This is a genomic window from Aliidiomarina halalkaliphila, from assembly GCF_007096385.1.
In the GTDB taxonomy this organism is placed as follows: Bacteria; Pseudomonadota; Gammaproteobacteria; order Enterobacterales; family Alteromonadaceae; genus Aliidiomarina; species Aliidiomarina halalkaliphila.
Genome location: NZ_VJWL01000003.1, coordinates 173,015 through 288,357, shown reverse-complemented (window position 1 = coordinate 288,357; position 115,343 = coordinate 173,015). Strand labels below are relative to the sequence as shown.

At 50.1% G+C, this 115,343-nt stretch carries 105 protein-coding genes and 1 riboswitch (2 of these 106 running past the window's edge); of the genes, 32 read left to right on the top strand and 73 right to left on the bottom strand.

All coding sequences use genetic code 11. From position 1 onward, the window contains the following. A protein-coding gene (locus FM042_RS09995; RefSeq protein ID WP_143236282.1) for a mechanosensitive ion channel family protein crosses the window boundary here: on the top strand, positions 1 to 549 show its final stretch. Its footprint begins 798 nt before the window's first position; only the last 549 of its 1,347 coding nucleotides appear in the window; its start codon lies off the left edge, out of view; the stop codon is at positions 547 to 549. A 36-nt stretch (positions 550 to 585) separates the two neighbouring features. Here FM042_RS09995 and FM042_RS09990 read toward each other — a convergent pair whose 3' ends face one another. The 3 genes from FM042_RS09990 to FM042_RS09980 all read right to left on the bottom strand — a co-directional run bounded on the left by FM042_RS09990 (position 586) and on the right by FM042_RS09980 (position 4,761). Further along, positions 586 to 1,959: an amidohydrolase family protein gene (locus tag FM042_RS09990; RefSeq protein ID WP_143236281.1), complete on the bottom strand. Its 1,374-nt coding sequence runs from the start codon at positions 1,957 to 1,959 to the stop codon at positions 586 to 588. Between the two features lie 136 nt (positions 1,960 to 2,095). Further along, positions 2,096 to 4,120: a tetratricopeptide repeat-containing diguanylate cyclase gene (locus FM042_RS09985; RefSeq protein ID WP_185960769.1), complete on the bottom strand. Its 2,025-nt coding sequence runs from the start codon at positions 4,118 to 4,120 to the stop codon at positions 2,096 to 2,098. 293 nt (positions 4,121 to 4,413) lie between these two features. Continuing rightward, entirely contained in the window at positions 4,414 to 4,761 is a 348-nt protein-coding gene (locus FM042_RS09980; protein WP_143236279.1) for a YkgJ family cysteine cluster protein, read from the bottom strand. 225 nt (positions 4,762 to 4,986) lie between these two features. On the opposite strand from FM042_RS09980, the gene FM042_RS09975 reads away from it, so the two are divergent. Continuing rightward, positions 4,987 to 5,712 carry a YebC/PmpR family DNA-binding transcriptional regulator gene (locus FM042_RS09975; RefSeq protein WP_143236278.1) on the top strand — a complete coding sequence of 242 codons (726 nt, stop codon included), beginning with the start codon at positions 4,987 to 4,989 and terminating at the stop codon, positions 5,710 to 5,712. A gap of 49 nt (positions 5,713 to 5,761) precedes the next feature. Here the strand turns inward: FM042_RS09975 and FM042_RS09970 are convergent, their stop codons facing one another. Beyond that, positions 5,762 to 6,394: a chloramphenicol acetyltransferase gene (locus FM042_RS09970; protein WP_185960768.1), complete on the bottom strand. Its 633-nt coding sequence runs from the start codon at positions 6,392 to 6,394 to the stop codon at positions 5,762 to 5,764. 157 nt (positions 6,395 to 6,551) lie between these two features. On the opposite strand from FM042_RS09970, the gene FM042_RS09965 reads away from it, so the two are divergent. Then, positions 6,552 to 6,776 (top strand): hypothetical protein, encoded by a 225-nt coding sequence (locus FM042_RS09965; RefSeq protein WP_143236276.1) that lies wholly within the window; start codon positions 6,552 to 6,554, stop codon positions 6,774 to 6,776. Here FM042_RS09965 and gorA read toward each other — a convergent pair. After that, entirely contained in the window at positions 6,763 to 8,118 is a 1,356-nt protein-coding gene (gene gorA / locus FM042_RS09960) for a glutathione-disulfide reductase (protein ID WP_143236275.1), read from the bottom strand. The genes FM042_RS09965 and gorA overlap by 14 nt on opposite strands. 164 nt (positions 8,119 to 8,282) lie before the next feature. Between gorA and FM042_RS09955 the strand changes: the two genes are divergently transcribed. Continuing rightward, positions 8,283 to 9,305 carry a hypothetical protein gene (locus FM042_RS09955; RefSeq protein WP_143236274.1) on the top strand — a complete coding sequence of 341 codons (1,023 nt, stop codon included), beginning with the start codon at positions 8,283 to 8,285 and terminating at the stop codon, positions 9,303 to 9,305. Here the strand turns inward: FM042_RS09955 and FM042_RS09950 are convergent. The 3 genes from FM042_RS09950 to udk all read right to left on the bottom strand — a co-directional run bounded on the left by FM042_RS09950 (position 9,302) and on the right by udk (position 11,907). Continuing rightward, positions 9,302 to 9,973, bottom strand: coding sequence for an MlaC/ttg2D family ABC transporter substrate-binding protein (locus FM042_RS09950; RefSeq protein ID WP_185960767.1), 672 nt, complete (start codon positions 9,971 to 9,973; stop codon positions 9,302 to 9,304). The genes FM042_RS09955 and FM042_RS09950 overlap by 4 nt on opposite strands. 61 nt (positions 9,974 to 10,034) lie before the next feature. After that, the gene (locus tag FM042_RS09945) at positions 10,035 to 11,246 is read right to left on the bottom strand and encodes a NupC/NupG family nucleoside CNT transporter (RefSeq protein ID WP_143236272.1); all 1,212 of its coding nucleotides are present in this window, start codon (positions 11,244 to 11,246) and stop codon (positions 10,035 to 10,037) included. A 28-nt stretch (positions 11,247 to 11,274) separates the two neighbouring features. Beyond that, on the bottom strand, positions 11,275 to 11,907 hold the full coding sequence (udk, locus tag FM042_RS09940) for a uridine kinase (RefSeq protein ID WP_143236350.1): 633 nt from the start codon (positions 11,905 to 11,907) through the stop codon (positions 11,275 to 11,277). A gap of 120 nt (positions 11,908 to 12,027) precedes the next feature. On the opposite strand from udk, the gene cfa reads away from it, so the two are divergent. Next, positions 12,028 to 13,200, top strand: coding sequence for a cyclopropane fatty acyl phospholipid synthase (gene cfa / locus FM042_RS09935; protein WP_333472954.1), 1,173 nt, complete (start codon positions 12,028 to 12,030; stop codon positions 13,198 to 13,200). Between the two features lie 15 nt (positions 13,201 to 13,215). Here cfa and FM042_RS09930 read toward each other — a convergent pair whose 3' ends face one another. Next, positions 13,216 to 13,839 (bottom strand): hypothetical protein, encoded by a 624-nt coding sequence (locus tag FM042_RS09930; RefSeq protein ID WP_143236270.1) that lies wholly within the window; start codon positions 13,837 to 13,839, stop codon positions 13,216 to 13,218. A gap of 144 nt (positions 13,840 to 13,983) precedes the next feature. Between FM042_RS09930 and pheA the strand changes: the two genes are divergently transcribed. Beyond that, positions 13,984 to 15,147: a prephenate dehydratase gene (pheA, locus tag FM042_RS09925; protein WP_143236269.1), complete on the top strand. Its 1,164-nt coding sequence runs from the start codon at positions 13,984 to 13,986 to the stop codon at positions 15,145 to 15,147. 153 nt (positions 15,148 to 15,300) lie between these two features. Then, positions 15,301 to 15,774, top strand: coding sequence for a Dps family protein (locus FM042_RS09920; protein WP_143236268.1), 474 nt, complete (start codon positions 15,301 to 15,303; stop codon positions 15,772 to 15,774). Between the two features lie 77 nt (positions 15,775 to 15,851). Here the strand turns inward: FM042_RS09920 and trhO are convergent, their stop codons facing one another. The 10 genes from trhO to trxA all read right to left on the bottom strand — a co-directional run bounded on the left by trhO (position 15,852) and on the right by trxA (position 26,560). Then, the gene (gene trhO / locus FM042_RS09915) at positions 15,852 to 16,772 is read right to left on the bottom strand and encodes an oxygen-dependent tRNA uridine(34) hydroxylase TrhO (RefSeq protein ID WP_143236267.1); all 921 of its coding nucleotides are present in this window, start codon (positions 16,770 to 16,772) and stop codon (positions 15,852 to 15,854) included. Between the two features lie 105 nt (positions 16,773 to 16,877). Beyond that, a complete protein-coding gene (locus FM042_RS09910) occupies positions 16,878 to 18,212 on the bottom strand; it encodes an MFS transporter (protein ID WP_143236266.1) in 1,335 nt (444 codons plus the stop codon). After that, complete coding sequence (locus FM042_RS09905; RefSeq protein ID WP_143236265.1) at positions 18,160 to 19,026, bottom strand: phosphotransferase; 867 nt, start codon at positions 19,024 to 19,026, stop codon at positions 18,160 to 18,162. Before FM042_RS09905 ends, FM042_RS09910 begins: the two co-directional genes overlap by 53 nt. A gap of 30 nt (positions 19,027 to 19,056) precedes the next feature. After that, positions 19,057 to 19,674 carry a nicotinamide riboside transporter PnuC gene (gene pnuC, locus FM042_RS09900; RefSeq protein ID WP_143236264.1) on the bottom strand — a complete coding sequence of 206 codons (618 nt, stop codon included), beginning with the start codon at positions 19,672 to 19,674 and terminating at the stop codon, positions 19,057 to 19,059. After that, positions 19,667 to 19,921 (bottom strand): hypothetical protein, encoded by a 255-nt coding sequence (locus tag FM042_RS09895; protein ID WP_143236263.1) that lies wholly within the window; start codon positions 19,919 to 19,921, stop codon positions 19,667 to 19,669. Before FM042_RS09895 ends, pnuC begins: the two co-directional genes overlap by 8 nt. Before the next feature lie 12 nt (positions 19,922 to 19,933). Then, the gene (locus FM042_RS09890) at positions 19,934 to 22,069 is read right to left on the bottom strand and encodes a TonB-dependent receptor (RefSeq protein WP_185960765.1); all 2,136 of its coding nucleotides are present in this window, start codon (positions 22,067 to 22,069) and stop codon (positions 19,934 to 19,936) included. Between the two features lie 61 nt (positions 22,070 to 22,130). After that, positions 22,131 to 22,244: riboswitch (TPP riboswitch) on the bottom strand. A 66-nt stretch (positions 22,245 to 22,310) separates the two neighbouring features. After that, a complete protein-coding gene (gene fre / locus FM042_RS09885; protein WP_143236261.1) occupies positions 22,311 to 23,012 on the bottom strand; it encodes an NAD(P)H-flavin reductase in 702 nt (233 codons plus the stop codon). A gap of 4 nt (positions 23,013 to 23,016) precedes the next feature. After that, positions 23,017 to 24,486 carry a 4-hydroxy-3-polyprenylbenzoate decarboxylase gene (gene ubiD, locus FM042_RS09880; protein WP_143236260.1) on the bottom strand — a complete coding sequence of 490 codons (1,470 nt, stop codon included), beginning with the start codon at positions 24,484 to 24,486 and terminating at the stop codon, positions 23,017 to 23,019. Positions 24,487 to 24,489: 3 nt separating this feature from the next. After that, the gene (rho, locus tag FM042_RS09875; RefSeq protein ID WP_143236259.1) at positions 24,490 to 25,752 is read right to left on the bottom strand and encodes a transcription termination factor Rho; all 1,263 of its coding nucleotides are present in this window, start codon (positions 25,750 to 25,752) and stop codon (positions 24,490 to 24,492) included. A 481-nt stretch (positions 25,753 to 26,233) separates the two neighbouring features. Continuing rightward, positions 26,234 to 26,560, bottom strand: a complete 327-nt coding sequence (gene trxA / locus FM042_RS09870; RefSeq protein ID WP_143236258.1) for a thioredoxin TrxA — start codon at positions 26,558 to 26,560, stop codon at positions 26,234 to 26,236. A gap of 100 nt (positions 26,561 to 26,660) precedes the next feature. Here trxA and rhlB point away from each other — a divergent pair, with 100 nt between their 5' ends. Together rhlB and FM042_RS09860 are read left to right on the top strand one after the other, a co-directional pair. Beyond that, a complete protein-coding gene (rhlB, locus tag FM042_RS09865; RefSeq protein ID WP_143236257.1) occupies positions 26,661 to 27,929 on the top strand; it encodes an ATP-dependent RNA helicase RhlB in 1,269 nt (422 codons plus the stop codon). A 25-nt stretch (positions 27,930 to 27,954) separates the two neighbouring features. Further along, complete coding sequence (locus tag FM042_RS09860) at positions 27,955 to 29,442, top strand: Ppx/GppA phosphatase family protein (RefSeq protein ID WP_143236256.1); 1,488 nt, start codon at positions 27,955 to 27,957, stop codon at positions 29,440 to 29,442. A gap of 2 nt (positions 29,443 to 29,444) precedes the next feature. On the opposite strand, the gene hemB is transcribed toward FM042_RS09860, so the two are convergent. From hemB to FM042_RS09800, 12 genes are all read right to left on the bottom strand, one after another. Further along, complete coding sequence (gene hemB, locus FM042_RS09855) at positions 29,445 to 30,458, bottom strand: porphobilinogen synthase (protein WP_143236255.1); 1,014 nt, start codon at positions 30,456 to 30,458, stop codon at positions 29,445 to 29,447. Between the two features lie 79 nt (positions 30,459 to 30,537). Beyond that, positions 30,538 to 32,376 carry a sensor domain-containing diguanylate cyclase gene (locus tag FM042_RS09850; protein WP_143236254.1) on the bottom strand — a complete coding sequence of 613 codons (1,839 nt, stop codon included), beginning with the start codon at positions 32,374 to 32,376 and terminating at the stop codon, positions 30,538 to 30,540. Next, a complete protein-coding gene (locus FM042_RS09845) occupies positions 32,366 to 33,181 on the bottom strand; it encodes a TatD family hydrolase (protein ID WP_143236253.1) in 816 nt (271 codons plus the stop codon). The genes FM042_RS09850 and FM042_RS09845 overlap by 11 nt, the downstream gene beginning before the upstream one ends. Before the next feature lie 11 nt (positions 33,182 to 33,192). Continuing rightward, positions 33,193 to 33,867 carry a hypothetical protein gene (locus FM042_RS09840; RefSeq protein ID WP_143236252.1) on the bottom strand — a complete coding sequence of 225 codons (675 nt, stop codon included), beginning with the start codon at positions 33,865 to 33,867 and terminating at the stop codon, positions 33,193 to 33,195. Then, positions 33,864 to 34,592: a twin-arginine translocase subunit TatC gene (tatC, locus tag FM042_RS09835; RefSeq protein ID WP_143236251.1), complete on the bottom strand. Its 729-nt coding sequence runs from the start codon at positions 34,590 to 34,592 to the stop codon at positions 33,864 to 33,866. Before tatC ends, FM042_RS09840 begins: the two co-directional genes overlap by 4 nt. 1 nt (position 34,593) lies before the next feature. Then, positions 34,594 to 34,953 carry a Sec-independent protein translocase protein TatB gene (tatB, locus tag FM042_RS09830; RefSeq protein WP_143236250.1) on the bottom strand — a complete coding sequence of 120 codons (360 nt, stop codon included), beginning with the start codon at positions 34,951 to 34,953 and terminating at the stop codon, positions 34,594 to 34,596. 3 nt (positions 34,954 to 34,956) lie between these two features. After that, positions 34,957 to 35,211, bottom strand: coding sequence for a twin-arginine translocase TatA/TatE family subunit (gene tatA / locus FM042_RS09825; RefSeq protein ID WP_143236249.1), 255 nt, complete (start codon positions 35,209 to 35,211; stop codon positions 34,957 to 34,959). A gap of 33 nt (positions 35,212 to 35,244) precedes the next feature. Continuing rightward, on the bottom strand, positions 35,245 to 36,885 hold the full coding sequence (gene ubiB, locus FM042_RS09820) for a ubiquinone biosynthesis regulatory protein kinase UbiB (RefSeq protein ID WP_143236248.1): 1,641 nt from the start codon (positions 36,883 to 36,885) through the stop codon (positions 35,245 to 35,247). A 4-nt stretch (positions 36,886 to 36,889) separates the two neighbouring features. Next, positions 36,890 to 37,516, bottom strand: a complete 627-nt coding sequence (locus tag FM042_RS09815; protein ID WP_143236247.1) for a ubiquinone biosynthesis accessory factor UbiJ — start codon at positions 37,514 to 37,516, stop codon at positions 36,890 to 36,892. Further along, positions 37,516 to 38,268, bottom strand: a complete 753-nt coding sequence (gene ubiE / locus FM042_RS09810; RefSeq protein WP_143236246.1) for a bifunctional demethylmenaquinone methyltransferase/2-methoxy-6-polyprenyl-1,4-benzoquinol methylase UbiE — start codon at positions 38,266 to 38,268, stop codon at positions 37,516 to 37,518. The genes FM042_RS09815 and ubiE overlap by 1 nt, the downstream gene beginning before the upstream one ends. 86 nt (positions 38,269 to 38,354) lie before the next feature. Continuing rightward, a complete protein-coding gene (gene recG, locus FM042_RS09805) occupies positions 38,355 to 40,430 on the bottom strand; it encodes an ATP-dependent DNA helicase RecG (RefSeq protein ID WP_143236245.1) in 2,076 nt (691 codons plus the stop codon). A gap of 15 nt (positions 40,431 to 40,445) precedes the next feature. Next, positions 40,446 to 41,975 carry a carbon-nitrogen hydrolase family protein gene (locus FM042_RS09800; RefSeq protein WP_143236244.1) on the bottom strand — a complete coding sequence of 510 codons (1,530 nt, stop codon included), beginning with the start codon at positions 41,973 to 41,975 and terminating at the stop codon, positions 40,446 to 40,448. A 213-nt stretch (positions 41,976 to 42,188) separates the two neighbouring features. On the opposite strand from FM042_RS09800, the gene FM042_RS09795 reads away from it, so the two are divergent. Continuing rightward, positions 42,189 to 43,529 (top strand): Na+/H+ antiporter NhaC family protein, encoded by a 1,341-nt coding sequence (locus FM042_RS09795; protein WP_143236243.1) that lies wholly within the window; start codon positions 42,189 to 42,191, stop codon positions 43,527 to 43,529. Positions 43,530 to 43,785: 256 nt separating this feature from the next. Here the strand turns inward: FM042_RS09795 and FM042_RS09790 are convergent, their stop codons facing one another. From FM042_RS09790 to gmk, 4 genes are all read right to left on the bottom strand, one after another. After that, positions 43,786 to 44,178, bottom strand: coding sequence for a RidA family protein (locus FM042_RS09790; RefSeq protein ID WP_143236242.1), 393 nt, complete (start codon positions 44,176 to 44,178; stop codon positions 43,786 to 43,788). Positions 44,179 to 44,181: 3 nt separating this feature from the next. Continuing rightward, positions 44,182 to 46,296: a bifunctional GTP diphosphokinase/guanosine-3',5'-bis pyrophosphate 3'-pyrophosphohydrolase gene (spoT, locus tag FM042_RS09785; RefSeq protein WP_143236349.1), complete on the bottom strand. Its 2,115-nt coding sequence runs from the start codon at positions 46,294 to 46,296 to the stop codon at positions 44,182 to 44,184. 206 nt (positions 46,297 to 46,502) lie between these two features. After that, positions 46,503 to 46,784 carry a DNA-directed RNA polymerase subunit omega gene (gene rpoZ / locus FM042_RS09780; RefSeq protein WP_143236241.1) on the bottom strand — a complete coding sequence of 94 codons (282 nt, stop codon included), beginning with the start codon at positions 46,782 to 46,784 and terminating at the stop codon, positions 46,503 to 46,505. A gap of 114 nt (positions 46,785 to 46,898) precedes the next feature. Further along, positions 46,899 to 47,528 carry a guanylate kinase gene (gene gmk, locus FM042_RS09775; protein ID WP_143236348.1) on the bottom strand — a complete coding sequence of 210 codons (630 nt, stop codon included), beginning with the start codon at positions 47,526 to 47,528 and terminating at the stop codon, positions 46,899 to 46,901. 200 nt (positions 47,529 to 47,728) lie between these two features. On the opposite strand from gmk, the gene FM042_RS09770 reads away from it, so the two are divergent. Both FM042_RS09770 and FM042_RS09765 read left to right on the top strand, forming a co-directional pair. Further along, positions 47,729 to 48,319 (top strand): LemA family protein, encoded by a 591-nt coding sequence (locus FM042_RS09770; protein WP_143236240.1) that lies wholly within the window; start codon positions 47,729 to 47,731, stop codon positions 48,317 to 48,319. A 19-nt stretch (positions 48,320 to 48,338) separates the two neighbouring features. Further along, a complete protein-coding gene (locus FM042_RS09765) occupies positions 48,339 to 50,264 on the top strand; it encodes a M48 family metallopeptidase (RefSeq protein ID WP_143236239.1) in 1,926 nt (641 codons plus the stop codon). Here FM042_RS09765 and FM042_RS09760 read toward each other — a convergent pair. Continuing rightward, positions 50,241 to 51,209: an alpha/beta fold hydrolase gene (locus FM042_RS09760; protein ID WP_143236238.1), complete on the bottom strand. Its 969-nt coding sequence runs from the start codon at positions 51,207 to 51,209 to the stop codon at positions 50,241 to 50,243. The genes FM042_RS09765 and FM042_RS09760 overlap by 24 nt on opposite strands. A gap of 148 nt (positions 51,210 to 51,357) precedes the next feature. Here FM042_RS09760 and FM042_RS09755 point away from each other — a divergent pair, with 148 nt between their 5' ends. Continuing rightward, the gene (locus FM042_RS09755; RefSeq protein WP_143236237.1) at positions 51,358 to 52,101 is read left to right on the top strand and encodes a ferredoxin--NADP reductase; all 744 of its coding nucleotides are present in this window, start codon (positions 51,358 to 51,360) and stop codon (positions 52,099 to 52,101) included. Between the two features lie 8 nt (positions 52,102 to 52,109). Here FM042_RS09755 and FM042_RS09750 read toward each other — a convergent pair whose 3' ends face one another. Together FM042_RS09750 and FM042_RS09745 are read right to left on the bottom strand one after the other, a co-directional pair. Beyond that, positions 52,110 to 53,546 (bottom strand): PH domain-containing protein, encoded by a 1,437-nt coding sequence (locus tag FM042_RS09750; protein WP_185960764.1) that lies wholly within the window; start codon positions 53,544 to 53,546, stop codon positions 52,110 to 52,112. Further along, complete coding sequence (locus FM042_RS09745; RefSeq protein ID WP_143236235.1) at positions 53,539 to 54,084, bottom strand: PH domain-containing protein; 546 nt, start codon at positions 54,082 to 54,084, stop codon at positions 53,539 to 53,541. The genes FM042_RS09750 and FM042_RS09745 overlap by 8 nt, the downstream gene beginning before the upstream one ends. A gap of 164 nt (positions 54,085 to 54,248) precedes the next feature. Between FM042_RS09745 and FM042_RS09740 the strand changes: the two genes are divergently transcribed. After that, on the top strand, positions 54,249 to 55,142 hold the full coding sequence (locus FM042_RS09740; protein WP_143236234.1) for an ABC transporter substrate-binding protein: 894 nt from the start codon (positions 54,249 to 54,251) through the stop codon (positions 55,140 to 55,142). 19 nt (positions 55,143 to 55,161) lie between these two features. Here the strand turns inward: FM042_RS09740 and FM042_RS09735 are convergent, their stop codons facing one another. Further along, positions 55,162 to 56,103, bottom strand: a complete 942-nt coding sequence (locus FM042_RS09735) for an ATP-grasp domain-containing protein (RefSeq protein ID WP_143236233.1) — start codon at positions 56,101 to 56,103, stop codon at positions 55,162 to 55,164. 172 nt (positions 56,104 to 56,275) lie between these two features. Between FM042_RS09735 and FM042_RS09730 the strand changes: the two genes are divergently transcribed. After that, positions 56,276 to 56,752, top strand: a complete 477-nt coding sequence (locus FM042_RS09730) for a peroxiredoxin (protein ID WP_143236232.1) — start codon at positions 56,276 to 56,278, stop codon at positions 56,750 to 56,752. An 11-nt stretch (positions 56,753 to 56,763) separates the two neighbouring features. Here FM042_RS09730 and recD read toward each other — a convergent pair whose 3' ends face one another. The 4 genes from recD to FM042_RS09710 all read right to left on the bottom strand — a co-directional run bounded on the left by recD (position 56,764) and on the right by FM042_RS09710 (position 66,894). Further along, complete coding sequence (gene recD / locus FM042_RS09725; protein WP_221931529.1) at positions 56,764 to 58,656, bottom strand: exodeoxyribonuclease V subunit alpha; 1,893 nt, start codon at positions 58,654 to 58,656, stop codon at positions 56,764 to 56,766. Further along, on the bottom strand, positions 58,653 to 62,369 hold the full coding sequence (recB, locus tag FM042_RS09720; protein WP_143236230.1) for an exodeoxyribonuclease V subunit beta: 3,717 nt from the start codon (positions 62,367 to 62,369) through the stop codon (positions 58,653 to 58,655). Before recB ends, recD begins: the two co-directional genes overlap by 4 nt. Then, complete coding sequence (gene recC / locus FM042_RS09715) at positions 62,366 to 65,893, bottom strand: exodeoxyribonuclease V subunit gamma (RefSeq protein WP_143236229.1); 3,528 nt, start codon at positions 65,891 to 65,893, stop codon at positions 62,366 to 62,368. The genes recB and recC overlap by 4 nt, the downstream gene beginning before the upstream one ends. 71 nt (positions 65,894 to 65,964) lie before the next feature. Then, positions 65,965 to 66,894: a LysR family transcriptional regulator gene (locus tag FM042_RS09710; RefSeq protein WP_143236228.1), complete on the bottom strand. Its 930-nt coding sequence runs from the start codon at positions 66,892 to 66,894 to the stop codon at positions 65,965 to 65,967. A 157-nt stretch (positions 66,895 to 67,051) separates the two neighbouring features. Between FM042_RS09710 and FM042_RS09705 the strand changes: the two genes are divergently transcribed. From FM042_RS09705 to FM042_RS09695, 3 genes are all read left to right on the top strand, one after another. Then, complete coding sequence (locus tag FM042_RS09705) at positions 67,052 to 67,663, top strand: FMN-dependent NADH-azoreductase (RefSeq protein ID WP_143236227.1); 612 nt, start codon at positions 67,052 to 67,054, stop codon at positions 67,661 to 67,663. A 221-nt stretch (positions 67,664 to 67,884) separates the two neighbouring features. Next, the gene (locus FM042_RS09700) at positions 67,885 to 69,237 is read left to right on the top strand and encodes a sensor domain-containing diguanylate cyclase (RefSeq protein ID WP_221931528.1); all 1,353 of its coding nucleotides are present in this window, start codon (positions 67,885 to 67,887) and stop codon (positions 69,235 to 69,237) included. Between the two features lie 37 nt (positions 69,238 to 69,274). Continuing rightward, positions 69,275 to 69,919 carry an outer membrane beta-barrel protein gene (locus FM042_RS09695; protein WP_143236226.1) on the top strand — a complete coding sequence of 215 codons (645 nt, stop codon included), beginning with the start codon at positions 69,275 to 69,277 and terminating at the stop codon, positions 69,917 to 69,919. On the opposite strand, the gene rimO is transcribed toward FM042_RS09695, so the two are convergent. After that, positions 69,916 to 71,322, bottom strand: coding sequence for a 30S ribosomal protein S12 methylthiotransferase RimO (rimO, locus tag FM042_RS09690; RefSeq protein WP_143236225.1), 1,407 nt, complete (start codon positions 71,320 to 71,322; stop codon positions 69,916 to 69,918). The genes FM042_RS09695 and rimO overlap by 4 nt on opposite strands. 159 nt (positions 71,323 to 71,481) lie before the next feature. Here rimO and FM042_RS09685 point away from each other — a divergent pair, with 159 nt between their 5' ends. The 3 genes from FM042_RS09685 (at position 71,482) to deoD (ending at position 74,438) form a co-directional block, all read left to right on the top strand. Continuing rightward, positions 71,482 to 73,008 carry a putative bifunctional diguanylate cyclase/phosphodiesterase gene (locus FM042_RS09685; RefSeq protein WP_185960763.1) on the top strand — a complete coding sequence of 509 codons (1,527 nt, stop codon included), beginning with the start codon at positions 71,482 to 71,484 and terminating at the stop codon, positions 73,006 to 73,008. Positions 73,009 to 73,037: 29 nt separating this feature from the next. Then, positions 73,038 to 73,643 (top strand): hypothetical protein, encoded by a 606-nt coding sequence (locus FM042_RS09680; protein ID WP_143236223.1) that lies wholly within the window; start codon positions 73,038 to 73,040, stop codon positions 73,641 to 73,643. An 84-nt stretch (positions 73,644 to 73,727) separates the two neighbouring features. Beyond that, positions 73,728 to 74,438 (top strand): purine-nucleoside phosphorylase, encoded by a 711-nt coding sequence (gene deoD, locus FM042_RS09675; protein ID WP_185960762.1) that lies wholly within the window; start codon positions 73,728 to 73,730, stop codon positions 74,436 to 74,438. Positions 74,439 to 74,443: 5 nt separating this feature from the next. Here the strand turns inward: deoD and FM042_RS09670 are convergent, their stop codons facing one another. Genes FM042_RS09670 through FM042_RS09645 form a run of 6 tightly spaced genes read right to left on the bottom strand, consistent with a single transcriptional unit; the run spans position 74,444 to position 78,614 of the window. Further along, complete coding sequence (locus FM042_RS09670) at positions 74,444 to 75,211, bottom strand: META domain-containing protein (RefSeq protein WP_143236221.1); 768 nt, start codon at positions 75,209 to 75,211, stop codon at positions 74,444 to 74,446. A gap of 38 nt (positions 75,212 to 75,249) precedes the next feature. Continuing rightward, on the bottom strand, positions 75,250 to 76,725 hold the full coding sequence (dgt, locus tag FM042_RS09665; RefSeq protein WP_143236220.1) for a dGTPase: 1,476 nt from the start codon (positions 76,723 to 76,725) through the stop codon (positions 75,250 to 75,252). 55 nt (positions 76,726 to 76,780) lie between these two features. Continuing rightward, positions 76,781 to 77,281: a DUF1543 domain-containing protein gene (locus tag FM042_RS09660; RefSeq protein ID WP_143236219.1), complete on the bottom strand. Its 501-nt coding sequence runs from the start codon at positions 77,279 to 77,281 to the stop codon at positions 76,781 to 76,783. A 40-nt stretch (positions 77,282 to 77,321) separates the two neighbouring features. After that, entirely contained in the window at positions 77,322 to 77,654 is a 333-nt protein-coding gene (locus FM042_RS09655; RefSeq protein ID WP_143236218.1) for a YbjQ family protein, read from the bottom strand. Further along, positions 77,651 to 78,109, bottom strand: a complete 459-nt coding sequence (locus tag FM042_RS09650) for an anti-sigma factor family protein (protein WP_143236217.1) — start codon at positions 78,107 to 78,109, stop codon at positions 77,651 to 77,653. The genes FM042_RS09655 and FM042_RS09650 overlap by 4 nt, the downstream gene beginning before the upstream one ends. After that, the gene (locus tag FM042_RS09645; RefSeq protein ID WP_143236216.1) at positions 78,099 to 78,614 is read right to left on the bottom strand and encodes an RNA polymerase sigma factor; all 516 of its coding nucleotides are present in this window, start codon (positions 78,612 to 78,614) and stop codon (positions 78,099 to 78,101) included. Before FM042_RS09645 ends, FM042_RS09650 begins: the two co-directional genes overlap by 11 nt. Before the next feature lie 179 nt (positions 78,615 to 78,793). On the opposite strand from FM042_RS09645, the gene FM042_RS09640 reads away from it, so the two are divergent. After that, the gene (locus tag FM042_RS09640) at positions 78,794 to 79,732 is read left to right on the top strand and encodes a sodium-dependent bicarbonate transport family permease (RefSeq protein ID WP_143236346.1); all 939 of its coding nucleotides are present in this window, start codon (positions 78,794 to 78,796) and stop codon (positions 79,730 to 79,732) included. A 74-nt stretch (positions 79,733 to 79,806) separates the two neighbouring features. Beyond that, positions 79,807 to 79,986, top strand: a complete 180-nt coding sequence (locus FM042_RS09635; RefSeq protein WP_143236215.1) for a DUF6435 family protein — start codon at positions 79,807 to 79,809, stop codon at positions 79,984 to 79,986. A 400-nt stretch (positions 79,987 to 80,386) separates the two neighbouring features. Here FM042_RS09635 and FM042_RS09625 read toward each other — a convergent pair whose 3' ends face one another. The 3 genes from FM042_RS09625 to FM042_RS09615 form a co-directional block, all read right to left on the bottom strand. Continuing rightward, the gene (locus FM042_RS09625; protein WP_143236213.1) at positions 80,387 to 81,235 is read right to left on the bottom strand and encodes a hypothetical protein; all 849 of its coding nucleotides are present in this window, start codon (positions 81,233 to 81,235) and stop codon (positions 80,387 to 80,389) included. A gap of 3 nt (positions 81,236 to 81,238) precedes the next feature. Then, the gene (locus FM042_RS09620) at positions 81,239 to 85,207 is read right to left on the bottom strand and encodes an RHS repeat-associated core domain-containing protein (protein ID WP_143236212.1); all 3,969 of its coding nucleotides are present in this window, start codon (positions 85,205 to 85,207) and stop codon (positions 81,239 to 81,241) included. Positions 85,208 to 85,522: 315 nt separating this feature from the next. Beyond that, complete coding sequence (locus tag FM042_RS09615) at positions 85,523 to 87,517, bottom strand: bifunctional metallophosphatase/5'-nucleotidase (protein ID WP_143236211.1); 1,995 nt, start codon at positions 87,515 to 87,517, stop codon at positions 85,523 to 85,525. Between the two features lie 144 nt (positions 87,518 to 87,661). Between FM042_RS09615 and FM042_RS09610 the strand changes: the two genes are divergently transcribed. Then, complete coding sequence (locus FM042_RS09610) at positions 87,662 to 89,014, top strand: MFS transporter (RefSeq protein WP_232366419.1); 1,353 nt, start codon at positions 87,662 to 87,664, stop codon at positions 89,012 to 89,014. A 48-nt stretch (positions 89,015 to 89,062) separates the two neighbouring features. Here the strand turns inward: FM042_RS09610 and pgsW are convergent, their stop codons facing one another. From pgsW to FM042_RS09590, 4 genes are all read right to left on the bottom strand, one after another. Continuing rightward, on the bottom strand, positions 89,063 to 90,214 hold the full coding sequence (pgsW, locus tag FM042_RS09605) for a poly-gamma-glutamate system protein (protein WP_143236210.1): 1,152 nt from the start codon (positions 90,212 to 90,214) through the stop codon (positions 89,063 to 89,065). An 11-nt stretch (positions 90,215 to 90,225) separates the two neighbouring features. Further along, on the bottom strand, positions 90,226 to 90,801 hold the full coding sequence (gene pgsC / locus FM042_RS09600; RefSeq protein WP_143236209.1) for a poly-gamma-glutamate biosynthesis protein PgsC: 576 nt from the start codon (positions 90,799 to 90,801) through the stop codon (positions 90,226 to 90,228). Beyond that, positions 90,798 to 92,003, bottom strand: coding sequence for a poly-gamma-glutamate synthase PgsB (gene pgsB / locus FM042_RS09595; RefSeq protein WP_143236208.1), 1,206 nt, complete (start codon positions 92,001 to 92,003; stop codon positions 90,798 to 90,800). Before pgsB ends, pgsC begins: the two co-directional genes overlap by 4 nt. Before the next feature lie 173 nt (positions 92,004 to 92,176). Beyond that, positions 92,177 to 92,683, bottom strand: a complete 507-nt coding sequence (locus FM042_RS09590; protein WP_221931527.1) for a TspO/MBR family protein — start codon at positions 92,681 to 92,683, stop codon at positions 92,177 to 92,179. A 207-nt stretch (positions 92,684 to 92,890) separates the two neighbouring features. On the opposite strand from FM042_RS09590, the gene FM042_RS09585 reads away from it, so the two are divergent. Both FM042_RS09585 and FM042_RS09580 read left to right on the top strand, forming a co-directional pair. Beyond that, positions 92,891 to 94,387, top strand: coding sequence for a S10 family peptidase (locus FM042_RS09585; RefSeq protein WP_143236207.1), 1,497 nt, complete (start codon positions 92,891 to 92,893; stop codon positions 94,385 to 94,387). A 196-nt stretch (positions 94,388 to 94,583) separates the two neighbouring features. Further along, positions 94,584 to 96,650: a GGDEF domain-containing protein gene (locus tag FM042_RS09580; protein WP_143236206.1), complete on the top strand. Its 2,067-nt coding sequence runs from the start codon at positions 94,584 to 94,586 to the stop codon at positions 96,648 to 96,650. Here FM042_RS09580 and FM042_RS09575 read toward each other — a convergent pair. From FM042_RS09575 to coxB, 3 genes are read right to left on the bottom strand one after another with little or no spacing between them, the layout of a single operon-like run. Further along, a complete protein-coding gene (locus FM042_RS09575) occupies positions 96,647 to 97,453 on the bottom strand; it encodes a cytochrome c oxidase assembly protein (protein WP_232366418.1) in 807 nt (268 codons plus the stop codon). The two genes, FM042_RS09580 and FM042_RS09575, sit on opposite strands and share 4 nt — an antisense overlap. A gap of 1 nt (position 97,454) precedes the next feature. Beyond that, on the bottom strand, positions 97,455 to 99,950 hold the full coding sequence (gene ctaD, locus FM042_RS09570; protein WP_143236205.1) for a cytochrome c oxidase subunit I: 2,496 nt from the start codon (positions 99,948 to 99,950) through the stop codon (positions 97,455 to 97,457). After that, positions 99,943 to 100,674, bottom strand: coding sequence for a cytochrome c oxidase subunit II (gene coxB, locus FM042_RS09565; RefSeq protein WP_221931526.1), 732 nt, complete (start codon positions 100,672 to 100,674; stop codon positions 99,943 to 99,945). Before coxB ends, ctaD begins: the two co-directional genes overlap by 8 nt. A gap of 70 nt (positions 100,675 to 100,744) precedes the next feature. Between coxB and FM042_RS09560 the strand changes: the two genes are divergently transcribed. Further along, on the top strand, positions 100,745 to 101,224 hold the full coding sequence (locus FM042_RS09560; RefSeq protein ID WP_143236204.1) for a DUF2231 domain-containing protein: 480 nt from the start codon (positions 100,745 to 100,747) through the stop codon (positions 101,222 to 101,224). 8 nt (positions 101,225 to 101,232) lie between these two features. Here the strand turns inward: FM042_RS09560 and FM042_RS09555 are convergent, their stop codons facing one another. Further along, a complete protein-coding gene (locus tag FM042_RS09555; protein WP_143236203.1) occupies positions 101,233 to 101,679 on the bottom strand; it encodes a CopD family protein in 447 nt (148 codons plus the stop codon). A 202-nt stretch (positions 101,680 to 101,881) separates the two neighbouring features. Here FM042_RS09555 and FM042_RS09550 point away from each other — a divergent pair, with 202 nt between their 5' ends. Next, the gene (locus tag FM042_RS09550) at positions 101,882 to 102,358 is read left to right on the top strand and encodes a DUF4442 domain-containing protein (protein ID WP_143236202.1); all 477 of its coding nucleotides are present in this window, start codon (positions 101,882 to 101,884) and stop codon (positions 102,356 to 102,358) included. On the opposite strand, the gene FM042_RS09545 is transcribed toward FM042_RS09550, so the two are convergent. Next, positions 102,355 to 103,296 carry a phospholipase A gene (locus tag FM042_RS09545; RefSeq protein WP_143236201.1) on the bottom strand — a complete coding sequence of 314 codons (942 nt, stop codon included), beginning with the start codon at positions 103,294 to 103,296 and terminating at the stop codon, positions 102,355 to 102,357. The two genes, FM042_RS09550 and FM042_RS09545, sit on opposite strands and share 4 nt — an antisense overlap. A gap of 21 nt (positions 103,297 to 103,317) precedes the next feature. Continuing rightward, the gene (locus FM042_RS09540) at positions 103,318 to 103,857 is read right to left on the bottom strand and encodes a DUF924 family protein (protein ID WP_143236200.1); all 540 of its coding nucleotides are present in this window, start codon (positions 103,855 to 103,857) and stop codon (positions 103,318 to 103,320) included. 360 nt (positions 103,858 to 104,217) lie between these two features. Here FM042_RS09540 and FM042_RS09535 point away from each other — a divergent pair, with 360 nt between their 5' ends. After that, positions 104,218 to 104,538, top strand: a complete 321-nt coding sequence (locus FM042_RS09535) for a hypothetical protein (protein ID WP_143236199.1) — start codon at positions 104,218 to 104,220, stop codon at positions 104,536 to 104,538. Positions 104,539 to 104,680: 142 nt separating this feature from the next. Further along, on the top strand, positions 104,681 to 105,121 hold the full coding sequence (locus FM042_RS09530) for a nuclear transport factor 2 family protein (RefSeq protein WP_185960761.1): 441 nt from the start codon (positions 104,681 to 104,683) through the stop codon (positions 105,119 to 105,121). A gap of 3 nt (positions 105,122 to 105,124) precedes the next feature. Here the strand turns inward: FM042_RS09530 and FM042_RS09525 are convergent, their stop codons facing one another. Beyond that, complete coding sequence (locus tag FM042_RS09525) at positions 105,125 to 105,316, bottom strand: hypothetical protein (protein WP_143236197.1); 192 nt, start codon at positions 105,314 to 105,316, stop codon at positions 105,125 to 105,127. 130 nt (positions 105,317 to 105,446) lie between these two features. Continuing rightward, a complete protein-coding gene (locus tag FM042_RS09520) occupies positions 105,447 to 106,451 on the bottom strand; it encodes an isopenicillin N synthase family dioxygenase (protein ID WP_143236196.1) in 1,005 nt (334 codons plus the stop codon). A 176-nt stretch (positions 106,452 to 106,627) separates the two neighbouring features. On the opposite strand from FM042_RS09520, the gene FM042_RS09515 reads away from it, so the two are divergent. Beyond that, positions 106,628 to 107,938 carry a plasmid pRiA4b ORF-3 family protein gene (locus tag FM042_RS09515; protein WP_185960760.1) on the top strand — a complete coding sequence of 437 codons (1,311 nt, stop codon included), beginning with the start codon at positions 106,628 to 106,630 and terminating at the stop codon, positions 107,936 to 107,938. 58 nt (positions 107,939 to 107,996) lie between these two features. Here the strand turns inward: FM042_RS09515 and arfB are convergent, their stop codons facing one another. Beyond that, a complete protein-coding gene (arfB, locus tag FM042_RS09510) occupies positions 107,997 to 108,413 on the bottom strand; it encodes an alternative ribosome rescue aminoacyl-tRNA hydrolase ArfB (RefSeq protein ID WP_143236194.1) in 417 nt (138 codons plus the stop codon). 257 nt (positions 108,414 to 108,670) lie between these two features. On the opposite strand from arfB, the gene FM042_RS09505 reads away from it, so the two are divergent. Continuing rightward, on the top strand, positions 108,671 to 110,059 hold the full coding sequence (locus FM042_RS09505) for a M24 family metallopeptidase (protein WP_143236193.1): 1,389 nt from the start codon (positions 108,671 to 108,673) through the stop codon (positions 110,057 to 110,059). 111 nt (positions 110,060 to 110,170) lie between these two features. Here the strand turns inward: FM042_RS09505 and FM042_RS09500 are convergent, their stop codons facing one another. The 7 genes from FM042_RS09500 to FM042_RS09470 form a co-directional block, all read right to left on the bottom strand. Next, complete coding sequence (locus FM042_RS09500; protein WP_143236192.1) at positions 110,171 to 110,662, bottom strand: DUF2165 family protein; 492 nt, start codon at positions 110,660 to 110,662, stop codon at positions 110,171 to 110,173. 136 nt (positions 110,663 to 110,798) lie between these two features. After that, the gene (locus FM042_RS09495) at positions 110,799 to 111,125 is read right to left on the bottom strand and encodes a hypothetical protein (RefSeq protein WP_143236191.1); all 327 of its coding nucleotides are present in this window, start codon (positions 111,123 to 111,125) and stop codon (positions 110,799 to 110,801) included. Next, positions 111,122 to 111,367 (bottom strand): DUF1653 domain-containing protein, encoded by a 246-nt coding sequence (locus tag FM042_RS09490; protein WP_143236190.1) that lies wholly within the window; start codon positions 111,365 to 111,367, stop codon positions 111,122 to 111,124. The genes FM042_RS09495 and FM042_RS09490 overlap by 4 nt, the downstream gene beginning before the upstream one ends. A 36-nt stretch (positions 111,368 to 111,403) precedes the next feature. Then, a complete protein-coding gene (locus FM042_RS09485; protein ID WP_143236189.1) occupies positions 111,404 to 112,405 on the bottom strand; it encodes a GGDEF domain-containing protein in 1,002 nt (333 codons plus the stop codon). A 15-nt stretch (positions 112,406 to 112,420) separates the two neighbouring features. Next, complete coding sequence (locus FM042_RS09480; RefSeq protein ID WP_143236188.1) at positions 112,421 to 114,622, bottom strand: EAL domain-containing protein; 2,202 nt, start codon at positions 114,620 to 114,622, stop codon at positions 112,421 to 112,423. A gap of 126 nt (positions 114,623 to 114,748) precedes the next feature. Then, the gene (locus FM042_RS12000; protein ID WP_185960759.1) at positions 114,749 to 114,967 is read right to left on the bottom strand and encodes a GGDEF domain-containing protein; all 219 of its coding nucleotides are present in this window, start codon (positions 114,965 to 114,967) and stop codon (positions 114,749 to 114,751) included. Continuing rightward, positions 114,942 to 115,343 carry the end of a sensor domain-containing diguanylate cyclase gene (locus tag FM042_RS09470; RefSeq protein ID WP_143236186.1) on the bottom strand. It continues 705 nt past the right edge of the window, so the window shows 402 of its 1,107 coding nt (coding positions 706-1,107); its start codon lies off the right edge, out of view; the stop codon is at positions 114,942 to 114,944. Before FM042_RS09470 ends, FM042_RS12000 begins: the two co-directional genes overlap by 26 nt.

The window sequence follows — 115,343 nt, the reverse complement described above, 5'->3', positions numbered from 1 at the left end:
CTTATTCTTGATCGCTCAGTGAAGCCCGGCGATATCATTTCCATCGGGGGCACTATTGGTTGGGTGCAAGAACTCAAGTCGCGTTACATCGTACTGCATGATCGTGATGGCGTGGATACACTCATTCCAAACGAAAATCTAATTACATCTGAAGTGATCAACTGGAGTTATGCGGATCGCAATGTAAGATTGCGCATCCCTGTCGATGTCAGCTACAGCACCGATTTAGATAAAGCGTCGGAACTTGTGAAAGAGTGTGCGAAGGCCTCGCCACGGGTGTTAAGTAGCCCGGAACCGAATGCTTGGGTCACCGATTTTGGTGATAGTGGTATAACGATTGAACTGCGGGTGTGGATTTCCGATCCAGAGAACGGATTTGAGAATGTCCGCTCCCCTATTCGATTAGCAATCTGGCGGGCATTTAAGGAAAACAACATTACCATTCCATTCCCGCAACGGGACCTGCATTTACAATCGGTATCCGAAAATACCTTGGAAAAGCTCAATGAGCTTTTGGCGAAATCAGATGTTAAAAAAAGCGGCGATTAAAATCGCCGCTTTTACTTTAACGTCATACTCATCCAGTTAACGGGCCAGTGCCGCTCGGTTTACTTGACCATCTTGCTTGTAGACCACGCCATCTTTCATCACAAAGTCAACGCGTTGTAAAAGGTTCATGTAACGTAATACATCACCGCGCACCGCGATAATATCCGCCACTTTACCCTCGGATACTGAGCCATAGCGATCAGCGACACCCATCATCACAGCGGGCCAATAGGTCGCGGCACGGATTGTTTCTTGCGCATCGAATCCCATCTCATCCACCCAAAATGCCATTTCTTGCCAGGTCGATTGGCAATGGAATTTCATTGGGATGCCCGAATCGGTGCCAACCAACATCACTACGCCGGTTTCTTTCAACTGGTTAATCTTGTTTTTCAAGGTCCCCCGCCGCAACGGTGTGAGTTGGGTATAACCCAACTGTGCTGGGTTGCGAATCGACTGGTGAATATCAGCGATCGTGTCTTCGGCTAAGCCTTCATGCCAGCACGGATCGTCTAAACGGGTGGGGTTCTCTACTGTGTGCTGATAGTTCCATAATCCTTCAACCGTCGGTGTCCAGAACAGCAATCCATCGAATATACCCACGGCTGTACGCTCTTTTAGGGCATCGAGAATATCCTGAGGGTATCCGGGGGCTGTCGTGAGTCCGGTATGCTCAAAATTATCCACGCCCAATTTCAAACCGACGCGTATTTCATTCGGGCGGTGGGCGTGAGCCACCACCACCATGCCGCGATCATGGGCTTCATCCACAATGGCTTGGGCAACTTCGAATTCCATTTCATCGTGTTCGATAAGCTTGACAATATCCATGCCCGCTTCGTGTAATTGGCGTACTTTCGAGCGCGCATCGCTAACACTAGTTACGCGCCACCGATAATTTGCTTGCCAATCATCCACTTTATGTTGCAAGAAGGGGCCCGATACATACAAATTGGGGCCAGGAATCTCACCACTACTGATCTTACGTTTAATTTCTGTAGAATCCTCTAGAGGCGCACCTAGATCACGCACACTGGTGACACCAGCCAGCAACAACTGCAACGCAGCCGCCGGCATGATTTCATCAACAAAACGGTCTGCATACTCCGCTTGCCAGTGAATGTAATCTGCGTGTCCGACAAGCTGCAAATGGGCATGATTTTCCCACAAACCAGGCATTACATCATGGCCCCACATGGGCACCTCACGGTAGCCTTCAGGCACAGGCAAGGTATCTACCGTACCAACCTTTTGAATAATGCCATCTTCAATCAAAATAACACTGCGAACTAAAGGTGGGCTCACATAGCCGTCAATCAAACGACCACCAACTAAGGCCACTTTCTCTGCAAAAGCTGGAGGAATCGCTATTGTGACTAGGGCAACTAGCCATATCATTCTTCTTATCATGTTCCATACCTCGTTTATGTGGATGACACCTCTAGCATGTGCCCAGATCACGAGTTTCGCAATGCCGCCAATCCCGCGATTGCGGGAGTTGGTCGGTTATTTATGTAACAAGATAACGAATAAGAAAAGGGAATAACTATCGTTGCACAGAGACAGGGCTGGGGATGGATTCAATCTGTAGCCAGCCTTGTGAGTTGGCGTGGTCAAAGTCGCGGAAGATTTGCTCTTTCACCACGTCAATGGGCTGGGTTATGCCATGTAGGTAATGGGCCTGATTTCTGCCATGCAATTTACCGAGGTACAACAAAGAATCTGCCAAGCGTAAGCACTCTTCCCAATTACAATCGTCCAGAGTGCTACCTTGTAATGGCAAATCAATCACCCCTGCCGTAGCGCTCACCGGAATATTCTGCTGCTCGAAAGTAACAGGCTGTGCAGCGAATAAGCGCAGCAGTTCACGGGTAATCTCAACCACATCACGACCACGGATATCGGGCATGAAGATCACGAACTCTTCCCCTCCCCAGCGAACCACCAGATCGTTACTGTGAATAAATTGTTTTAAGCGCTGCGCGATGGTAATGAGCACCTCATCGCCTGCAGTGTGACCAAAGTTATCGTTGATGGTCTTAAAATGATCGATGTCGATCAGGATCATAGCGCCGCGCGACTCACTGTCGGCCTTTGCAGTAAATGTGTCGAGCGTGCGTTGCAATGCTCGACGATTGGCCAGTTGGGTCAGAGGGTCCCGTAAGTTTTGTTCTTTCAAACTTTCATTGGTTTCATTGAGTACTTTATTGGTGCGTTGGGCACTGCGGTACGCAAAAAACAGTACCAGAGCCGCCAAAATAACACTAAGCGCGAACAGGAAGACGATTCGCCGTTGTAAGCTCGTATTTGCAATTTGTTGAGCCTGCACAATGTTTTCTTGCTGCAGCAATGTAATCTGTTGGGCTTTTTCTTGGGCTTCGAATCGTGCTTGTAATTCCGATAATGCTTCATCACGCTCGGCTCGGAAAATACGCTGGCGCAGTTGCAGCAATTCATCGAGGGTTTCCGCTTGCTCCTGATAACGTTCCGCTGACCCATACGCGATCGCCAAGTAGCTCATCATTTCTGCGTAATCTCGTTGGCGCCCAGCGCTTTCGGTCAAGGCAATAATTTCGCGCATTTGCGAAATACCTTGCTCGTAGTTCCCTTGCTTTACATCAATATCCGCTAGGTTAAAGGCTACGAACTGACGTTCTGTTTCATAGTTCTGTGTTTCAGCAATGGTTAGCGCCTTCAACAGCACATCACGTGCATGGTCATACTCACCAAGCTGGATATACACCGATCCCATATTATTACGTGCTGCTAAAACTCGACGAGTATCATCGAGGCGTTCAGCCCATTCAATAGTTTCGGCGTAGGTGATTAAGCTCTCGCGCGGCCCATGCTCAGGAATATTGCCTTGCAAATAGCCTTTGAGTAACAACAATTCCGGAATTCGGTGATGTACGTTCTGTCGCTTTGCCTCCTCTAAGGTGGCTTCCACCAGCTCCATCGCTGATTCAAAGTGTTCCAACTCCGTTTGCAAGCGGGCAATATGTAAATTCAGAAATTGGCGCCGGCGCAATGATTGCGCACCGTCGTTCAATGCGATCGCCTCTTGCGCGGCTAAGTAATGACCTAACGCATCTTCAAAGTGTTGCGCTTGATGCAGCACCCGAGCGGCTACGTTGTGGGTGAAAAACAAAACACGCTCATCTGTAACCGATGGCAACCACTGGTCTAAATCGACAATTGTAGCAATGGCTTGTTGCCTTTGGTTGCTCTCTGCCAACACTTCGATTCTAACCGCATAGGCTTCCGAAATCGCTGTTGGGTAATTGCTTGCCAAGGCTCGCTCAATAAGGCGATCTGCCAATTCTATGGCAGCGTCGTGATCGCGTTCGGCGTGAACTAATTCGAGCGCTCGGTAACCCCATGCCCGCACGTAGGTGGCCACAGGCGTGGTGTCGGAAATCATTGCAAGGATCTGCTCAAATTCGTCTCTGCTTTGCGGATACATACCTGCACCGAGCATACTATCCAATTGAGCTTCAATAGCCGGATCTCGCTTGTCGCTGGGCTTATCAGAATTCGCATATACGGGCGCAATGGCAGTGGTCAGACTCACACAACACAGCATGAGCCCCAGCATGAATCGCTGGTGCAAGCGGGGAAATAATGAAAGGCTAAATCTATTCAACGAGCGACCCATCCAAATTAACGGCAACATGGCCCATGCCCGTTGCATCAAAAGCTGTGCGCTCAAGGAAGAGCATTACAAGCTTACCCTACAAACATACTGGTCTGACAACAAGGGGTAAACCCTCAATATACGACTAACAGTACAGTTTTTAGGCTGAACAAAAAATCATACTAGCAGTAAGCAATTATCACAATTTAAACTTTACATAAAGCAAACCACTAGGCCACTTCTTTGATCTGAATCAATGGCAACATTCCAAACTTCGCGCGGGCCTGATCGCAACGCGGATTTGAGCCATCAAGACTGGCATCAAACTCGCGGCAGGGCGTAGGCCGATCACCATAAATACTGCAGCCGACAGATTCGCCAATCGTTCCGGAAAGCGCCACACATCGAGGTGTTGGCGAGTTCGTGCCTTGCATACACCGATAAAATGAATTGACTTGCTCAGTGAGCTCATGGGGAACGAACCCAGCGGGCGCATCATCCCCTTCCGCCCAATAGAATGACACACGAAAACTTGCGCAGCAGGCGCCGCACGTAACACATGGATTAAACGTACTCATGCTTTTACTCAACACTCAACGATGACCGTTATGGTCAGAACGGAACTTAGGAAGACCCCATTGAACATCAAGCTGCCACAAGGCTGTGGCGTTGAAGTTTGCCGATTATAATTTAACCGTTATTTGTTTGCGAAGTAATTTCGCTTAAACCGTAGGAATCTTGTTCAGTCACGGGTAAAATTCTGCGCTTACCTGTCACTAGTTAGATGAGATGGAAACGGAATTATGGGTCGCGCGTATCAAAACCGTAAAGAATCGATAGCGAAAACCGCTGCAACAAAGAGCAAGATTTACAGCAAATATGGTCGCCAAATTTACGTGGTCGCCAAACAAGGGGGAACCGACCCCGCTGCAAACTTATCCTTGCGCGGACTCATTGATAGCGCCCGAAAGGATCAAGTACCCGCCCATGTCATCCAAAATGCGCTCGATAAAGCGAGCGGTGTCGGTGGCGAAGATTATTCTACGGCGCGCTACGAAGGGTTTGGCCCCGGTAACTGCATGGTATTAGTGGAGTGTCTTACCGATAACCCTAATCGCACCATCGGTGAAGTACGCAACTGTTTCACCAAAAGCAAATGCAAGCTCGGCGCCCCGGGTTCCGTAGCGCATATGTTTGATCACTGCGCGATTTTTAGCTTCACCGGCAACGATGAAGATGCGGTTCTTGAAGCATTAATGGAAGCGGATGTGGATGTAAGCGACATCGAAGCTGAAGACGGAACCATTACCGTGTTCGCGCCACATACGGAATATGCAAAAACGCAGAATGCATTAACCGCCGCTTTTGGAGATGACCTAGAATTTGATGTTCAAGAGATTCAGTTTATTCCACAAACGACGCTGGAAATAAGTGCGGAAGATATGCCGATGATGACACGTCTATTAGATATGTTAGAAGATTGCGACGACGTGCAACGCGTGTTTCATAACGGCATATTACCGGAGTAGTTTTTGTCACTCGGTTCGAATGAAAACGTCCACCTCGGTGGACGTTTTGCTAGGTGGCGTTCAGTGCTGCTTCGAGACGCTGATAAAACTGCCCTGCGTGGTAACCATCAGCCAAAGCATGGTGCGCATGAAAAGCCACCGGCAAGAACCAGCGACCTCGATCTTTGAATAACTTACCCACAGAAATTTTCGGACAACTATCCGCACGGGAGAACGGGCGCGCATGCGACACACTGGTAAATTTGATCCAAGGAATGGCAGAAAAGTGGATCACGTTATCTTGCCCATTCGAGGGGAGTAAATCATGACTTGCCCGAACACGCTCAATTTCACGCTTAGCTGCTTCTGCAAACTGCTTAAGATCCTCGTGAAAGGGGATATAAGAGAAACCAAACGTATGGTTAGTCCGCAGCACCGTCGCGCTGACATCGATACGATCATAATGGTACAGATCGCCCGCTTCAATTCTGAATTTCAATGCATCAATGGTATTTACAACGGCCATCACGGCGTGCATATAGCGCAAATAAAACGAGTGTTGGCGCTGCTTTGCCTCAGTATACAGGCCCGTGCATTCCACATTAGCGGTTAAACCAAAGAAAGGCTCTTCAAAGGCGTTGAAAAACGAAAAATGCTGTTCGCGTTCCCACCCTTCAATCTCTACTTTTGTTTTGCTTGCCATATCACACATCCATTTATCCTAATCGCTGCGAGCACCATTACTTGCGGCAATCAGCTTATGCGCCTAAATTTTAACCAACGTGACCTTTGTAATCAGGCATCCACGCAGTCGTGGGTGACGCATCCTGAAATTCCAAAACACGTTGGAGGAACGAAACATGACACACCTTACGTTATTAGTCACCGTTGTACTCATGCTGGTCACCGCACCAGCGTATGCCAACGACCATCATAAATCGAACAAAGACGAAGCCAAACATCACATCGTATTTACCAGCGAAACGGTGCAATGGCTTGATGGTCCCGTGCACGAGAGCAGTAAATCAGAAAACCCCAATGGCCAGCCATTGGGGTTTCTTTCTTGTTCTATCAGCGCAAGGTAACAAATTCCTCAGCGCTAGTGGGGTGAAGTGCGACAGTGGCATCAAAGTCGGCTTTCGTCGCCCCCATTTTAATCGCTACCGCAAATCCTTGCAGGATCTCGTCCATGCCCTCTCCAATGCCGTGCAAACCCACTACTTTTTCATCGTCGCCCACACACACTAATTTAAAATTACTCAACTCTCGGTAGGGCGTAATGGCGTTATACATGGCCGCAAACCCGGACTTGTAGACCTTGACCTGCTCCTCACCAAACTGCTCCACGGCTTCCATTTCGGTTAAGCCCAATGTGCCAATGGGCGGATGACTAAATACAATCGTAGGGATCAAACTGTAGTCCATATGTGCGTCTGGCATATCTTTATTAAATAAACGTTCGGCTAATAAACGCCCCGCCTTAATTGCCACTGGGGTGAGTTGCGCTTCACCAGTAATATCGCCGACCGCATAAATACCTTGCACATTGGTGTTCTGATAGGGGTCAGTTCGAATGTACCCCGCATCGTCGGTTTCTACACCGGCTTTATCAAGGCCGATATTATCCGTTGCTGGCTCCCGACCAATGGCCCAAATCAAGCAATCAACGTCGGTGATTTTTTCGTCACTTTGGGTGGTAATCGTCAACAAGCCGTTACTTTCTTTAACCACGGATTTCACCTCTGAATACTGATGCAAGGTTGGCCCGTGGCGATTCACCAAATCACATAAAGTATCAATGATATCGCGGTCAAAACTGCGCAGTGGGCGATCGTGACGCACCAATAAATGGGTATCCGAACCAAGCGCATTGAGTACGCCGGCAATCTCTACCGCGATATAGCCCGCACCGACCACAACTGCTTTTTTAGGCTGCTTGGTTAAGGCAAAGAAGCCATCCGAATCAATCCCATATTCTGCGCCCGGTACTTTAGGGATGGTTGGCCGCCCGCCTACTGCAATCGTGATATGGTCTGCACTTATCCGCTCACCATTTACTTCCACTTCGTTAGGCCCAACGAAGCGCGCATAGCCCTCAATAAATTCCACGTTATTTCCGGCAAAGCCGCGGTGATATGCACCGTGAATTCGCTCGATATAGGCCTCACGATTCTTCACTAAGGTTGCCCAGTCAAACCCAGACTGTTCAAGCTTAAAACCATAGGCATTGCTGTATTTAATGGCTTCAGCAATGTGGGCACCGTACCACATCACCTTTTTAGGAACACAGCCGACATTCACGCAAGTACCACCGACTTTTTTCGCTTCAATGACTGCGGCTTTCGCACCCCGCATTGCCGCTCTATTGGCTGATGCAATACCGCCACTGCCTGCACCAATGCTCAAATAATCGTAATGTCTGCTCATGTCCCCTCGCTTTTACTGAACTACTAATTTGCGTATGAAAAATAATGCCGCAGTATACCATGCTGCATTGCCCCATGTGTTTACACAAAATTCGATTAGGCTTATCTGGACCTTTTGACTATGATCATGCAATCTGAACGACGGGATATCGCTAGGAGAACGTCATGCATCGGAATGCAGGCCCAGCAAAGTTGTTACGCAAAGCGCGCTTGTTGCGGCCATTATCATGGCTAATGATAGCTGCTCTCTGGGTACCTGTGAGTTGGGCTGATGAGCCACAATCTGAGACTGAGCAAGAAGCCACACAGGAGCTCGACCTCGGCTGGCTAGATAGCATTCAAGATGGTGTTGAGGTGACCGTCGATGCAACGGCACGTTGGTTCGATCAATTTTTTGGCGATGCACGCTCACTCGACGACGCCCCCGGTTCCCGCGGGCGCATTTCTGTTGGTCCAGAATGGAGCGACTATTCGGGTTGGAAAGTGCGTTCAAGTTTGCGCGCGCAGTTTACCCTACCGAATACGGAAGAGCGCTTTTCAGCGATTATCGGCCGCGTTGATTTTGACGATTTCGTGACCGGTGATGATACCCATCGGCGCGGTTCGGTGATCCGAAGTGAAACTGGCAATGAAGAATGGATTGTGGGGCTAGGTTTCGATCCGAGTCGCGGTGAGACCAGTCGTTTTTCAGTATCCGCCGGTATTCGAGGTGGCTTACGCGCCGATCTCTACACTCAAGTACGCTATCTCAATCAGTACCGCTTTAATGACTTCAATCAAGCCCGCAGCCGCACTAGTTTGTTCTGGCGTAATAGCGACGGCTTCGGTATCAACCAACGGGTCGATTGGGAAAACAGCCCCTCACCCGCGTGGCTGAATCGATTGAGTATGGATATCACGCGTGCGGAGCGGGTTGCCGGCTATCGCTGGCGCTCGAGCATTGCTAGCTATCATATCTATGAACCGGAACGTGCGATGGCGGTGGAGTTCTTCTGGCGGGGTGAAACAAAAATGGACGTGCCCTTACGAGATCACGGATTTAGACTGATCCACCGCCGCAGTTGGTTACGAGACTGGCTCTTTCTAGAAACCTATGGCGGGCTGCATTGGCCACGTCGTGAACTCGATGAGCCCCGCCTAGGAAGTTATCTCGTTGGCTTTGAAATTGAAATGTGGTTCGGCAATTAATTGGTAAAATCAGACACATCCAAATCCTCATCGAGACGGATCTCTACATTTGCACGATCCCGAAGCAACTGAATCGTTCCGTCAATACCATTCTGGCGCAATGACGACTGCATTTCCGCTTGTTGGGTATTGAGCATCGATACGCCCTCCGCCACTAAATCAAATGCCATCCACGGCGCAGTTGGATTGCGTCGCTGCAGGTGAAAGTCGAGACGAATAGGCGGTCGGCCACCTTCTTCAATAAGTTGTGCCCGCACAACAACACGTCGCTGGTTTTCGTAATCACCACCTCGGGCAAAATTGAGCTTGTGTTTACTTTCATCAAATTGCGTAAACACCCGCGCATAAGTCGTAATCAGGTATTCCCGAAACACTTCCACAAACTCTGTTTGCTGCGCTTCGTTTAGGCGTTGCCAATTACGCGCCATCACAGAGCGCGCAGCAAACTGATAGTCTGAATACGGAAGCAACTCTTCTTCCATAATCGTTCGCAAATACTGAGGATTACTTTCAATACGCGTACGCTCTGATGCAATACGCGTGGTGATTCGCTCGGCAATTTGCTCAAGCATCCGAAACGGATTTTCGGTATCTAATTCATTACTGTGCACACTGCCCGCGCTAAGGGTTAACAACAGTGCGAACACCCAAGTAACTACAGCTTTCATGCGTTCATCCCTCTGCATTGGAGGTGGTGTCTACGAGTGTAGACCACACCTCATTGAATCACTATGCCGCCAGCGCGAAAAAGAAACCGGCGATACATGCACTCATCAGGTTAGCTAGTGTAGCAGCCAGCAACGCCCGCATACCCATAGTTGCGATATCTTTACGCCGGCTAGGTGCCATTCCACCGAGACCACCGAGCAGGATGGCTATGGATGAGAAATTGGCAAAACCACACAACATAAAGGTGATAATCACCTGACTTTGCATGCTCATCTCGTCTTTCACCTGAGCGAAATCGAGATAGGCAACAAATTCATTAATAACTAACTTCTGACCTATGAAACTCCCTGCTTGTTGCGCTTCACCCCATGGAATACCCATGATGAACGCTAAGGGTTGGAAAACAAAACCAAAAATCATTTGCATGGTGAGCTCTTCGTAGCCGAACCAGCCACCTACATAACCGAGAACGCCATTGACTAAGGCAATTAATGCCACGAATGCCAACAACATGGCACCGACATTCAAAGCTAACTGCATACCGCTCGACGCACCCGATGCAGCCGCATCAATTACATTGGCGCGACGCTCCTCTGATGGAACGTCTTCAATCACGTTATTGGGTTCTTCGGTTTCCGGAACAATAATCTTCGCCATCAGCAACGCGCCCGGAGCTGCCATAAAACAAGCCGCAATCAGATATTTCAGTTCAATACCTAAGCCCGCATAACCGGCAAGCACTGACCCTGCAATAGAGGCGAGTCCACCCACCATTACGGCAAATAGCTCAGAACGGGTCATATTCGGAATAAACGGACGCACCACTAAAGGTGCCTCTGTTTGCCCCACGAAGATATTTGCAGCGGCAGACATTGATTCAGGGCGGCTGGTGCCGAGCAGCTTCTGTAATCCCCCACCAATTAAATTGATCACCTTGGTCATAATACCGAGGTAATAGAGCACAGAAATTAACGACGAGAAGAAAACGATCACACTCAGCACGTGAATCGCAAAGATAAATCCTTGAGAGTAGCTTCCCAGATCACCGAACAAAAAAGTAATACCATCGCCCGCGTACCCAATGACAGCCGCAACACCAAAAGCGATACCGCCGAGCAAATCCTGGCCTAAAGGCACATACAGTACAAAGGCACCAAGGCCTGCCTGCAATGCGAACGCAAGGCCTACTGTGCGCCAGCGTATAGATGATCGGTTGGTCGAGAATGCAAAAGCTACTGCAAGGAGCACAGTCATGCCGATAAGGCTTATCATTGTTTTTCCCTTAACTTACTCGGGTCCGCTACTCCGCCAGGAGTTGACGAATCTTTGTTTTGATTATATCGATCGCGATCTCGTTTTGACCACCTCGGGTCACGACCAGATCCGCAAACTGCTTCGACGGAAATATGAATTCAAAAAACGCCGGACGAACATAATTTTCATATTGTTCGGTTATCGAACTAAGGGAACGCCCTCGACGCTCGATATCTCGATTAATTCGGCGTAGCAAACAGATATCCAATGGTGTGTCCATAAACACTGAAATATCGAACTGCTCTCGTAACCGAGGATCACACAAGAGTAGAATTCCCTCAACCAAAATCACGCGAGCGGGTGTCACTGAAATTGTTTCGGCTAAACGCGTGTGTTCTTTATAACTGTATTGAGGCATGTTCACAGCCTGACCGTCACGCAGTTGCTGTAGGTGTTGCGCGAGTAATTCATGTTCAAAGGCGCTGGGGTGATCGTAGTTGGTTAACACCCGTTGATCTAACGACAGATGACTTTGATCGCGATAATAGGCATCTTCGGACAACACCGAAATTCGCTCCCCACCCAGTTCAGCCACCAGTTCCTGATAGACGGTAGAGGCAAATAAGCTTTTTCCCGAAGCCGACGGCCCTGCGATCGCAATAATCGTTGTTTTTCCCACTAAGTTACCCACTTGCGTTGACGGAACAGACACAATGTCGCGCATTATCCCGAATTACGATGCATTTATAAATACGAAATTCAGCAAATCCACGGAAAAGACCGGCAAAGTTACAAAAATTTGCTACTTTTGAAGAACATAAAAATTAAAATCAAGACCAAAAAGGGCATTAGAATGAATAGTTCTTATCGTCTCGCAGAACGTTTGTTGCAAACAGCAGATATTGAGATAAACGGTGGTCGTCCATGGGATCTACAGTTGCATGACGCGCGGGCTTTAGCTCAAGCCTTGGCACGTGGAAACCTTGGTCTTGGTGAAGCCTACATGGACCACGAATGGGATTGCGACGCGCTTGACGAGTTTTTTTATCGGATTCTGCGGGAAAAAGTGCATCAACAGATTAGCCCCAGTCGCTTATTGTGGCATGCCTTAAAAAATCGTTGGTTCAACTTACAAAGCCACAAACGTGCCTGGCAGGTAGGTAAAGTACACTACGACCTTGGCAACGCGTTTTACCAAGCGATGCTAGATTCCCGCATGACCTACACCTGCGGCTATTGGAAACACGCACGTAGCCTCGAAGAAGCGCAAGCCCACAAGTTAGAACTCACCTGCCGTAAGCTTGAATTACAGCCGGGGATGAAAGTGTTGGATATTGGCTGTGGTTGGGGAAGCTTTATGCAGTATGCCTCGGAGCATTACGGTGTTGAATGCGTAGGCATTACCATTTCAAAGCAACAAGCAGCCCTTGCTCGAGAACGATGCGCCGGCTATCCAATAGAAGTACACGAGCAAGATTACCGCTCTTTAGATATGAAAGCGGATCGCGTAGTGAGTTTAGGCATGTTTGAGCATGTGGGGCCAAAGAACCACCGTACCTTCTTTGAAGTCGTCAACCGCTGCTTAGTCGATGATGGTTTAGCTCTGCTCCACACGATTGGTCGCAATCGTGCCAAAGCCATACCAGACCCATTTATTGCCAAGTATATTTTCCCAAATGGCGAACTGCCTGCCCTCCAGCAAATCAGTAGTGCAGTCGAAGGCTTATTTGTGGTTGAAGACTTGCATAACTTTGGTGCCGATTATGACCTCACCTTAATGGCTTGGCATCGTAACTTTGAAAACCATTGGCACCGCTTTCAAGAGGAGTACGGCGATCGCTTCTACCGCATGTGGCGTTACTACCTACTTTCATGCGCAGGCGCGTTTCGCGCCCGCGACATTCAATTATGGCAATGGGTACTGTCGCCAAAGGGGAAAATTGGCGGCTACCAACGCCCTACACTGACCTAATCGGTACGCAGCGCGTTAACCCTCAGATTCGTAGCCCCAAGGCGTGGGAGGCGCGTCTATGGGCTGGCTTAAATCAAAATCGATCCGCCATGTCCAATCGCCATCGGCCATGGTTCCGTAGCTATAGCGCTCGCCCGGTACAAGTTCAATGCGCCAACCAAGCACTTCTCCATTATCTCCGGTGCGAGCCGTATAGATAAACATTTGTCGATCCGGACTCCCTGCCGTCACTGTATTGCCGCCGTACCCCGAATCGTCTTCTGGGGTGCCATCTGGATTCCGGTGATCGTGATACAACTCCAGATGCTCCGGATGCAAGGTGTAGATCCATGTACGTGACCGATCCCAGCTATCTTCCGCGGGTTGCTCGATATGAAATGGGGCCCAGATCCGCGTATCTGAACATTCACGAAAATGAACAATTAAGGCTTCATCCCCTTCCAATAAATCCCGTCCAGGGCGCTCAACAATGCGTTCTCCCGCGTAAGCATTACCGCACAAACTTGCAAGTTGATTAAAGAACTGAACATGAGGTGACTGCGCAGTAACGCCTTCCTCTAGATTGTTTTGCTCACTGCCGCATGCACTCAATAATAGTATGCTTGCCGGCAATAGAGCCGCTCGGTACAAATATCTCATGGCGTTCTCCTGTAATTTCGGTTGGCGACTTTCCCTGAATAAAATCGGGCTGCAGCCACTATAAACCATCTCATAGAGATAGAAAAATAGGGTCAAATAAGTGATAGTGTCGATCTCGGGGCAGTTGCAGTGGGAAGCGCAGGTATGGACTTAAAAGAATTAAGAACACGCATCGAAGATATCGATTCACGTATCTTGCAATGTTTAGCGGAGCGACGCGATGTAGCATTGGCCGTAGCACAAAGCAAAGCCAATCAAGCCAGTCGCATCCGGGATACGGAGCGAGAAACATCACTACTGCTGCAACTTATGGAGCAAGGCGCCGAGTTAGGTTTAGACCCGAGCTATTTAACCCGGCTATATCACATTATTATTGAAGACTCCGTGTTAATGCAGCAGGCGTGGGTACAACAAGGCAAGGGAACCGGCACGCTTCAGATTGCCCACCTAGGAACCGCGGGCAGTTATTCGCATCTAGCGGCGCAAGGCTATGCCGGACGGCGTCAATGTCAGTTGCAAGGGCTGTCCTGCGAAACTTTCCGCGACGTTCTCACCGCTGTTGAAGATGGTCGCACTCCCTTAGGCATTCTCCCCATCGAGAATTCCACATCCGGCTCCATTAATGAAGTCTACGACCTGCTTCGACACACTCATCTACATATTGTTGCGGAAACCTATCTCTCGGTAGAGCATCAAATTCTGGTGCGCGAAGGTGAAGAAGAGACACCCATCACGACATTATATGGTCATCCCCAAGCCATTGCTCAGTGCTCCCGCTACCTCAGCCATTTAGATGGTGTGAACGTGGTAGCTTGCCCGTCGTCAGCGCATGCAATGGAGAAGGTAGCAAATAGCCAGGAATCCGGTATTGCCGCACTGGGTTCACAAAGCGGTGGCGCTTTATTCCGCTTAGTCGCGGTGGCCAATAATTTAGCCGACCAACCCGAAAATCAAACGCGTTTTATTCTTGTACAGCGGCAGCCCGTGCAGGTGCCTAGTCAGCTTCCGGCGCGTACCAGTGTGATTATGGCTACTCATAACCATCCCGGTGCATTGGCCGACGCCCTCATTATTCTGCGCCAACATGAGTTAAATCTCATCAAACTCGAGTCGCGACCCATGCCAGGTAACCCTTGGGAAGAGTTATTCTATATGGATATTGCGATTCATGAGCAAAGCCCACAGTGGCAAGGGGCACTCAAGGAGCTTAAATCCATGACGCGCTTTATGAAGGTGCTGGGCTGTTACGCAGATGAACGTGTAAAAGCCACTCACGTGATGCATCCGGAGCGTTCACAACACAAGTAAGTGCTCACTCTGCCGGCACAAGAAAACACATGATGCCTCTTTATTTAGGCCTCTCCATTGATAAAAGCGAACAGGATGATTCATTTAGATCAATATCTTTATTGATTAGCTTTGCTAAGCTATTGGCAAGAAATTGCAAAAGGAGCATGGATCATGACACAGCTTAGTGTGATAGGACTCAATCAAGAGAGCGCAAAATCGTTAGCCGATAAACTCAATCAGTTATTGGCAAATTATCAAGTGTTCTACATGAACGTTCGCGGCTTTCATTGGAACGTCCGCGGTGAAAAGTTCTTTGAACTTCACGTGAAGTTTGAAGAAACATACAACGACCTATTGCTTAAGATCGATGAGGTCGCCGAGCGCATTCTTACGCTAGGCCAGCGTCCGCGCCACGCCTACTCCGCTTATTTGGACTCTAGCCAAATTGCCGAAGTCAAAGATGTACACGATGGACGTGAATGCGTTCAGCAGGTGCTCGATAGTTATCAAGTCGTGATTGCACTACAACGAGAAATCCTGCAGTTGGCAGGAGACGCTAACGATGAAGGAACCGCTTCCTTGATGAGCGACTACATCAAAGAGCAAGAAAAAACCGCCTGGATGCTAAACGCTTACTTAGGCTAATATCCAGTATCAAAAAGCATTAAAAAAAGCGTGCTCTGATTGATCAGGAGCACGCTTTTTTTGTACCAAGCTGGCAACTAGCCTTCGAGACGACCGTCGCGAATATGCTTCTCACCGCGCTGCTTTGCCAACTGAATCTGCCGCTCGCGTTCAGCAAAGCGCTCTTTCTGGCTTGGCGTGGTTTTATCGAAGCAATGGGGGCAACTTACGCCCTTTTGATACAGCTCCGAGGCCTTTTCTTCCTCGGTAATCGGCATTCGGCAGGCATAGCACTGATCGTACGAGCCCTGTTCAAGGCCGTGCTTTACTGTCACGCGCTGATCAAATACGAAACACTCGCCATTCCAACGACTCTCTTCCGCCGGAACTTCCTCAAGATATTTAAGAATGCCACCTTGTAAGTGATACACCTCATCAAAACCGAGCTCTTTTAAGTAGGCTGTGGATTTTTCACAGCGAATGCCACCGGTACAGAACATGGCTACTTTCTTGTGTTTTTCTTTGTCCAAGTGCGCTTTTACGTACTCAGGAAACTCCCGAAAAGTTTCCGTTTTCGGATTCACCGCACCAGCAAAGGTGCCCACGGCGTATTCGTAATCATTGCGGGTATCAATCAGCAGAACCTCTGGGTCGCTAATCAAATCATTCCAATCCGCGGGTTTTACATAAGTACCCACTAGATTTTTTGGATCGATCCAATCCAGCCCCATAGTGACGATCTCTTTTTTGAGTTTCACTTTGGTCCGATAAAATGCTTGGGTGTCGCTAGGGGATTCTTTATGTTCCAAGTCCGCTAAGCGGGGGTCATTGCGCAAAAACGCAAGCGTCGCATCCACGCCTTCGCGGGTGCCACAAATGGTTCCATTGATGCCCTCACGGGCTAATAGAAGTGTGCCTTTTACGTCGTGCTTGGCCATCACGTCATACAAAGGCTGTCGAATTGCTTCGAAGTCGTTAAGCTCTACGAACTTATAGAGCGCCGCACAAATATACTGCATATTACATTACCTTATCTTAGCTGGCTGAATCGTAAGTTCAGTGCCAGAACGGCGCGGATTATATAGAAAATAGCGAAGAAGCGCTAGCCAGTCAGGTATGCGACACTACTCCACCGCTGGCAGTCGTAATGCCCGAACACCGGCAACAAAACTCACCAATACCAGTAATCCCAGGACCGCATGGGTACCGGCGAATTCGTCCAGAATCCCTAGCAGCATACCCAATAACAATAACCCACCAATCACTGTATTGCTCACCGCCGTGTATTGTGCGCGGTTTTCTTGGGTCGCCATATCCACCAGATAAGTTTTCCGACCAACCCGGGCACCATGATGAGCCACCGCGGCCAAGAATATCAGCGCGCCCCCCACGGCAACGTGCCCCAATAACGAGGGCTCAAGGGCAGACACGAGCAGCGTTAACGCCATGACCACCGACGCCATGAAGGCCGCCGCCGCCATCACATGATGGCTGGCAGAGTCGGACCAACGACCCCAAAACCGGCCCGCTAACATCCCCGCAGCACCGCTTGCCAACATTAAGCTACCTAATCCAATGAGGGCCCCACTGCTCTCACGTTGAATCAATACCACAATATAAGGAATAGCAAATGCCGAAGACACAAGCAGCGCCCGCGTGGCTACGAACGCGCCAAATTGCCGATCCTGCCACAGGATAGAGAGTGACTTTACCGCTTCGGTAATGGCATTACCGCCGCCTTCTGTTGCCCCGGGTACTTCCGGCAACAAAGCAAAGCTCCATGCGGCAATCAACCAAAGCACACCCGCCCCACCGAGGAGCAATACGAAGAGACCTAAGGAGCCCTCCACATCAGGGGCGAAGATAATCAGCAATGCCGTGGCTAACGTCATAAAGCCGGCACTGGTAGCGGCGAGGCCCGACAAACGGCCCCGTCGTGTTTTTGAAATCGTCTTTCCGGTGACATCTTTCATCGCCACTGAGCAAACACCCCGCGACACACTGAAGAATGTAAGCCAACCAATAACCCACCAACCAAATCCCAAGGGTGTGAGCGTAAAGTCACCGTGTAGCCAAAACAGCCCGGCCACGATCGCAAATAGCGCAATCGCCTGACCAATAGAGCCCGCCACCCAAAACCACTTGCGCAGCGGATGCTCACGCATTCGCTGCGCCACAAACAATTGCGGTAATAAAGAAAGAGATTCGCGCAGCGGCACCAACATACTAATAAAGAATGCAGGGGCTCCGGTTACGGACAGCATCCACGGCAAAATCAGACGGGCACTTACGAGGGAGTCGCCTAACTTGGTTAAGGTAAGCGACCAAAGGTGCAGCATAAAGGCTTTCGGCTGCTCGGAACAGGCGTCTTCGGGGATGTCCTTACAAACGCGGGCGTCTTCATCCTCAGCGAGATACTGATACAGGGTTTCGCTGATGTCCTTCTTCGATTGACTCATGCTCTGCCTTCCTGACTTGGTTATCACCGGCTTCTGCCTGTGCAATGGCATCTTGTACACTGAACCAAATACGATTCACAAGTGCAACCAAACGCACCCAGTCGCGCAGCTCATCACGCTCGATACGGTTATCAGAAAACTGCTGATAGCTCTCCAACAAGGTATCAATCTCGTCGTCATATAAATCATTTATAACGAGGGTAGAGGCTAAATCGAACCCCGGATGACCGTAGCCGGCATATTCCCAATCGATCACTTGTGGCTGTTCAAGCAAAAACACATGTTCGGCGTTGAGATCGTGGTGACAAAATACATGGGGGCCATTTTCCCAACGCTGAAACAGATCCCCATAACTCTGGCAGTCTTCTCGCGCTTGCGCCGCAGCTTTGGGATTATAGTATTCCAAGGTTTGGCAATACTGCTCCACCCGCTCGCGCAATGTCCAACGTGTTTTTGGGAGGGATTGTTGATGAATCTTAGCTAAGGTACGACCTAGCAAATCGGCCCGCTTAATGGGATCGAACTCATCGGCAATAGTTGCGGCATCAAGCCAACGAAAGATGCAGATGCCCTTCTCCACATCAGACCAAATCACCTCTGGTGCAATTCCTCGATCTGCTAAGGTCCGATCCAATTGAACGGTGTCGCCGGTGGCGCGCCCAAAAGCGGCGTCATGAGCATATTGTTTGACAAGATACTGCACCTGGCCGTTATCGATACGCCAGGTTGCGTTTGCTAGATCCCGTCCCACCGACACTGCTTTCCAAGTGCCATGCTCTGGAAGCTGGGCGAGACATCCTGTGGGAAATTGCATTCATCAAACCTCTTCGCTGATGTCAGGCATTTACACCCGTGCGGGTACCGACTGGGATTTAAAACCCTGACGATAATCCTGCCGCCATCGGTAAAAGCCAATGATCGACATGATGACATAAACCGCAAAAAGAATCCCAGTGACGTAAAACTCTTTTAGCATAAAGAGCCAGACGTATAGACTATTAATCACTATCCAATATAGCCAATTTTCCAATATCTTGCGGGCAACGAGGTATGTCGTGAAGAGACTAAACAGTGTGGTCACCGTATCTAATTCGGGAAATACCGCATCCGTATGTAAGCGCAGATAGATTGAGATCACAATGCTGCTCACCAACAACAGGAAAATCCACACCACATGAAAGCCAAGGGGCTTGATGGAAATGGGCGCAGGGCCATTACGAGCCCCATTGCGCCACACCCAAAATCCGTAAAACGCAATCACCACATAATACGCTTGCAGCCCAGCTTCCATATACAACTGACCATGATAAAACAGCCAGGAAAATATCGACGCACTGGCGATGGCCGCGGGCCAACACCATAAGCTTTGACGAATAGCGAACACTACATACACAATCGCGAGGGCGACTGCGGTTAGTTCCGCAGCCGACGACATTTCCAAGATAGCCAGTACCTTATCCATGAGGATTGAGATCGCGATTAATAAACTTACACACCAACACTTGGGATGGAACCCGTTGATAAATACGCTCTAGCTCATCAGTGAGAATCGCCATCACTGTGCGATACTCGCCAAACACTTGCGTGCTCATGGTGTTGGTATGCACGCTAATCGCTGGATAATTTGCCAAGCGCTCAATGAACTCTTTAATCACTGGCCGAAATTCATCGGCCAGTGGGTATAAGCTTATCTCTGCTGAAAATTGCATGAATAGTAGCTCCTAGAAACGATAACGAGCGGTAAGCCCTATACGACGAGGCTCGCCCCACTGTACGTAGGTTTCCGGCGCGTAATCTTTGCGTGGGTCATTACCGAAGAAAAAGCCACGGGTGGTGTAATCTTCATCCAGAATATTACGGGCCCACAGGCTCAACTCCCAGTCACTCACACGGTAGGTTAAACGCGCGTGCAATAATTGGTATGGTGACGACTCTTGATCATGGGTATTAGAGTAATAGAACCGATCTCGGGCATCCATTTCCACCCGCAAGGTGAAACCTCCGCCGAGTTCAAAATCACCACCGACATGGGCTTGATAGCGCGGCGCGTGGGCTTGGCTGCGGCCGCGTAGGTTCGTGCCATCGCGCAGCACCAAATCATTAAATTGTGTTTCCAGCAATCCAACTGACGCAAACCAACGCACCCAATCTGTTGGAACATAATTCACCGATGCTTCAACCCCATAGTTAGTGCCATCAGACGCATTATCCATGTAAGTTACAAACACCCCATCACGTTCAACATAGGCATTTACCTGCATATCATCACGCCAGCTGTAGAATGCATTCACCTGGAATTGCAAACTGTGCTCCGGTAGGAAGGCTTTGTAACCTAACTCAACGCTCGTGAGATATTCAGGCGCAAAGGTCGCCCGTGACTCTAAAAACTCACGGTGATCTTCGAGATTACGATCTTCAACACGGCCTAACGCCTCGCCATTAACACCACCGGCCTTAAAGCCGCGAGTTGCCGTGGCATACAGTTGACGCATCGGTGCAACCGCGTACTCAAGGCTCAATCGACCACCCCAAGCGGAGTCAGTCGGCTCAGCGGTGATTCCGCGCGTATCTGCGTAATCATTGGCATAACGCTCCCAACGCAGCCCGTAGGTTAGCTGTAAACGTTCGCTGAGTTGCTGCTGTAACTCAGCATAAGCCGCGGTGCGATCGCTATCGTACCGGCTCGCAAAAGGCGCGCTAAGATACGTATATTCGCGATCTAAATCCTGACGACGGGTTTGATAATAGACACCGTATAGCCATTCGGTTTCGAGTCCAAACAAGTCAATTGGGCGATCCGACAACACCCGCCCTTCGAGTTCAACTTGCTCGCGATCCCGGAAGTAGGCGTCAAAACTGTTGTACTCCCAACCCGGGCGAATGCCTTCAAAGGCCCAATCTTCATCGTAGCTATATTCAGATTTTGCCCACAATGCCGAGGTCATCAGTTGCACTACGTAGCCATCATTACCGCTGTAGTTGGCTGCAATGCGACCCGCATGGCTATCTAGCGTGTCCCGCCCTGGAGTATCCGATAAGGTCTGGCGATTACCGTCAAGCGACCAGGCATCGTAGCCGTTGTCGATATCAAAGCGGTGATACGTAAAATCTAAGGTAAGATCATCGCTAACCAACCAAGTGCTATTTAAGCGCAAAGTAAGTTCGTCTTTGTTCTGGGTATCGTTGCGATCTAAGAAGATATTCTCTTGGAAACCATCACTGACAAAACTGTATAGCGATCCACGCATGGCAAATTGGTCGCTAAAGCCATGTTGTAAGGCAACCCCTGCCGCATAAGTATTGTAATTCGCCCACAAGGCTTCTACCTGGCCACTGGTCATGAATTCAACAGGCTCAGAGCCAAGGTAAATGACACCGGCCATTGCGTCGGCACCATAACGGGTGCTTTGTGGCCCACGAAATACTTCCACTTGGCCAATATCAAATAAGGTACCCGCACTGCCAATACCACTGTAGTTGATGCCATCAATCATGAGGCCAACAGACGGGTTGATGGGGTCGACAAATTGGCTGCGCTCGCCAATCCCGCGAATCTGGAAAAAGCTACCGCGACTTGCGCCGGACGCCAGATTCACGTTTGGTGCCATGATTAACGCGTTTTCTAGGTGATCCGCTTCCCGAGCACGTAGATCTTCGCCTTGTAATACCGACACGCTGCCGGCGACATCTTCGACACCACGGGCACGAAAATCGCCAATAATGAGAATGCGTTCAATGGAGGTGGTACTTTGTTCGGAGTGTTGTTCAGTGCTCTCCTGCGCGTTCAGCGCGAAAGGCACAAAGGTACTGAGGGCAAGTGCGGTGCATACCGCGCTAGAAACTTTCGAAATAGTCATCTTGGATCTCTTCTTTTGAATACCTGCTAAAAGATGAGATCCGGTTATCCGCCGTATTGGTCTGAAGTGCATTACCAATCCCTACGCCAGTATTAACCGGATCAGGTACAAAGAGTTCGGAATCGGCGCCAGCCCATTCACATCTCAGCCCGCGAGGGCACCCCTTTGGTAATCGTTGTGTCTGTTGCCTATTCATGACAGCAAACCAACGCCGCGCAGTATAACGACTTTACGATGAATTTCAAATAAAGCTAAGGGCGTCACCAAATAGCTGTTGTTTTGGTAAACCTAGTGCATGAAAAGTATCACGGGCAACCCGCACCATTTCAAAACGCCCGGCGATATATACATCATAACGAGCAATGTCGTCGACGTGGTCAGTGACGGCATTGAGCACTAAGCCTTGATGACCAACCCAATCGGCGTCGTCTTGTTTTTCTAGCACTGGAATATATTCAAAATGACCATATTGGCTCGCCAATGTGGTTAACTGCTGGTGCATGTATAAATCGCTAGCCTGACGAACACCCCAAAACAGTGTCACCGGCTGTTCAGATTCACGGGCTAAATGCGCCTGCAAAATTGACCAGGTATACGAAAATCCGGTACCACCTGCAATTAACAACAAGGGGCGCTGTCGATCCGGATCATAGCCCGCCTCACCATGAGGAAGGCTGATGTTCAGCTCACCGTGGCTGCGGATATGCTCAAGGACTTCCCATGCATAAGGATTATCAGGGCTCGCACCAATATGCAGCACCACCCGCTGGCCATCGGCTGGCGTTGACGCAATGGAAAAAGGCCGTTGATCACGCTCGCCCATCACAGCCAACAAATATTGCCCAGGGATATAATCCACCGCCTCGGGTAATTCCAACTCGACCAAATAAACAAATTCGTTCACCGCTTCACAGCGCAGAACTTCAGCAACACATTGATACATATAACTAGTCCAGAATTCCTAACTCATCCCACAACGCATCAACACGCTGCTTAGTGGCGGCATCCATCTCGATGGGGGTTCCCCATTCACGGTCAGTTTCGCCAGGCCACTTGTTGGTTGCATCTAACCCCATTTTTGAGCCAAGGCCAGCTACCGGCGAGGCGAAGTCTAAATAATCAATGGGGGTATTCTCAATCATCACGGTGTCGCGGGCAGGGTCCATACGGGTAGTAATGGCCCAAATCACATCTTTCCAATCTCGGGCATTCACGTCGTCGTCACACACAATCACGAACTTGGTGTACATAAATTGACGTAGGAACGACCATACGCCAAGCATCACACGCTTGGCATGACCGGGATAAGATTTTTTCATCGTGACCACAGCCATTCGATAAGAACAGCCTTCTGGCGGCAGATAAAAATCGACGATTTCCGGGAATTGCTTCTGCAAAATCGGTACGAACACTTCATTCAATGCCACCCCAAGAATCGCCGGCTCATCTGGGGGCCGTCCGGTATAGGTGCTGTGGTAAATAGGGTCTTTGCGGTGAGTGATGTGGGTCACCGTAAATACCGGAAACTTCTCCACTTCATTGTAGTAGCCGGTATGGTCGCCGTATGGGCCTTCTTCTGCCATCTCACCCGGCTCGATATAGCCTTCCAGTACAAACTCCGCATGCGCCGGAACTTGTAAATCGTTACTCACGCATTTGACCACTTCCGTTTTACTATCTCGCAGCAAGCCCGCAAAGGCGTACTCCGATAAGGTATCGGGCACCGGCGTGACTGCACCGAGAATGGTTGCTGGATCAGCACCTAGCGCCACCGACACTGGGAAACGTTCACCGGGATTCTGCAAACAAAACTCGCGAAAGTCTAAGGCGCCACCGCGATGGCTAAGCCAACGCATAATCAGCTTGTTTTTCCCCAGCAGTTGTTGCCGGTAGATACCCAAATTCTGACGCTTTTTTAACGGTCCTTTGGTGACCGTAAGCCCCCAGGTGACCAAGGGCGCAACGTCACCGGGCCAACAATGCTGAATCGGGATCTTGGTTAAATCGACGTCGTCACCAGACATCACAATATCTTGGCACGGCGCTTTTTTCAGAACCTTAGGTGCCATGCTGAGAACTTTTTTCAGCAGGGGCAGTTTTGACATGGCATCTTTAAAGCCGGCTGGCGGTTCTGGCTCTTTTAAGTAGGCCAGCAATTTACCCACCTCGCGCAGCTGCGTCACATCGCTTTGTCCCATGCCCATCGCCACCCGCTCCGGGGTGCCGAAGAGGTTGGCAAGTACAGGAATCGAGTGGCCTTTCGGGTTCTCAAATAACAAAGCCGGACCGCCCGCTTTCAGCGTGCGATCGGCAATTTCTGTCATTTCCAACTTGGGATCGATTTCCTTCGTGATGCGTTTCAACTGTCCTTGTTGTTCAAGCTGAGCAAGGAAATCTCGTAGATCACGATACTTCATGGATTATTTTGACCGCTTCATCGAATCAAAGAATTCATCGTTGGTTTTGGTCATCTGCAATTTATCAATCACAAACTCCATGGCTTCGATCTCACCCATAGGGTGCACGATTTTGCGCAGAATCCACATTTTTTGCAGTTCATCTGGCGTGGTGAGTAGCTCTTCGCGACGGGTTCCTGACCGGTTGTAATCAATCGCTGGGAATACTCGTTTCTCAGCAATTTTACGGTTCAGATGGAGTTCCATATTACCGGTTCCTTTAAACTCTTCGTAGATCACTTCATCCATCTTCGAGCCGGTATCAATCAGCGCCGTAGCGATAATAGTAAGTGAGCCACCTTCTTCAACATTCCGGGCCGCACCAAAGAATCGCTTCGGTTTGTGCAATGCGTTGGCATCCACACCACCGGTCAGTACTTTACCTGAACTAGGAATGACCGTGTTGTAAGCACGCGCTAATCGGGTAATGGAATCTAGCAAAATCACCACATCGCGCTTGTGCTCTACTAAGCGCTTGGCTTTTTCAATCACCATTTCTGCGACTTGCACGTGACGACTGGCTGGCTCATCGAAGGTAGAAGCAATTACTTCGCCCTTAACCAGCCGCTGCATTTCCGTTACTTCCTCTGGACGCTCATCAATCAAGAGCACCATCAGATCACAATCGGGGTGATTTGCCGCAATCGATTGGGCGATATTTTGAAGCAATAAGGTTTTACCGGCTTTCGGCGGTGCCACGATTAATCCGCGCTGCCCCTTTCCGATCGGTGATGCCAAATCAAGGATACGAGCGGTAATGTCTTCTGTTGAACCATTACCACGCTCCATGCGCAAACGCTCTTCCGCATGCAGTGGTGTTAAGTTTTCAAATAGAATTTTGTTACGGGAGTTTTCAGGCTTGTCGAAGTTAACTTCGCGGATCTTCAGGAGGGCAAAATAACGCTCACCTTCTTTCGGTGGTCGTATTTTTCCAGCGACCGTATCACCGGTCCGCAAGTTAAATCGGCGAATTTGGCTTGGAGACACATAGATATCATCGGGCCCGGCAAGGTACGAAGAATCACCGGAGCGGAGGAAGCCAAAGCCATCTTGTAAAATCTCAAGAACGCCATCGCCAAAGATATCTTCACCACTCTTCGAGTGCGCTTTCAAGATAGCGAAGATAATGTCTTGTTTGCGCAAGCGCGCCATATTTTCTAGCCCCATTTCGGAGGCCAAGTTCACCAGTTCATTGACGGGCTTGTTCTTTAATTCAGTCAGATTCATAGTCGGTAGGTTTAATCAGTGGTTAGATTTGGGGTTTGTCATCCACCATGGCACAGAATAGTTACAGTTCTGAGGATGCCAAATTGTGAATGCGTATGTAATGTAAGCTCTGCTCTTATTGAGTTTCGATTTCTGCCTTGCGTGTCTCGTATAACGTAATGCTTGAACTGGAACCAGTCATCACCGATGACAGAACTGTTAAGTCAAATACGTTGAACAACACACCTTCGGATTTGTTTTAGAGTAACTTTGTTTGCGCGCAGGCTAGCGAGCAAATGTGCAGCGGTCTGGAAAGTGATGATTTACTGAAGCTGGGTTGTCGTGGCTCAGCATCAGAAGTGCTGCCGAAGTAAAAGTAACACCAAATATTTAAATCGTCCAGTTTTTAAACGCCCTTGCGTATTTCTGCAGCAAGGGCATTCCATTCACCTGCTCCCCAAAGGGGCTAATCAGTGCGATTAACCCTTTGGTTACCAGACGTTTATACGTGTTCGTTTAAGAATTCAGCCAGTTGCGTTTTTGACATCGCACCCACTTTGGTTCCAATCACTTCACCGTTCTTAAACAGCAATAATGTTGGAATGCCACGAATCCCGTACTTCGGTGGCGTCTGATTATTGTGGTCAACATTCAACTTGCCCACTTTCAGCTTACCTTCGAATTCATTGGCCACTTCGTCAAGAATAGGTGCGATCATCTTACATGGTCCACACCACTCGGCCCAGAAGTCTACCAGTACCGGTTGATCAGCGTTTAGCACGTCGGCTTCGAAGCTATCGTCACTTAGCTGAACAATATTGTCACTCATGTTGCATCTCCAATCGGTTGCATGCATTGCTAACTTTTTTGTAGCAGCGCATTATATTCTGTTTTCTAATGCAAGTCTAAACCTGTTAAACTCTGCACCTATGAGCAAAAAACACCTTACTGAAACCCAATTTGCCGCCTTGGGTTTGCATCCTAAAGTTCTGGATGCTTTAAATCAAATCGGCTATGAGTTCTGTACGCCAATCCAAGCGATGAGCTTGCCAATTGCGTTGCAGGGCAAAGATGTGGCTGGTCAAGCACAGACCGGCACCGGAAAAACTATCGCTTTTCTTGTGGCATTATTCAACCACTTGATGACGAATCCCAAGAGAAAACCGGACGAAACGCAACCACGTGCCCTTGTTATGGCTCCTACGCGAGAATTAGCGGTTCAGATCGCTAATGACGCCGAAGCCATCGCAAAAAGCTGCGGCCTGAAGATGGCGGTAGTTTACGGTGGTGAGGGCTACGACGCCCAACGCGCTGAACTCCAAGAAGGTGTTGATGTATTGATCGGCACCTGTGGTCGCTTGATCGATTACTTCAAACAAGGTGCCTACAGGCTCGACAATATCGATGTTGTGGTCCTTGATGAAGCCGATCGCATGTACGATCTTGGCTTTATCGATGATGTTCGCTACATGCTGAAGAAAATGCCCCCTGCAGAAGAGCGTTTGAATTTATTGTTCTCAGCCACCCTTTCACACCGTGTGAAAGAACTAGCCTACGAACAAATGAACGATCCAGCCAGTGTTGAGATCGAACCGGAGCAAATGACCGGTGCGCGCATTGAAGAAGAGCTCTTTTATCCCTCGAAGCCTGACAAAATTAAGCTATTGCTGACACTAATTGAAGAAGATTGGCCTGATAAAGCCATTGTTTTCTGTAATACCAAACATGGCTGTAGCTATGTGTATCATTGGCTCATGGCAGATAAACATCGTGTGGGTTTGCTCACCGGCGATGTGCCTCAGCGCAAACGCTTGCGTATTCTAGATGACTTTACCCAAGGCAAAATCGACATTCTGGTCGCCACCGACGTGGCTGCCCGAGGTTTGCATATTCCTGCCGTGAGTCACGTATTTAACTACGACTTACCGGACGATTGCGAAGATTACGTACATCGCATTGGTCGTACCGGCCGTGCCGGTGCAAGCGGAAAAGCCATTAGTTTCGCCTGTGAAGAATACGTGTATAACCTGCCGGCGATTGAAAGCTATATCCAGCATGAAATCGCCGTCACTAAATACGATAGCGACGCCCTGTTGAGTGATCTGAAGAAGCCGCATATTCCGCAGAAACGTCGTTTACAGAGTGGGCGCGAGCATAGCCGCCGCCATTCTGGACCGCGCCAACGAAAGCACGGTTAATCTGTCACGATAAGGAGCCCCGACGATGCGATCTAAAGATTATTACGCCGCCATCGATTTGGGCTCCAACAGCTTCCACATGCTCGTTGTGCGTGTGGTTGCCGGTTCCTTACAAGTGGTTTCAAAAATCCGCCGCAAAGTACGACTCGCCGGCGGCTTAACCGCCTCTGGTGAACTCGCCGAAGATGCCCGTGAACGGGCTCTCGCCTGCTTAGCCATTTTCGCCGATCGGGTTCGTGATATTGCCCCCGAAAACATTACCGCGGTAGGCACCGCCACACTGCGTAAACTCAAAGATTCCGACCCTTTCCTCCAGCAAGTCCGCGATACCCTAGGCCACCCCTTGCGCATTATCAGCGGCGATGAAGAAGCGGCAACTATTTTTCAAGGTATTGCCCATACGACGTCGGTGCAAGGCTCCATGCTGGTCATTGATATTGGTGGAGCAAGTACCGAGATTGTGGTCGGCGAGGGCTTCGAAGCGCGCTACTTAAAAAGCCTTGATATGGGCTGCGTCACTCTAATTACTGAGTTTTTCGAGAACGGTGATATCGACCGCGACAATACCGCCGCTGCAATTGCTAAAGTACAAGGGCTCATTGAGCCTCATGTTACTGCTTATCAGCAACATGGATGGGAGTCTGCATTGGGAGCATCCGGTACTTTTAAATCATTGCAAGAAATTGCCATCGCGCGCGGATTACCCTTACGCTTTACCCTCACGTGGCTCGAACAATTACTACAAGAGTGCATTAACTTCGGCAGTATCGACGGACTCGAGGTTCATGGCCTTCGCCCTGTACGGCGGCCGGTATTTGTGTCTGGCTTGTGTATTCTTATAGGTGCCTTCCGCAGCTTGGGGATGAAAACCATCGAAGCCACCGAAGGCGCTTTACGGGAAGGGCTTATCTATAGCATGCTGGAAGAGCTCCAACATGAGGATGTGCAGTTACGCACCCTCGAAAGCCTCGCTGAAAGTTATCACTTGGATACCGACCAAATTGCTCGGGTTGAGAAATTGGCGAGACAATACCTTGAGGCCTGTCCAAAAGCTTGGCTTGATATTCAAGGAGAAAGTGCAGAGCGCCTTGTTCGCGCCGTCAGCTATCTGCATGAGATTGGGCTCACTCTCAATTACAAGCACGCGAGCAGCCATGGCCGCTACATGCTTGCCAATGCCAACTTGCCGGGATTTTCAGTACGGGAACGGGAGTTTTTATTGGAGCTGCTCGGCGGTGTTGCCGGTATTATCGACGACGACGCCGAACCCGAAACACTCCCGGAGTACGTGCCATTAGCCCGTTTAAGTCGCGTCTTGCGATTAGCGGTTTTAGGCTGCCAACGTCGCCGCGACGATATGATTGCCAACGGCATACTCACCGTAACCGACGATCATTTCACGTTGAATTTCCCAAAAGGTTATTTACAAGCAAATCCGTATTTACGTAGCTTGTACGAACAAGAAGCGCTGTGGCAGCAGCACTTTGGTGGGCTTACCCTGAACGAAGTATAACGCTACTTTTGTTCGTTTCGCAGTTGTTGCGCTACCCGCTTCGCAAAGTAGGTTAAAATGCCATCGGCACCGGCACGCTTAAACGCTAATAACGACTCATGGATGGTCGCTTCGCCGAGCCACCCCTTTTCAATGGCCGCCATATGCATGGCGTACTCGCCACTGACTTGGTAGGCAAATGTTGGTACTTTGAACGTATCTTTCACCCGCCGTACCACATCAAGATATGGCATCCCCGGTTTTACCATCACCATATCTGCGCCTTCCTCGAGATCGAGCGCGATTTCGTGTAGTGCTTCATCACTGTTCGCAGGGTCCATCTGATAGGTTTTCTTATCGGCGCCCTTCAGGTTGCCCGCTGAGCCGACCGCATCGCGGAACGGCCCATAATAGGCAGACGCATATTTGGCCGAGTATGCCATGATCTGCACCAACCCAAAGCCCGACTCTTCTAAGGCTTCACGAATAGCACCAATACGCCCATCCATCATGTCCGATGGCGCCACAACATCTGCTCCGGCTTGCGCATGTGACAGCGCCTGCTTCACCAAAGCCTCTGTAGTGATGTCGTTTTGCACATAACCCTCGGCATCAATTATTCCATCTTGGCCATGGGTGGTAAAAGGATCTAGGGCCACGTCGGTCATCACGCCAATCTCCGGCACCGCTTTTTTAACCGCCCGCACCGCTCGCTGAGCCAGCCCTTCAGGGTTCCACGCTTCTTCCGCAAGTTCTGATTTAGCGCTTTGCGGCGTGACTGGAAAGATTGCAAGCATGGGAATACCTAACGCATGCAGCTCTTTGGCTTCAGCCACCAGCAAATCAATGGATACGCGCTCAATACCAGGCATCGATGCAATCGCCTCACGTTTCCCTTCACCCGGAATAACAAACATTGGGTAAATCAAATCCGCAGCCGTGAGCTGATGTTCGGATACCATACGGCGACTAAATTCATGGCGTCGTAAGCGGCGCATTCTGCGCATAGGGAAGCCGGCAAAGGGATAGAAAGACATGGTTTATCCTATTTCGTGCATGATGCATTGAATTGTACTGGAAAATTTAGGCAATTGACTAATCTTCGTCAGATTAATCTTATTCGCTGCTCGCGAGCACGCGAAATACCTGATCGCGCCCTTTCGATTTAGCGTTATACAAGGCGCTATCCGCAGCCTTCAAAAGCGCTTGTGCATTGGCCATCGGCGTTGCCGCTGTATGCGTTGCTACACCAAAACTTGCCGTTACTGTCAGTTTGCCCGCATCACTGGTGAACGGCTCTGAGCGAATCGCGCTGCGCAAGCGCTCTGCCACTTGATCGGCCGCATTGGCATCGGTAACAGGAAGAACAACGACAAACTCTTCACCTCCATAGCGACAAACAAAGTCGTTGACCCGACTTGCGGTTTGCTGCAAACGCTCAGCAAACGCCACGAGCACATCATCACCAATCAGGTGACCGTAAGTATCGTTCAGAGGTTTAAAGTTATCGATGTCGACCATAATCACCGACAGTGGACGCTTCTGCTGCACGGCCTGATGAAATTCTTGGAGCAGCCGCTCATCAAAGTAACGGCGGTTAAACAAGCGTGTTAGGCCATCTTCGTGGCTCTTGCGTTCAAGCTCAGTATTGGCGCGCTGTAAGCTCGTGGTGACTTTTTCAAGTTCTGCCGTGCGTTCTGCCACTCGCGCTTCTAGGGCTTCATTTAGTTCACGTTGCGCTGCCTGCGCTTCTAACGCATGTTTAAGCGCATCATCTTGAGCTTCTAATTTTTGCGTGCGCTCCTCGGAATACATCAGTGTCACCACCCAGGAAAGCAACAACACTTCAATACCCGATCCGATCATAATGGCATAACGCTGGATAAACTGACCATCAATAATCCCCAAGTAGCCTAGGGAGGTAAAAATAATAGATGCTAAGAAGGTAAACCAAGCCAACATGAATATTTGCGCATACATCATGCCACGTAGCCACATCGCCACACCGAGAACCATTACGTAACTGCAGGCAATTACCGCGAACGCAAGCAGCATTCGAATCGTGAACGAATACGGTAACAGCATACTGGCAAGGCCAATAAACCCCGCTACTGCGCCTAAGATCACTAAGCCCTTATGCCAGTTTGGTCCGTTCTTTCGTAAATTAAGTAATTGGGTGATAAACAAGGTGGCGAACACAAAAGCAAAGCCCCCAAATAACACAATCGCCCGGTCCTGTAGCCAAATAAACTCCGGCCACAAGTAGCGAAAGCCAACTCCGCTCAGAGCCGACATCAGCAAACCGGTAAAAATCACATAGACCGAATAACTGAAGAAGCTCGGTTCTCGGGTCACCACAAAGCCGAAGAGGTTATAGACCACCATGCAAATCAGCACACCAAAGTACAAGCCTACCGCTACATTGAGCGGCCCTTGTGCCGCATGGAACGAGTTCGCCGGCCAAATATACAAAGGTACCCGTACCGAGCTACTGGTTTCTACTCGAAGGTAGGCCACATGGGCATGATCATAGGGAATTGCGGTAACAAAGGAATTGGCGAGTACCGGTCGCTCTAGAAACGGGAGTTTATCCCCCATCTGATAGTAGATGGGCTCGCGATCAGCCGTGACATAGTACAGTTGTAGATCATCAATTAAGGGGTATTCGATTTGTAAAAGTCGATCGCCGGTGCCTGCGGGGATCTCAATCCGCAACCAGTAAGGAGTGGTGTCATAACCAAATGAAATCGCCTCCGTGCCGAGATATCGCCACGCATTATCGGGCAACGCCTGAATCTCAGAAAACGTTAACGCACGCCCTGTATCCTTAATATAGGCAGCGGCAGGCACCACTCGCTCGTCTGACGCTGTCTCCGCCGTAGCGCCAAACGCCAAGGTGAACAACACAAATAGCCACCCCCACAGCAAGCGCTGACAACACAGCCTACTCATCATGGTTTTCCTCCTGGCTCAGTTCGGGCCAAGCACCAAACAAGCGGATCGCATTGTCACTACTCGTCCGCGCCACATACGCGCTGGTTTGTTCACGCAAGCGCGCTACTTCGTGGAGTACATAGGGCAGATTTGCCGGAGTATTGGTGCGGGATTTGGGTTTTGGTTTGATTGTCCGGGGTAATAAATACGGAGCATCGGTTTCGAGCAATAATCGATCGTCGGGAACAAAGGGAACCGCCTCTTGCAGCGCCGCACCTCGGCGCTCATCGCATACCCAACCCGTTATCCCGATATAGCAGCCTCGCTCAAGGTAAGCCTCTAAAGTACTCCGATCGCCAGTAAAACAATGAGTGAACGCCGCCGGCAGGGCGCTAATATATTCATCAAGGATATGGAGTTGATCGGTTAATGCATCCCGTTCATGCAAATAAACGGGTAGCTGTAAGTCCACCGCCAACTCTAACTGAGCCGCAAATACACTACGTTGCACCGCTGGTGGCGAATAATTGCGATTATAATCGAGGCCGCACTCGCCAATGGCGCGCACCTGCGGCTGTGCGGCAAGCTCCCGCAATCGATTAAGGTAGTCTGCAGATACATGAGCGGCGTCATGGGGATGTACACCCGCCGTAGCAACACAATGGGGCCACAGCGCTGCTAGGCGCGCTGCATCTGCACTGGTGCTTTCTGATGTACCAATCAATACCATACGCTTTACGCCGCTATTCGCGGCGTTGTGCATCAGCTGATCAATATCATCACGAAGTGCAGCTGCAGTAAGGTTGACGCCACAATCGACAAGCATGGAATCAGCGATTACCGATCCAACTGCACACGAATACGTCGGTTTTGACCGTCCGTACCTAAGAAGTAGCTATTAAACACGCGCCCTTCTTCAATATAGTATTGCGTACGCTCACTAAAATAGAAGCGCTCCGATCCTTGCTGGCGCCATACCTGACCGTTGTCTAAACGGAAGAACCAGGTACCACGCGGATTCTGCCACGCCTCAGCAATGGTGACGTACTCACGACCTTCAATGGGTTTTCCGGCACTTTGCTCTTGCTCTCTTCGCTGCTGTTCCGCTTGTTTGGCACGTGCCTCTGCTTCAGCGGCGCGCTTCTCGGCTTCTTGAGCCCGGGCTTCAGCCTCACGCGCTCGCTCTTCGCTTTGTTGTTGTGCCCAAGTAACCCGCTCTTCCGGATCCATTTGCTGACGCGCCTGCTCGGCTCGTGCTTGCCCTTGCCCCTGGCCTTGACCCTGGCCTTGACCCTGACCTTGACCCTGACCTTGACCACGACCGCGTTCTTGAGCGGAGGCACCACTGCTACTTAAACCTGCAACCACATTATCAAAGCAGACTAAACGCTCGAGAGCATTTTGTATTTGTGCACAGGATCGTAACTGCGCATTCACGGATTCTTCGGCATTCAGAGGGGAGCTCACCATCACTAATGCACTTGCGATTGCTATTTTTACTGCAAACTTCATGGCTGTTCCTCCTTTGTTTTTTTTGTATATAAGCCAGCCAAGACTATGCCTAGTTCATACAGTAACCACATCGGGACTGCAAGCAAGGTCTGCGAAATGACATCCGGTGGAGTTAAGAACATACCTACCACAAATACCCCAACAATCACGTACGGGCGCTTATCTCTAAGGGATTGCGGTGTAACGGTTCCGCTCCACACCAACAATAAGATGGCGACGGGAATTTCAAACGCGATGCCGAAGGCAAAGAAAATTTTCAGAACAAAATCGAGGTAACTGGAAATATCCGTGGCAATCGTAATGCCCTCGGGCGCCATACTGGTAAAAAATGCAAACGCCAGTGGCAATACCACGTAGTAAGCAAAAGCAATCCCTGCGTAAAACAGCAAGCTGCTGCTGATCAGTAATGGCACAACCAATCGCTTTTCTTTCTCGTACAGTGCGGGGGCAATAAACCGCCACACTTGATGCAGAAGAAACGGAATAGCCACGAAGATCGCCACCACAAGAGTTAATTTAAAAGGCGCAAAGAAAGGCGCACCAACATCGGTAGCGATCATACTGGTGCCTTCGGGTAAGTGCACCATAAGTGGGTCTGCCAACCAACGATACAAATCCCGGGCAAAATAAATCAAACTGACAAATATCAAAAGCACCACGGTCACGGAACGTAACAGGGTTTTACGTAACGCGGCGAGGTGATCGAGTAAGCCGGCTTCTTGCATATTAAGAATCCTTTGGCTTTTTATTGGTAGGCGTTTTGTTCTCGCTGCTCTGATCATCCGCAGGTGGCGCGTAGGGATGGCGCACCGAATCTGCCGCCCGTTGTAATTCCTCGAGAGAGCGCTTCAACTCTGGAGAAAGGTTCTCCATATCTTCAGCTGTCTCAATTTTCTTAAGATGCTCATGAAGCTCTTTTACGCGGAGCTCGTGATTAATTTCCGCTTCCATACGACTGCTAAAAGCGCGGAATTTGGCAATGTTACGTTGCAACGCGCGAATAGCCCCGGGTAATCGCTCTGGACCCAACACGAGTAAACCGATGACAGCAATGACCAGTAACTCCCAGAAGCCCATATCAAACATAGCTTAGTCGCGCTTTTCTGGCTTCTGTTGTGAGTCGTTCTTTTCGCCTTCAGAAGACTCTGAAGGAGGCGTGTTTTTCGGGGCTTGCTCTAGCTTTTCAGCGTCATCTTTATCATTTTTTGAGTCATTTCCCACTTCTTTCTTAAAGCCACGAAATGCCGAGCCAAGATCACTACCTAAACCGCGTAAGCGCTTGCTACCAAACACTAACACAACGATTAGGAGCACAATGAGTAATTGCCATAAGCTAGGAGCCATGCTGTTTCTCTCTTTCCGTTAAAGGCGTATTCGTTAAGGTTTCGCCGACCACGCTCGCCACCACGTTAACACGGCGGCTAAACCAGTCACTGTAGGCCAAACCACCATCATAGGGGCGACCACAAAAGCTGCGGTAGTAATGGTTAAACTGACAGCCAGTAAGCTCCACCAGCGGCTTACTGCAGCCCGTTTCTGATGCTCAATAAATGCATCTGCATATTGCTGAGCATCACGACTGCTATTGCGTACTTGCTTCAGTGTATCGTATAGCAAAGTCGGCATTTCAGGTAGTTTTTCTGCCCAGTACGGCGCCTGCTCTTTCAAGCTTCGCACCAGCGCACGCCAGCCAATTTGCTCTTGCATCCACCGCTCTAAATAAGGCTTTGCGGTTTTCCACAGATCTAACTGCGGATACAACTGACGGCCCAAGCCTTCCACATACAATAGGGTTTTCTGTAACAGCACCAACTGAGGCTGCACTTCCATTTCAAAGCGCCGAGCTGTATTAAATAAATTCAATAACACATTGGCAAAGGAAATCTCAGCGAGGGGCTTCTCAAAGATAGGCTCACAGACGGTGCGAATAGCGGACTCAAACTCTTCGATATTGGTGTCGGTAGGCACCCAGCCAGAATCAACGTGCAACTCAGCCACTTTGCGATAATCACGATTAAAAAAGGCAATAAAATTCTCAGCCAGGTAACGCTTATCCTCGCGGTTGAGCGTACCAACAATGCCAAAATCAACCGCAAAATAGCGTGGGTTCTTCGCCGAATCCGGATCCACAAAAATATTGCCTGGGTGCATATCTGCGTGGAAGAACGAATCTCTGAACACCTGCGTGAAGAATACTTCAACGCCTCGCTCTGCTAAGGTTTTTAAATCAATTCCAAGCTCACGGAGACGTGCCACATCATTCACCGGCACCCCGTAAATGCGCTCCATCACCATCACATTGGGGCGCGTAAACTCACTAAATACTTCTGGAATATAGAGTAACTCCGAATCGGTAAAATTACGACGCAGCTGAATCGCATTAGCGGCTTCCCGGTCCAGGCTAAGCTCGTTATACAGGGTTTTACGATACTCATGAATGACTTCTACGGGTTTTAAACGCTTTCCATCTGGCAAATAGCGCGCGGCCAAGCGGGCCACCGCTTCCATAAGCTCCAAATCCGCATCAATAGTTTTCACGATGCCGGGCCGAGTCACCTTCACGACCACGTCTTGCTCTTGCCCGTTATCCGGGCGTTTAATCACCGCCGAATGCACTTGGGCGATGGAAGCAGACGCTAAAGGTTTAACCGTGAAGGATTCAAAAAGCTCCGACATATCGGCAATACCCAGGGATTTCTCAATCAGGCGCTTCGCTTCTTCGCCAGGGAACGGCACCACCCGATCTTGCAGCATCGACAACTGTAGGATCATATCGGGCTCGAGCAAATCATGCCGAGTCGAGAGCATTTGCCCCAGTTTCACATACACGGGACCAAGAGCTTCAAGCGCCATACGTAAACGTTCCGCCAACGGCTTGTCTGGATGCCGATTGCGCAACCAAAACGCACAACGGCGCCAAAAACGGATATACCACGGCAACCAGCGCCGAGGTATCAAATCGTCTACTCCATGTTTGAGCAAGGTGCTCAAAATTTTATATAAGCGGAAAGCTCGCACGGGCTTACTCCGTTTTCGGCGGCGTTGATGACCGCTTCGCTATTGAATCTAAACGTTTCTCTAAGGCGTCGAGTTGCTTACCAAGAGCGCGCACGTCGTCTTGGTAGAGCGCAAAGAATAACGGGCTCGCGGCAAGTTGTGTCTCTTGCGTAAGCACATCGCTCGCGCGTTTTTGCATACGCGCTGCGTTTGGCCTCATTTGCTTTAATTTATCCACACCTTGGGCCAGCCAGTAGCCCGGCACATCACCTAGGTAGTGAGCAAATAGCTCTTCAAAATCCACATCCAGCTTTAAAAATACCTGCGCCGCTTGCTGAGCGAACACTGGATCGCCGGTGATCGTCACTCTGCCCGATTGCATCATCTGCGTCACTTTGCTGGCGTCACTTAACTCGCTAAGGTCGCTCAATGCCACGGTGACGGAACCATCCACGGATTCATAATCGGGGCCAAGCAAGGAAATAGCGTCGGCGTAGAAAAACAAGGTAATGGGTTCCGGTAGTCCTGACACATTTAGCCGAAAACACTTCCCTTGCACGCCGGCTAAACGCTGCTTGGCGCGCGGGTCGTTCGCAAGCGCTACATTGAGCGCCCGTTCAATACTGGCTCGAACAACCGCTAGCACCGGCATTAGAATTTAAAACCTCGATGCAAGGCAACGATACCGCCGGTCAAATTGTGATAGGTCACTTGCTCAAAGCCGGCGTCTTGCATCATGTCTTTTAATGTTTCTTGGTCTGGGTGCATACGAATAGACTCGGCCAGATACTGATAACTCTCTTTATCTTTGGCAATCCATTCACCCATACGTGGCATCACATGGAACGAATACACATCGTAGGCCTTCGACAATAATTCCACGTCGGGTTTGGAGAATTCCAACACTAGGAGACGGCCGCCAGGTTTTAGCACCCGCAGCATGGAGCGCAAGGCAGCATCTTTATCAGTCACGTTACGTAAACCGAAAGCAATGGTGATCAGATCAAAGGTATCATCCGGGAAGGGAAGTTTCTCTGCGTCGGCCTGCACATAACTCACATTGCCGACAATTCCCATGTCGCGCAGCTTATCGCGGCCTACTTGCAGCATAGATTCGTTAATGTCCGCCAGCACGACCTCTCCTTCAGGCCCCACCATACGAGAAAATTTTGCAGCAAGATCGCCGGTGCCGCCAGCTAAATCGAGAACCTTTTGTCCACGCCGCACACCGCTGCAATCAATGGTGAATCGTTTCCACAAGCGATGAATCCCAAACGACATCACATCGTTCATCAAGTCATACTTGCCTGCAACAGAGTGGAACACACCGGCAACCATGTTCGCTTTCTCGTCTTTTGCGACGGTTTTGAAACCAAAGTGTGTACTATCGTCGTGCTTTTTCATGAAAAACTGCCTGCCTCGTAAAATTCAGGCCTAGTGTATACGATAGCAGCGATTTGCCCAATACACAGGGCGCAATCCCGGTACAATTAAACGGAAGCATAGCGTTCCTTATCGGGTAACCAACGTTGCATCAAGGCATCACTATGCTGTGGGAAATCACGAAAGAGCTGCTGTGCGATCTGTTGGATTTCTGGAATTAAGTCGCTATCGCGGGTTAAATCCGCCACTTTCATTTGCACTAAACCGGTTTGTCGCGCTCCCAGAAGTTCGCCGGGGCCGCGCAATTCCAGATCTTTCTCCGCGATCACAAAGCCGTCGTTACTCTCGCGCAGCACCCCAAGGCGTTCTTGGCCTTGGCGTGATAGCGGCGTTTTGTAGAGCAACACACAAGAACTTGCTACTGAGCCTCGGCCTACTCGGCCCCGTAATTGATGCAACTGGGCTAAGCCAAGGCGCTCCGGATTCTCAATAATCATTAAGCTGGCATTAGGAACATCCACGCCAACCTCAATCACGGTGGTGGCCACCAGTAAATCCAATTCATGCGCCTTAAACTGCTGCATAATGGCTTCTTTTTCTGCACTTTTCTGACGGCCATGCACTAAGCCCACCCGCAGCTCCGGCAAGGTTTCCGTTAGGTAGGCGGCGGTATCTTCCGCCGCCTGACATTGCAACACTTCTGATTCTTCAATCAGGGTACACACCCAATACACCTGTCGGCGCTCGCTCACCACCGTATGGCGCAAACGTTCAATCACGTCATCCCGTCGGCTGTCTGGAATGGCTACTGTATTTACGGGGGTGCGGCCAGGAGGGAGCTCATCAATGATCGAGGTGGCTAAATCAGCATAGGCGGTCATTGCCAAGGTACGAGGAATCGGCGTCGCCGTCATCACCAGTTGATGCGGATGCATGCCTTGTTGTTCACCTTTCTCCCGCAGAGCAAGGCGCTGATGCACCCCAAAGCGGTGTTGCTCATCAATAATCACTAAAGCTAAACGGTGAAAGTGCACGCTTTCCTGAAAGAGCGCATGGGTACCCACGATAAAACCCAAAGTGCCATCCGCTAATGCCTCTAGGGTTGCTGCTCGGCCTTTCCCTTTGAGCTTACCTGTCAGCCAGCCCACACGCACACCTAAGGGTTCGAGCCACATGGAAAAGCTTTGCGCATGTTGCTCGGCCAATAATTCCGTAGGTGCCATTAAGGCAACTTGATACCCAGCTTCAATTGCCGACAGCGCCGCCATTGCCGCCACTAAAGTTTTCCCCGAGCCCACATCCCCTTGCACTAAGCGCAGCATCGGCAAGGCTTGTTGCATATCCGCTTCGATTTCTTTTACCACTCTTTCCTGCGCACCCGTCGGGGAAAACGGCAAGCCATCGAGGAATCGTTGCTTTAGGACTTTTGAAGGTACGAGCACCGGCGCAGATACCGCCTGCTGTTGCTGTCGCGCATACAACATGCTCAGTTGATGGGCGAGCAATTCTTCTAGGGCTAATCGACGTTGGGTGGGATGAAATCCATCTAACAGCTGTTGCTGATCGATATCTCGCGGCGGGTGATGGAGCGTACGAATCGCGGTTTCTAAGCTAGGTCGGCCTGCCCGCAAATCAGCGGGCAACAGTTCGGGTAAACTTTTATTGTTCAAATAACTGAGGGCTTGGGTCACTAAGTTCCGCAATGTGAGTTGATGCACCCCTTCGGTGGTGGGATACACCGGCGTGAGCGCTTCATCGACCTGAATGGGTTCGTGACCATCCACCAGTTTGTACTCTGGGTGAATCACTTCCGGTCCCGTTGGTCCCGGTCGTACTTCTCCGTACAAATGCACTTTTTGTCCAGTGACAAACTGTTTTTGTTGGGCTGCAGAAAAGCGAAAAAAGCGCAGGGTAAGCGTACCCGAGCGGTCGTTCACACGCACTAAGAGCGCGCGCCGCCGTCCGAAATGAACTTTGGCGTCGATCACATCCGCTACCACGGTGGCGTGATCACCCACCCGCATACTCGCAATCGGAGTAATACGGGTGCGGTCTTGATAGCGTAATGGCAGATGAAAAAGCACATCTTGCACACTGCGCAATCCCAATTTCGCCAGCCGCTCCGCCATTTTTGGCCCCACACCTTTCAGGGTGGATAGCGTGATCTCCGCTAAGGCACTCATGCAGTAATTAGCTTCCTAGGTACGCCACTTGCGAACCACATCATACATATCCGTTCTGCGGTCTTTTAAGTTGGTCACGGATCCTTCGTTATGCAAATAGCGCAATTCATCAAGGTTTAAATCCGAGAACATAAGCATTTCAGTATTCGGTGTGGTTTCCGACATCACTGCATCATGGGGGAAAGCAAAATCCGACGGAGAAAATACCGAGGATTGGGCATACTGCACATCCAAGCTCTCCACTTCAGGTAAGTTGCCGACACTGCCGCAAATGACCACGTAGCATTCATTTTCCACCGCGCGCGCCTGTGCACAATGGCGTACACGTAAATAGGCGTTACGGGTATCGGTCCAGAACGGCACGAATAGAATTTCCAAACCTTCATCGGCCATCAAGCGGCCCAGCTCCGGAAATTCCACGTCGTAACAAATCAGAATGCCCACACGACCTGCATCAGTTTGGAATACCTGCACCTTATCGCCACCTTCAATAACCCAATCACGTTTTTCATGGGGCGTGATATGAATTTTCTTTTGCTCTTCCACAGACCCATCACGGCGACACAAATAAGTGACGTTATACAGAGAATCACCTTCCTGCAGTGGCATGGAACCGGTAATGATATTCACGTTATAGCTCACCGCCATTTGTGACATTTCCTTACGGAAGCGCTCAGTAAAGGTGGCCAAAAAACGAATCGCCGACATCTGTTGGCTTTTATCGGAAAGCCCCATCAGCGGGGCATTAAAGAATTCGGGGAACAACGCGAAATCGCTTTTGTAACTCGAAATCGCATCCACGAAATACTCAACTTGCTGCAGCAGCTCTTCTACCGATTTCACTGAACGCATTTGCCATTGCACCGCACCCACTCGCACGTTGCGCGACCGAGACGAAATCACCGTATCCGCAGGCTCATACAAGAAGTTGCTCCACTCGAGCAAGGTGGCATAGCCCTTCGATTTTTTATCTTCGGGCATATACTTATATAGTAAGCGCTTTACCACAAAATCGTTTGCCAACTGAAAGCTCAAAATTGGGTCGTAAATCTCGCGCCGACGCACTTTTTCTAAATACTGACTGGCCGTCATGTCGTCTGCGTATTTATGGAAATTCACAATACGACCGCCGGCCAGAATAGCTTTTAAGTTTTCCTGAATACACAGCTCTTTACGGGCATCGTACAAGCGCCGACCCAATCGGTAGCCGCGGTAATCTGGATGAATCAAAACATCAAGACCGTACAGCGCATCGCCATCATCTTCATTCAAAATGGTATCGCGCTTTCCCAGCAAATCATCGTACTGGTGGGGGTTGGAAAACTTGTCGTAAGTAACTTGCACCGTAAGGGCAACCCCTACGATGACGCCGTTGTCTTCAAGGCAGATCTGACCATCGGGGAATTCACGAATCAATTTGCGAATGGTGTGCTCTTCCCATGCCCCGCCAATATCATCGTACACCCGGTCCATCAATGCTTTTAACTGCGGGTAATCTTCGTTGCGTAAATTGCGAAGCTGTAAATGCAGGTCTTCTGGGCTCATCCGTATACCTCGTGAATCTAAGAATTGCTTGCGCTCCTCATTTTCAAGGAACGATCACATTAATTGAGTGTACATCCTTTGCAAGCGAAGCGGGAGAGCCTATGCTTATTTCATCGATCGCACCAAAAACTCCGCTTATCTCGAAAGGGGTTGTCATCCTAGCTTGAGATGTTTATGCTTCTAGACGTCTAAAAACCAAAATTGAGAAGCTGTATGTCATCCACACCGCAACCGAGTGCGCTAGCACTCCTACCGCTCGCTTTATTTCTCGCGTTATTTCTCGGCACCGGCATTGTTCTACATAGCCAAGGTGTAGAAATGGCGTTTTATCAACTGGCCAGCCCAGTCGCGATCTTACCCGCGATCATTCTGGCCGTTATTTTAAGCAAAGAAGAGCTCAATCGCCGCATCCAAACCTTCGTAGAAGGGGTTGGACACAACAACATTATCACCATGTGTTTGATCTACTTAATGGCAGGGGCCTTCTCCACAGTCGCCGCTGCTACCGGTGGGGTTGATGCCATGGTGTCTTTGGGATTAGCGGTTATTCCACCGTCGTTTATTTTACCCGGTATCTTCTTGATAGCCGCTGTTGTGTCGACCGCCATGGGCACCTCCATGGGTACACTGGCCGCGCTGGCCCCAGTCGCTCTTGGGTTATCTCAGGTCGCGGGAATTAACCCTGCATTAATGGCCGGTGTACTCGTCAGTGGCGCCATGTTTGGAGATAACCTCTCCTTTATCTCCGACACCACCATTGCCTCGACCCGCACCCAAGGCTGCGCCATGAAGGATAAATTTCGCACCAATTTACGCATCGCCGTGCCCGCAGCCATCGGAACCATCATCCTGCTGTCATTATTCGACACCGGAAGCGCGCCCATCGATGCCCCAGAAGCTAACTACTGGTTAGCGCTACCCTACTTCTTTATTATCGCACTGGCAGTCACAGGCCTGAACGTATTCGTGGTGCTTACTTTAGGTATTATCTTGGCCGCGCTCTTCGGCATGGTTGCAGTAGATTACGCACTCGTTTCCTTCACCCAAGATATCTATATTGGCTTTACTAGCATGCAGGAAATTTTCTTGCTGTCGCTGCTCATCGGCGGATTATCCGCTCTAATTCGACAACAAGGTGGCTTGGCGTTTTTGGCGAAAACCGTAGAACGGGCAACCGGATCTTTAAGCCGTCGCAAGGATCGGTCGGCAGCCTTTGGAATCGCAGGTTTAACAGCACTCACCAACCTCGCCGTGGCCAACAATACCGTCACTATTTTGATTTCAGGGGAAGTCAGCAAACGCCTCGCCAAAGAAGGAAACGTCGCGCCACGTCAAAGTGCAAGTTATCTAGATATATTTGCTTGTGTCGTGCAAGGGGTTCTACCCTACGGCGCCCAAGCGCTGTTAATGGGCGCAACCTTCGGAATTTCGCCACTTGCAGTGAGTTTGAATACCTTCTATTGCTTCATTCTTGGTATTGTCGCTGTGGTCGCAATCTTCCTGTTCGGCCCCATCAAAGCCCAAGAAACCCAAGCCGAAACCGCCACCCTTTAGCCAACGCACCGCGTTGGCACCAAGTTCACATCAAGCACGGGGCTAGGACAGCCTCGTGGAGGCGATTCTCGCTCCGCGCTCGGGAACAACCCCAGACCAACGCGCGGCTGAAGATACGGAGTGCGGAGTGAGATATCGGTGCCGGGCGGGTGTCTGCCGCAGGGATGCGGCAGCCAAGCCCCCACGGATGGGTTCACGGCGTCCCGCACGGTGCGATTCTCGCTCCGTGCTCAAGGACAACCCCAGGCCAACGGAGCTAGTTAGTGGAGGGGAGTTCCATGATGCCGTCGATTTCGATCTGTGCATCTTTGGGTAAAGCACGAACGCCGATAGCCGCGCGAGCTGGATATGGGGTACTAAAGAACTCAGCCATCACTTCATTCACGATGGCGAAATTACCGAGGTCAGGTAGGTAAATTTGAACCTTGACCATATTTTGCAATTCACCACCCGCAGCTTCACATACTGCCGCAAGGTTCTTAAAGACCTGCACTGCTTGCTCACGAAAATCATCGGAGACCAAGGTCATGGTTTCTGGTACCAAAGGGATCTGCCCCGATAAATATACCGTAGTACCGATTTTTACTGCTTGCGAATAGGTTCCGATTGCCGCGGGCGCATGCTCCGTGGCAACAATCACTTTAGACATGGGCTATTTCCTTAAACGAGAGACCCGTTGCACATTGGGCATTTTGCGGATATGACGCATGACATCCGCTAAATGTTTACGATTACTAATGGTTAATTCCACATCAATATAATAGATCGTTGCGTCAATTTCTTCTGTTTTCAAGCCCTGAATATTACATCCGGTTTGGGCAATGGCAGAGGTAAGCCGCGCCAGCGCCCCTTGATGGTTTACCATTTCCACGCGAATTTCCGAGGTGAACTGAGAATCCGGTTTGTTATCCCATTGCACCGGGAAATAGCGTCCTGGCTCATCTTCATGACCGCGCACATTTTTACATTCGCGGCGATGAATCACCAAACCCCGGCCTGGGCTCACATGGGCAATAATATCGTCGCCAGGGATAGGGCGGCAGCACTTAGCGAAGGTCAAGAGCAGGCCATCGGCGCCCTTAATAGCTAGACTGCGGCCGTGCTCGTCATCGCCGGCAGCAGCTTTCAAGCGCTTATCATCACCCATTAAACGACGGGCAACTGCCAAGCTCATCAAATTACCTAAGCCTATTTCGCGCAATAACGATTCTTTACTCTCGCGCTTGAGCTCAGTAGCCACTCGTTCAAAATCCGTATTAGGAATGTCGTCCATGCTATGGGCACCCAAAGCAGCACGCAGCAATCGCTCGCCGAGCTGTAATGCTTCGTCGGATTCCGCGTTTTTCAGATATTGACGGATTTTCAAACGGGCCTTCGCAGTCACCACAAAGTTAAGCCAGGCAATATTGGGGCGTGAACCAGGCGCCGTACGAATTTCTACCGTTTGTCCGGTTTCTAATGCTTTGCTTAAGGAATAAGCCTTATGATTGACCCGTGCACCAATGCACGTGTTGCCAATATCCGTATGCACGGCAAAGGCGAAGTCCACCGGAGTTGCGCCCTGCGGTAATTCAATAATGCGCCCATCTGGCGTAAATACGTAGATTTCGTCGGGGAATAAATCCGATTTTACATTTTCAATAAACTCAAAGGAATTACCCGCGCTCTGCTGCAGTTCGATCAGACTTTGCATCCATTTCTGGGCGCGCACCTGAGCCGTGGTACCGCTATCTTCGATATCTTTGTACAGCCAATGGGCAGCAACCCCACGATCTGCCATCAAATCCATTTCTTCCGTGCGAATCTGAATTTCCACCGGAATACCATGAGGGCCTTTTAGCGACGTATGCAATGACTGATAGCCGTTGGATTTAGGAATGGCGATGTAATCTTTGAAGCGGGTTTCGATCGGCTTATACAAATTATGCACGGCGCCAAGTACGCGATAACAGGTGTCAACACTGTCCACCACCACACGAAACGCATAAATGTCCATCACCTGATCGAACTTCAGTTCTTTGTTCAGCATTTTCTTGTAAATGCTGTACAAGTGCTTTTCACGCCCATACACGCGCGCCTTAATGTTTTGCTCTTCAAGGCGGGAAATTAATTCGTTGTGGGTGCGCTCGAGCAGCGCCTTGCGATTGCCTCTAGCTTTACGTACCTGACTTTCCAGCAAACGCGCCCGCCACGGATGCATGGCCCAGAAACCAAGGGTTTCGAGTTCATTTTTAACGTTATGGATACCTAACCGATGAGCAAGGGGCGCATAAATTTCGAGGGTTTCCCGGGCAATGCGACGACGCTTGTCCGGGCGCAAATGACCAATAGTCCGCATGTTGTGGGTACGATCCGCCAACTTAATCAGAATCACCCGAATATCCTGCACCATCGCCATGATCATTTTACGATAGTTTTCGATTTGGGCTTCTTCTTTGCTATTAAATTGGAGTTTGTCGAGTTTCGATACCCCTTCAACCAGCTCGGCTACTGTGGCACCGAACTGTTCGGCGAGATCTTCTTGGGTCACGGAGGTATCTTCAATCACATCATGCAGCAGCGCGGCCATGAGTGTTTCATGGTCTAGGCGCATTTCCGCAAGCATGCAGGCCACCGCGACTGGGTGGGTAATATAAGGTTCACCGCTTTGCCGTTTTTGTTCGATATGCGCCTGAAACGCCACGTGGAATGCAGCTTCTATGCGTTCCACCTGCGGTTTTGGCAAGTATGCCTCAGTTAAATTGCGCAACCCTTCAAACAAATACACTACAGCGCTCTCACTTCTTTTCGCGGTTTTCAAGCCGTGTTGTGGCGTCACAGACAACCTTACTCATCACATGATTCAATACAACTAGAGTACATCAAAACATGTGTTTTGATTGCACAGGAATATCAGAGAGCATAAGGGGAAATGAAGGATTTGCCAACGGGCAAGCACCAGTAGGTGTGAAAACACCTACTGGTTTAGATATGTTATTCTTCGTGATGACTCGATTTTAGGGCGGTCATTGCTGCAACTTCCGCTTCATCTTGGGCAAAACGTTCTTCTTGATCGTCTTGATCTAAACGCTCTGCGTCGATCAAACCTGCTTCGATTTCACGTAATGCAATCACGGTTGGTTTTTCGTTATGGGTTTCAACTAGAGGCTCTTTTCCGCCATTAGCAATTTGACGCGCACGCCGAGCAGCCACCAGTACCAAATCAAACCGGTTACCAATACGATCTACTGCATCTTCAACTGTTACCCGTGCCATTTATGTTCCGCCTTAAGTTAAACCTAAATAAAAATACTCATTTCACGCCAATTTCGAGCCCTACGGCTGAAAAGGGCAATTATTGTACTGTAAATCACCCTATAACGCCAAGCGCTATTCGTGGAGTAAATTTTGCAACACTTCCCGATATCGAATCTGCTGCTTCGAACGGCGCATACGCTGACACATCACAATGTGCTCTAGGTTATTTACCGACGCATCAAAATTTTCGTTCACAATCAGGTAACTGAACTCCGCATAGTGCGACATTTCGTGCTGCGCTTTTGCCATGCGTTTGGCAATTACTTCATCACTATCCTGGCCACGAGTGCGTAATCGGCGTTCTAGTTCGTCGTTTGAAGGGGGCAAAATAAAAATTGTGTGCACGCCCGGATAGGCTGCTTTCACTTGTCGAGTACCCTGCCAATCGATATCGAGAAATACATCGGTACCATTGGCTAAGGTTTTCTCAATGACCGTGCGCGAGGTTCCATAGTAATGATCGAATACCTTCGCCCACTCATAGAACTCACCTTGATCGACCTGTTTGAGAAAGGTCTCTTCCGATACGAAATGATAATGCACGCCATCCACTTCACCTGGACGCGGACGCCGCGTGGTGGTACTCACCGACACTTCCATGGAGCCATCTTGGTGGCGCTCTAATAATGCTTTGATCAGGCTGGATTTACCGGCGCCGCTGGGCGCTGCAATCACAAAAAGGTTTCCGCTCACATTCGACATAGGCAACCATTTCTCGGTGGTCTTAGAATGCACTTTAAAGTACACCAAAGCAGCCTGAAGCGCCACCATTCTTCCGCCACCACTCATCCATTCGGTGATCACTGAAATCCCCGGGCCGCGATGTTTTTCCGCGAACTTCCATGCTATAACAGTGCCTAAGCATTGAACTGTCTGAGTTCACAAAAAAGAGGAAGCACATCATGGCGTTATGGATCTCCCTAATCGTTCTCGTACTGCTGATCATTTATGTGGTCGGGATTTACAACAAACTTGTCGCGTTAAAGAACCGATTTGAGAATGCGTTTGCGCAAATCGATGTGCAGTTAAAGCGACGCTATGACCTCATCCCAAACTTAGTAGAAACGGCTAAAGCCTACTTAAAGCATGAGCGTGAAACCCTGGAAGCCGTGGTGGAAGCGCGGAACCAAGCCGCTTCAGCACTAAAAGGTGCAGCCGCTGCCCCTGGCGATGCACAGGCCATGGGTAAATTGGCTGGTGCTGAAGGTGCCTTATCTAGTGCACTCGGACGACTCAATGTGGTGATGGAAGCCTATCCTGACCTAAAAGCCAATCAGAATATGATGCAGCTGAGCGAAGAGCTCACCAGCACTGAGAATCGCGTGGCCTTCTCGCGGCAATCCTTTAACGATTCCGTCATGTCGTACAACACCTATCGCCAATCTTTCCCACCGGTGGTTTTTGCGAATATGTTTGGTCACAGCACAGACGCAACTTTGTTGCAGTTTGAAGATCGCGAAGAAATCCAAAAAGCGCCTGAAGTTAAATTCTAGCGCATAACCTGAGGTAATTATGGCCGCCATGGATTTCTTTGAACATCAAGCTGTTGCTAAGCGCAACACGCGCCTGCTCGTTATCCTATTTGGGTTAGCTGTGATCAGTTTGTTGGCACTCACCGCTCTTCTGGTGGCTGCCGTTACCGGTGGGATGCATGCATCACAGCAAACACCCGGACAAGCCGAAAGCTTCACCTTGCAGTGGGATATTGTGATCGCAGCCATGGGCATGACCCTGTCTGCGATTAGCCTCGCGGTTCTCTACAAGTGGTCACAGTTACGTGGGGGCGGTCGCATTGTGGCCGAGGCCCTCGGCGGGGTGCGGCTTTCGCCAGATAGCCGCGACCCACTCGAGCGCAAGATCCTCAATGTCACCGAAGAAATGGCCATCGCCGCAAATATGCCGGTGCCTCCCGTGTACTTGCTGAAGAACGAAGCGGGCATTAACGCCTTTGCCGCGGGCTACTCGCCGCGAGATGCAGTTATTGGTATTACCCGAGGGTGTGCTGAAAATCTCACGCGAGATCAGTTACAAGGGGTCGTCGCCCACGAGATTGCCCATATTCTCAATGGCGATATGCGTATGAATATCCGCATTATGGCCATCCTCAACGGGATTTTATTTATTAGTCACGCCGGTTACCTCTTACTCCGTACTGGTATGTTTAGCCGCCGTAATGATAAAAACCCATTGCCTTTTATTGGCATTGGCTTATTGATTATCGGCGCCATCGGCATCCTGTTTGGAAACCTGATCAAAGCCGCCGTCAGCCGTCAGCGCGAATATCTAGCCGATGCCTCAGCAGTGCAATTTACTCGCAACCCGGATGGTATTGGCGGGGCCTTGGAGCAAATTGGCGCCTTGCAGAAATCAGGAGCCGGTAGTCGGGTTGAAAGTAAAAACGCCGATGAAGCCGCGCATCTCTTTTTTGGTCAGGCAGTGAATAAAATGATGTCGGTGTTTGCTACCCATCCCCCGTTGAGTAAACGCATCAAGCGGGTGCGTCCGAGCTGGGATGGCACCTTTCGAGCAAACTCAGCACAGCAGTTAAAAAAAGAGCTACAGTCTGAGCAAGCAGAAACGAGCAAGAGCAAAGATGACGCCAAACAGGACAAGCGCAAGAAAGCCGTGCTCAATACGATTCTTACCGGCGCTGTGCTGGGTGCCGGTGAATCCGGCGGACGTGTAGCAGGTAGCGCCATCCCCGTCTCCGCCGCCCTACGCGATGAAGTGCGTCAGCAACAAGGCGCAGAAGCGATTATTTTCGCCATCGCCTTGAGTGCCGACGCGGCAGTGCGCGAAAAACAAATGGCACTGATCCGTGAGCAACACGGTGACGAGATGGCGACACGCACACTCAACGACTACGCCCAAGTTCAGGATCTCCCCTTAGAAGAACGGCTGCCTCTGGTGGAACTATCGATTCCTGCCTTAAAAACCTTTGCCGAGCAAGACGCAAGAGCCATTTTGGCGACGCTGCACGATGTGCTCGCTGCGGATGAGCAGATCACGCTCTATGATTGGTGCTTGGGGCAGATTGTGCGCCGCTACGTACTCGCGCAGTTTGCACCGAACAAACGGGTACCATTGGTTCAAACCCGTTTTGTCAGTGACGCCGAGTATTCATTATCAGTGCTTGCTCATTATGGTCATCCGAATAGCAAACAAGACAGCGACGCGGCGTTTCATGCGGGTGCCCGCCATTTTCAAAAGAAATTGGCACCATTTAGCCACACCAAATTTAGTTTTGGTGATCTCGCGGATGTACTGGACCGTATCAACGAATGGACCCCACAGAACAAAGAGCGCATGGTCAATGCCTGGTTAACCTGTGCGGAGTACGACGGTGAAATCACGGTTGTGGAGCGCAAATTACTGACCGCTCTTTCGGCCTGTATAGGCGAGCCTATCCCGGAATCAAGTCTTGAGCGCAGCAAATAATCGCTGCGCTGTTTCTTCTGGGTGCTCAAGCATAAAGCAATGACCCCCCGGTACCGGCGTATATGAAAAGTGTGGGTTCTGTTGCTGCCAACGGGCCATCGACTGATGCACAAAGGGGTAACTCCGTTCACCGATCCATGCATGCGTTGGTACCTCAATACGGGGCAACGTTGACCAGAGCCCCCGCGCATAACTAGAAAAGATCTCTGCTTCCCGTTCAGGTGCACATTTTAAGCGTCGCCCTCCTTGGGCCAAAGGCTCCGTGGCATACTCCGCATAGGCCCGCAACGCTTCCTCTGTCCAACCCCGAAACATCCCACGCCCGCGTAACGAGTTCATAACGTCGGTGATCGATACCCATTCATTTCGACGTTTCCGCGCCTTCTTTGCAATAGGATTGTGGCTATACAAGCGAATCCACTGCAGCGGCTGCATCCATCGCAACATGCCCGGTGTAAACACAATGGGATCAAGCAGTAATAATTGCTTAAATAACGTGGGATCCGAAGCGGCCATTAAACTAGTCAATACCCCACCAAAGCTATGACCCACGCCTATGAATGGTCGGTCGGCGTAGTGCTGTTGCAATTGCCGGCCAATATCAGTGGCAATGACCGCGGAGCGATTCCAACCCACAAATGACCCACCGTGATCACTGTCACCATGGCCTTGGGTATCATGCAAAATAATATCTGCATGAGGGCTTAACGCCTGCCACAAGGGCAAGTAGGTTAATCCCGAGTAAGAATTCCCATGAATAAAGTGCAATACCGGTTTGCTTGAGCCTTCATGAATGAGTGTACGTTGCCCACGAATGCAAAAGCCTTCCGGCGTTTTCGCTTCATAATGGAGCCACGGAATACCGCCCATGCCTACGCTTTCTTTGGCGTGCACCAGTGGGTTGCTCAAATGAGGGGGCTGACTACGAATAATCCGAATCTCCATAACGCTACAGTACCTGTGTATATTTCACAGCATACGTGATTTCCCAGTCATTGAAATCTTCTTCATCGACTTCAGCAAGTGCTGGTTGTTGTTGATAGCAAAAGCATTCATCATAATGCCCTACAAGATTGTTATCAGTGAGGACTCAATGGCCACTTGGATTACCGGAACCGTTGTCGAAAACAAACGCTGGCACGCAGATTTATTCAGCTTACGGGTAAAAACCGACCCATTCGATTTTATCGCGGGGCAATTTGTCCGACTCGGTATGCCTGGTCCAGAGAAGCGCATTCAACGGGCTTATTCCTTGGTCAATAGCCCCGACGATCCCATCTTAGACTTTCTAGTCACAACGGTTCCCGATGGCGAATTATCACCGCGTCTGGATCAGTTGCAGCCCGGCGATACCCTTGAAGTCAGCCAACCGGCCAGCGGCTTTTTTATTCTCAGTGAAATTCCCGACGGTAAAACGTTGTGGTTGATTGGTACCGGAACCGGTATTGGTCCTTATTTTTCCATGCTCGGCACCGACGAGCCTTGGCAGCGCTACGAGAAAATATACTTGATTCATGGCGTGCGCACCGAAGCGGATCTGTGTTACCAAGATAAAGTTCGCCAGTGGCAATCTCGTTACCCCGAGCAGCTGGTGTATCAGCCAGTAGTCACACGTGAACCCGTCATTGGCGCCTTGCATGCGCGCATCCCGTCGCTGATTCACAGTGGTGAACTCGAGCATGCCACCGGAGGCACCTTGGATGAAAACGCACAAATTATGCTCTGTGGTAATCCACAAATGATTACCGACGCCAAAGCCGAACTAGCGGCTCGGGATCTCAATATTAATTTGCGCCGGAAGCCTGGAAACGTCACTGTTGAGCAGTATTGGAAGTAAGTCTTTACTCACATCCAGCGCTTGTAGTTATCTCGCGTTACCCGCAGCAATTGTTGCTGTAAGGTTTCAGCGACTGCAGTAGGTAAGTACGGTAACTGCAAGTGCCCCGCAGCGGTACTTACCGTGAGATTACTCACGTTAAACCAACGTTGCAAAGGGCCTTGGCTCATCCGAACGTGCTGTAGTTTGGCGGCAGGCATCCATTGTTGGCGAGACCCGATCAGACCATGGCGAACTGCCAACCACTGACCATCAAAATGCCAGGCAAACATATTCCACCAGCGCCAGCGAAGTAAGCTAAGCCCCACAAAAAGTCCGAGGGCCGCACGCCAATCAAACACCAACCAGCCCAAAAGGGAAAACAGCAAAACAAAGCGTGGGAACATGAGCCAATGAACCGATTGCCAATCAGCGTTTGGCAAACGTAAATCTTGACAAAAATCTTTATGAATTGCCGGCGAAACACAGGGCAGCACGAACTTTCCGTCTTGTTTTTGCTGATTTCCCGCTTGGGAAATCCGAATTTGGTGACGATGTAACAGACGTCCCATCCAGCCTTGACGAATATCGATCAACTGTAACTTCTGAACTCGGAAACTACGCGTTAAGGTTGACGTTAATCCCGCTTCGTAGCGTACCCGATCCCCTTCCCGAGTCAGGGTATATCCATAGTATTTGTTAAAGTGAAAGGCGATCGTACCTAAAATCAACACCACCAATGCAGCAATTCCAATGGCGACTAGCGCCAAAATGGCATCACTCGTACTTGGAAACTGTTCAACAAAAGCAACGAAGCGTTCCTGAACGCGCTGATTGACCTGCTGATTGGAAAATAGAAGGGCAAGAATCACACCGACCACGACAAAAATATTGTGCATTAAGCCGATGCGTAACACCTCGCTCGGGGGAAGCCTAAAGGTGAAATCAGGAGTAGCTGCCACTTCCTGTCCATGTTTATCCGTGGTTACTGCCCCCTTATCCGTTGATAGCTCTGCAAGGATCTCTGCCTGGATGGCTAGCGCCCGCTCCACCCGTAGTCCCGCAACTTCAACTTCTTGTGCCTTACTGCCCGCACTTTGCAGCTTCAAAATCGCTAACTGAAAGGGTCTAAAATAGAAAGGTCGTGCGATATCCGCTTGCTGGATCCGATCATAGTCGAGGTTAAGCTCCACTTTGCGCAATACCCCTTGGCGCACACGAATGCGATTCGCCTCAGTGGCATAAAAAAAACGGCGGTAGCGCAGTACCGTGGTAATCAGAATGAGTACCAGCAACCCTAACAGCAAATGAGGGATGTATGGGCGCAGCGCACTTACGGCAATAAAAGCCGCCGCCAATGCCGGGGCTGCTTGATACAAGTGCTTTAACATCAAGCGAATAGTGCTTAAAAAGAAAAAACACAACGCCAGTAATGGCAGTCGCTGCCATGCGTTAGGTTCAGTCATCCTTGCCATTCCGTTCCTGTGGTTCAGTGGCAACGGGCCCCGCTTCAGTAATAGCGGCGTCATCCAACTGCTCCTCACGAATCACAGCAAGTAACCCATCCCGCAACGCGGTGGCGTCTTCCCGTGCGAGACCCGGAATAGTGAGATCGGCGCCACTGCCGCCAGCAGTAAATATAATTAAACGTGCCAAACCGAGCATGCGCTCAAATGGGCTCTGCTCAATTTCAAGATGCTGAATGCGATTGTGTGTCACCGCAGTATGCCGATGCCACAACGCCCCCACACGCAAATGCAGTTCTTTTTCTTCCGATGCATACGCGGTTACACGAAAGCGTCGAGGTGCCCATAAAAATAACAAGCTAAGCCAAATTACCCCTAAAACCGACCAACCAATGATCGCCACCCAAAGAGGAATCGCATCCACTAAGACCGCAGGGAAAGAAAACGCGATCAGAATCAGTCCACATAAAATTGTTTTATCTATGCGTAACAAAGCGACATAGCGGGGTGACACCCGTCGCCAATTTAGTTCATCCATGGTGTGCTACTCTCGTTAAGGAATCCTCGTGCATACAATTTAACAAATCTCACTGGATTCTCACCTGATTTTCTTCGATAGTGAATCTCATGGGGAATAAAACAGTGTGACCCACGTTATCACATGATAACCACCTCGCTAGAGTGGTTTATGGAGAGTGCTAGATGAAATATGGTCGTCAGCTTGTAATGATAGGCCTTGCAGCAACTTTCGGCAGCACTATATCGATTGCCGATGAGCCATTACACATTCATTGGGCGGTCAATACAGCGCCCCCATTTCATGTAGTCTCAGGCCCGCTACAAGGTGAAGGTATTTGCGATGTACTTATGGATGCGGTTGATGCGCGCCTACCTGATATCACCACCCAGCGTTCCATTTTGCCGCAAACACGAATTCGCCAGCAGTTCGAACGCGACGAAAACAGATGCTTTCCCTGCATGATTTATCGTCCCCATGCAGCGCGCAATGCCGTCTTCACCGAACCGACTCACTTTTACTACCCTCACGGCATTATCACCACGGCCGCTCGGGCTGCAGAAATTCGCGAACGTTTTGGCGACCCAGTCTCGCTCACCCGCTTGTTACGCGAAGGCGACTACCGCTACGGCTACCCCTCTGGACGCGTGTATGGTGAACTACAACCGGTAATCGATGCTGTGGCACCAGAAAGCTACCGAATCGTCCATACGGGCGAGAACGCCACCATGGCGATTCTCGCGATGATTAAAGCGGGCCGTATTGATTTCACCATTGATTATCAAATACTGCGCACCTTTGATCAGTATTTTAGCGGCAATCAATTGGCCTTTATTGAAATCGAGGAAACTTCGGGCTCCCATGTTCTCGGTGCTATTGGCTGCACCGATAATGAATGGGGCCGCATGGTGACTGAGCGTATTAACCAGGTGTTACCTGAGGTGCGCCAAGATCCGGAGTTTTTACGGGTGCTCAATCGCTGGTTCGAAGATAAACCCGAGCAAGCGCCTTACAATGAGTTACTGAAAGCGCGTGTGTGGGAGTACCCCGTGAGCTCCCACATCAACGACCCACATTAAAATGAACGCGAACTTAATCCTATTGAGCGCACGCAATTAAGTAATCGGCAAGGGAACCCATACCCGTGCGTTGCACGCCGGCGGCCTTTTCCGCCGCCTGATTGTAATTGGTGTTGGTATTCACATCGTACACAAACAGTTCGCCTTGCGCGTTTTCGATCACCTCAATCCCTGCCACATCCACCTTCGCTTGGCGTAAGAATGTTTCCAGTTGTTCAATAATCGGATGCCCATCAAAGCGCTGACTGATTTTGAATTTGCTCGGTGCCGCTGCTTGTTGCGGCGTGGTTGGGCAAAAGTCATCCCCCACAGCACACACATCAGCCGGGCATAGTTCAAAGCCGCCTTCGGTATTCACATCCACGGAATACACGAACTTCTGACCGACGAATTCGCAACGCGTAATATGCGGCGCCTTCGGTTGAATATATTCCTGCAGTAACCACAGTCCATCAAGGGGCTCTTCGTAACTTGGGCCTTGAACAAATTGCTCCAGCTCTGCAAGTTGATTAAAGCGCATCACGCCTAAGCCCTTACCTCCGCGATTTGGTTTTAGAATCAACGGCCAACTGGCAAAGTTACGAGCAGCCTCCGGCAATTGCTCACGCCCGACAACGGCACGGGTGCGTGGCGTGGTAAGCCCTGCTTTGTTCAAAGCGGCATACTGCGATAACTTACACACCTCAAGATAGAGTGCTGGCGTGCCGTTCAGCACAGTCACCGGGTGCTGTTCAAGCCAGGTCAGTGCCATCCGGGTTAACTCCGGGGCAAATCGATGCCCACGGGTATGCGAACTCGCACTCATTCGGTTATAGTAAACAGCGTCTTCCGGCACCTGATCAAAAGCGACAACGCCGGTGTCTAGGAACCACTCATTTAAGGTAACGCCACGGGCGTCAAATTCCGCACGCAGTGGCACTAGCCACTCCTGATTCTCATGTAATACATAGATTGGACGCATAGTTTCCTCAATCGTTACCTTAGTTACATTGATTTTAACTGAATCTCGACTCATGCTTTATACAATTCGAGCGTAAGACAGATCGAAATAGACTAAGAACTACGTAAACCGGTTAGTTTAGATCGCTTTTGTCTTAGAATACCCAACGCACTAACCAAGCAAGGATATACCCATGATTTCAGAAAATTCTCAGGTACCTGCAGGAACGCTCACAACGAAAGGTCAGGTTGGACTCGATCAATTGAATCCAGAGGAGTTATTTGCATCAGGCACTCACGTGCTGTTTGCGGTACCCGGAGCCTTCACACCCACCTGTTCCGAGCAGCATCTTCCTGGCTATGTACGCCAAGCAGAAGCACTGCGCAGCAAAGGGGCGGATGGGATCTATTGCCTCGCCACGAACGATGCCTTTGTGATGGCCAACTGGGCCAAAGATCAAAATGTCGGCGGCTCCATTACCATGCTTTCCGATGGTGATGGTAGTTGGCTGAAGTCGATAGGATTAACCATGGATACTGGCAGCTTTGGCGGTGTTCGCGCACAGCGCTTCGCCATGATCATCCGCGACGGTGTCGTTCAAAAGCTTTTCGTTGAAGATCCAAAAAGCTTTGATGTTAGCTCCGTGGAACATGTCTTAAAGCACCTGTAACCCTGATTCGTTTATAATCCACTACTGCGTAACACCTGAGTCTGCACCGCTTCGGCGAATACCTGCGGCTCGGGTGTTAATAGCGTGAACTTCTGACTGGCCCGCGTAATTCCTGTATAGATCAATTCACGGGTGAGCACCGGATTCATCCGCTCAGGCAACGCAAGCACCGCGTGTTTAAACTCGGAGCCCTGAGATTTATGCACCGTAAGCGCGAACACTGTTTCCACATCTGCCAGACGGCTGGGTAAGATCCATTTAATACTGCCATCAGGCTGCTCAAAAGCGACTCGCAAGCGACCACTGTTTGGGTCCACTAACGTCATGCCGATATCGCCATTCATCAGTTTCAAACCGTAGTTGTTACGACGCACTAACACCGGACGACCGGCATACCAGCCCTGAGTGGTAGGAATCAGCTTGGCCCCGTATAACCAATCAGCAATACGCTGATTCAATCCTGTAACGCCCCAGTCGCCTTGACGCAATGCCACTAAAACCTGAAATGCCCGATGCTGTTTCAAAACGGCTTTTGCCCACAATTGTAAGTGAACGTCGTCGTTGTCTTGCGGGCCTCTCTGCACGAGCTCCAGATAATCTCGATAACCTGACACCACCAAGGCCTGGAATTGTTCCACCGCTTCGCCTTGTAACCAATCGATGTCACTAAACTGAGAGAACAGATCCGAATAATCAGCCCCGTGATTTACCGCTTTCGCCAATTGGCCAATGCCCGAGGAGGCATCGAAGCGATGACTCACCCGCAGCATCACGGTCGCTTGATTATAAGCACTACCATCGCCGTGATAGGGCTGTAACGATGCGGTTGCATAAGGAGTAATATGCGTCAAGGTGTCACTGTTATACCCCCCTTGTTCGGCCCCCGCACAGAAATCCCCGAGCACAGAGCCTGCTTCTACCGAGGCCAATTGATCTTTATCACCCAATAAAATGAGCTGCCCATGGGCAGGCAGGGCCGCCATCAACGCGGCCATCATTTCCACATCGATCATGGAGGCTTCATCGATCACCACCACATCCGCAGGTAGCGGATTTCTCTGGTGGTAACGAAATCCGCGTCGATGCGGTCGGGCACCTAGCAGTTTATGCAGAGTGACGACGTCTGTGGGAATATCCTCCTGCCAAGCACAGGGCAGCTCACTGATTTTATCCCGAATGGATTCGGTAAGGCGGGCGGCGGCTTTCCCTGTAGGCGCCGCTAAGGCGATACGCAATTGGCTATCCCGGGCTTGCAGCAATACCGCCAGCAAGCGCACCACCGTGGTGGTTTTGCCCGTACCTGGCCCACCGGTAATAATGCAAAAACGCCGTTGCACCGCAAGAGCGCATGCTAGGCTCTGCCAATGCACTTCTTGACGATTTCGGGCCTGCTCGGCCTCGGGAAAGGCGACATCAATCAGAGGTTGTAAGGTCGACTGTGGAATCGCCTGAAAGGGCAAGCGAACCTGTACTGCCGCCTTCACCAACGCCTCTGCCCGATACAAACGGGTCAGGTAAATACGGTTGTTAACCCAAGTAAGCGGTGCCTGATCTCCGCTACCGTCGCGCTGAACCCATAACGAGTCGAGGGCCTGATGGATGGCGTTTGGCTCTAGCAACCCCAGCGCTTGTTGCCAACGTTCCTGATTTCTTTCCGACAAGCGCCACAGGTCATCACTACCTATAGAAAGCACTACTTGCGGCTGTTCACAAAGTTGTGAAATTAATAAACAGGTATGGCCGCGACCGTATTGATAACTGACCAATGCCGTGAGCCACCAGAGTAGTGGATCCGGCTGCGCTGCCATCCGATGCAAAACAACAGGCAACTCCGCATCCACCGCTCTAAAAATATGAGCATCGACCAAAGCGGTCAGTAGCCGCTGCATATCATTTAGATTCATAGGGCGACCTCCGCTGAAGCAGCAAACAAGGCGTCCATCTCTTCTAAAAATTGATGGGCCGCTGGCATCCATAATTGCCCTTGCTCGGGTTCGCGAATAAACCAATACATAGCGCCGCCCAAATGCTGTTGTGGATTCGCCATATAGTTAGGAATCCGTGCTTTCAATAAACGGTGTAAGGCGAATAAATACAAGGCCGCTTGCACATCGTAGCGTTTCCCTAACATGGCTTTGCGCATAGACGCGTCCGTATAAGCAGCGGTGCTGTCACCCAACCAATTGGATTTATAATCACACACCCAGTAGCGCCCATCTGCGGCCACAAAAGTCAGGTCGATAAAGCCCTTCAACATGCCATTTAGGGTTTCAGGCAACAGATTTGCGCGCGCCTCTTCTGGCCAGAAATAACGCTGGACCAAACGGTCCAAATCGGCCACTGAGATATGCTGTGCTTCTAGCCAAAACTCAAGTTCCGATACACTGCTGCTGAGGGTCGCCAGACTCATACTTTGCTCATGTTCGGGAAGTGCCAACGGGGTTGTGAGCATATCCTTCAGCCACTTTTTAATGGCCGCTGTATGTTCAGCAAGGCCACGCTGTTGCAAACGCCGCTCAAGTAGGTGGGCTTGTTCTTGGGATAAGAGCGCACTCTCAGCAAAGCCTTGCTCACACGCCCATTCGAGTAAGCCATGCAAAAAGGTACCCATGCTGGCACCGCGAGGAAAATCATGCAGGCCCATATCTGTGGTGCTGGAGTCTCCCAGTGCAACGGCAGGAGCTGAGAGTGCCTTGGATTCTGCATCCGCACCATCAAGCTCACCTTCGTCGTCTTGGTGCTGCTCTTGGCGAGCGGTATCTGGCGCGCCCTGCGCAGATGCTTGGGTATCTGTTTTTAACGCCGAGTAGCTGGCGATCCACCAACGTTCCGGTGCTACCGAGCGCGCTAGAGTCAGCGCCGGCACCCGGGCTTCTGTATGCTCTGGGATGTGAACATAGGCATCCTCGGGCAGTTTTTCGCGTGCCCAAGGCAAGGACTCCAAGGCCTGCTGAAAATCACTGGGCTGAGTCTCGGAGGTGAGCTGCAATAAATAGCCCAAAGCACTTTTGCCGATACTGCTTTTGCTTCCTCGCCCTTCACTAAAGCTGGCTAGGCCAAGCCAACAACCATAGACCGGGCGGGTAAGCGCCACATAAAGTAGACGAACATCCTCTTGTAACCGTTCCCAGTCTGCGCGCGCGACCGTATCTTCACTGGGCATCACATCCAGAATTATCTGGAAGTTATCCGAATAGCGAATCGCACCTTTGTTTTTTACGTCGCGAGCAGCGCAGATAAAAGGTAAGAACACAAAATCGTACTGCAAGCCTTTCGATTTATGAATGGTCACAATTTGTACACGACTGGCATCGCTTTCCAGACGTTGAATTTGCTCTTCAGCGCTCGAGGGTTGCTGCATATGCGCTGCAAACCAACGCATTAAGCCAGTTTCTCCATCCCGTTGCGCACTCTCGCGCTGTAGCAATTCCGCCAAATGTAATATGTTGGTGAGGACTCGCTCACCATTATTGAGCGACAGCCAGCGGCTCGGCAAAGCAAACCGATGCAGCCAGGCTTGCACCATCGGGAGAATGCCCTGCCAACGCCAAATGCGTTGGAAGTCTCGGATATGGTCGGTGACTTGCTCCCAACTTTGTTCATCGTCGAGCCATTCTGCAAGCTGTGCATCGCTTTGCATTGATAACCGCAGCATCAGGGCTGCCCGAAGTTTTTGTTCATCCTCCGGCGCATACACGGCTTGCATCCAAGCTAATAAGAGTTGGGCTTCTTCACTGGCAAATACCGATTCCCGATCCGATAAAAAGACCGAGCGAATTTGATGCTGCGCTAGTGCGTCTTGCATCACCCGCGCTTCGCCTTTACTGCGTACGAGCACCGCAAACGAGTTCGGTTGCAACGGCTGCAATCCCTCTTCGCCACGCAAACCATGAATGCCCGCAGCAGAGCCATTTAACATCGCAGCGATACGATTCGCACAGGCGGCGGCCATATCACGCTGATAGGCCGCTTTTCTATACTCACCTGGAAGTTCTGACGCCAACCAATAAGACACCGGGGGCATGGCTGTACCGTCTTCTTCATACGCCCATGTCTGGCCGTGCGCCGACACCGGGAAATACGGCAGCTCATTATCGCTCACGTTTTTAAAACCAAAGGCGCCACGTTCGAGGTTTTCTCCGTGCACAAATAATGCGTTCACCGCTGCCACTAAATCTTGGGTGGAACGGAAATTACGTGGCAGATTGTAATGGCGCCCTTGCGTCCACCGCCGCGCTTGCAGGTAGGTATTTAAATCGGCCCCCCGGAAGCTATAAATCGCCTGTTTCGGATCGCCCACCAGTGTGAGGTTGTAGTCAGTGGCAGACACATCCGGATAGATATGCTGGAAAATCGCAAACTGAATGGGGTCGGTATCTTGAAACTCATCCACCATGGCCACGGGAAATTGACTGCGAATACGCTCCGCAAGCACCTCGCCTCCGGGCCGCGTTAAGGCACTGTGTAAACGCGTCAGCAAGTCGTCAAAGCCCATGGTCGCAGTACGCTGTTTTTGTGTTTCGATGCCCTCGGCCAGCCACTCCGCAGCGTGGCTCAATACGCCCAAACGAATCTCTGGGCGTGTGGCGAGGAAATCTTGGAGTTGATCGAGTGCATCAAACAACGGATGCTCGGGTAACTCGCTTCCTTTCTTCAGTGATGCCTCTACTTTACGGCGCGCAAATTTGGTGACCCAAGCCTCCCCTTCGCTACTCAACACATTTATCCAGTTTGGATTACTCAACCATTGCTGCAACAAGGGGCGTTCTTTACTGAACCAGGTTTTTGGCTGAAAGATATTTTTCTTCAGGTGCCCTTGCTCATATAAGTCATCTAAAAATGCCAAGGTGTCTGCCGTCAGTAATGGCTTAAGCTGCGCAATGCGTTGATCCAGCTTCTGATACCACGACTGTAACGCCCCGCTTGCTTCTTTTGGCGAATGGGCTTTCGGCAGTGCCTGACCTGCTGCATGGAATTGCATTGCGCCACGCTCCGGCCGCAACCAGGGTCGACATTCCCCTAAGAGTTGCTCAGGCGATTGCGCTAGCGGGCCGAGATCGTCTAGAACCCGGGCATCGCTCAGCTCATACAACCACGTACGCCAGTAATCGCGAGCCACACCGAGCATCATGTCGTCGAGATCGTGGGCCATTTCCTGCTGAAATCCCAACCCTGAATCAAACGCATGCTCACTGAGCATACGCTGACACCAACCGTGAATCGTAAAGATGGCGGCGTCATCCATCCATTCCGCCGCTAATTGCAGTTGCGCCGCACAGCGTCCGTAGTCATTGCTATCGTATTCGTTAAGCAGTTCCTGTAAGAATGCATCGTTGCTGGGCTGACCTCGAAACACCGCCGCCGCTTCCACCAAGCGTGCCCGAATCCGATCCCGCAGTTCTTCCGTGGCGGCGGTGGTAAAGGTCACCACCAAAATTTGTGGCGGCAGAAGAGCGCGGCCGTGAGGCGGCTCTTGTACCGCATTGCGTCCGTGAGCTAATACTAAACGCACATAAAGCGCGGCCAGGGTATAGGTTTTCCCGGTACCCGCACTCGCTTCAATCAGCTGCACACCTTGGAGTGGGAATTCCAATGGCTGTAAATTGATGGCACTCATTCCGACGCTCCTTGTCTTGATTCTTGCCCACCGACTTCGCAAGCCGTGCGCACTAGAGGCCCATATAAGCGCTCACTCCACGCCATGAAATCCGCATGCATGAGTGATTCCAGGGTGGGATAGTAGCGCGCCAATTCTGCGGATTTCTGTACTTCACCTGTGCGGGTAAATCCGCCCTCGTAACTGGTTTCAAGGCTACTATCAGTGCCCCCCAGCAGCGCCAATATTGAGGTTTTCCGCGCTATCGGCAGTGGCTGTTGTAATCCTTGCCACCACAAGGCCACCAAGGCTTGCAACTGCGCGTGCGCTTCCTCTTGTGGCCAAGGCGGAATGCTCACGTGGGTATCTAAACCAAACTGCCAAATCCGTACCGGGTGACCGGCCGCGTTTGCAGCGAGCTGCTGAATCCACGCATCCATTAGATTTTCCCAGCGTGGCTGGCCTTTATCACTTACCGCCGTAGGCCGCGCCAGCACCAATGCCTGCTCGTTAGCCTCGTTCTGGAAGAGCGCATCAATGTGACCACTCAACATCAGCGGCTCAGACTGGACAGAAGGAGCGGGCGACGACAGTGACAGATTTATGCTGAGTGGCTCACCGCTCGCTTGCCAATGCTGCGCATCACCAAACACGCGGGCTTTTACCACCTCAACAATACGACTGATCTCACGCTCCGCATGCTTTCCAAAGAGCGCCACGGGCAATACCCCCTCAGCGCGGAACAAACGAATACGTTGCTGAATGTCGTAATCCGGGCCATGTTTTAAGGCGTCATTTAACAGCTGCTGGGTGAGCTGATAGCGCGTGAGGCCATCGAGCTGAAAAGGCTCATCGTCGTTTAAGGTTAATTCGCTATCGAAGAATCGACTCTGCAGTCGTGTCCCTACAAAGTAACGCACGGGATCCCGCATAAAACGGATCAGGTCATTGAGCGTGCATTCGGGCATCTCTGCCAAAGGCGGTAATGATCGTTCCCCGGGACCTTCCGCCGCAAGGGATTGCCACTCACGGGCATAGGTTCGATGCGTACTTTCAGGGTCAAAGTAAGCCGCCGAAAAGGGTTGTAATGGATAGTCATGGGTGAGCACGTCTAACGCCGAGGCGCCTTTTTCCGTTACCCAACTTTGGGCAATATAATCGCGCACTTGATTTACCAACACACTGGCGGGCTTTTCCGAACGGTCCCGATCACTCCAGCCCACATAACTTAAATATAAGGATTCCCGAGCACTGAGCAGCGCCTCCAAAAAAAGGTAGCGATCGTCATCTCGGCGAGAGCGGTCTCCGGGTCGATACTCGGTCGCCATTAAATCGAAATCATCAGGACGCCGAGAACGTGGATAATCCCCGTCGTTTAAGCCCAACATGTATATCCGCTGAAACGGAATGGCTCGCATTGGAAGCAAGGTGGAAAAGGTGACTTGCCCACCCATAAAGCGCTGACTCAAACCAGCCTGCTCCGCTTCCCCTAACCAGGCATCCCGCATCACCGCCAAACTCACTTCGCCAGCAAAGGCGCCAGCGTCAGCCGCATCTAAGGTTCGCTCCAAGGCTTCGGTCAGGGTCACCAACAAGCGTTCGTCTTGGTCATCGCGGAAATCAAAAAATTGCTCAAGCAAGTTTTGGCGAATGTCGTCTTGATCCGATTGCCGCCCGTAGAATAAATGGGTCCACTCGGTCACACTGCGAGTTGGCGCCGTTCCTAACGCTTGAATCCACACTTTCAGGGCATGCAAGAGTCGCAACACTGGCCCAAGGTCCGTCGCTGCTAAGCCCGCAACTTCTGAGTACGGTCGGCGCTCCTGCCAATGGCTCAGCTCCTTTTGTTGCTCTGCATTACCAGGGTGTTCAGCATCGAGCTCTGAGTCCCCTAATGCGTAGCCTAATAGCATTCGTTCAATACCAAAAATCCAGCTATAGGAATCACCCATGGCCCCTAAACCCAAGGTCTCCCGATGAGACTTATCTAAGCCCCAGCGCACGCCGGACTCAGTGAGCCATAAGCGCAGTTGCGGCAGCACACTGGGTTCGAGGCCAAAACGACGCTGAATCGCGGGCACTTCGAGCAAATCGAACACATCATTGAGGGTAATACGTTGATCCGGGAGGCTCAGTAAATATTCCAGGGCAATAAGCAGAGGCACTCGGCCACGACTCGCCTGATCCGCCAAACTGAACGGAATATAGCGCCGGTCATCTCGCTCGATCCGCCCAAACACGGCCATAATGTGAGGCGCGTATTCACCAATGTCTGGTGTCATCACAATCACATCTCGCGGCTTGAGGTCAGGGTTCGCGGCAAAGTCGTTTAACAGTTGGTCTTGCAGTACTTCCACTTCACGCTGGCGGCTGTGACAGCGATGAAAAGTGAGGCTGTTATCCTGCTCCTTTAATAGGCGCGGCGTATCGGGAAGTGGGTGTAGCTCCAAGATGTCATCTTGGAGCTGCTGCAGTACCGTCACAGCATCGGGGGAGGACGCGCTAGCGCTATGGGGTTCACTATAAATATCGATTCGGTCCGCAAACCAATCGCGGTACCGCTCTGGCTCATCAAATTGGTCTAGCAAACTAATATAGTCGCGTCCTTGCTTGCCCAAGCTAGCAAGCAATGGCGGCGCGTACAGATGAAGATTCTCCGCACTAAGGGCTTCCGGTAATCCGGCTTTTCGTTGTTGACGCTTTTGTTGGCGACGTACTTCATCACGCACGGTAGCGATATCGCCCCAGAAGTGACGACAAGGATTGAGCACGGCAAGCAATACTTGGCTATGTTTACCCAGTGCTGCCAGTAATTCCAAGGTTTGCTGGGGTAACGACGACACCCCAAATACAATGACCCGCTGAGGAAAGCTATGGGCCGGAAAATCTTGCGTTTGCAGGGCCCGCAGAGCCCGCTGGTGCACATCAGCGCGACTCGAATAACTAGCAGCGTGCAATGCCTCTTCCAAATCGGTGCGCAAGGCCCGCCACAGTGCAGGTTGCCATGTTTGATCCAAGGGAACCTCGATCTGATCGCCTTGTTGTTGGCGCAACAAAACATCATTGCCGTCGGTCCATTGTTGCAACCAATCAGCACGATACACCTGATATTGATCGAAGAGGTCGGCCAACCGCGCGGCCAAGTGCCAGGCTTTCCGGCCGTCTTGATCGTCACTTAAATAACGTTGCAGCGGTTCGTAAACTGAATCTGTTAATGCCGGCAATAAGCGCAAAATGCGCCAGGTTAAATTATTTTTATCATAGGGTAACGAGGCTGGAATATCGGCCCCAAGAGCCATCCGATATAAACGCCAAACAAACTGATTGGGTAGTTCGACACGCAGTCCTGCAGCAATCCCAGGGTGACCATCTGCGGTGCTCGCCAACGCCATTTTTAACCACTGGGCGATGCCGTTACTTTGCACCAGTATTTGTTCTTCTTCCAGCGGGGCAAGCGGATGAGTGGCCATCCATTGCACCAACGCCTCGCGTAACACCTCGAGGCGATTTCCATGGAGAACGGCGAATCCTGGGGTTAACGTCATGTGTGTTCTATTCCTTGATGATCATTTTGTTATCAGTGCTTTGCAAACAATGTATCCTGATCTTAATTCATCTATGCGTCACTATCTGTCGCAAGACCCGCCAAGCCCGCAGCGCCCGGCATAAACTCAATGAGATAATCAATTAACACGCGCACGGCAGGGAGTAAACCTCGCCGATAAGGATACACCATGTGCAGCTTACCCACAGGTAATCGCCATTCGGGCAACACCCGCACTAACCGGCCTTGTTCCACATAATCACGACACAGATACACCGGTAACGATACCACGCCCTGATGCTCAGCCGCAGCCTCACGTAATACCCAAAGATCATCGGTAATCAACCGTGGCTGATAGTTCATGGTGACCGATTCCCCATGCTGAGATGTAAAGCTCCATTGATAACGACCCGAGGAATAGTGCATGGATAAGGTTGGCCAATCAGACAGGTCTAAGGGATGCTCAGGCAGACCATAACGTGTAACACATTCTGGGCTCGCAAATAGGGCAGATGCCGATGGCAACAGTTCCCGAGCAATCAACGATGAGTCTTCAATGGTAGAACGTACACGAAGGGCAATATCGACCTGCTCTTCAATAAGGTTCACCGGTTTGTTCGTCATCACTAAGTCGATCTGAACATCGGGATAGCGCGCAAGAAAACCGGGCATAATAGACACGAGTAGCGACTGGCTAATGGCATAAGGGCTGCTAATGCGTACTTTGCCACGCGGTTTTTCCTGCACAAAATGGGTGACTTGCTCGGCTGCTTCCGCCGCGGCCACCACCGTTTGGCAATGCACCAGAAATTCACGCCCCACATCGGTGAGGTAAAGCTTGCGCGTGGTGCGATTCAGTAACCGTACGCCCAATTCATCTTCAAGATCGGCGATACGGCGACTTAGGGTTGATTTCGGAACGCCAAGCGCTCGCGCAGCTCCGCTAAACGAGCCATGTTCAACCACATGGGCAAACCATGCCAAATTGGTAATATCTTTCATGACCTAGCATCCTCCCCATGGCAATCAAAAAAATTGTGCCATATATGGAACAGTAATTCTCATTTTAGGCATCTAGTTCGTTAATTGGAACACCTTTATCATAGCACCGTGAATAGGAGCGACGCACGAATGCGTACATCAACGAAATGAGGTTGCTATGAAAATTTTACATCTTGAATCAGGTCTGTTTGTTGGCCAATCCGTAAGTCGTCAGCTAAGCCAAAAGGTCATCGAGCGTTTAGTGGCAAAAAATCCAAGCGCTCAAGTCATTACGCGTGATCTGGTGCAATCACCCATTGCTCATTTGGATGCAGAAATTCTTATGGCTGGTGCTACTGAAGCCGCAAATCGCAGCGAGCGTCAGGCTATCGAAAGCGCACTGACCGAAACCCTGTTAGAAGAATTGTTTGCAGCTGATGTGATCGTGATTGGTGCGCCCATGTACAATTTCTCTATCCCTACCCAGTTAAAAGCGTGGATTGATCGCGTCGCCCAAGCCGGTCGTACTTTCGAATATACCGAACAAGGCCCGCGTGGTTTGGTTAAAGGTAAGCGCGTATTTCTCGCTTCAGCACGTGGTGGTATTTATAGCGAAGGTGCTGCCGCCGCTATGGAGCATCAAGAAAGCTTCCTGACCACTGTTTTAGGCTTTATGGGCATGACGGACGTGACCATCGTGCGCGCGGAAGGGGTGAACTTGGGCGAAGAAGCCCGCACCAATTCCATTGCTGCTGCGAGTGATAACATTCAAGCCATCGACGCCGCTTAACGTCGACATGGAGCGAGGTATGGAACTTAAGAATCCATACCTTGCGCCCCCCAGGACGCATGCTCAAGAGCCGATCGTCATCGACTGTCGGCTTTTTTATTCACCTCATTTTTTTGATATTTTCTTATTCTAGAACAAGAAATAACCACCTCGTCGGTGCCATCTTATTTTGCTTGTGTATAAAATAGACAGAGTTACCCGTTAATAGGCCCATCAAAATTATGCCTGATCGAAAATCCATCACCACGATGTTACAAGATCATGAATACGAGAATGAACATCTGGATCGGATTTTTCGGCATTTCCCTGGCTTTGTTTACCAATTACGTCAATACCCTGATGGGCGCCTTGTCTACCCATACGCGTCCTCATCTGCGCGCTTGCTTTTTGGGGTTGACCCCGAGGCATTGCGGCACGATGGCAGCCCGCTACTTAAGTTAATTCATCCAAGCGATTACGAGCGCGTGATGGAGTCCACAGCTCGAAGTGTTGCAACCATGAGCGAGTGGCAGCAAGAATTTCGCATGATCGTCAATGGTCAAACCATGTGGTTAGCAGCCTACGATGTTCCCTCACGGCTCCCAGATGGCAGCATTGTTTTCAATGGCTACGCCACCGTGATCACTGAACGGAAAGTGTTAGAAGCACGTTTAGCGGAAAGTGAGAAAACCTTTCGGGCTTTAATAGAGAACGCCAATGATGTGATCTATACCCTCAGTCCCGACGGCGTATTCACCTACATTTCGCCCATGTGGACAGAACAACTAGGCCACCATCGCGACGAGGTACTAGGCCAACCTTTTGCTCATTTTGTGCATCCCGAAGATATCGAAATCTGCTTTTCCTTTCTACAAGAAATCGTCACCTTAGGTAAGAAACGAGCAGGAATTGAATATCGCATCTTCCATAAAAATGGAACTATGCAATGGCATATGTCGAATGCTTCGCCCATCTATGATGAAGGCGGTGTCATCACTAAATATATGGGCATTGCTCGCGACATTACCGAAAGCAAACATCTCCAGAGAAAAATGGAGAAACAAGCTCATTATGACAATCTCACGGAATTACCAAACCGCGAGTTATTCTTTAGTCAGTTACAGAGGCTCATTAATCGATCTGCGTCAGAAGAATTCCAGGTGGCCCTGATGTTTATCGACTTAGATTACTTTAAGCCTGTAAACGATAATTTTGGCCATGCGGTGGGCGATATCCTCTTACAAGAAGTCGCACAACGCCTGCGTGATACACTCCGAGATAGAGATTTAGTGGGCCGCATTGGTGGTGATGAGTTTGTCGTCGCCATTGCTGATTTAAAGAGTCCTGAAAAGACGCAAGCGATCGCCGAACAAACCGCACAACGCATACTTGCGGCAATAGCAACGCCTTTCGAAATTGAAGGCAATACCCATAAAATATCCTGCAGTATTGGTATTGCTTTGTATCCCGAGCACGCCGACGACATGGTGAGCCTCGCTCGAAAAGCCGACGAGGCCATGTATTTGGCTAAAAGTAATGGCCGCGGTCGCTTAGAACTGTATCAAAGCATAGCCAGTCGAGTATCTCTCAAGTAAACTAAGTGCATCTATTGATCCATGAGGAGAGCCTGTGATGCGCCGCCTGACTAATTGCTTTACTGGGTACGCACGATCTGCCAGCACGGCGATGTTCACTGCGTTAGTATCCCTATGCCTCCTTGTATCTCCCGCTAATGCTGAAGAAACTGAGCATGTGGGCCCGAACTGGCGTATGTTGGATTTGTTCTATTGGCATGAAGCCGGACGGGATGAGAATGCCCCCAAAGCCGATATGCTTGGGTTACGCGCTGGGGTAAGTTTTCGCGAACATTGGTTAATCAGCATTGAGGTAACAGGGGGCGAGCTCACGTCCACCTCTGAGCTTTCTACCTCAACGGCAAACGCTTTTCAGTCTACTTTTCTCGCAGGATATCGCAGTGCTGCAAGTGATTTTGCGGATCTGTATATTATGGGAGGAGGCACACGTATCGATGTCGATTTCGGCAATTTTACTGCTTGGCAATCCGGTTTTGTCACCCGCGCTGGAATGCGCGGGGTGATTGAAAGCACTTGGGACTTAAATACCTATTTGCAGTACAGCTACGTGAACCGTTCATCGACCACTAGCATTCATGCAGAAGCCCGTTATCCCCTATTTCACCGAGTGGATGTATTTGCTGGCATCGGCGTATATGCACGAGATTACTCGGGCCGGATTGGCGTAAGCATCCACTTTTAGTGCTCTTCGGGCACCACAACACCCCACAAGTCGTACTCATCGGTGTGAATAATTTCAACCCACACTTTGTCGCCGGGCTTCACGTTGGTTTCATCACTCAAGTGCACCACTCCATCGATTTCTGGAGCATCGGCATAGCTACGTCCTACCGCCCCTTCGGGATTCACTTCATCGATGAGTACCAACATCTCTTGGCCTACTCGCGCCTGCAATTTTGCCGCACTTATCTCTTGCTGCACCTGCATAAAGCGTTCATAACGCGATTGCTTTACATCATCTGGCACTGGATCAGGAAGATCGTTGGCTTTTGCGCCGTCGACCGGTGAATAGGTGAAACATCCCACCCGATCCAATTGCGCGGCCCGCAAGAACGCCAACAACTCTTCGAAATCATCTTCGGTTTCACCGGGGAAGCCAACAATAAAGGTACTGCGAATCACCAAATCAGGACACATGTCGCGCCAGCGTTGAATACGCTCTAACACCCGCTCCGAACTGCCAGGGCGCTTCATGAGTTTGAGAATCTTTTTGCTCGCGTGCTGAAATGGGATATCCAGATACGGCAGAATCTTACCTTCAGCCATCAATGGGATCACGTCATCCACCGACGGATAAGGATATACGTAGTGCAAGCGCACCCACACACCCAATTCGCCCAGGGCTTGGCACAGCTCAAGCATGCGCGTTTTCACCGGGCGGCCATCCCAAAAGCCGGTGCGGTGTTTTACATCCACACCATAGGCGCTGGTATCTTGTGAAATAACGAGAAGTTCTTTTACGCCCGCATTTTTTAACCGCTGGGCTTCGTCGAGCACATGACCCACAGGACGACTCACTAAATCGCCACGGAACGATGGAATAATGCAGAAGGTACAGCGATGGTTACAGCCTTCGGAAATCTTTAAATAAGCAAAATGCTTTGGCGTTAACTTCACGCCTGTGTCTGGCACCAAGGTTTCAAAAGGAATCCGCTCGGGCTTCGGCAAGTGGTTATGCACCTGCGACATCACTTCTTCATAAGCGTGTGGCCCGGTAATTGCCAATACATTCGGGTGCACTTCACGGATTTCATCATCACGTGCCCCTAAACAACCGGTCACCAATACCTTGCCGTTTTCCCGCAAGGCTTCACCGATGGCATCGAGTGATTCCTGCACCGCAGAATCAATAAAGCCACAGGTGTTCACAATCACCATATCCGCGTCGGCATAACTGGGAACCACATCGTACCCTTCCACGCGCAACTGCGTAAGAATGCGCTCGGAGTCGACTAGGTTTTTCGGGCAACCTAAGCTCACAAAGCCAATCGTCGCTTGCCCGTCGCGAGTCGGTGTCGACGGCAACGCGCTGCCTTTTGAGGCCGAATGAGAATGAGCGGGGTGGAAGATTTCTGGTTGCGACATAATGGTTCTCAGTACGAGGATGAAGTTGATTCTAGGCTATTTTACCTTACTCACCGCCTAAAAATACACTGCATATACGCAGGATTATTTTGTAAACGTTGCATCCCCTGCTACCTTTACATAAGGTTGAAGTACATTATAACGATACAAGAGGTATCCATGTCGCCATTCAAGTCTGCGCTCCTGCGCACCTGTATCTATATCTTGTTTGGTAGCTTATGGATTCTTTATTCGGATCGGTTTTTAGCGAATTTTGTCGATACCACCGAAGCGCTCACGCAATTACAAACCTACAAAGGCTGGTTTTTTGTTGTTATCACCGGTCTCTTATTTTTTTATTTGATGTACAGCGCACTGAATCGTGAGCGTAAGTTGCATGAACGCGATGAGCTCACCGGTCTTCTCAATCGCCACATGTTTCAAGATGAAGTCAATAATTGGATTCGTCAGTATCAAGATGACGAGCAAGCGTTTTTGGTGGCGGTGTTAAACATTGATGATTTCCGAAACATTAATCATGCTGTAGGCCATGCCAACGCAGACTTGTTACTGAAAGATATTGCCACTCAGATTGAGGCAAGCTTTGCCTGTGCGCCTGCGCTGATTGCCCGAACGGGCGGCGACGAATTCTCCATTGCCATTCATACGACCAAAGGCTTTGAGCACCATTTAGAAGATATCCGAGAATTACAGCGAAAAATCAAAGCAATTTCCATTCCCAATATGCCTCAGCTACGCACCAGTATCGCCGCTGGCATCGCCGTATTTCCTGATGATGCAAGTGATGTAAAGTCGCTGCAAGGGGCGGCAAATATTGCGCTCGAGGAAGCCAAAGAAATGGGTCACGGGCAATTACGCCTCTATGATCATGTGTTTGGTGAGTCGGTACACAATCGCTTGCAACTCAGCCAAGATCTACAAAAAGCGCTCGAGAACAACGAATTATTTGTGGTTTACCAACCACAATTTGATACGGCATCATTGCAAATTACAGGCGTAGAGGCGTTATTACGCTGGACTCATCCCGAATTAGGCCCGATCCGACCGGATGTTTTTATTTCCCTTGCCGAACAACAAGGATTGATTGCGAAGGTCACCGACTTTGTCTGCGAAAAGGCGCTACAAGAACTCGAGTCCAGAACCTTGTTACATCGCCTTATTCCGCGCCTATCGATAAATGTATCCGCGTTGGATTTTGAAGGTTCTGCCTGCGCCGATGCCTTTCAACAACGATTTTCGACGTTAAAAGATTGGTCGTTTATCCAACTAGAGCTTACCGAAACCGCGATTATGAATAACTTTGAAAATACCCGACGGGTACTTGATCGGTTACGCAGTGCAAACGTGCAAGTATCCATCGATGATTTTGGCACCGGTTACTCATCATTGAACCTTTTGCGTCGATTACCGGTCAATGAAGTGAAGATCGATCGAAGTTTTATTCGTGATATTCCCCGAAGCGGCGAAAGCAGCAGTATCGTGCGTACCGTTATTGCGATGGCGCGCTCCCTGAAACTTCGTGTGATTGCAGAGGGTGTAGAGACCCCCGCGCAAATTCGCTTTCTCCAGGAAGAGAATTGCGATGAGTTACAAGGGTTTTATCTAAGTAAGCCCATGCGTATCGATGCCCTTGAAGCCTTCTGCAAATCCTATGTGCCGGAAAAGTTAGCCCAGCACTCCGTATAAAAGACAATCACAGGACTGTGAAACGATTTATGAACACTCTAACAACGCGCTGCTTTTTAGTCCTCGTCTGCCTGCCTTTTTTTCTGGTCGGCTGTCAGCAAACCGCTGTGCAACAAGAAACTTACGCCCCGGCCACCACCCAACAACCGACTATGGAAGATTATTGCGCAGAGCATGCCTGCCGCGGTGAAACCCACATTGAATTAGCCACCATCGATGGCGGTTACCAACACAAGTCCTCCTACTATTGGCCTGTTGTTAAAGACAACAGCGAAATTCGTGTTTTGGCAGGTGAGCGCGTATTCATTGAGGTTCTGTTTGATGAATTTGGTTCACCTAAAGAATTTATTCACGTGAATGAAATTCAACATCCAACCCGCACCTTTGAATTCAATTTCCGGCAAGTGGCAGGCAACTATGGCATGTTGGCCACCCTGCGCAACCCGCTCAATCAACCGGTTATTTTCTCTGTGACCTTAGTGGATGTAGATGGCAAAACTCGCACTGCTGGCACGTGCCCGATCCGCCCTAATCGGTCCTTTATGGATCAATGGGCCTTCCCTGCCACAGAGCTCGTGTTGAGTAACTTACAAGTACTGCATCCAAGCTCGCCCATTGTATGCACTGGAAGCTGATAAAGGGTCAACTTAACGCGATCTGGATCAAGATTCCGACCGTTCGTTTATGCTCTAATAAGCAGAATCTGCAAAGGAGTAATTATGACCCCACACATTGAAGCAGCCAGCGATGCATTTGCGAAAACCGTACTCATGCCCGGCGATCCACTGCGCGCCAAGTTTATTGCCGAACATTACTTAGATAACGTGAAGCAGGTGAATCAAGTACGCAATATGCTTGCATACACTGGCACTTATCAAGGTGTGCCAGTAAGTGTGATGGGTAGTGGCATGGGCATGCCCAGTATCGGGATTTATTCTTGGGAGCTATTCACGGTTTACGAAGTGGAACATATTATTCGTATTGGCTCCTGCGGTGCCTACAGCCCGGAGTTAAATCTCTATGATGTGCTGCTTGCTGATCGGGTTTTTAGTGAAACCACCTTCGGCACTGTACAAAATGGCGACCCTAACCCGTTTCGTTCACCTTCGCCTGAGTTGAACCAACGGTTGATTCAATCCGCCCATGCGCTATCCTTGCCTCTGAAAACCGGCACGGTACACTCCTGTGACGTGTTCTACCGGGAAAACAGCCAAGATTTCCAACGAATCCTGCATACCCATCAAGCGCTCGCGGTGGAAATGGAGGCCTTCGCCTTGTTTCACAATGCGCAAGTGCTTGGCAAACACGCCGCCTGCTTGTTGACCGTATCTGATAGTTTGGTTACTGCGGAGGCTGCGTCACCAGAAGCACGACAGACAGCCTTTACCCGCATGATGGATATCGCGTTGCACAGTATTGCCAACGCCTAACCAGTTTATTTCGTTTCCCGTGGCAAACTGCTGGTGAATAGTTTATCGCCAGCAGCAGTGTGCAGCACTAAATTGTCGTGGGCATCAAAATCAAACAAAATGACATCACCGAGGGCATTGATATAGCGCGATTCAAGTTGCATTCGTGGCTCTTCGCAAGCCATACGTGTTAATCCCATCTGACTAAAGCGCACGCCCTCACCGGTCAGTGTGTACCGACCAAAGTAACGATTGCATCCACTTTGACCATACAGGCGACCGTCATCACCAAAATTGAGGGTCATAGACACATTATCCGGAACGGCATCATCGTTGATGGCCACAATATGCCATTGGCTATTTGCGATCAGTGTATCCGTATGACCCGCACAGCCGGCCACCACGCGTTCACCGGTGTTTAACTCCGCAACGTAGGGATACGGCATGCCGGTCATGGTGTCGTGGCAAATGCTTACCCATAGGCTAATACTGCCACGGTCGTCTGCAAATACCATGGTTTGTTGATCATTCTGCACAATGGTGTCGGCAATGATCTCAATATTGCGCGACTCACCCATAAACTCGTAATGCACTTGCGCGTGATAAATATCGGCCATCCAAAAGGGTTCATTGCCTCGAGCTTGCATCTGCAGCTCACCGGCATCCTCAAGCACCACTGGCTCAACTACCTCAGGCTCACTTTCTTCCGGTACCGACGCACAGCCGACTATACCCATCAGCATCCCGAGCGCCATCACTCCACGTACATATTGATTCATCGCTTTGATTTGCATGGTTCCTCTCCAATCAAAGAAAAGCCATCAGGGCCACATCACGACGCGATAGCGGATAAAGTTCGATACTCATCCAGTGCATACTCATCCGTCATGCCACTGATCATGTCTTGTAACAAGCGACAGCGACAATACATTTCCCACACTTCCGGGTCGGCACTTTCGCGTTTCGCTAGCTGTGCATAAGCTTTAACATGTTTTTTGGGTAAACGGTTATACAAGCGGCTGACAATTAACAATCCTTTACGTTCACCGCGTTGTAAACGCGAAAAATCCGTATGGGAGAGCATGAGCAGGGGGCGATAGTGCTCAAGCAACTGATGAATAATGTGGTAACCCTGTAACTCCAAAGTTTCTACTTCGGCACTGGAAAATACATACGCGCTCGCTACTTTCTTGAAGGTTTCGATCACAGCATGAGCCGCCGAGTCATCCTCGAGCAACGCGCGATTGAAGGACCCATCCATCACCGTCGACCAATGCGCATGAAACTGCTCAGCCGCATGATCCACTAATGGGTGTACGAGCTGCACCCGCAACCACACAAAAAACTCATGTTCTTTGTTAATGGCTTCGTTTTCGGCACGCTGCAACGCATAGCGCACTACCTTTGCGAACGACTTTTGCTTGAAATGATCGCCGTCGGGATCCTGTGGATACTGGCGGGAAAATTCATCGATGAGGTAAGTCGCTAATGCTTGATAGCTCAACAAGCCTTTGTCGACACCATCTTCGAGGTCCGCCAAACAATAGGAGATATCATCGGCGGCCTCCATCACATAGGTGAGCGGATAACGATGCCCGGGCTGCAAGCCCAGTTGCGCTTGCAGATCTTCAATAAACGGCTGTTCAGAGAGATAAAAGCCCGGCTTCTTTTGCAGATAACTCAGCGGATGAGCGTCATCGGGGCGCGGGTCGGTCGCAGGCCGAGTGTATTTCAAAATACAGGCGGTTTGTGCGTAGGTCAGATTCAGTTTCTGCAGGGCCGCAATGATTCGAATACCTTGGGCATTGCCTTCGAAGCTTTGCAACTCACGCACCACTTGCTCACGCAATGTTTCGGCAGCACCGGTTTTTGTGTGAGCAAATGCGGGCAGAGACTCCACGTGGTCGGCAAACCATGCCGACAACGCCGCCTCTCCAAAATGACCAAAGGGTGGGTTACCGATGTCGTGCATCAGACACGCCATCTCTACCATGGATTCAGCAGCTCGTTCGTAGTGGAGAAACTCGTGCTGACTATCTCGCTGTTTCAGCTTGCGAAATATCTCGCGGGTAATAAAACGACCGGTTTGCTGCACTTCAAGAGAGTGCGTTAAACGAGAGCGCACCGCCGCATTGCGTTCCAATGGAAATACCTGGGTTTTTTGCTGCAAGCGACGCACCGCAGCGGAGTTTATGATGCGTCCCCGATCGCTTTCTAATTCACGTTCAAGCCGTTCCACGCTGGCTGTTTGGCCATTCTTCAGCGCCTGCATATACGGTCGCTGATGCTGAAATAAACGCTGCACCATGTTTTATCCCCTTCAAGTAGACTTCCACCATACCCAAATTCACGGCGGAGATAAATCAACCGATCGGCTGATAGCCTGACCAATCCGGTTCCAGGGCTTGGCGTTGCCCGTCTTTTTCTAAGTGGATATACCAACCCTCCAGTAAATCCACACTCAAGCAATTATCCACTTGATGAATATCGTCTTTATGGGGCATCACGCTATCGGTCATAAGGCGGCGACTGCCAATCACTTTTGCTTCCGCTTCTGAGGTGGCCACACACAGAGTGAAATCATGAAACTCAGCCAGCTTTCCCGGATAGTAGCCACCAAAGTTCACAAACCACAGCTGTTCAACATGCTCCGGCGGCGTTTGCTTTAATACAATACGGTAGCCATCCACATGGTGCAGGCGCACATAGCTATCTAAGTGCAAACTTTTAGGGATGCCATACCACTGCTTGCGAAGCGTTGGGTAGCACGATTCGATCGAATCACCCACGACAAATCGAACATCATGCACCTCAATGTTCGCCCCTGGGGCATCTCCCCCCACATACACCAAAAATAGATTCATCTGTGTTAACCGTTGTTATTGTTCAATTCTATTGCTGACCTTACTGACTTGAGCGAAGTTTTACCGCCGTTCCAAATACCAAGATCTCTGCTGCACTTTGCGCCACTACTGAGGTTGAAAAACGCACCCCAACAATGGCATCGGCCCCCAAAGTACGCGCTTCGTCGAGCATCCGGTCAATCGACTGCTCGCGCGCTTCCGCCATCAGCTTGGTATAGTCATGTAATTCACCACCCACCAAATTCCGTAAACCCGCCAATACGTCGCGGCCTAAGTGACGCGCGCGAATGGTGTTACCACGCACAATCCCCAAAGTTTCGGTGATATCTTCACCAACAATCGTTTCTGTGGTTGCGATCAAAATAGGTTTCATAGTTTTACCTTTCTGTATTTGTCGGTTTTCATGGCCACTAAGCGTTGCCGCAATACCATCAAGAATAATCCGAGGAGTCCCAAATAAAATCCAGCGATTCCTAACCGGACCCACCAAGGCACACTGCTATTGGTTAGTAAATCCAACGCCAGCTCCCAGAAGAAGAAACTGGTCACCAAAAGTACACCCAAAATAAGTGCCGACCAGCCCAGAATACCCAACCAACGGGCCGGTTTATCCCCCATAATCTTAGGCAGATCGCGAGCGTCAGCAGAAACATGCACGGCGACTTTCATATCTCCCCGCAAGGCTTGCATATCTGCCAAAAGTTGTTGGCAATGCGGACAGCTCCGCAAATGAATCATCACGCGCTGTTGTTCCTGTTGTGATAGTTCGCCATCTAAATAGCCGGATAGTTCCTCGGCTACCGCGCAAGGCTGTTGCTCAGTTTGCATAAGTGGCACCCCCTGACTGTGTTTGCAATCGAATAAGATGATCGCGAAGCGCCATCCGGGCGCGATGCAAGCGCGACATTACCGTGCCGCGCTCAATCCCTAAAACTTCAGCAAGATCATCGTAGCTAAGATCGTTTACGTCGCGTAACACCACGATTTCACGCTGTTCCGGCGTTAACTTGGCAAGTCCTTGGCGCACCCATGCAATGCGTTCCGAGCGCTCATGGGACTCATCCGTATCAACGAATGAGGCAGCGAGAGCATCGGCATCCACATGTCGTTGAAATCGTTGCTCCTGATGCAACCCGTTGATGCACAAATTACGCACAACTTTAAAGAACCACACCTTCTGTGCCGCCACGTCCGTGGGCACCCGACGTGCACTCAGGCTTTTATACAGCGCTTGTTGCACAACATCCCGGGCACTTTCCCGACACCCTAAAAGACTAGTGGCAAAGCCGATAGCACCACCATACCACTGTAAAAATGGGTGCTGGGTTTCCATTTGGCGGCTCTCCTTGTTAGGTTAGGTTGCACGATCGACATACTATAAACCGATGTCGTTGGGTTTTATTCCCACGTATCTCACTGGTATGGGCAGTTTATTTTTGTCGACTTAGTAGCTCAGACTTTCTTACACTATACGAAATCACATACATGGAGCCTAACGTGAATCAGATTCCTTTGCCCGATATCGTTGTCATGTTCTTTCTACTGGGTGTCGTTGCAGGATTAGTGAAATCCGATTTAAAGCTTCCGAAAGCCGCGTACGATGTGCTCAGTTTGCTACTGATGTTAACCATCGGCTTGAAGGGCGGGATGGCGCTGCACGAGAGCATGGGCCCCGGATTATTTACTGAGCTCGCCGGTATTGTGCTGCTTGGCATTCTCTCGCCATTAATTATTTTCCCAATTGTTTACTATGTGGTACGCCTTAGCCTTGCCAATAGCGCCAGCTTAACGGCGCATTATGGCTCGGTGAGTGCGGGTACCTTTGCAGTTGCACTGGCATACGTTCAAGGGCGCGAACTCCTTGCCGGTGGCCAAGTAACCTTGTACCTTGTGCTACTCGAGCTACCGGCAATTGTGCTGGGCTTAATGATTTACCGCAAACTCAGTGGTCAACACACGGGATCAAGCGCGGCGCTGTGGCAAGAAACGCTCACTAACCGCGGGGTTATTTTGCTTGTCGGTGGTGTGCTCATTGGTTGGCTCTATGGTCCCCATGCTGGCGACCAAGTCACTGGCCTGTATACCAACGCGTTTTATGGCGTACTTGCGTTGTTCTTATTAGAAATGGGGATGGTAGCGGCAACCACCCTGCATGGCTTGCAACGAAGTCATTGGCGAATTATCGCCTTTGCCTTGGTGATGCCCGTGGTATTAGCTTGCCTCGGTCTAGGTATGGCTATCGCCCTTGGTTTACCCGAAGGCTCGGCCATTATTCTGGCCTCTCTGACCGCGTCAGCTTCCTACATTGCCGCACCCGTCGCCATTCGCGGGGCCATTCCAGAAGCCGACATTGGACTCGCCATGCTCGCCTCTCTAGGCGTTACGTTCCCATTTAATGTGATAATCGGTATTCCGCTGTACCATAGCATGTGGCTTTGGGTCACAGGTTAATCAGTTCGCAGGTGATCTAAAACCCGATCACCTGCGAATACAGAGTACATATCTCAACCGACTTAGGTGCCGCCATGTTTGGCTTGTTTAAACCGAAAGACCCGACCAAAGCACTGCGCAAGAAACACGCGCAATTGCTCGAAAAAGGCATGCTCGCCCAACGCAAAGGGGATATCCGCACATACTCCATGCTCTCCCTCGAAGCCGAGAATCTGTGGAAAGAAATAGAAGCATTAGAGAAAAAAGGGCCCTGAGGCCCCTAGCCAGCGTATAGAATTCTGCGTTTATGGAATCGTATAAGTTGAGTTCAGGGCTCTTTATCAGTAGAGAAAATTTCTTTAATTTCCTTTCGATAGAAAAGCACCGCGAACACTACGCAAAACAACGTAACGAAAAACAAACTTTCGAAGATATCCGCGAGGCTAAAATCACTGCCCGTTGTTTTATATAACACAAGTATCCTCGCGATAATTCCCACAACCAAAACAGACACGATCAGACGTGTTTTTTTCACGTAAAATCTCTCCTTGAACATCAGGGCAAGAGCTTGAGTGCTTTTAATCACCTTCATTAGGGGTAATACTACCACCTAAAATGATGTTCGGGTTTAGTCTGCCACTACAAGGGGTCGTAGGGGTAGTGTAATGAAATCAACTACTCCGCTGGCTCAGTCCGCACGAATCCAGACTTCGGCATCGCTTCTTTTGAGACAAGTGTTTGCCACATTAAAACACCAGAACACAATGCATACAGATCAGCAAAGAAATGATAACCATGCCACTCAAGGCGGAAGCCTCCTGAGTAAGCAAGCACCACCCATGACAACACGATGCATATGAGCTGTAGTTTCTTAGTACCAATAAATAGACCCGCAGCAAGTGCAAGGAATACCAAAGCCTGCATAGCTGGCATGCTCAACAAAACGGCGTCGTGCAGCGTATTATCGATAAGATTAGCCATCTCAAGAGTCTCAAGTTGACTATCTTGCCCCACATAGAAACTAACCAAAACGACCAATATGGCTGTTAAAAATGTAAGAACCTTCATTTTCATCGATGCTATGAATCGGCTAACTTGTAAAGAATCTCCCATGAATCGGCTGATATCAGAAGCTATTAATATTCCAATTCCACCCACCACAAATGTGTATGCGCTGGTGTCGACAAGTCCTATTACCGTCACAGACTCATAAGGTTCTATAGGCAAATAAAGCACCACAAAAAGCACATAAAATGCCAGTCTTGCAGTAATCCGATTAAAAAACAGCAGGAGTGGTATTAGATAATAAACCGCATTCAGCCAAATTTCCGTGGAGAACCACAAAATCCCGCTTTCTTGAGTTGTTTGTGCTGCTGCAAATAGTAAGTTTGTGTATTGTTGTAGGTACTCGAGGTCATACCAATACAGCACCTGCCAGTGGATCCATAAGTGCATGTATATCAAACCCACCACAAGAAATGATAATATCCGGTGAGTTTTTAACTCGTAAGTTTCCTTAAGCATAAACTATATCCCTAAGCGACGTTGGCCGACAGAGCTTGGCGCAATAAATTCATTTAACATATCCCTATAACCTCGCGGATATATTCCGCATTTACATGGATTATTGCTCCCAATGGCTATCGGACCTTCAACGAAAATCTCTTCATTTTTATTATTTTTTGAACATGAAGTACGTGACTCATCGTAGTCTGGGTTAGGACACACACACCCTTGAATTCCTCCAGCAGCTATTAAAACTCGATCTGCAGTTTCCACAGAGTTCCTAACAAACTCCTGACGCATCTCTCTGTCATTTATCCGCCGCTGGAAAGGTGTGGCTAATCTACGAAAAGGATTCCGGCTTAAACCTAATTCATCGACATACATAACCGGATTTCCTTCAACATACCCATAAGTATTCATCCCGCCAGCTAACCCTATCGGGTCGCTCTGCAGGTAGCGCCCTGTGGTGGCATCGTAGTCCCGAAAATAGTTATACCAGCTGTCTTTTTCTGCATCCCAGTATTGGCCCGGGAACCCGATATTAAAGTCCCCTATCGAGCTTGTGAGAACCGTGCGGTCAAATGCTTCGAGTTGTGCACGCCAGACGACACTCTGTGACTGGTTCGTAATCACTTCCGGGCGCCCCAGGTGGTCATTATGCACATAGTAAAGCTCGTTATTATATATATAACCAACCACCTGACCCGCAAAATAAATATACTGCTTGGATGTACCTTCTGCCAGTAACTGGCCGCTCGGTGCATAGATAAAGTGCGTGGTCACGCCACCCGATGTTTTGCGTACCCGTTGGCCCAGCGCATTGTATCCATAGGTGGCACTGCCCGCACTGACCATACGGTTGTCATCGTTGTAGGTATAGTTTCGTGTCTGCCCGTTAAACAAAGTTTCACTAATCACATTACCATTGGCATCGTAACTCAGGTTACGCTGATTGCTTCCACGGGTTATTGACAGCAGCCGATTGGAGTTTGCATCCATGGTATAGCTTTCACTGAGGCTGCCCGTGCGACTTAAGCGATTGCCCAAGGTATCATAAGTGAACCCTGAGTTCCCTAGCCCACTACTCGTAATGCCAATCAAACGGTTACGGTTGTCGTAGCTAAATGCCTGCGAATCACCGGTTCGTATACCGTTCGTAATCTCAACAATATTCCCACGCCCATCATACGCATAAGATAAAGACTGCACTCCAGGTGTTTGAATCGATGTCAAGCGATAGCTCTGGTCGTAGCTGAGCGAACGCTGCAGCGAGTTACCGTACGTCCATGAGCGTACAGGACCAAAAGGCAACGATGAAATGTTGCTCAGTAATGGGGTATTCACACCACCAATGGTGACAGACACTGATTCTATCTCACCATAATTGTTATAGTGATAATGCACTTGATTGCCGCCAGGATATACAAGCGAATTCACGCGCCCATGTCCGTCATACGTCCAATTTACCGTGTAACTGCTGCTATCTATAGATACCTGTTGGGAGGTCGGCAGCCCCCAAATTCCGTATGTATAGGTCGTGGAACCAGAGGTATCCGTAAATGACGTTATTTTCCCGCGATGTTGTTGAACGCCCTGATCGTAATAAAATTGCGTCGTTTGGTCATTCTGCCGCTTTGTCATCCGACCTAGTGCGTCGTATTCCATGGTCGTGGTGATATTTCGTGCATCTGTTACTGAAATAGCGGCCCCCATATTATTCACCACAACACCACTGGTCCCGGTATCAGGACTTGCTAGTTGTTCAGTTTCACCAAAGAAATTTCTTGCGTATGTGGTTGCATTTGAACGCGCATCGGTCACACCTTCTATTCCTTTGAGCGAGTAATTAAATGAAGTCTCGCTGTTATCCGCCGCTTCAATCCGCTCCATACGGTTTAACAAATCATGAGTAAAAAACTGAGAGTGGCCATCCCCGTCCTCAGTTTCTATCAGACGACCTGCCGCATCATAAGTATATAAAGCAATGACATCCCCGTTATGATCGAGAATGGAGCGCAGCATGCCTCTGTCGGTATACGTTCTGTTTTCTAAATAAACGGTTGAGGCCGAGTTATCGATGGTTTCCTTTATCTCTTGCTGTGTAATGTTACCCATCAAATCCCGGGTGAGTAACAGCTCTTGAATAACATTGCCTTTGGCTTGTGAAATACGAATCAATCGACCTGCCAAATCATAATCATACGTAAATACCACCCCAGAGCTATGAGCCTCCTGAGCGATTTCATTGAATCGGTTGTAACTATACGCAACCTCACGAAATGCCCCTGTTGTTGCTACTTGCCTTACGGTCGCGACACGCCCGCGGCTATCATAGGTAAACTCCGTAGCGGTACCATCTGGATACACTATTTTTCCAACGTTACCGAGCGCATCATAGTTCTGATATAAGGTGTTAAATCCAAGCTCGTCGGTAATTTGGGTAAGGTTCCCTTGATTATCATAACTGTAAGTACGGGTTTCCCCTTCGGGATTTGTCATTACCTTGGATGTAATCAGTTTGCCCGTGCCGTAGGTATATTGCCAAGTCCACTCACGCGACTGACCGCCGCCGGACACCTCATATTTTGTTAAATCACGGTATCCATTGTACGTATAGTTCTCACTCCAGCCATCGCTTCGGCTCACTGAAGAAATGAGACGTGATACGGCGTTCCACGAGTACGTTGTCGTATATTCATCGGGCGTTCCAACCGCACGCGTGACCTGAGTTGGCAAGCGCCGGTAATACTGATAGGTACTCACTTCACCGGTTGCAGCTGTTCGCGAGATAACTTGGCCTATACTGTCATGTGTTTGCGATGTGATTGCAGTTCCGCAATAGGGGGTCCCATCTGAGCGGACTTCTGCTAAACGGCTTTTAGTTGAGTTGGTATAGAGATATCGCGTGTTATTACCGAGCGCGTTTGTCGCTGTAGAAGCTGCTTGAACGTAACTAAAAGTCGTTTTATCAATATCATTTGCATGCCGACTCTCTGTCACTCTGCCGTTGCTGTCGTAAGAAAACCAAGAGTAACGCTCTGATCCGTAACTCACACCGGTTAGCCGATGCCCTACCGAAGATTCGTAGTGGTACGTATGCGTTAAATTGTCGGGATAGGTAACTGAGGTTAAAACGCCGTTGGCGTACCCATAAACATATTCATTCCCCTGATTATCAATTACTTTTGAGACCCGATTAGAACTCCATTCTACGGTAAGTTTGCGCCCTCCAACGGCAACAATCTCACTAATTTTCCCTGAGTTGTAGCTGAAAGTAACGCCACGTCCATTGTTGGCTTCTAATATCTGAATTAATCGTCCCACATTGTTGAAAATAAAAGTGCGCCCATCCTCTCCATTCAGTCGGTAGGTACTGAACGTGGGATCCGTTTGTAAAATGTTTGAACCCGTAAAGCTAAAAAATGTAACCTCTGGAAACTCACCCGGCGGACGATTACGCGGTTCATCAAAGTGCACTTTACGACCCGCCCCTAAACGCACATACTCGGGCCAAGGATCACCCTGATCGTTAGAGGTCAAAACAAGTTGCGCATCTAACACCGAATACCAGCCCGGCCCAAATGCACCCACTTCCGAGTTAATACTTGAATATTGACGCGTAAATGCGAACGGAAATTGACCTTGCAGGACTAAATCCGTTACCGATTCAACTTTCTCCCCAGAGGATACAATGACAGGATTACCCTCTTTACATTCGTCATGCGCTTGTTCTTCTTCAAAAAGGTTTACTGTCGACAAATCGCTTGAAATACTTTGATTGAGTGCGCTCATAATACCGCGACTGCCGATAGCCTGAACCCTCATAGGACGAATCCCTTCAGGGCGTGTGCCAACCTTCTTAATACGCTCTATACCATCGGGAACTTTGTCTGTTTCTTGATCTGCGTTAACTTCACCGAGCGGTAACCAAAAACCCGCTAGAGTGGCAGTCAGTAACATACTGGGGAAAAACAATAATGATCGGCGCATCGTTCACACTCCCTATGTTGGGGTAGTCCATTGAATTACATGTGTAGGATGTTGAAAATAGCTCAGGCACAAATCGATAAAAATAGGGGTTTTCCCTCAAATGAACGGGGGGGGGGTGGTTAACTCACTGTTTTTAAAATAAAAACATATAAACACCCTTTACTCTTCTAAGGGAGCGTTACTTAGCCTGTTAACATCGCTTTAATTGCGAAAGACGGTCCTAAGATAGGAGCTTCTTTTTGGTTATGGCAATTGTATTACACTCTCAAAACCCTGCTCGAATCTGTAACCGATTGTGCGATTTTTGTAGATAATTTAATCGCTGGCGCGGTGCAAAGTCACCACGGGGTAAGGTAAGGGGCGAACGTCGTCCCATGCGTGGCGGATAAACTCTACCACGGCCATAGCGTCGGTATTACACACCACCCGATCTGCACTGCAACTGAGCGCGGTATCTTCATAGATCACCTGCAGCCGGCCGCCACTTTCGTCGATGCGGTCGACTGGGAACATGCGCAGTTCGCCGTCAACATAGGCTAAATCAATGCGCTCCGATTGGGTGCGTTGGCTTGTGTAGAGCACGCGCCAACCGTCGTTACCCGTCGCGTTATAAGCGTTCATGACCACATGATAGGTAGCGTCGCGATCCAGCGGTTCCCATTCCGGGGATTCAATGCTGCCACGGTTCACTTCCACAAGAGTAATAGCACCCCGTACACCCGGCTCTAGCTCGGTAAATTCAAAGCGTAAATTACCACCATAAGGGAATTTCCCGGCGTGGGATCCTTCTGGCAACGTCTCATTGATGGTATCCGTGAGCAGGCGCACAACCTCGGCGCCGGTGAGCGGCACGATCGCCAGATAATTTGAAAATGGCAGCAATTCTAGAGTGAGATTACCTTCGCGCACTTCCCCTTCGCCTAGAGAACCGCGCACGCCGCCTGCGCCCACGAGGGCAAAATCAGGCTGAATACCGGTTAGCGCCACCACCTCTTCTTGCGCAGCCCACCAATACTGCCCGAGCGCCACTAATGGGGCGAATTCGGAGCCGTGAGCATCACTGCCATCGTCTCCCGGGCGACGCACATGACGCACGCCTCGGGGTGACATGCCAATCACATCACCATAAGCCGCTTCCATCTCTGGTTTATAGGTCGTATCAATATGCGCCCTCAAGGCTGCGTGTTCTGGCACAATGGCAATATTATCTTCATGTTCAATAAAGTCTGTGATGCGCACATGGGTCATGGCATCAAAGCGATCACTTGCGGTGCGCTGATTGCTTTCATAAAAGGTATCGTTACTGAGCAGGGTATTGCCCCCTTCACAGGCGCGAATATTCCCTTCGGTGTCAAATTCGAGACGCACACGGCCAATCGCTTGGGCGTATTCGCCGGCTTGCACCACACAGGTCCAGCCATTGCCATCCGGATGCGGAACCCGCTGTGCATATTCGCCGTTGTTGCCCAAATTTAGATTTGAGAAATCCCCCAGAAGCGTATGAGAATGGCCACCCACGATGGCATCGATGCCATTCACTTTGCTCGCGATATCAACATCAACTGCATTGCCTACATGGGTGACGGCAATGATTTTTTGCACGCCAAGGGCTTTTAATTCATCCACGGTTGCTTGGGCTGATTCCACCATATCGAAAAACTCAACATCACCGGTATTCGGCGCGATATTGGGCATATCGTCGAGTGCGATACCAAACACCGCCACCCATGGTCGACCGTCGGGATAAATGGGGACTTCTGATAACCGTTCTTTTTCATAGCCATCAAACGCAAACACAACATAGGGCTTGAGGTTCGTTTGATCTTTTAAGTCTGCGTCGGCGCTGGTATCGATATTGGCCGCGAGCACTGGGAAATTAATGGTGGTTAAAAACTCATTGAGTAGACGGTTATCCAAATCAAATTCGTGATTACCTAAGGCCATCGCATCGATGCCCATGCGGCTTAGAATATCCGCATTCATACGCCCTTCGTTTAACTTAAAATAAGCACTGCCCTGCCATGCATCACCGCCGTGCAGGAACAACATACTCGCGTTATTCGCTTGCGCTTCACTACGGTATTGCTCTACCCGCTCGAGCAAACGTGGATGCCCACCAAACTCATTAAAGATTCGCTGATCTTGCATCCAAAAGCTGCCGCGTACCGGATCAAAGGCCGAGTGGGTATCGTTAATATGGGCAATGGTGAGTTCGAAGTAATCCGGGGCGATTTCCGGATCTGGCGCAGGTGCACAGCCTAAAATAGCTAGCGTCAGGCCGCTCATCACCATCGATTTCCAGTGTTTCATTCCCTCACTCCTTGCTTCTGTAACGTATTGGTGAATATCAGTTAAGTGTAATCGCCCACAAGCTAAAAGTGAAACGGCGCGGTGGGTGACGGCTTCGCAGCCCTGAGTTATGATGCAGTTTCGCTCCATCACAAAAATAAAAACATGATGCAAAATACCGAACTTTCTCAGGCGCATTTGCCCCCTCCAAGCCCGCTGTATCGCTGGATGGTTTTGCTCTTTGTGAGCTTAGCCATGTTCGGCAATTACTACGTATACGATTCGCTCTGGCCCGTTGTCGATTTGATGCGCACCCAGCTCGATTTCAGTTACCAGCAAATCGGCTGGCTCTCTACGGCGTATAACATTGCCGCCCTGATGGTGCTGTTGGCAGGTGGATACATTATTGACCGCTGGGGCACGCAACGGGCTATTGTCGTGTTCGCGCTGATATGTTTAATGGCAGCAGTGCTCACGGTGATCAGCTCGCGCTTTGAAGTGATTCTGGCGGGGCGTTTTTTGCTCGGTATCGGTGCAGAACCGCTCATTGTGGCGGCAACTACGGTACTCGCCAAGTGGTTCAAAGGCCGTGAACTGAGCTTTGCCTTTGGCATTAATTTATCCATCTCTCGCTTGGGAACGGCGTCGGCCGATTGGTCGCCCAACTTTGCCGGTGGGCTGTATGCCACCTGGCATGATCCCTTGTGGCTCGCGACCGGGGTTGCCTGTGTGTCTGTTACCGCGGCGATTCTCTACTGGGTAGCAGAAAAACGCGCGACAGGGCGTTTTCAATTAGCCACACCCAGTGCTACAGAAAAACTCGACGTAAAAAGCCTGTACAAGTTCTCGGCGTCTTACTGGTACATTGTGGCGCTCTGTGTGGTGTTCTATGCCACCATCTTTCCATTTCGCACCTTCGCTATTGATTACTTTCAGCAAGCCCATGGCGTGACGCGTGAAGCCGCTGGCTTGCTCAGTAGCATGTTGCCAGTGGCCGCCATTATTCTCACGCCGCTCTTTGGGATCTGGGTCGATAAAGTGGGGAGACGCTCACTGTTTATGGCGGTAGGAACCTTGATTATGCTCCCGCTCTTTTTGGCAGTCACTTACCTACCAGCAGGGCCCTTGGTGCAGCTCACCATTCCCTTTATTGGGAGTGAGCCGGTACCACTCACCTTATTGATCGTTATCTTTATGCTGGGCACGGTATTCTCATTAATACCTGCGGTGATGTGGCCCTCGGTGGCCTATATCGTGGATGGCGCGCGCTTGGGTTCGGCCTATGCGATGATGACACTCTGCCAACAGATCGGGTGGGCAGTCGTGCCATTAGCAATCGGTATTCTTAATGACCGCAATGCCGCCGGCCCGCTTAATCCTGGGGGCTACGCACCGGGCATGTGGGTCTACACGGGATTGGTGGCATTGGGGCTCTATTTTTCCTTTAAACTCTGGCAAACCGAGCGCGGGCCGAATGGGCATGGGCTGGATGGAAAAACCATGCATTTAGGCTCGTAATCACCCACGCCAAGATAAACAAAGGGCGCCAACTGGCGCCCTTCGCATTTAAACCATCGGACGAACACCCTTGCCGCCCTTGCCTTTGCCGCGCCAAAACGTACCCACACCATCGGAGTACACCATCAGCCACGTGAAACCAATGAGCACGAGGCCGAGTATAAGGGCTAATCCACGTCTATAGGTGGTGGCGGTATACACGCCTCCGGCACCCACAGGCACGGCTTCTTCAGGCGCTATCGGTAAGCCATGACGTTCAGCTAAATTATTCACCCCAATGAAATGAATTACCGGCACCCGCTCCCGCAAGAAGTATCCCATTACCGTGTCCACGGCAAATGCCCGCGCTGGTGCATTGAATTGGAGACCGGAGCGAAATTGGCTATCGATGCCTGGCGGCCCTACGATGGTGGCACCGCCTCCCACGTTCACAAAGGCTGCATACTTGCGCCCTCCAGAATGCTCTCGATACAGTGCAATACGATCCGCGACCGCTTCTTGGTAACTGCCCGGCTGTAGGAAACGAATATCGGCCCGTTCAATGCTGCGCCGCACACTGGCCACGCCATCTCGTGGCAAATCCACCCCACGATCTTCAACACCACCAATGGATGCAGCAACGGGTTTAAGGGAAATTACCCCTGCATTACGAAGTTCCCGTTCCATATCCAACCACAGCATATCGGGCACATTCGCGCCCCATTGCGATGACGAGCCCGAAGCAATAATGACCGGCTCCGCACCCATGGCTTCAAGGGCTGCATACACCGCCAAGTTAAGGCCCGGAAACGAACCTGATACCGCCACGGCGACTAAATCACCTTCTTGCACCCCTGCTTGCGCCATCAACTTCACGGCCACCGCCGCCCAGTTAGGATTCACCGACGTTTGTTTCGATTCCAAGCCGCCACGAGTGGTGGTGACAATGCTCGAAGCCACGCCAATCAGCCCCGAACGCTGAGGATCAAACTCTGGATTAATCGCCTGTACTTGTCCTCGAATGGGCCGAATAACTTCAATAGCGTCGCGCACCGTGCGTGACGCTGTCACCATAGTTGCGTAGTTCTCTTCAACAACAGGGTCGCGTTTTTGCACACCTTCAGCAATTAAGAAAATCGCAATCGCAGCGAGCGCCAAAAACACCAGTCCCCAAGTCGGCACTTGCGACGAACGCCAATATATTTTGGTGTAATTCTTCATCGAGTAACTCCTTACCAACCTGGAATGCGGAATGCTTGTGAGGCTTCATACGCCGCCAAGGTTTCCGGCATAATCACAATCAACGCGAGACGCACCAATACGGCGGTGACGGCGAGTCCACAGAGGGTTTGCAGCACCCCTTGCCGGTCAAACCAAATAGCAATTAGCCCCGGGATGATGTAACCGATAATACTGCTCTCCATCACCGACATGACCACTGGGTATTCGAGCTGCGCGACTTTAGCCTCGCTATCCCCGGTTTCAGCCACCATCTGTAAATCCATAAAAGCGATCAGGTTGCCCAGAAACAAATCGAAGAATCCGGCGATCAAATAGCCGGTAAGAATCATAATGATGGTTTGCCGACGGCCATAAATAATCGCGTAGCTGGCGATCAAGCGAACAATGGCAAAAGTCAGCCAAGCGGCTGCCAAGGTAATACCAATATTAAGCGGATTCATCAGTTGCAGTGCCATATAGCCCGGCACGACAAGTCCCCCTGCTGCCAAGCCAAAAACCTGGCTCAAAAGCAAGGTGAAGAACAGGCCTATTCCGATCGCGACCGCGAGTATATTTAATGCAATCACAAGTCTTCCTCCATGGTGGCACGATTATTAAAGAACCGTGCAACTTCCTCTCCGCCGCCGTGAATGTTTGCCATTCCCACCACCAGCGCATGACGATTACTTTCTTCTAAAATTGTTTCCGTGACTTCCACCATATCCGCCTGCTCCATGACCAATACCTTGTTTGGATCCAGCCCCGCTTTCATCGCATAGCGGACAAATATTGAAGTGCCACTACCCATCACCAGATACCGATCTGCAGGTGGCCATTGCACAATCGCTTCGGCGATCTGCATTGAGCGGTGCGGGCGATCCGCCCGGCAATTCACCAAGGCAATTTTGCGCCGATCCGCGCCTTCTTTTTCGCACAACTCGCTCCAAATACGCCCAGTGGATTCCGGGTCGTTTGCAGCAAAGGCATTCACAAAAATAATGTCGCGTTCAAAGTAATTCACGTGCAACAAACGCATGGCGCCTGCTTCCGGTTCCAAATGAATCATGCCTTTTAGGGCGTCTTCCCGCGACACTCCTAAGTGAGCACACACTTTCAGTGCGAGAGCGACGTTTTCAGCGTGCTCTGCGTATTGGAACTGACTTAATATATCGCTGTGAATCGCTTCCACCTCATCGGCAGTTACTTGATGCAAGGTGCTATTTCGGTCTTCGCAGGCCATCTCGAATACATCGATCAGCTCCCGTTCCGCGGTATAAAGCGCGCCATTCACCGGGCTACTCCCAGCCAACGCCAAGGCAACATCACGAGGGCCCGGGCCCATCACATCTAAATGGTCGGCTCGGGCATTAGTCACCACGCCCAAGGTTGAGCGCACCATTTTTAGTTCAGTGAGAGATTGATAGTGCGGTTGCAGCGCCATGCATTCGAGCACGACGATTTCGGGTTTGAGCTGGGCCATACGTTTGAGCAAACGCATTTGCTCGATAATATTCGCACCGGCGACTCGATACAGCGGAAACTCGCGACCATCGGGATCCGTAAAAGCAGCCGCGGACCCTGTGGTTTTAGCGCACACGCGCTTCCCACCGCCACGCAAGCCGGCAGCAATTAAGCGAGTTACACTTGTTTTTCCGCGCGTGCCATTCACGTGCACTCGTACTGGAATTTGTTCGACAATACGTTTGTGCCGCCACGCTTCCCAGCACACCGCAAGCACCAGTAGCACCCACAGGCCCATCGTGATCGCTAACATGTCCGGAATGGCCATGACAACTCCCTGTTCTTATTTGGTTTCTGGCGAGAAGAGTTACTTACGTAAAGATTTATATGTAAAGATATATAACGGGTATTCGAGAAAACGCAAAGACGGCGAGCGCGTCTTTACGTAGCTTTTAGAGTTTCGGGGAAAGGCATTCACCCTTGCCTCGACGGCGAGGTTAGTTACAATACGGTCGGATTTAATCGCCAAATACTAAAGGTAAGTACACCAGCGAAGGTTACCCAGGCGAGGTAGGGTAACATCAGTACCGCGGCACCGCGGCTGTGTCGCCAAAATGCGATGGTTGTGAGGAGAATGAATACCCACAATACAATGATTTCAAGGAAGGCCCACATGCCGCTATACCAGGCGAAGAAAATCCAGCTCCACAACCCATTCAATAACAGCTGAATCAAATACAGCGTCAATGCCGTATCGCCATCACGCCAGCTTGCTTTACGCCATACTAAAAATGCGGCAAAGGCCATCATCGCGTACAAAATCGTCCACACCGGCCCAAATAACCACGCCGGCGGTGCAAACCCAGGCAGGTTCAGCTGGCTATAAAAGTCAGGCGCATTCATCGAGCCTACCGCGCCAATTGCCGCAGTAAGAAATGTAATCGCAAAAAAACCAAATAACGCTACAAATTGCCGCCCTTTCGAAGGCGTGCGACGGAACATAAACATAATCACGGATCCTTTAAGAAGCCGACGCTTCTAACGCGCGAAAATAAAATACTGGCACGCGGTCTAAGTTATTGAAATCCAGTATACGTGCGAATACAGAAAAATCGAAACTTATCGTTCATAGTTATAAAATGGTCGTGTTTAGCTAGGGATTTCCTATCAATTAAGCTAGGGTAAAACCCTTATTAACACATAAGGTATTGCACTATGCTACGTCAGTTACGACTCTTTTTCATTGCTGTTGCGAGCGTGATGTTGCTTTGTGGTGGCGCCTTCAGCGTTAGCGCAAACACAATTAAATCATCGGAATGGGCCACCAGTGAAGGTCAAGTACGCATTCAAGGCGATCGCGTTCGCTATCGTACTGAAGCAGGCGACACCATTATCCGCAACGATGATGGCAACCCCATTGCCAGTATTTTCTCCACTGCCTATTTCCGTACCGATGTCCGCGATGGACACCAACGCCCGATCACCTTTGTTTTTAACGGCGGCCCTGGCTCATCATCCGTGTGGTTGCACCTTGGACTCTATGGCCCTAAAAAAATAGTGGTGCCCAGTGATGCAGAAAATCCAGGCGCAGCTCCTTATGATTTCCGTGATAACCCGCATAGTTTGCTCGACGTCTCTGACTTAGTCTTTATCGACCCCGTCGGTACAGGCTTTAGCCGCGCTATCGGTGATGGCAAAAATAGTGACTTTTGGGGTGTACAAAAAGACGCTCGAGTACTCGCTGAGTTTATTCGCATGTTCGTCACCAAACACAATCGCTGGAACTCGCCTAAATATTTATCAGGTGAAAGCTACGGTACCGCGCGCGTTGGCGCTCTCTTGGCCGAACTTCAACAAGGGTGGGGCTCGATGACCTTTAACGGCGTTCACCTGATTTCCTCCATTGTAGATTTTCAAACCACGCGGGTAACACCTGGCAACGACATGCCCTTTATCATGTATTTGCCAACTTATGCAGCCACCGCGTGGTATCACGATGCTTTACCCGACCGTCCCGATGCGTTAGAGCCGTTTCTCGATGAAGCCCGTGCATTCGCAATGAACGAGCTAAGTGTTGCGTTGCTCAAAGGCAGTCGCATCTCCGATGAAGAGCACGCCCATATCGTGGAACGTTTGCATTACTTTACCGGATTGAGCAAAGACTACATTGAGCAAACGCGCTTGCGCATTGTGCCTCATCGCTTCTTCCGTGAGTTATTGCGGGATCGTGGGCAAGTCGTCGGTCGCTTAGATTCGCGCTTTATCGGCATTGAAAGTGATGATGCCGGTGAAACACCGATTGCCGATCCATCCGGCTACGGTATTGATGGTGCATACACAGCAGCCATTAACTTTCACCTGAAAAACAATCTGAATGTGGATCGCATGGATGAGTATCGTATTCTCAGTGGTCAGGTATTTGCAGGTTGGGACTGGAGTCTGCCACGCGGTCAGCAACAGGGCTTTCAGAATCTTGCGCCACACTTTGCGATTACGCAGCAGCGCAATAAAGATTTCCGTATCTTTATCGCCAATGGCTACTACGATGCGGCCACACCGTTTTTTGCTACTGAACACTCGTTCAGTAACTACGGCATGGATACCGATCGCGTGGTCATGAAATACTATGAATCTGGGCACATGATGTATATCCATCATCCATCGTTAGAGCAGCTAGCCAAGGATCTCCGCGCGTTTTATCGCGGCGAGTAATTGCTCACGGCTCTACTTGAGAAATAGCCCACATGATGTGGGCTATTTTTTATTCTCGGTAGCAGGCTCAATCATCAGTTGAATTGGCCGATAACTCCATTCATACTCGGATAAATAACCTGTTTTCCAAACAGATTATAATAACGCTTGTACGGATACAGCGTTACCGTTGGCAACGGTAATACAGGGGTAGTATATGAGAAGTGCCACACAAGAAGCGCAACCATTAAAATCTAATCATTCCATGAGCTCTTGCCTCCTGTGGATGGTTTTTGCCTGCTTCGTGTCAGGCCTCATAGCATCCCCTCGAGCATACGCCGAACAAATCCCAGAAATCGAGCAACGACTCGACCGCGTAGACTGGCACAATGCCAAGCCACTGGATTCTGAGTGGCTAAAGGATGCCATACAGGAGATAGACCCGAACCGAGCGATCGAAACCTACGCCCGCCTGGTCGTTCATCACGTGCTTGATCTTGCAATGAGTGACCCCACCGACGAGTCGTATAAAAACATACTTGAGCAAGCAACCATCTTGGCGGAAGCACGTGATAATGCCAATGCTATCGTTGATTTACTTACCGTAAACGCAGAAGTACACATACAACGTGAACAAACCATTAGAGCGCTGCCGCTAGCAGCTCGCATTGAAGAGCTATTGCCGCAGGTTAACAGCCCCCGCGTGCTTTATCATGCGCATCATACCATTGCCCGCGCACTGCAGTTTGAAGAGCGCTTTCAGGAGGCGTTGGAGCATTTACTTGCAGCCCATGTACACCTCACTGAAGTGGACATGATTCACACCCAGCGCCGCCGCCAAAATTTAAATATTCAAATTGCGCGCATTCAACTGTCACTAGGCAATTACTCCGCCGCAATAATGTTGCTCGACAACACGATTGAGGATGCACATACACACGACCTCGCCCATCGATTACCCGAGTTACTACTCATTCGTGGTTATGCTGAACAAAATTTACATGGGCCCTCTGAAGAAACCGTCGAACTGTTTTTACGTGCAGCCGAAGCAGCGGCCGACGAAGGTATCCCGCGAATCCACATGCTTGGCTACAACAATGCAGGAGCCGCCCTCTTACACCTAGGTCGATACGACGAATCAGCCCATTACCTGCGCTTGGGTATTGCTGTGGCGGAATCGGTAAATAACGTCAACGAACGTTCGGTCATGGAATTTAACCTTGGCTATATTCAAGTGTTGCAAGGCGACCACGATGAAGGCCTCGCGGCGATGCAAGAGTCCGAAGCCACTTTCCGCTCCTTTGCTACGCCTCATCAAATTGCCAATTTATTAACCCATCTTGCCGATGCATACGAATTGGCGGGACGCTACCAAGAACAAGCAGCTGCCCTCAAAGAACAATCACAGCTGCGCGAACGACATTTTCAATTAGAGCGAGATCGGGTATTTTCTGAGCTGCAAATTCAATACGAAGCCCAAGAAAAGTCCTTACAAATTCGCTTACTTGAGCAAGAAAGCGCTTTGCAACAGCAGGATATTGCTACCCGCGAGCGTACCCAACGCTTTATGTTGCTGGTTGCGTTCCTGTTGGTATGTTTGATTGTGTTAATTAGTTTGGGATTCTTAAAAGTTCGCCGCTTAAATGGCCTATTGAATCAGGCCAATCGCGATCTGGCTCGGCAAAGCAAACAAGATCCGTTAACTGGTTTATGGAACCGTCGTGCGATGAATGCGCGCCTGAGCGCCATGTCGAATACAAACCAGCACTATGCGATTTTCTTATTAGATATCGATCACTTCAAACATATTAACGACACGCATGGCCACGAAGCCGGAGACCAAGTGTTAATGGAAGTCGGTGAACGTCTGCGTCGGCTCGTACGCCATGAAGATATGGTGGTGCGTTGGGGTGGTGAAGAGTTCTTACTGTTCCTACCGACGAGTAACATCGATGGTCTTCCCGCATTGGCGCGACGCGTGTTAGATAGTGTGAGTTTGGAGCCTATCGTATGCGATGATCAACGGGTTCGCGTAACACTCAGCGGCGGTTATTTGCATACAGATACACCGGGCATGGAACGCTTCCCACCGCCGTTTGAAGATATGATTCGCATTGCTGATTTGTTGCTATATATCAGTAAGTCTCGGGGTCGAAATCAGATTACCGGATTGAAGTCGCTGTATATCAAGGAGCACGTACAAGATAAGCAGGGCTATCGCGATCTGTTAAGCAGCGCAGCCGCCGACACCTTACCGATCGCCGGCCCCCCAGCCAAGCGCTAAGCCCAAATGGTGCGCATGAGGTGACGGTACCAGCGCATGCCAGTCCAAATGGAAGCGAGGATATAAGGAATACCGCCGAGCACCCACATGATCAGACCCGCCAACTGTTGATCACCAAGATCTCGCGACTCGCCATAAAATGGCTCGTTTCCGAAGGTCAATAACGCCCCCAAGAATCCGGTGTGCATCAAGGTAAATAGCAACGCCAACAGCGCAAAGGCGGACTTCTCTTTAGACGCATACAAACACGCCCACCAAAACCACACAGCCGTAATCAAGAAACAGGCATGTTCAAACACATGCACCCACGGATTTTCAATCGCCAGCATATAGAACGTAGGAATGTGCCAAAACCAAATCATAAAGCCATGCAAATAGGCACAAAACATAGGGTAGCGCGTAATTTTGAACGCCCACTGCCAGGCGTGCTTTAGCCAACGTCCGCCAACCACATATAACTGCGGCAGCGGTTTAGTAAGCGCAAACAAAGGCGCAATCACCACCATCATTAACATGTGCTGGGTCATGTGAGCGGCAGAACTTGTTTCCGCCCAATCATCCAATGGGCCAAGTAAGGTAATAAAGGTGAGTACCGCCGTCCCTTGAAACAACCAAAACATCCACGGTTTCACTGAGGTACGACGCGCACCCAGTAAATACAACACCCAAAACACCCCAAGCATGACTGCCGCCAACCAAGCCGCCCACTGCTCTTGCCCCGTGCTCGTGAGCGGGTTATGAGCCCTAGCCATCCCGGGGAACAGCGCAAGGGCGATGACCACAACCGCAAACATTCCACGCATCTTAGCTACCCCAGAGCATTGGCAATGCCACAAAGGTAGCCACGCTGCACCAGAAGATGCCGAGGGTGTACGTCCACCATGGGCGCAGCACAATAGGTTCATAGGGATATGTCTTACCCACATAGCCTAACCGAACCCGCAAAGCCTGCATTAGGGTAAGCACCGAGCCCAAGCCACTATGGAATATCAAGTAAATGAGCATCACAAAGATTACGGCATCGTGCGCACTGCTCTGCAATTCCAGAGGCGCCATGGTCGTGAGTGTAATCAGCACCGCAGTATGCACCACGCCCATCAAGCCAAGTAGCCCCAGATTGCGCTCAAGGCCCCGATCATTACCCGCTTTTAGGTAACGAATCTGCATGTGGTAGAACACCACCAAGATGGTTAACAGCAATCCCGCCGTGAACAATAACGGAATCGATAACGGCGACACTGAAGGCATGCTCCACTCCGGAGCCACCAACCATAAATACAACCAGCCAAATAACAGCGACAGATACAGCGCACCGTCGGCAAGCAAGGTAATCACCATACCCCAGAGTCCCGGACCATCATGAGTGCGCGAATGTAGCGGAATCTTCGGATCGTCGTATTTCGTCGGCGGTGCCATAGATGGGTGAGCACCGTTCTCCCAGCTCCAACGCAGCAAGAAAATAGCGGCGAGTACGCAACCTACGATCGCCAGTGGATACACCCGTACCAGCAAACTCACGCACACCAGCGCCAAACCTAAGGCACTGAACAGGGGCCACCAGGAATGAGTCGGGATATGGAAAATAGATGTGAGCTTCCCGCTCATCACCTCAGTGCCCAAGAGCTCGCGGCGACCATGGCGTATTTCTGCCAGGCCATGTTCGTTCTTACTCATCGATTCGAGCAAACTTGGGTTATCCCAAAGCGGATGGCGACTTTCGATATTGGGAATGCTGGCAAAGTTATAGGATACCGGGGGTGTGCCTGTGGCCCATTCCAAAGTATCTGCCTGCCACGGGTTCTTCTCGGCTTTTTTACCAAACTTAAAGTGCAAAATAATATCCAAGAGCACCAGCCCGATACCCAAGGTCATGATAAAGCCACCCACCGACGACAGCAGATTTAGGCCATCCCAGCCAAGGCCCGCTTCGTAGGTAAATACCCGCCGCGGCATACCGAGCAAGCCAGTAAGATGCATCATAAAGAAGGTGGCATTCATGCCAATAAAGGTGAGCCAGAAACCCCAGCGTCCGAGTCGTAGCGACGGCATACGGCCGGAAAAGTGCGGGAGCCAATAGTAAATTCCCGCGATCAACGGATACACCATACCGCCGATAAGCACATAGTGCAGGTGCGCCACCACAAAGTGGGTATCGTGTACTTGCCAATTAAAGGGCACCAACGCGAGCATCACGCCGGTGAGGCCTCCGCATACAAAGACAATCAAAAATCCGAACACCCATAACATGGGCAAATTAAAGCTCGGTCGGCCCATCCACAAGGTCGCTAACCAAGCGAAGATTTGAATCGCCGTGGGAATCGCCACCAACATACTGGCGATGGAGAAAAACGCCTGAGCTAGCGGCGGGATCCCGATGGTAAACATGTGGTGGACCCAGATCCCAAAACTGATGAAGGCCGTGAGAATAATCGACAGCACAATCCACTTGTAACCAATAATTGGGCGCTTGGAGAACACCGGAATAATGGTCGATATCACCGCTGCCGCCGGCAAGAAAATGATATACACCTCAGGGTGCCCAAATAACCAAAACAAATGCTGCCACAAAATCGGATCGCCGCCGCTGGCCACTTCAAAAAACGGCATTCCCGCTGCTCGTTCAAGTTCCAACAAAATGGAGGCTAAGATCAGCGGTGGGAACCCAAAGACAATCATTAAGGCCATGGCCAAAATGTACCAACAGAAGATCGGCATTTTGCTTAAGGTCATGCCCGGAGCCCGGCTGCGCAGGATAGACACTGTGAGTTCCACACCTGCAGCCATTGCGGAAATCTCCACAAAGGTAATACCGAGCAGCCAAAAATCTGAGCCTGGGCCAGGGGAAAACTCAGCGCTACTGAGCGGCGTATACATAAACCAACCGGAATCGGGGGCGATGCCGAAGAACAAGCTCGACATAATGATGATGCCACCAAACAGATAGCAGTAATAACCAAGCGAACTAATGCGTGGAAATACTAAATCGCGGGCGCCAATGAGCTTGGGAATCATATAGATTGCCAGCCCTTCGAGGATCGGAATGGCAAATAAAAACATCATAATGGTGCCGTGCATGGTGAACAGCTGACTGTACACATCCGCAGGCACGATATCTTGATTCGGTAGCGCCAACTGGGTGCGCATCAGCATCGCCATGACGCCGCCGATGAGGAAGAAAATCGCACCAGTCACCATAAAGCGACGACCAATCGACGTATGATTTACCGCCGCAAGCTGCCCCCAGCCGGGCAAGTTATCCCACACCTGCGCCATCCGACGCTGAAATTCGGCGTTAGTCATCGCTCACCTCCGTTGTGGATGCTGGCACAGCGTTGTCTGAAAGCCATTGCTCAAAGTCGTCTTGGCTCACCGCCCGCAACTCAAACTGCATAAAGGCGTGAGCCGAGCCGCAATACTCCGCACACTGACCACGGTAGGTATCAATTTCATCGGCCTGTAGGCGCAGCACAGTGGTGCGTCCGGGAATGGCATCGAGTTTCCCCCCGAGTCTGGGCACCCAAAACGAGTGAATCACATCTTCACTGCTTAGATGAAAATCAATCGGGGTGTCGACTGGAATCACAATGTCGTCAATTAATTCGATGCCGGTGTCTGGATACGTTACCCGCCAAAACCATTGATGAGCAGTCACCTCAATGCGTACCGCATTCGGGTCCGCGTGAGGTAGCATTCGATGGCCATAGGGAATTCCGAAAATCAGCAGCAAAGTAATGGCGAATGTGGGTAAACCAATGCCACCGTACCAAACCCACTTATTCAGCGCCTTTTGGGCCTTGTCTTGCTCTACATCGCCACCATCCCGGTGCATCGCATGCCACCACCAGACAAACAGCACCACTGAAACCACGAGACTAAACCAAAACATACCCCACCACAGGAGCTTCACCATGTGTGCAGACGGGCCTGCCGGATCCAAGGTCGAAAACGGCCCCGAACAACCAGTAAGCAGTAAGATACTGGCGGCACACAAAATTTTTGCTAGGCTAGAGTCATACAGTCGCATTGGCCTCCCCTTGCAATAATGATGGATTGCAGCGTACCAATTGAGCGACACCTGTTATCAAGGAGAACGCATGCCCACCGCTAAAATTGAAAGTCGCGCCTCGGTTTTGGGTCACCCCTTGCATCCCGCGTTGATTCACTTTCCCATTGCCGCTTTGGTGATGCTGGTCGCTTCGGATGTCGCTTTTGTGGTAACCGGTGACGCTTTCTGGGCCCGTGCCAGTTATTGGTTGGCATGTGTAGGTGTGGGCTTCGGTGTGCTTTCCGGTATCGCCGGCTCCATTGATTTGTTTACCGTGCGCAGGATCCGCAAGTTGGTTACGGCATGGGCTCACGGTATTTTGGCGGTCATGATGCTGAGTTTGGCGGCCTTTAACTTGATGCTGCGTTGGGAAGATGCGGCGGTGAATATTTGGCCGTGGGGAATTTACATGAGCTTTCTTACCCTCGGCCTGATAAAAATCACCGGATTTCTGGGGGCGCAGCTGGTGTATGAATATGGGGTCGGTGTCGACGTCAAAGAAGCCACCCAGCGGGATGTTCGCCCTTAGGGCATCGATTACAATGTCCATGGCAAGCTCTCCGGTATGGCGGGTTTTGCCAATACGATCCAGAGAATCGCAGCAATGAGCAGGCTTAGTAACACAATCAGGCTGTAGCTGAGCACACGAACTTTGGCGTATTCTTTGCGCTCCACCCGAATAATCAACAATCCCATACTGGCTTGGCATGCAGCCATCATAGTCACCAACGTGAGCTTAGCGATTAACCAGAATTCCGCACTTTGATTGAGCCAAAACACCACACTCCCCGCGGTGATGCTGATCAGCGCTGCCGGGGTCGCGATATGGGTATACACAAAGCGGGCCATAGAATCGATGCCCGCCGGGGGATCGGTAAATTTATTTTCATGACGCCCCGCGCCCGCCAAAACAACAGGTACGTAGTAAGCACCGGCAACCCAGATCGTCAGGAAAATAATATGCAGCGATAGCACCCACAGCACGTGTTAGGCTCCCAAAAGTTTATAAATTTCAATGCAATAATTATTCAGATTAGAAAAAGCTTGGCGCAAATCTCAGCTTTTGCAAGTTTTGTTGGTTGCAATTTAACCGGTCAATTCGCGCCGTGTGGGGAACTAGTATTATTAATTTCCCTTTGTTTGCGGCATACTGGTCCAATCAGTTAGCGATTAGTTGTAAGGTGTTATGCGGAAATATATTCGTCGTTGGGTCAACAGTGCCCGCGGATTACGTTTTTTACTCAATTGGTACCGGCCGTATCGTGGCGCGGGTATTCGGATTACGTCGATCAGTGATGATTTTATGCATGCGCGCGTTGAAATGCGCCAGCACTGGTACAACAAAAATTACGTGGGCACGCACTTTGGCGGCTCCCTCTATAGCATGGTTGATCCCATGTATATGTTGCTGCTCATGCAACGCTTAGGGCGTGATTACATTGTCTGGGATAAATCCGCGCACATTGATTTTGTCAGCCCGGGTCGGGGCACAGTGCATGCAGAATTTACCATTACCGAAAGCCAGCTTGCGGAAATTAAAGCCGCGGCTGATCGGGGCGAGAAAGTGCTGCCTGAATGGAAAGTATATGTGAAGAACACCAGCGGTGACGTGGTCGCCAAGGTTCACAAAACCTTGTACGTACGCCGGAAGCCGACAACCTAAAGATTCAATAACACAAAGCCAAGGCCAATACGGTTTTGGCGATGGTTATAATCGATCAGGGTTTCGCCGTATCCGGAGAAAATCTGCAAATGCACACGCAAGCCATCGGGTACACTGCGGCGCACCGGATGGGTGAAATCCAGTTGCCATGATCCTCGATTCATCGACAAGTTCGGCGATACCCGTGTGAGCGTAAACGACGTAGCCCCGAGTAACCCGCCAATACGCGTATCCAGATTGCCTCGGTAATGCACAAGATCGGGGTTGTCGTCATCATCTTCGTGAATACGCAATTTATAGGTGCTTTCTACCAATAACCCCTTCACCTCGAGGGCGCCACTCAACGACCAATAATTCCAGCTGCGCGATTCCGGTTCGCGTTGGCCATTGGACTCGTGGGCTAACCCAAAGCGCAGCATTTGCAGGCGCAACGTGCCTGGGATTGGGTCAAAACGACGGGATACTGGAACCACATAGAAAATCTCCGGGTTGTGATCGGTGCTGCGGAAGGGGGCGGAGTCCTGATGGTTCCATGCTTGCCACAGCGACGTTTGGCTATACGCCACCCATAGATCAGCATTAGGAAGCAAGAAATCTTCCAGTAATTTGGTACGCAATGAGAGTTGTATTTTAACCTCTTCGTTACGGTAGGTATTATTTACTTCTGTAGGGCCCCGCGTTGGGCTTGAGGGCTGATGGTTCATGCGTGTGGAGTAATGATACGGCAGTATATAATTCGCTTGGTAGGTGCGAATTTGATACAAGCCTCGCTTGTGTTCAGGCTCTAGCTCCCAAAACATATTAATAAGCTCAGCCGCCGGCGGAATGGGTTCGAACTCGTCGTCGGGCACCACCTGCCTTTGATCTGCCTGCGCTCCAGTGCTGAAGGCGCAAAGAATACTAAAAGCACATAGCCATCGTCCTGATTTTCCTTGCACCTTCTGCTCCTTGATTAAGTGTTAAAACGACGAACCAGGTTGGGTGAGAAACTCGATTTCTTCTTGCGTAGAGGTACGCCCCAGTATCTTATTGCGGTGGGGATAACGCCCAAAACGGGCAATAATATCTCGGTGTTTTATTTCGAAATCGAGGTTATTTTCAAGCCCGGGTTGGTCATACAAACGCATCGCCACTTCATGAATGGGTAAGGATTCGCTATGCATATAGGGCATATACAAAAATGCCCGCTGCATGCTTGTCAGAGGGTTATCATCACAATTAGCTACGGCTTCTTGTGCGAGCGCCAGTGCTAATGCGTCTTGCGCAAAGGCCCCTGGTTGGTCCCGGTAAATATTTCGAGAAAACTGATCGAGCACAATAATTTCAGCCAAGCGCCCTTCCGGAGAATGTCGCCAATGGAAAAGTTCGCATTGCGCTGCCGACGCGTGCAGGGATTGAAAACGCTCGGTAATGAGTTGATCTAAGGCATCGTCTTTTTTAAACCATTGTTCTGTCGATAATTCCTCAAACCAAAATTGGAGAACGACATCTTCGCTCATTATTTTTGGAATTCCCATGGTGTGCACGCCCCGCCTGTTTTTGTTTTCTCAATCTTAGTGGATTACAGCTTAGAAGTTAAAGGGCCACACGGGAAATTTAATTGTCCATTTACACGAAATAGTTTTTCTCACCGCCAGTGATCGAAACACCGCCGTACTAATGTACACCACCCACACTGTTCAACTCCTCCAACAATTCCGCCCCAGGGGCATAACTCACCATTTTCCACTCCTCCAACAATTCCGCCCCAGGGGTGAAACGCTGTTTTTCGTAATCCATGGCTCAAGCCGCGCGTTTGTTTCAATTCTCCCCTAGGCGCGCTAAATTGTAGTAAATGACGTGTCAAAAAAGAGGTCACTATGCGGAGCTTATTCATCGGCGCAGCAATCATTTTTCTCGCCGGATGTTCACCTGAACCACAACATCTTGCACTCCATGTGGTGGTAGCCGAGGCTAGCGCATTGGATGGTCGAACCCTTACCACACAAGGCACCGTGCGGATGTTCGAGGATCCAGAGCACTACTGGATTGAAGACAGTGAGCTGAATCGCGTGGGCCTTCATGGGGTGGATTTCTCTGCTCTGGTCGGCAATGAAGTTCAGGTTACCGGACGTTTTTCGGCGAGCGCAGAACGAGGGCGCCATTTGGATGTAACAGAGTTTGTGGTGCTGTCGGAATAATATTTTTGTTAGCGATTGACCAACAGGGAGGAAGAGCTCCGTGAGTTTCACCCCTGGGGCGGAATTGTTGAAAAAGGCGATGTTGGTTGGTTTCACCCCTGGGGCGTAATTGTTGTTTTGGATGGTTTTGAGGGAGGTGGGTATGCGGTTATTGATGATGGTTTTGGTGGTGCTTGCGGGGCTTAATGCAAGCTCTCCGGTAAAGGCGGGTGAAGACGAAATCTTTATGGCCTTGGATGTATTCTTGCACGGAGCCAGTGTTGGGGATCCTGCAATTCATGATGACTTTTGGGCGGATGAATTGATTTATACCAGCTCAAACGGCACTCGTTTTGGCAAAGCAGAGTTGATGGCGGGGATGGAAGGTCGAGAGCCAACACCCTCCGACGAAGTAACTGTGTGGTACCACGCCGACGATACCTATGTTGATTATGTTCAAGGCGTGGGTATTCTAAATTTTGTACTGGTGGCCCGAAATAAAGAAACCGGAGAAGAGGAACGGTTCCTCAACTCCGGTGTATTTGTATTCCGGGATATGCGTTGGCAAGCCATCAACTGGCATGCCACGCGAAAACAAGATTAAGTTCTAAGCAGTTTCTCCCTCGGCGCGAACGTTTAACGCGGTCGTGCCTTGGGTTTCGAACTCAACTCGGGTCTGCGCAATAGGACTTTCTTCTGAAATCCAATCACGGATTCGGAAAAAGTAACGAACACCGTCGTCACCACCAATGGCACCCTCATCACGTTCTGCATTGAATCCAAGAATCTTTCCTCGCATGATTATTCTCCATTTACGTGATAATCACGAACAGTATAGACCAGAGAAATTAATCATGCGGACCGTCTCAGGAAAAATCAGCGACAGCTTAGAGAATTTTAGTGCGCTCCTAAGTGCATTAGGGAGCGCTTTAGGAGGCGCGCTTAAAATAATGCGCTTTGGCCACATCCGGGTGCGAGCGCAATCGACCCTTCAACACATTCTCACCCACTTGATAAAATAACGGGTTTTCCGGATCAGCACTCGGACCCAAAGCCTGTGCTTTTAGGTCGGCCGGTAAGTTTAACAATGGCACTTCGCTATCCAATTGTGGTGCAACGAAAAACGCACACGAGAATCGGTCGACACCTGCCGGCGGCGTCACCACACGATGATAGGTCGCGCGCAAATAGCCATCCGAGGCAAGCTCTAATAATTCGCCGATGTTCACCACCACAGCACCCTCAAGCGGCGGCACCGATACCCAGCCATCTTGATCTTTTAACACTTCCAAACCACTGTGTTCATCTTGCGTCACAATAGTGAGATAGCCGGGGTCTTTATGCGCGCCCACGCCCTGACGGTCGCCATTGTCATCGGCACCAGGGTAGCGAATCAACTTGGTATGGGTATACGGCTGGGCTACGTTCTCAGCGAAAATATCGCTCGGTTGCTCAAGTGCTTCGGCAAACGCGCTCAGTAAAGTAACCGTCAACTCAGTAAGAGCACGTTGATACGACAACAACGTCGGCTGCAGCTCAGGCAACGCCTGCGGCCACTGATTCGGCCCAACAAGTTGCCACCATTGTGGGTCGCTATCATCGAAATGGGCCCGTGGCAGCTCGTCCATTATATCGAACTGCTCACGTCGATCAGGTTTGCCTTGGGTCAGCTCCCCTTGAAAACGCGTGTACCCGCGAAAATGAGGCGAGTTCACCATCTCCACTGCTAACTTTTCTTCCATAGGAAGATCAAAAAAGCGTTTCGACAGTTGCATGACTTCTTGTTGCAATTGACACAATTCATGCCCGGACACATAAAAAAAGCCCACCGTGCGCGCCGCCTCAGCAAGCTCGCCCAAAAACTTTTGTTTACGTTCGCCGCCCGCGCGTAACTCGCGGACATCCAGTACAGGTAGAATCGTTGTTTGTTGCATACAGGCTCCAAGGTTTTTTGCCTGTGCACAGTATAGGGCGGGTGGGGCAAGTTCCTAAAAACCGTTTCGCTATGTGATAGATCCGAAAGTGCTAGCGCCATACCAAGCCGACACCCCTTGCTTTCCTAACTGCCAGCGCTATCCTAGAACGAAATGCTAAACCAAGGCCGATTGCTTTGTCTCACTTCGCCACCATCCTAATTTCATTGGAAGATGCGCCGGTTCCGATCGAGCGCATTATTCGTATTCCGGCGGATTTCACCCTCGATTTTGTGCACCTGTTTATCCAACGAGCCATGGGTTGGGAAGATGCGCACCTCTATCAATTTAATACGCCGCTAGGAATCATTGATTGCGAACAGGAGCGCGAAGAGCTGTCGGAGTCATTATTTGACCATGAAGTCACTCTAAGAGAAGTATTGCCGGAAGTAGGCGCCTGCATTCATTATGAATATGATTTGGGCGACAGTTGGGTGCACATGATCCAGCTGCTTGAGTACAGTGATGCCGATGCCGGCGACACGGCCCTCCTGAGCGCTACCGGCCGCTGCCCACCCGAAGATTCAGGCGGTGTCGGTGGATATGAGTATATTTTGCATGTACTGGATGAAAAGTTAGACCCTAATGAGCTCGCAGATCTTCATGAATGGCTTGGCTGCAAAACTTGGGACGCCACCGATCCACAGATAGCGACATTGGAAGAAGGATTCCAGAATCTTATCCAGGCCATCTATAAAAATGCCGGTATCGCGCCGCCTTCGTCAGCCATTAACAACGACATCCCGGCGGAAGATTACGATATTCCAGATACGGTGTATCAGTTTCTTGCGCGCCCCTATGATTCACCGGAATTTCTCGAAATTGAAATTCCAGATATTCCACCCAAGGTGCCAATTCTTCATATTCTCGAACCCGTGTTTGAAGCTCTTCGCGCCGGCCCCATCGATCGCGCCCCCTTGCTTGAGCGCGAAACAACACCAGATGATATTGGCGTTGCCGATCTGGATTATCAGGTTCATGCCCTGGGTATTTTAGAATGCACCGACATCGTTGAGATACATGATGATCAGCTTGCCCTCACCGCTCGAGGAAGAAAATTACTTGAGCCGAAACATCGCGCCGAGTTACTGCTTGCTTTAGTCCGCAGCGGCTTGGGGGCTTATAATTGGGCACGCTTTGGCGGACATTCCGACATTCCCGCAATTCAATTTACCTTTCCTTTGGTGTTCTGGAAGTTGAGTCAGTCTGAAGAATGGACACAGATCACCTATTTCACCGACTACTTGGGTGAGTTGATTCCTGATATCTACTTTGAATGTCAGTCGCCATTTATGGGGCCAATTAGCGAGCTTCGGGATACTTGGATTCTGCGCATGCAGGCCATAAGCGAGTTGTTTGGTCTGGTTGAGTTGCGCGGAATCGACGAAACTGTTCACGCGGACATCCGCCCCGGCCCCCACGCCAACCTCTTCCACTGGCACCTCTGAACAATTACGCCCCAGGGGTGAAATTATTGTTGGCGAACGCAGAGCCTTGCCCGCAGGGCTAGAAATTGGTTTTACGAAGGGCTTTTTTGGCGCTGTGTTGCTTTTTGCCGTCGAGACGGCGCTCTTTTGAAGCACGGGTCGGCCGCGTGGGGATGCGTTTTTTGGCTCTCACATTCACCGAGCGCACCAGCGCGATAAATTGCTCCAAGGCAATTTCTCGATTTTGCAGTTGGCTTCGAGTTTCTTGGCATTTAATAATAATCTTACCGCTTTGGGTAATGCGATGATCACTGCGCGCAAGCAACCGCTCTTTATAAAATTCAGGTAACGACGACGCCCGAATATCAAAAATCAGCTGGGCCGCCGTGGCCACTTTATTCACGTTCTGACCACCCGCGCCACCGGAACGAATAAACTGCCACTCCAATTCCGATTCCGGAATCTCAACCCGCTGTGAAATATGAATTGCGCCCACGCACGTTCCCTCTCAAGCCTCTATAACCTTCAATACTGATCAGAATGACTATGTATCGCTCTAGATTCTCAGCATATCATGCACAGAGACAGCGCGCTTTGATACATCCTTGCGGCGCCCGCATTTCCTCGATACGCCCAAAATACAAAAAACTTAGTCAGATCATAGCTGTTGCGCTAGGATGAATACATCATGTTTGGGTATGCAGTAATACGCCCAATCGTACGTCCAAAAACAAGACCCACAAAGGCACACTTATGCATATCCGAAATATATTTCTTATCGCGCTCGCGCTTGCCACCCTCGGGGTGGTTGCGTTTGGGCTCTCGACATTATCCTCAGTACAAGCCGACGAACCTGCCCAGGGCCGCGTGATCCAGAATGCCACTGACTTTGCCATCCTGCCCCCGCGGGCACGCATCGCGCCAGAAAATGAGATGCTCACCGATCGCTTAGAGAACCTACTCCCGCAACTAATGGAAGAGCAGGATATCGATATGTGGTTGGTACTCAACCGTGAAAAAGCCGAAGATCCGATTTACTTTACCCTGGTGCCGCAGCCGACGTTTGCCGCGCGTCGCACCACCATGTTGGTGTTCAATCGTCTTGAAGATGGCACCGTGGAGCGCCTTACGGTGAATCGCTACCCGCTCGGAGCACCGTATGAAGCAGCCTGGCAGGGCGGTAGTTTAGACGAACAGTGGCAAGCCTTGGGCGAGCTGATTGTCAGCAAAGATCCGCGCACAATTGGTATAAACGTGTCGCGGGAATGGTCTGCCGCCGATGGATTGAGCTCGTCGTTACATACCCGCCTGATTGAAGTATTACCGGACGAATATCAAGAACGCATCGTATCCGCAGAAGGCTTAGTGGTGCGCTGGACCGAACAACGTACCGACGCCGAACTCGCGGTGTATCCACATATTGTTGGCATTGCTCGTGGCGTAATCGCCGAAGGCTTTAGCTCGCGGGTGATTACTCCTGGGGTGACCACCACCGACGACGTCGCTTGGTATTTCCGTGAGCGCTTTAAAGAACTGCAATTACCGATTTGGTTTATGCCCTATGTAACTTTCCAGCGCCCGGGCGTTACTTGTGAAGAAGACACACCGTTTTGTGGCGAGTCTGGCGTGATCCAGCGCGGCGATCTGCTGCACACCGATGTAGGCATCTGCTACCTCAAACTCTGCACCGACACCCAAGAAATGGCGTATGTGCTAAAAGCCGATGAAGACGACATCCCACAAGGCTTTAAAGATGCACTGCGTACAGGCAATCGCTGGCAGGATATTCTCACCGGAGAATTCGTGACTGGTCGCACTGGCAACGAAATACTGTTTGCTACCCACGCCAAAGCTGAAGCCGAAGGTATTCTGAGCAGCACCTATACCCACCCTATCGGTTTCTACGGCCATGCCCCGGGACCTACAATTGGTATGTGGGATAACCAAGGTGAAACGCCGGTACAGGGCGATTGGCGCTTATATCCAAATACTGCCTACGCCATTGAAGGCAACATTAAGCAGGCCGTGCCCGAGTGGGACAACCAGCTTGTGCAAATCATGATGGAGCAAAGCGCCTACTTCGACGGCGAGCGCGTGATTTATCTCGCCGGCCGCCAAACCCGCTGGCACCTCGTTCGTTAGCAGATCACGCTATACGCCACATTAAACCTGGCTCTGGGAGCTTAAACAACAATTCCACCCCTGGGGTGGAATTGTTGTTTTTAGGGAATTCTACCCCTGGGGCGTAATTGTTTATTCGGTGTCGGGCATAGCGATAAAGAGGGTGACTAAGGCGATGGAGCCGAGGTATTGGAAGGAGCCCATCAAGGATCCTGCGCCCAATTCCGTTTGCCACATTTGGAAAAACGAACCCGCGATCACGGTGAATAACCCAAACCAGACAATCAAGGCCACACCGGCACCCAGATACAATGTGTTTTTCGCCGCTTGAAAGCTCATGCTGTCATTGGCTCGTGCTTGCCACATCTTCCAGGCACCAATTAGCGCCAAAAATCCTGCCAGCAATTCCAACGCAATCACGATCGTGAGCGCCACCCAAGCCACAGCACCACTAGTGACACCAAACGCAAAGGTATTTGGATACACTTCATGGCCTACATTACCGAGCACATACCCCATAAAGAAGTGTGCTTCATTAATATTGGCAACGTTTTGCAGTGCGTAGAACACGCACATTAAGCCGATAAATAAGGCGAGTATTGTTTTAACTAATCGAAGAGCCATCTCTCGTTCCTTTCATTTTTATTAGTAATGAGAGAGCGACAATCTGTGCTATACCGCTTTTTAGCATCCACTCTGCGGTTTTATTTACTTCAATCCTGAAGCAACTTCAGCGTAGCAAAATAAATTACATCGCGCACTAAATCCGAAAAACCACGCGAATAGTGAGCAAAATAAAATAGAGATACACAAACAAAAGCAACCAATTGGTTAGCCAAATCAGGTAACCAGACAGGTTTTCCATGCCGCTTTCTAACCGGCGTCTTGGATTTAATAGCAGAAGGGTGGTGGGAATATTAAAAATCGCCGACGCAAGCAACGTAGGCAGCGAAATAATAATCACCAGCATGCCAATGCCACCTTGATTGTATGATGGTGCCGAGGTATCGACTTGTTGATACACCAACCAACCAAAGCCAATTCCTATGGCAGCACACACTAGCGCGAGTTGTTGCAGTTTCTTCACGACGGATCGGGCTCAACATAGTCGGGCACGTACTCAAAGCGCGGTTGGCGCTTTCCTTCCCGTTCTATTTGCTCGATGAACATACCAAACGGACGTACCCACAGCCCACGCGCCCCATAACAGGGCCGATAAAGCACCAACCATTCTTCGGTTTCTGAATGTTGTACCAGATCGATCACTTCATACATCGAGCCTTTGTAGTGGCGGTAAAAGCCCTTGGTCAGCTCGGGTTTAAACGACATATCAAAACACCTAATCTCTTTCATGAACCTGTGCCGCTATAAAACGGTCATCCGCACACAATTATGCCCCGACGCTTTCGCAATATCTAATGCGTTTCCACCTTCCTTAAACAAACTGTCAGATGTGATTTGTCCAAACGGAGACACCGCGACACCGATCGTAACGGTCATTACTTTTGCACCTTCCACCTCCGATGTTTCGTGGGGAATCTTTAACTCTTGTACGCGCTGCAACGCCGCTTTTGCGATCCGTTCGGCATCGCTTGCTTCACAGTTTGGCATCAATATCGCAAACGTATTACCACTGAATCGCGCCACCACATCGTCTTGGCGCAGATCAATTTGCGAAATAACCTGTGCGATTTTCTGCAAACTCTCGTCGCCCGCTTGCATACCGTATCGTTGGTTAAAGCGCTTAAAATAATCTGCTTCGATCAAAATCAGTGCCAGCGGCTCCTTGCCACGATTTGCGCGCAACACCGCCCGGGTAAGGTTTTCATCAAAGAACTGGCGATTGGCTATTTGTGTGAGCGAGTCTTTGGTGGCCAATTCTTCCAGTGTGCGCCGCGCCGCATGAAGTTGTTGAGTACGCTCGGTGAGCTTGCGCTGCAAAGCGTCTTTGTCTTGCTCTAAACTGAGCTGAGCGTCAAGGAGATCTGATAGGTTGTAAGCCGTTCCCCAAATATGCGTGATTGCTCCCCGAGAGTTCTTAATCGGCACTAGCAGCGTGCGAAACAGCATCTCTTTACCGTGAACGAATGGACGCTGCTCGAACTCCACGACTTCACCTTTCTCTAAACAGGTAAAATAGCCTGCCAACACGCTATTGTCGTGACCACTCTTTTTGACCACATCGCTAAGTAGAACACCCGGTTTCTGATTTGCGTCCACACGAAAAGCCGCCTCATTGGCAGACACCATTTCAAAATCATCTTGCACAACTTTGCACACCCACATGGGATTGAGGGTTTGCGACCACAGCGTATCAATAAGCTGTCGAAACTGTTTCTCGTTAAAACTTAGGGCATCAGCAGGCACCTAGCTTACTCCACATTAGTGTTCAGATTTGGCAAAAAACATCTCCAGAATCTCGTCCTCAGCTATGGGACGCGAAATTACGTAACCCTGGATTGTTTCGCACTTTAGCTCGCGCAGTAGTTCGACGGTATCTTTATCTTCCACGCCTTCTGCAGTCACCGATAAGCCCAGTGTATGCGCGAGTTCAATAGTAGAACTCACGATGGTAAGGTGACGAGCATTCTTTGTTATATCAAATACAAAACTTCGGTCGAGCTTTATTTCGCCCACCGGAAATTTACTTAAATAAGACAATGATGAATTACCGGTTCCGAAATCGTCTACGGAACAACCAATGCCCATCTCGGTTATTTTTGTTAATGCATAAAGGGCTCTATCTGAATCGTCAATAAATCCTGTTTCAGTAATTTCAAACTGTATACACTTCGGATCGATGTTTTTTATCTCCTTTTCCACAAACTGCACAAAACCTAAATCCGTTAAGTCACGTGTTGATACGTTAATGCTCACCACGATGCCTTTTCCACAGACCCCCCTTCGACGTATCATGGAAATGGTTTCGTGAATAACCCACTGCGTCACTTCCGTGATCATCCCAGACTCTTCCAACAACGGAATAAACTTAGCCGGCGAAACAAGACCTAATTTTGGGTGTTGCCATCTTAATAAAGCCTCGGCTCCTTTAATCAAACCTGTTTTGACATCGAGTTTGGGTTGGTACACCAAAAAGAAATCTTTCATGCCGTCACGATGAAAGTCCTTGAGCAAGCGCAGATCATCAGCGTTGGGCTCAATCGTTACATCGTACTCAATAAATACTTCTTGAGTTTGCTGCGCTTTAGATACAGCCGTTAATGCCTTTCGCAACATTTCATGGGCGTTGTCATGAGGCGCCGTATCTGGGCGACTACGGTGGATCCCAAATGTGAGCAAGGGCTCAAAGTCTAAGGAATTAAACTCAAGAGGCTGCTGGGCTAAAGCAACTATTTCCTCATTGCTAAGCTTTGAGTGAGCAACAACAGCAAATACCCCACCCCCAAAATGAGCAGCATGTTGAAAGCCATCTTTTTTAAGTCGCTCTGAAAATTCTTGGAGTAACGCATTCACAACGGTGTATCCAAACACCGACGTAATCGAGTCGATATTTGTAATACGCACAACCACTACAACGGGATGGCTATTTGGATCACGCTGGAGTTGTTGATCTAAACTATCGGTAAATGCGGGTCGATTATAAATTCCAGTAATGACATCGTGGCGCGAAAGATACTTCAATCGCTCCTGTAAACAAATGCGTTCATTCAATTCATTTTTTATTTGGGCAGTCTTTCGAGCAACTTGCTTTTTCAGTGCGTAACTCCATAAAAATCCTAAGAGGGCCAACACTGAAATAAGGGTAACTAGCCAACCTAATGCTTTCAGATTGTCCGTAAAGGTACGGTCTTGCGATTCAAGGTGCTCAGCCCAATGATTATATACCTTGCTAAAGCCCCCGTTTACTTGCGCCAGCGCAAGATGTGCATTGATCAAATCGAGGACATCTTGATTCCCCTTTTTCACTGCAAAAGCATAGCTTTGCGGCCAGAAAGCAGCGCTTGACCTAACAACGTCTAGGTCAAATAAAGATGCCAGCCGTCTTGATGTTACATCAGCCTCGATACATGCGTCTGCGGTTCTATCGTGAACTAACTGCAAACAATGCAGTTCATCACGTGCATTGATTATCTCAAAGGGTGGTGATTCTTCATGTAATTTCTGAGCGGCAAAGGATCCCGCGGCAACTGACACTGTTCTCCCGCTGAGCTGCTCAAGGTTTCCATACTGAACACCAGAGCGGTGAGAAAAAATCCCGTGCGCCACATAGTGAAAAGGTGCTGAGAAATCAAATACCTTGGAACGCTCTTCCGAAGGTATCAATGCAATTGCATCTGCTTTACCATTGAGAACCGAGTCTAAGGCTTCGTTCCAGGGTAACAGGTTCTGCTGAATAGCAAAGCCGCCTTGTTCAGCTAGATATTGCTCTAAGTCGGTGATGAAACCCTGAGGGCGATTATCGGAGGTCAACCATTGCAGGGGTGGGTAAAATTTAGAGCCAGCAAAGGTTAATTTGGTGATGGGATTCTCACGCTCTTGCCCAGTGTCTGCATGGGCGTTACCAAAGTTCGTGAGAATTAAAAAACTTAAAATCCCTGCGCAATATAGTCGACGAATATCCATACCTTACCCGCTCCCTCAGATACGTAGTTCACGTATTCATAACGCGCTAAATCAACAAGTTACCAAACAAATATGTACATTTTATGACCGACACGCCTCATTTTGGCAATTCTCGAGCGCAACTCCCTACTCAGTGGCATTGTCATCAGCACACAGTTGATCACGACCGTTTTGCTTCGCCACATATAAACGCGAATCGGCTTTTGCATATATTTTCTCGTAGGGCCCTTTTGAATCTGGGCTGTCTGCCACGCCGATACTGACCGTAATGTGTGCGACGTCACCATCGGGCAATTTAATTGGGTTAATGCGGGTTTGTTCACATATACGATGGGCTACATCCACTGACTGCTTGCTTATGGCCGGTATTTGGCAACAACACAGCAAATTCCTCACCTCCAACCCGAGCGGCGATATCACCCTTGCGAATTAACTTTTCTAACTGAGCAGAAAAAACTTTTAAAACATGATCGCCCGCAGGGTGGCCATGGGCGTCATTAATATTTTTGAAATCATCCACATCAATAATTAACGTCGCCGTAGGACGCCCACTGCGTTCTGATTCCGCCATATTTTTCTCGGCGAAATCAAAAAAGAAACGGCGGTTATACAAGCCCGTCATGGGGTCGCGATTGGATTGCTCGCGCAAGCGTTCTTGTAACAAGAAAGTCTCTGTCATATCGGTAGACAGGCCAATAATAATGCGTTCATCGTTAGCCAT

Coding starts and splice junctions, on each gene's coding strand:
- FM042_RS09695 (WP_143236226.1), top strand. CDS start 69,275: ATGCGCCGCCTGACTAATTGCTTTACTGGGTACGCACGATCTGCCAGC.
- FM042_RS09800 (WP_143236244.1), bottom strand. CDS start 41,975: ATGAGCCCAGAAGACCTGCATTTACAGCTTCGCAATTTACGCAACGAA.
- ubiE (WP_143236246.1), bottom strand. CDS start 38,268: ATGAAAAAGCACGACGATAGTACACACTTTGGTTTCAAAACCGTCGCA.
- rho (WP_143236259.1), bottom strand. CDS start 25,752: ATGAATCTGACTGAATTAAAGAACAAGCCCGTCAATGAACTGGTGAAC.
- FM042_RS09635 (WP_143236215.1), top strand. CDS start 79,807: ATGTTTGGCTTGTTTAAACCGAAAGACCCGACCAAAGCACTGCGCAAG.
- FM042_RS09980 (WP_143236279.1), bottom strand. CDS start 4,761: ATGAGTACGTTTAATCCATGTGTTACGTGCGGCGCCTGCTGCGCAAGT.
- ctaD (WP_143236205.1), bottom strand. CDS start 99,950: ATGACTAACGCCGAATTTCAGCGTCGGATGGCGCAGGTGTGGGATAAC.
- FM042_RS09730 (WP_143236232.1), top strand. CDS start 56,276: ATGATTTCAGAAAATTCTCAGGTACCTGCAGGAACGCTCACAACGAAA.
- FM042_RS09655 (WP_143236218.1), bottom strand. CDS start 77,654: ATGAAACCTATTTTGATCGCAACCACAGAAACGATTGTTGGTGAAGAT.
- rpoZ (WP_143236241.1), bottom strand. CDS start 46,784: ATGGCACGGGTAACAGTTGAAGATGCAGTAGATCGTATTGGTAACCGG.
- FM042_RS09965 (WP_143236276.1), top strand. CDS start 6,552: ATGACACACCTTACGTTATTAGTCACCGTTGTACTCATGCTGGTCACC.
- FM042_RS09670 (WP_143236221.1), bottom strand. CDS start 75,211: ATGCAAATCAAAGCGATGAATCAATATGTACGTGGAGTGATGGCGCTC.
- FM042_RS09930 (WP_143236270.1), bottom strand. CDS start 13,839: ATGAGATATTTGTACCGAGCGGCTCTATTGCCGGCAAGCATACTATTA.
- FM042_RS09685 (WP_185960763.1), top strand. CDS start 71,482: ATGTCGCCATTCAAGTCTGCGCTCCTGCGCACCTGTATCTATATCTTG.
- FM042_RS09575 (WP_232366418.1), bottom strand. CDS start 97,453: ATGCGTGGAATGTTTGCGGTTGTGGTCATCGCCCTTGCGCTGTTCCCC.
- pgsW (WP_143236210.1), bottom strand. CDS start 90,214: ATGAAGAATTACACCAAAATATATTGGCGTTCGTCGCAAGTGCCGACT.
- FM042_RS09550 (WP_143236202.1), top strand. CDS start 101,882: ATGCGGAAATATATTCGTCGTTGGGTCAACAGTGCCCGCGGATTACGT.
- FM042_RS09970 (WP_185960768.1), bottom strand. CDS start 6,394: ATGGCAAGCAAAACAAAAGTAGAGATTGAAGGGTGGGAACGCGAACAG.
- FM042_RS09520 (WP_143236196.1), bottom strand. CDS start 106,451: ATGCAACAAACAACGATTCTACCTGTACTGGATGTCCGCGAGTTACGC.
- trhO (WP_143236267.1), bottom strand. CDS start 16,772: ATGCAGTATATTTGTGCGGCGCTCTATAAGTTCGTAGAGCTTAACGAC.
- FM042_RS09585 (WP_143236207.1), top strand. CDS start 92,891: ATGCTACGTCAGTTACGACTCTTTTTCATTGCTGTTGCGAGCGTGATG.
- FM042_RS09590 (WP_221931527.1), bottom strand. CDS start 92,683: ATGTTTATGTTCCGTCGCACGCCTTCGAAAGGGCGGCAATTTGTAGCG.
- fre (WP_143236261.1), bottom strand. CDS start 23,012: ATGTATCAATGTGTTGCTGAAGTTCTGCGCTGTGAAGCGGTGAACGAA.
- FM042_RS09705 (WP_143236227.1), top strand. CDS start 67,052: ATGAAAATTTTACATCTTGAATCAGGTCTGTTTGTTGGCCAATCCGTA.
- FM042_RS09650 (WP_143236217.1), bottom strand. CDS start 78,109: ATGCAAACTGAGCAACAGCCTTGCGCGGTAGCCGAGGAACTATCCGGC.
- FM042_RS09625 (WP_143236213.1), bottom strand. CDS start 81,235: ATGCTTAAGGAAACTTACGAGTTAAAAACTCACCGGATATTATCATTT.
- trxA (WP_143236258.1), bottom strand. CDS start 26,560: ATGAGTGACAATATTGTTCAGCTAAGTGACGATAGCTTCGAAGCCGAC.
- FM042_RS09755 (WP_143236237.1), top strand. CDS start 51,358: ATGGCCACTTGGATTACCGGAACCGTTGTCGAAAACAAACGCTGGCAC.
- FM042_RS09745 (WP_143236235.1), bottom strand. CDS start 54,084: ATGGATGAACTAAATTGGCGACGGGTGTCACCCCGCTATGTCGCTTTG.
- recB (WP_143236230.1), bottom strand. CDS start 62,369: ATGAGTGCCATCAATTTACAGCCATTGGAATTCCCACTCCAAGGTGTG.
- FM042_RS09735 (WP_143236233.1), bottom strand. CDS start 56,103: ATGCGTCCAATCTATGTATTACATGAGAATCAGGAGTGGCTAGTGCCA.
- FM042_RS09850 (WP_143236254.1), bottom strand. CDS start 32,376: ATGATGAGTAGGCTGTGTTGTCAGCGCTTGCTGTGGGGGTGGCTATTT.
- FM042_RS09530 (WP_185960761.1), top strand. CDS start 104,681: ATGCGGTTATTGATGATGGTTTTGGTGGTGCTTGCGGGGCTTAATGCA.
- FM042_RS09975 (WP_143236278.1), top strand. CDS start 4,987: ATGGGTCGCGCGTATCAAAACCGTAAAGAATCGATAGCGAAAACCGCT.
- FM042_RS09610 (WP_232366419.1), top strand. CDS start 87,662: ATGATGCAAAATACCGAACTTTCTCAGGCGCATTTGCCCCCTCCAAGC.
- FM042_RS09840 (WP_143236252.1), bottom strand. CDS start 33,867: ATGAAGTTTGCAGTAAAAATAGCAATCGCAAGTGCATTAGTGATGGTG.
- pheA (WP_143236269.1), top strand. CDS start 13,984: ATGGACTTAAAAGAATTAAGAACACGCATCGAAGATATCGATTCACGT.
- FM042_RS09920 (WP_143236268.1), top strand. CDS start 15,301: ATGACACAGCTTAGTGTGATAGGACTCAATCAAGAGAGCGCAAAATCG.
- FM042_RS09505 (WP_143236193.1), top strand. CDS start 108,671: ATGCATATCCGAAATATATTTCTTATCGCGCTCGCGCTTGCCACCCTC.
- FM042_RS09740 (WP_143236234.1), top strand. CDS start 54,249: ATGAAATATGGTCGTCAGCTTGTAATGATAGGCCTTGCAGCAACTTTC.
- FM042_RS09645 (WP_143236216.1), bottom strand. CDS start 78,614: ATGGAAACCCAGCACCCATTTTTACAGTGGTATGGTGGTGCTATCGGC.
- FM042_RS09710 (WP_143236228.1), bottom strand. CDS start 66,894: ATGAAAGATATTACCAATTTGGCATGGTTTGCCCATGTGGTTGAACAT.
- FM042_RS09815 (WP_143236247.1), bottom strand. CDS start 37,516: ATGCCGGTGCTAGCGGTTGTTCGAGCCAGTATTGAACGGGCGCTCAAT.
- FM042_RS09615 (WP_143236211.1), bottom strand. CDS start 87,517: ATGAAACACTGGAAATCGATGGTGATGAGCGGCCTGACGCTAGCTATT.
- ubiD (WP_143236260.1), bottom strand. CDS start 24,486: ATGAAGTATCGTGATCTACGAGATTTCCTTGCTCAGCTTGAACAACAA.
- FM042_RS09890 (WP_185960765.1), bottom strand. CDS start 22,069: ATGACTATTTCGAAAGTTTCTAGCGCGGTATGCACCGCACTTGCCCTC.
- FM042_RS09770 (WP_143236240.1), top strand. CDS start 47,729: ATGGCGTTATGGATCTCCCTAATCGTTCTCGTACTGCTGATCATTTAT.
- FM042_RS09945 (WP_143236272.1), bottom strand. CDS start 11,246: ATGATAAGCCTTATCGGCATGACTGTGCTCCTTGCAGTAGCTTTTGCA.
- FM042_RS09760 (WP_143236238.1), bottom strand. CDS start 51,209: ATGGAGATTCGGATTATTCGTAGTCAGCCCCCTCATTTGAGCAACCCA.
- FM042_RS09660 (WP_143236219.1), bottom strand. CDS start 77,281: ATGAATCTATTTTTGGTGTATGTGGGGGGAGATGCCCCAGGGGCGAAC.
- FM042_RS09750 (WP_185960764.1), bottom strand. CDS start 53,546: ATGACTGAACCTAACGCATGGCAGCGACTGCCATTACTGGCGTTGTGT.
- FM042_RS09535 (WP_143236199.1), top strand. CDS start 104,218: ATGCGGAGCTTATTCATCGGCGCAGCAATCATTTTTCTCGCCGGATGT.
- recC (WP_143236229.1), bottom strand. CDS start 65,893: ATGACGTTAACCCCAGGATTCGCCGTTCTCCATGGAAATCGCCTCGAG.
- recD (WP_221931529.1), bottom strand. CDS start 58,656: ATGAATCTAAATGATATGCAGCGGCTACTGACCGCTTTGGTCGATGCT.
- FM042_RS09700 (WP_221931528.1), top strand. CDS start 67,885: ATGCCTGATCGAAAATCCATCACCACGATGTTACAAGATCATGAATAC.
- FM042_RS09560 (WP_143236204.1), top strand. CDS start 100,745: ATGCCCACCGCTAAAATTGAAAGTCGCGCCTCGGTTTTGGGTCACCCC.
- tatC (WP_143236251.1), bottom strand. CDS start 34,592: ATGCAAGAAGCCGGCTTACTCGATCACCTCGCCGCGTTACGTAAAACC.
- dgt (WP_143236220.1), bottom strand. CDS start 76,725: ATGGTGCAGCGTTTATTTCAGCATCAGCGACCGTATATGCAGGCGCTG.
- FM042_RS09525 (WP_143236197.1), bottom strand. CDS start 105,316: ATGCGAGGAAAGATTCTTGGATTCAATGCAGAACGTGATGAGGGTGCC.
- FM042_RS09540 (WP_143236200.1), bottom strand. CDS start 103,857: ATGAGCGAAGATGTCGTTCTCCAATTTTGGTTTGAGGAATTATCGACA.
- FM042_RS09955 (WP_143236274.1), top strand. CDS start 8,283: ATGCATCGGAATGCAGGCCCAGCAAAGTTGTTACGCAAAGCGCGCTTG.
- FM042_RS09480 (WP_143236188.1), bottom strand. CDS start 114,622: ATGGATATTCGTCGACTATATTGCGCAGGGATTTTAAGTTTTTTAATT.
- deoD (WP_185960762.1), top strand. CDS start 73,728: ATGACCCCACACATTGAAGCAGCCAGCGATGCATTTGCGAAAACCGTA.
- FM042_RS09795 (WP_143236243.1), top strand. CDS start 42,189: ATGTCATCCACACCGCAACCGAGTGCGCTAGCACTCCTACCGCTCGCT.
- FM042_RS09860 (WP_143236256.1), top strand. CDS start 27,955: ATGCGATCTAAAGATTATTACGCCGCCATCGATTTGGGCTCCAACAGC.
- gmk (WP_143236348.1), bottom strand. CDS start 47,528: ATGTCGAATGTGAGCGGAAACCTTTTTGTGATTGCAGCGCCCAGCGGC.
- rimO (WP_143236225.1), bottom strand. CDS start 71,322: ATGTCGCAACCAGAAATCTTCCACCCCGCTCATTCTCATTCGGCCTCA.
- FM042_RS09680 (WP_143236223.1), top strand. CDS start 73,038: ATGAACACTCTAACAACGCGCTGCTTTTTAGTCCTCGTCTGCCTGCCT.
- tatB (WP_143236250.1), bottom strand. CDS start 34,953: ATGTTTGATATGGGCTTCTGGGAGTTACTGGTCATTGCTGTCATCGGT.
- FM042_RS09910 (WP_143236266.1), bottom strand. CDS start 18,212: ATGAGTCAATCGAAGAAGGACATCAGCGAAACCCTGTATCAGTATCTC.
- FM042_RS09895 (WP_143236263.1), bottom strand. CDS start 19,921: ATGCAATTTTCAGCAGAGATAAGCTTATACCCACTGGCCGATGAATTT.
- FM042_RS09500 (WP_143236192.1), bottom strand. CDS start 110,662: ATGGCTCTTCGATTAGTTAAAACAATACTCGCCTTATTTATCGGCTTA.
- FM042_RS09490 (WP_143236190.1), bottom strand. CDS start 111,367: ATGTCGTTTAAACCCGAGCTGACCAAGGGCTTTTACCGCCACTACAAA.
- FM042_RS09620 (WP_143236212.1), bottom strand. CDS start 85,207: ATGCGCCGATCATTATTGTTTTTCCCCAGTATGTTACTGACTGCCACT.
- FM042_RS09580 (WP_143236206.1), top strand. CDS start 94,584: ATGAGAAGTGCCACACAAGAAGCGCAACCATTAAAATCTAATCATTCC.
- FM042_RS09905 (WP_143236265.1), bottom strand. CDS start 19,026: ATGCAATTTCCCACAGGATGTCTCGCCCAGCTTCCAGAGCATGGCACT.
- FM042_RS09765 (WP_143236239.1), top strand. CDS start 48,339: ATGGCCGCCATGGATTTCTTTGAACATCAAGCTGTTGCTAAGCGCAAC.
- rhlB (WP_143236257.1), top strand. CDS start 26,661: ATGAGCAAAAAACACCTTACTGAAACCCAATTTGCCGCCTTGGGTTTG.
- coxB (WP_221931526.1), bottom strand. CDS start 100,674: ATGCGACTGTATGACTCTAGCCTAGCAAAAATTTTGTGTGCCGCCAGT.
- FM042_RS09950 (WP_185960767.1), bottom strand. CDS start 9,973: ATGAAAGCTGTAGTTACTTGGGTGTTCGCACTGTTGTTAACCCTTAGC.
- pgsB (WP_143236208.1), bottom strand. CDS start 92,003: ATGGCCATTCCGGACATGTTAGCGATCACGATGGGCCTGTGGGTGCTA.
- recG (WP_143236245.1), bottom strand. CDS start 40,430: ATGAGTGCCTTAGCGGAGATCACGCTATCCACCCTGAAAGGTGTGGGG.
- FM042_RS09845 (WP_143236253.1), bottom strand. CDS start 33,181: ATGCTTGTCGATTGTGGCGTCAACCTTACTGCAGCTGCACTTCGTGAT.
- gorA (WP_143236275.1), bottom strand. CDS start 8,118: ATGAGCAGACATTACGATTATTTGAGCATTGGTGCAGGCAGTGGCGGT.
- tatA (WP_143236249.1), bottom strand. CDS start 35,211: ATGGCTCCTAGCTTATGGCAATTACTCATTGTGCTCCTAATCGTTGTG.
- hemB (WP_143236255.1), bottom strand. CDS start 30,458: ATGTCTTTCTATCCCTTTGCCGGCTTCCCTATGCGCAGAATGCGCCGC.
- FM042_RS09790 (WP_143236242.1), bottom strand. CDS start 44,178: ATGTCTAAAGTGATTGTTGCCACGGAGCATGCGCCCGCGGCAATCGGA.
- FM042_RS09990 (WP_143236281.1), bottom strand. CDS start 1,959: ATGATAAGAAGAATGATATGGCTAGTTGCCCTAGTCACAATAGCGATT.
- pnuC (WP_143236264.1), bottom strand. CDS start 19,674: ATGGATAAGGTACTGGCTATCTTGGAAATGTCGTCGGCTGCGGAACTA.